This is a genomic window from Micromonospora sp. SCSIO 07396 (assembly GCF_053667945.1).
The window spans coordinates 4399039-4512652 of sequence record NZ_CM132210.1 but is presented as its reverse complement, the minus strand read 5'-3'; the positions used below and the strand labels follow the sequence as shown (position 1 = coordinate 4512652).

Genomic DNA, 113614 nt, shown 5'->3' with positions numbered 1-113614 from the left:
CGTCGACCGGGCGCTACCGGCCTGGCGCGACGACATCCGGGTCGGCCGGGACGACCGGCAGGCCACCGTGCTCGGCCTGGACACCGCCCAGGCCGCCGAGGTGGCGAAGCTCAGCGACCGGCTCGCCGACCGGCCCGCGCGGGAACTGTTCGCGCAGTTGACCGCCGCCCGGGGACCGGCCCTCGGGCTGCCGCTGCCGGCCGACGCCCGCAGCCTCACCGGCACCGTGAGCACCCCCGTCGACCAGGCCGTCGCCCCGCACCGGATCGCCGTGTCGGTGCTGCTCACCCGGGCCGACGGGCTGGCCTACCGGCTGCCCGTGGCGCGCACCGGCAGCGACGGGCGGGCCGTCGGGTTCCGGGTCGACCTGCCCGCCGTCGCGGGACTGCGACTCGCCGGGTTCGAGGCCGACGGCGGGGACGTCGCCGGCACCGCGTACGCGCTGAAGGTGCGGGACCTGCGCACCGTCGGCCCGGACGCCCGGTCCACCACGTTCACGCCCACCGGCCGGTGGCGGGTGGCCGCCGCCGAGTCCACCGGGAACAGCACCGCCACCGCCGACGGGGCCGGACTGACCGCCACCCACCCCGTCGGGTTCCTCGACGGCGGCCGGTACGCCTACCAGCCCGCGTCCCGCTTCGCGGTGGTGCCGGACGGCCCGGACACCGCCGTACCGGCCCTGATGACCCCGGCTGTGCGGGCCGCGCTCAACGTCCGGCCCGGGGAGACCGTGCAGCTGACCCTGTCCGGGGTTTCCCTGCCGGTGCGCCTGCTCGGGGAGGTGACCGCGCTGCCCGCCACCGCCGGCGACGGGGTGCTGCTCGACCTGCCCGCCGCCACCGACTGGCTGATCCGCAACTCGGGCACCGTCCGGCCGGTACCCGAGTGGTGGCTGCGGACCGACCCCGCCGCCCACGCCGAGGCGTCCCGGGCCGCCGCCGCACTGCCCGGCACGACCCTGCTGGACCGCCGGCAGGCCGCCGCCGTGGCCGCCGACGACCCGTACTGGCAGGGGGCCCGGACCGGGCTGCTGGCCGCCGCCCTCGGCTCGGTGCTGCTCGCCCTCGTCGGCCTGGTGGTCGACGTGTGGGCCACCGCCCGGCACCGGATCGGTGAGTTCTCGGTGCTGCACACCCTCGGCGCGTCCCCCCGGCTGCTGGCCCGCGCGCTGCTCGCCGAACAGACCTTCCTCGCCGGGATCGGTGTCGGCGTCGGCCTGCTGCTCGGCGCGGTGGTCGGAGCCACCATGGCACCCCTGGTGATCCTCACCCCGGCCGCCGGGCGACCCGTGCCCGCGCCGGCGTTCGCCCTGGCCTGGGCCCCGATCGGGTGGACCGTGGCGGGGCTGCTGCTGGCCGCGCTGGCCGGCAGCGCGGCGATGGCCACCGGGCTGCGGCAGCGGGTCGCCGCCGCCCGGCTGCGCACCGGAGGAGACCGGTGACGACCACGACGACCGGACCGCTGCACCACGGGGAGGACCAGCGATGAACATCGGCGTCGTGATCCGTCGGGTACGCGCCCACAGCGGGCAGTTCCTGCTGCTGGCCGCGCTGACCCTGGTGATCGCCCTGCTGGTCGCCGGGGTGCCGAGGGTGGCCAACCGGCTGGCCGACCAGGGGCTGCGGGAACACCTAGCCGCCGAACCCGGCGCCCGCCGCGACCTGACCTGGACCACCCGTCCCGTCGTCGATGCGCCACCGGCCAGCAGCCGGGCCGCCGACCTCGACACGTTCCAGCAGCGGATGCCCGCCGACGTGCGCGCCGCCGTGGCGCACCGCTGGTACGCCGCGCAGACCCCCGGTGACCTGGTCACCGGCCCCGACCTGGCCCGGGGCAACTACCTGGTGCAGTTGGGCCTACGCGCCACCCCCGGCATCGAGACGACCGGCACCCTGGTCGAGGGGCGCTGGCCGGCCGTCCCACCCGACGACGACGCCCCGGTGCAGGTCGCCCTCGCCGCCGACGTCGCCGGCCGGTTCGGGCTGCGCGTCGGCAGCCGGCTCCGGCTCGCCGCCCCCGACCCGCAGCACCCGTCCACCCCGCTGACCGTGGTCGGCCTGTTCCGTCCCGTCGACCCCGCCGACGGAAGCTGGGACGCCCTGCCGTCGGTGCTCCAGGTCGGCGAGCCGGAGGGCGACGGTCAACCCTTCATCCTGGTCGGGACGGTCGCCGTCGCCGCCCTGGACCGGCTGGCCGGGCAGGGGCGGCCGATCTCCTTCACCTGGCGCTACCGGCTCGGCGCGGACGGCATCGACGTGCGGCGCATCGACCAACTCGTCGACGGGGTGCAACGGCTGGTCCGCGCCAGCACCGCCACCGACACCGAGTTGACCCAGGGCGTCGACGTCCCGCTGCGCGAATTCAGCCGGGCGGTCACCTCGGCGCGTACCCTGCTCGCCGTCATCGCCGCCGGGGTGCTGGCGACACTCGCCGGGCTGGTCGTGCTGGCCGCCGCGCTGGCCGTACGCCGCCGCCGCGCCGAGTTCGTGCTGATCCGCGCCCGGGGCGGCGGGGCCACCACCGGACTGCGCCGCAGCCTCGCCGAGTCGCTGCTGGTCGTCCCGCCCGCCGCCGGGCTCGGCTGGCTGCTCGGTGGCCTGCTGCCCGGTGCGCCAGGTGGCACCGGGCCGCTCGCCGTGGGTGCGACAGTGCTGGTCACCCTGGCGCTGCCGGTGGCGACGCTGGCCGTACCGTCCGGGGTGGTCGGGCGGCGGGACCTGGGCCGGCTGCGGCCGTCCGCCCGGCGGGCCACCACCGAGGCCGCGCTGGTGCTGCTGGCCGGGCTGGCGGTGCTGCTGCTGCGGCGGCGCGGCCTCACCCCCGGCACGGTGGACCCGCTGCTGGTGTCGGTGCCGGCGCTGGTCGCGGTCGCCGCATCGGTGCTGGCGCTGCGGCTGTACCCGTGGCCGGTGCGGCTGGCCGGGCGGCTCGCCGCGCGTACCCGGGGAAGTGTCGCCTTCCTGGGCACGGCCCGCGCCGGCCGGGCGGCGGCGGCCACCCCGCTGGTCGTGGTGGTGCTCGCGGTCGCCACCGCCGCGTTCTGCGCGGTGGTCGCCACCGGCATCGAGGACACCCGCGACGACGTCGCCACCCGGGCGGTGCCGGCGGACGCGCTGATCCGGGGCGACCGGCTCGCCCCGGACACCGGGCCGGCACTGGAGCGGCTGCCCGGGGTGCGGGCCGCCACCGGACTGGTCGACGAGTCGGCGCAACGCCTGGCCACCGATGCCCTGGGCACCGACGCCCGGCTGCGCGACACCAGCGTGCTGCTGGTCGACGGCCCCGGCCTGGCCCGCACGGCACGGGCCGCCGGCCGGGACGTCCCGGTGCCCGGCCCGCTGCGCGACGCCCGGCCGGGCGACGGCCCGCTGCCGGCGGTGGTCTCCCCGGCGGTCGCCGCCGACCTCGCCGACGCTGGCCTGCGGTCCGCCTTCGTCACCGTGCAGGGCCAGCGGTACGAGTTCGTCCCCGCCGGCACCGTCGCCGACTTCCCGCTGGCCCGGCCCAACACCAGCCGGTACGTGGTGCTGCCGTGGCAGGCGCTGCCCCGGCGGGACAGTCCGCCGGTGCCCACCGGGTTCCTGGTGGCCGGCGACCGGCTCGACGCCGGGGCGCTGCGCCAGGCCGGGGACGAGGGTCAGCAGCGCTACCAGACCGGCGGCGCGGTCACCGGCCGGGAACGGCCCCGGGGCGTGGCGGTGCAGACCTGGGCGCAGACCCGGCTGCGGTTGGGTGGCGGCGGTGCCAACGGGCTGCTGGCGTTCGGGTTCACCACCGGTGCGGTGGCCGGTGCGGTGCTGGCGCTGCTCGCGGTCGCCTTCACCGTGCTGGCCGGGGCCCGCGCCCGGGGCGAGGTGCTGTCCCGGCTGCGCACCCTCGGGCTGTCCCGCCGGCAGTGGCGGGGGCTGCTGCTGGTGGAGCTGGCCCCGCTGGTCGGGGTGTCGGTGCTGACCGGCGCGCTGGTCGGGGTGCTGCTGCCGGTGCTGCTCACCCCGCTGCTCGGTCTCGCCGCGTTCACCAGCGGCACCCCGGTGCGGGTGGGCTTCGCCCCCGGCACGGTCGCCGCCACGGTCGGACTCGGCGCGGTCGCGCTGGGCTTCGCCCTGGCGGTGGAGGCCCTGAACAACCGTCGGATGCGCCTCGGCGAGGTGCTCCGGCTCGGAGAGGAGAGCTGAGATGACCACGACCGCCCCGAACCCCGTCGTCCCGGACCTGGCCGACCTGCAACGCCGGGCGGCGCAGCGGGCGGCCGAACGGGCCGGCGGGCAGGACCGGCTGCGCGGGCACATCGTCTGCGACGGGCTGGTCCGGATCTTCAAGACCGAAGGGGTCGAGGTGGTCGCCCTCCAGGGGCTCGACCTGGTGATCGACCGCGGTGAGCTGGTGGCGATCGTCGGGGCCTCCGGTTCGGGCAAGTCGACCCTGCTCAACATCCTCTCCGGGCTGGACACCCCGACCGCCGGCATCGCCCGGGTCGCCGAGTACGACCTGCTGTCGCTGTCGGCCCGCCGCCGGTTGGCCTACCGGCGACGCACCGTCGGGTTCGTCTGGCAGCAGACCGGCCGCAACCTGCTGCCGTACCTGACCGCGCGGGAGAACGTGGAACTGCCGATGCGGCTGGCCCGGCGCGGTGGGGGCGCACGGGCCCACCGGCAGCGCGCCGGGGAACTGCTGGACCTGGTCGGAGTGGGGTACTGCGCGGACCGGCGACCGGGTCAGCTCAGCGGCGGTGAACAGCAGCGCTGCGCGGTGGCGGTGGCGGTCGCCAACGACCCGGAGGTGCTCTTCGCCGACGAGCCGACCGGGGAACTGGACGAGGCGACCGGCGCGGAGGTCTTCGCGGCGCTGCGCACCATCAACGCCGAACTGGGGGTGACCGTGGTGGTGGTCACCCACGACCACGCCGTCGCCGACCAGGTCCGCCGCACCGTCGCGATCCGCGACGGCCGGACCGCCTCCGAGGTACGCCGCACCACGCGCATCGGCGTCGACGGCAGCACCGAACTGGTCAGCGAGGAGTACGCGGTGCTGGACCGGACCGGCCGGATGCAGCTACCGACGCCGTTCGTGGAGGCCCTGGCCCTGCGCGACCGGGTCCGCCTCGACCTCGCCCCGGACCACGTGCAGGTCCGCCCCGGCGACCGGACGCCACAGCAGAACGGGAGTGACGCATGAGCGAGCAGGTCCCCGCCGTCCGGTCCGCCGGGGCGGTCACCGACGAGGTGGTACGGGTCGAGCAGGTGAGCCGGACGTTCGGCCGGGGCCGGCACGCCGTGCACGCCGTCCGCGAGGTCTCCTTCACCGCCGCCCGGGGCGAACTGGTGGCGGTGCGGGGGCGTTCCGGCGCCGGCAAGACCACCCTGCTCAACCTGGTCGGCGGGCTGGACCGACCGGACGCCGGCCGGGTCCGGGTGGCCGGGCACGACGTCACCGACGCCGGTGAGGACGAGCTGTTGCGGCTGCGCCGGGGGACGGTGGGCTTCGTGTTCCAGACCTTCGGGCTGGTGCCGATCCTGTCGGCGGCGGAGAACGTCGGGGTGCCGCTGCGGCTGGCCCGGGTCCCGGCGGCGGAACGCGAGGAGCGGGTGGCGGTACTGCTGGAACTGGTGGGTCTGGGCGCCCACGCCCGACAGCGCCCGTATGAGCTGTCCGGCGGGCAGCAGCAGCGGGTCGCCGTGGCCCGCGCCCTGGCCAACGAACCCGACCTGCTGATCGCCGACGAGCCGACCGGCCAACTCGACTCCGAGACCGGCCGGGCGATCATGGATCTGCTCCGCGCGGTGGTGCACGCCCGGGGGATGACCGCCCTGGTCGCCACCCACGACCCGGCGCTGATCGAGGTGGCCGACCGGACGCTGACCCTGCGCGACGGCCGCCTGGCCGACGACTGACCCTGTCAGAGGGGGAGTTTCATGCCCTCGTGGCTGGCGACGAAGCCGAGGCGTCGGTAGAACCGGTGCGCGTCGGCGCGGGACTTGTCGGTGGTGAGCTGCACCAGCCCGCAGCCCCGCTCGCGGGCCCGGTCGATCGCCCAGCTCATCATCGCCTCACCCACCCCCTGCCCGCGCAGGTCGGCGCGGACCCGCACCGCCTCCACCAGCGCCCGTTCCGCACCGTGCCGGCCCAGCCCCGGGATGTAGGTGAGCTGGAAGCAGCCGACCACCTCCCCGTCGCGCTCGGCCACCAACTGCTGGTTGCGCGGGTCGGCGGTGATGGCGGCGAACGCCCGCTCGTAGGCCGCGTCCACGGTGTGGTGCTCGCGGGCCCGGCCGAGCACGTCGTCGGCGAGCAGGGCCAGGATGGCGGGCAGGTCGGCGCGGACCGCCTCGCGCAGGGTCACCTCGGTCACGCCGGGCAGCCTGCCACAGCGACCCTTGTCGATCGACGGGCGGAGGTGGCGGACGGGGTGCAGCATGATGCGACATGGAGCCGTTGCTGCTGCCGTTCCGGTGGATCTACCGGGGTCTGGTGTACTTCGCCAACTCGCCCCGGACGCTGATCGCGTCGTACCTGCTGATGATCGTGGTGGCCGGGGTGATCTACGGCCAGGTGGAGCACCGCAGCGCCGCCGACGCGGTCTGGTGGGCGGTGGTCACCGCCTCCACCGTCGGGTACGGCGACATCTCGCCCACCACCTGGCCGGGACGCGTCCTGGCCGCGCTGCTGATCTCCACCATGGTGCTGCTGGTCATCCCCCTGATCACCGCGCACTTCGCCAGCCGCCTCATCGTTGACGACGACGCGTTCGAGCACGTCGAGCAGGAGGAGCTGAAGAACGACGTGCGGCGGATGCGGGCCCTGCTGGAGGAGTTGGCCGCCCGGCAGGGCATCACGCTGCCGGAACTGCCGCCGCCACCGGCCCCACCGGACCACGCGACCCTGGTCCGGCAACGGCTACGCGGACGCCGCAACCGCCGCTGACCCGCCGCCCGCCTGGTCCGGCGTCGACCCGCCCAGGGGCCTGCCGTCGTCGGTCAGCGGGCGGGGCAGCGCAGCCCCTCCCGGGGCACGGTGAGCGAGATCAGGTAGGCATCCACCGCCTCGGTGATGCAGGCGGTCTGCGGATAGGCGGTGTGCCCCTCGCCCTCCCAGGTGAGCACCCGCCCGACCCCCAGCATGTCGGCCAGCCTGGCGGTCTGCTCGTACGGGGTGGCCGGGTCACCGGTGGTGCCCACCACCACGATCGGCGGAGCGCCGTCGGCCCGGCCGGTCGGGTACGGGTCCCGCCCGCCCGGCCACTCGACACACCCGAACATGCCCACCGCCAGGGCCGGCCCGAACAGCGGGTACTTCTGCCGCCACTCGGACTGCAACCGGCGGATCTGGTCGACGCTGGGCTTCTCGGTCTCGTCGGCGCAGTTCACCGCCAGATTGGCGTCGAAGAGGTTGGAGTAGTGCCCGTCCTCGCCCCGCCCGGCGTACGAGTCGGCGAGCCTGAACACGTCGGTCGGGTCACCCTCGTCGAGGCGGTCGATCGCGCGGGCCAGCTCCTCCCAACCCGACTCGGTGTAGAGCGAGGAGATCACCGCGTAGAAGACCCACCCGGAGGTGGCCTCCCGTCCGTCGGTGCCGCGTACCGGGGAGACCTTCGCCTTGTCGATCGCCGAGGTCACCGCGCCCCGGGCGTCCGGCGCGACCGGGCAGCGGCCGGCGTTCGTCGCGCACCACCTGTCGAAGTTGTCGAACGCCCGCTCGAAGCCCCGGGCCTGGCTCTCCGACCCGGCCACCAACTGCTGCCGGGGGTCCACCGCGCCGTCGAGCACCAGCGCCCGGACCCGCTGCGGATAGAGCTGCGCGTAGGTCGCGCCGAGCAGGGTGCCGTAGGAGTAGCCGAGGTAGGTGAGCTTGTCGTCGCCGACGGCGGCCCGGACCGCGTCCATGTCCCGGGCGGCCTGCTCGGTGCCGTACAGCGGGAGCTGGTCGCCGTAGCGGTCGCCGCAGCCCCGGCCGATCCGCCGGTTGAGCGCCTGGTAGCCGTCGAACGACTGCTGGCTGCGCGGATCGGGGTCGTAGCCGAAGCTGGCGTCCAGGTCGGCGTCGGAGATGCACTTGACCGGGCTGGACCGGGACACCCCGCGCGGGTCGAAGCCGACGATGTCGAACCGGTCGGTGACCGCCGTGGGCAGCCCTCCGAACGACGGCCCGAACGACAGGTAGACGGCGGTGTCCACGCCGGACCCGCCCGGCCCGCCCGGGTTGATGACCAGCGACCCGATCCGGTCCCGCTGCTTGGATGAGCGGACCCGCAACAGCGCGATCTCGAAGGTCTCGCCGCTGCCCGGCCCGGCGGTCGCCCCCGTGCCGGTGCCCCAGTTGCGCGGCACGGCGATCCGGGCGCACTCGTAACGCATGCCCGGGGCACCCCGGCCGACCAGATCCTGGGCGACCTCGGGACAGGGCCGCCAGGTCGGTGCGGTGCCGGCCTGCGCCGCCGCCGAGTCCTCGGTACGCGGGGCGAACGCCGGCAGGGTGCACCCGGTGACGAGCAGTGCGCCCGCGACGAACCCGGCCAGGGCGAGCCGGAACCGGCGGTTGCGGCGGGCGGTGCTGGTCACCGGCGAACCTCCATGATCGGGGTAGCAGTCAGGCTACGCCGGGGTGTCGCCGGCCGGCGGCACGGTCACCGCCGGATCACCCCGGAGCACCTGGTCGACGTCGAAGCGCACCGGACGGTCGAGCTGGTCGTAGCGGCAGGACCGGGGATCGCGGTCGGGCCGCCAGCGGACGAACCGGGCGGTGTGCCGGAACCGGTCGCCCTCCATCGCGTCGTAGCCGACCTCTACCACCAGCTCGGGCCGCAGCGGCACCCAGTCGAGGTTCTTGTCGCCCGTCCACCGGCTGACCCCGCCGGGGATGCGCTGGCCGCGCTCGTGGTCGCCGTGCGCCCACGGGTGCTCGCCCGTGCCCTCCCGGTAGGGGGCCAGCTCGTCGAGCAGCTCCTGCCGGCGGGCCATGGTGAACGAGGCGCTCACCCCGACGTGGTGCAGCACCCCGGCATCGTCGTAGAGGCCCAGCAGCAGCGAACCGACCACCGGCCCGGACTTGTGCCAGCGGAACCCGGCCACCACCACGTCGGCGGTCCGCGCGTGCTTGACCTTGGCCATCAGCCGCTTGCCCGGCTGGTAGGGCAGGTCGGCCGGCTTGACGATCAACCCGTCCAGGCCGGCGCCCTCGAACACCTCGAACCAGCGCCTGGCGGTCTCCGGGTCGGTGGTGACCTGGGTGACGTGCACCGGCGGCCGGACCCCGGACAGCGCCCGCACCAGGCGCTCCCGCCGGGCCGGGTAGGGCTGGTCGACCAGCAGCTCGTCGTCGAGGGCGAGCAGGTCGAAGGCGACGAAGTCGGCCGGGGTCGTCCCGGCGAGCAGGGCGACCCGGGAGGCGGCCGGATGGATCCGCTGGGCGAGCTGTTCGAAGTCGAGCCGGGGCTGCCCGCCCGGACCGTCACGCCGGATCACGATCAGCTCGCCGTCGACCGCGCACCGCTCGGGCAGCTGCGCCCGGACCTGCGCCACCACCTCGGGGAAGTAGCGGGTCATCGACTTGCCGCCCCGGCTGGCCAGCTCGACCTCGTCGCCGTCGCGGAACACGATGCAGCGGAAGCCGTCCCACTTGGGCTCGTAGGTCAGGCCGGGATCGGTGGGCAGGCGGGCCACGCTCTTGGCCAGCATCGGCTCGACCGGGGGATTGATCGGCAGGTCCACGGCGACAGTCAACCAGACACCACCGACAGTGGTGAGGCGGATCACCGTGGGTGCCCGGTCCGGCGTGTCCCCGCCTGTGCCGTCCGTCCCTGCGGATACGGATCGCGTCGGCCCGGCCCGGCGCTAGCCTCGCCGGATGGAGTGGCGGTGTGGTTGCTGTGGGCGCTGGCGGGTGACCGTCGAGCTGGTCCGCGGCCGGCACCGCTACCGGCTGGTGCACCGCTACCCGGACCGCTTCGGCGGCGGCAAGAACGTGCTCGGCGAGGTGGGCACCGTCGCCGAGCTGACCGACCTGCTCCGCCGGCACACCCCGCTCGACCTGGCCGACCTGCGCGAAGCCGGCTGACCCCGCCCCGGCACCGGCCGGGCCCGGTCGACCCCGCCCCCGACCCCGCCCCCGACCCCGCCCCCGCCCCCGACCCCGACCCCGCCCCCGCCCCCGACCCCGACCCCGCCCCCGGCCCCGACCCCGGCAGCGGCCGGGGCGGCGTCCCGGCGGGGGCACCGTCGGGAGGGCGACCGGAGAGTGGCCCGGTCACGATCGCTGCGGCACGCTCGGGGGAACCGGGCGGCACGTGGGTGCCGCCGGTGGAGCCACGGAGGCGGCATGCGGTTCGAGACGGCGACCGAGATCGACGCGGACATCGACACGGTCTGGGCGGTGCAGACCGACATCGAACGCTGGCCGGAGTGGACCCCGTCGGTCCGGACCGCCCGCCGGGGTGAGGCCGGGCCGCTGGCGCTCGGGTCCACCGCCCGGCTGGAGCAGCCCCGGCTGCGCCCGACGTCCTGGCGGGTCACCGAGATCGACCCACCCCGCGGCTTCGTCTGGGAGTCCGCCAGTCCCGGCGTCCGCAGCCGGGGCGAGCACCTGATCGTCGCGCTGCCCGACGGCCGGGTCCGGGTGGAGTTGGCCCTGGAACTCACCGGCCCGCTCGCCGGGCCGGTGGGCTGGTTCGGTGGCCGGCTGGTGCGCCGCTACCTGCGGTGGGAGGCCGACGGCCTGCGGCGGCGCTGCGAAGCCGGCTGAGTCCCAACCGGGTCCCGGCGGGGATGGCACCGTGCGACCCGTCGGCGTCCCTGCGCACCACCGCGCGGGACGGCACCGGCCGGTCGCCACCCGCCGCGCCCGCACCTGCGGTCGGGTCGCCGGTCGGCGGTGCCGGCCCTAGGCTGACAGCGACCCTGGGAGGCGCGGTGTCCGAGTTGACGTACCCCGAGGTGGGGGCGACCCGGGGCGGGTCGTTGCCGGCGGGCTACCACCACCTGCGGCACCGGTTCGCGCTGGCGGCCTGCAGCTTCCCGGTCGCCGCCGAGGCGGTGCTGAGCTGGCGGCTGCACCGGGCGGCCGGGGTGCGGATGCGCACCGACGCGGCGCGGGCCGCGCCCGGCGTCCGGGTCACCCCGGGACTCGGGGTGGGCCCGCTGCGGGTGGGGGGGGGGGCCGTGCGAGGTGGTCTGGGTGGTCGACGACGAGCGGGAAGCCGGCTTCGGCTACGGCACCCTGCCCGGCCATCCGGAACGCGGGGAGGAGGCGTTCCTGGTCCGCCGCGACGCCGACGACGCGGTCAGCTTCGAGGTCACCGCGTTCAGCCGGCCGGACCGCTGGTTCATGGCCGCCGCCGGGCCCGCCGGTCGCGCCGTCCAGCACGGGTACGCCCGCTGGCTCGCCCACACCCTGCGCCGACTCGTCCGCTGACCGGCCGCACCGGCCGCCGGACTCGGAACCAACGCGATGAGGCCGAAACAGCGGTGTCGGCCCGCTCCGATACCGCACGCCGGCCGGTCCTGCTACGACCAGGGTCGGTTGATCGAGGCGTGTGCTACCTCGGCGATCTGACGAACCGTGCCATCCGGCTGGTCAGAAGCGGGCGAAGGAGCGGACCGGCATCCGGGGGCCGTACCGGGGCGCCTGGATGCCGGCGGCGGCCAGCAGCAGGCAGACCCGCCCCCGGTGGCCCCGGAACGGGGCGAGCAGGTCGAGCATCCGGGCATCGTCACCACGCGCCTCACCGGCCAACGCCCAGGCCACCGTGTTCGGCACGTGGTAGTCGCCGACGCTCACCGCGTCCGGATCGCCGTAGGTGACCCGGACCACCTCGGCGGCGGTCCACGGGCCGATGCCGGGGATCGCGGTGAGCCGCCGGGTCGCCTCGGCGCTGTCGACGCAGCGGTCCAGCCGGTCGGCCAGGGCGGCGGCCCGGCGCAGCGTCTCGGCCCGGCGTTGCTCCACGCCGAACGGGTGGAACACCCAGTACGGGGCCGCCGCCACCCGCGCCGCGTCGGGCGGCAGCAGCAGCGGCTGGAAGGGTCCGGGCGCGGGCTCGGCGAAGTGCCGTACGGTCGCCGCGTACGCCCGGTACGCCTCCGTGCCGGTGACCTTCTGTTCGAAGACGGCGCGTAGTACCCGGGGGAAGACCTGGCCGGTGGCGGGCATCCGCAGCCCCCGGTGCCGGACGGCCAACTCGGCCACCAGCGGGTGGGCGGCGGCCAGGTCGGCGAACCCGGTCAGGTCGTCGCGTAGGCCGGCGACGGCGTCGGCCCGGTCGACCACCCAGTCGGCGCCCGGCCCGTGGCCCTCGGCCAGCAGGTCGCCCGCCTCGGGACGCAGGGTCAGGGTGGCCGGGCCGGCGGGGGTGCGGGTGGCCCACCAGAGGGTGCCGGCGACGATCCGCGCGCACGGGTCGTACGGGCTGAAGGTCAGGGCCCGGACCGACGCGGTGAGCCGGTAGTCGGCCGGCGGTCGCAGCACCCGGCGTGCCGCCGGCTCGTCCCAGGTCACCCCGCCACTGTGCCATGGTCCCGGGGGACGGACCGGCCGGCCCCGTACCGCCGGGGCGGGTGACCGGGGCGGAAACGGACGACACCGCCGACGCCCTGCGCGTCGGCGGTGTCTCCATCCCGGAGCGGACCGGCCGCCCGAGCGGCCGTGGGTGCGGGGTTGGGGGGACCTTTCGGTGGCGCGCGCCCGCTGGCGTGTGGCGCGTCCACCGCCCATGTCCGTTCCGGGGGCAGGTGGGGGAGGGTGGCGGTACCGCGACGCCGGCCCGACCAGGGGCCGGCGTCGCGGCCCGGACCGTGCGACGCTGCCGGTACGTCGACGGTCCTGATCCGCGACGGTGGCCGGTCGCGCCCTCCCCGGCTGCGACCGGCCACCGGGTTCCGGCTGGCGCAGGATCAGTAGGTGTAGTCCCCGCCGCTGCTGCTGGAGTCGCCCGAGTCGCTGGCCGCCGGCGGGGCGACCGCCTTCGGGGTGCCGGTCGGCAGGCAGGTCAGGTTCTTCTTGCCCTCCGGGTCGACCACGAACCAGGTGCCACCGACGCCCTGGCCCTTCCACTGGCCCGCCTTCTTGTCACCGATGTAGCGGTAGACCGGCCAGCCGCCGATGGTGATCTGCCGGGTGCCGTCCTGGCGGGTGACGGTGCCGACCTTGTCGTCGGAGACGCCCTGCAACTGCGGGTTGCCGTCGGTCAGCGCCGGCGGCCAGACCTGCGCGCACTTGTCGACGCAGTTCGACGACGGCGGGTCGTCGGAGTCCTTGTCGAAGCGGTAGAGGATGAAGCCCTCCTGGTCCACCACGACCCGGCCCATCCGGGCGATCTTCTTGCCGACAAGTTCGTCGGTCAGCTGGACGTTGGCCGGCGGCGGCGCCTGGTCGGCGGCGGGGGCGCCGGAGGCACCGGGAGAGGCCGAGGTGTCCGGCTCGACCGACGCGGTGGGTTCGGCCGCGGCGACGGCGACCGGCTCGGCGACGCTGGAGTTCGCCCCGTCGTAGCCTGCGGGCGCGCAGGCCGTAAGTGCGACCACCGCGCTCGCGACGATGACGGTCGTCCGCTTGATCTTTGCCACGTGCCCTCCTCATTCTTGGCGGTTCACCGAGTAGTACGGAGCGCCCACTGTCAAGGTTGAACGATCCACAGTGGGGCATTTCACATCGATGCCGTTGAACCGTTCCGGCCGGCCGTACGTGTGCGCGAGCAGTGGCACCCTGCGCCCGGAAAGCCGAAACGGCGTCGGCCCACAGCGGGCCGACGCCGTCTCCGACGGAGGGTCTCTCAGGGCACGACGGTGACCAGCGGGCTCGCCACGCCGTTGGCGTCCACCGACTGCACCTGCAACTTTGCGATCTCACCGCGCGGCGCCGAGGTGGACGCCTCCAACTGGAGAGCCTGCGGGTTGGCCGTGGTGCCGTAGCCCGTCCCCGGCACCGCCCAGGTGGAGATCACCTCGGTCGTGTCGTTCTTGCGGACCACCACCAGCCGGCAGGTGCGCGGGCCGGGCAACCGGGTCAGGTTGAACCCGATCCAGGTGCCGTACTCCTTGCTGTCCAGCCACATCGTGGTCTTCACCCCGGTGCTGCCGTCGGTGGCGTCGAACTGGTCACCCTCGATCTCGGTGCCACCCACCGCCGGCCCCGACCGGGTCGGCTGCGGGCTCACCGGACCGTCCACCGGCGCGGACCGGCTCGGCTCGGCGACCACCGCGTCGCCACCGCCGACCGTACCGCCGAAGGTGGCGACCCCGATGCCGCTGAGCGCACCGACCGCCACCACCGCGGCGGCCATCGACAGCACCTGCCGGAACCGCGCCTTGCGCCGGTGGGTACGGACCGCGACCAGGGTACGGTCCAGCAGCCGCGGATCCGTCGCGGTCTGCTCCATCGCCATCATCGTCTCGCCGTCGATGTCGGAGAGCAGCCCCACCACCGGGACCATCGTCTCCAACTCGGCGGCGCACGCCCAGCAGGTGGCGAGGTGTTCCTCGAACCGTTCGGTGTCCTGCACGTCCAGGACGCCGAGCGCGTACGCGGCGACGTCCATGTGGTCTGCCCGGCTCATTCCGTCACCCCCCTCTCCTGTAGGGCCGTGCGCAGCGCGCGCAGCGCGTAGTAGACCCGCGACTTGGCGGTGCCCAGCGGCAGACCCAACTCCTCGGCCGCCTCCGGCACCGTCCGCCCGCGGAAGTACGTCGCCACCAGGATCTCCCGGTGCGACTGACTGAGCGTACGCAGCGCGTCCGCCACCGTCATGGTGCGCAGCACCCGGTCGGTACTGTCCGCCTCGGCGAACGCCGTCAGATCCCGGTCGTACGTCTCCGGTGGGCGGGCCTGCTCGCTGCGGTGCTCGTCGATGGCGATCCGCCGGGCCACCGTGACCAGCCAGGGCCGCAGCGAACCCTGCCCCTGCACACCCAGCCGGTGCGCGTTGCGCCAGGCCCGCAGCAGCGTCTCCTGCACGATGTCCTCGGCGCGTTGCCGGTCACCACCGGTCAACCGCATCACGAACATCAGCAGCGGGCCGGCGTGCTCGGCGTAGAGCAACCGGACCAGCTGGTCGGAGTGGCTCGCCTCGGGCGTCGTCGCCGGGGCCTGGTGCCGCCCGGGCGTCGATCGCGGGGTCACCGGGCCATTCTGGCGATCGGTGGGACCGGCGTCGACCCCCCGGCTGGACCTCGACGCACGCGACTGCGGTTGGGCCCGGGCGAACATCCACCCTGGCCTGGCCAGTTCACCGTGCAAGCCGGCCGCGACCGCACTCATCCAGACCTCCTGCTGTCCACCGACATCAGCGGGCCCACGGGGAGGGCGCCGACCGTTGATACGGACCGCTCTTCCCAGCGGATCAACGGCGGACCGAAAAAATTCCGGGCGGCGGCGGCAACGAGTCGGTGGCGTCCGCGTCGGTGACCACCGCGGCACCGGCGACGAACCGGTCCAGCTCGACGCCGGCCAGCACCCGGCCCGGGAACCAGTCGCCGGCCGCGCGTCGGGTCAGCTCCGGCACCGGCGGCTCGACCCGCCCGGCCACCAGCACCAGGTTGCCGTGCCGCCGCCCGCGCAGCACCGCCGCGTCGCCGACCAGGGCGGCCCGGGGCAGCACCTGACGGACCGTGGCCACCTGGGCACGGGTGTGCCGCAGCGGCGGGCCGTCCGCCAGGTTGGCCAGGTACCAGCCGGTCGGCGCGAGCACCCGGGCCACCTGCGCGGCGTACTCGGCGCTGGTCAGGTGGGCCGGGGTCCGCGCACCGGCGAAGACGTCGGCGACCACCACGTCGTACGAGGCGTCACGGCTGGACTCCAGGGTGGCGCGGGCGTCGGCGACACGGACCTTCAGTCTCGGGTCGGCCGGCCAGGGCAGCTCCCGCCGGACCAGCTCCACCAGCGCGCCGTCCACCTCGGCCACCCGCTGCGTCGACCCGGGCCGGGTGGCCTGGACGTACCGGGGCAGGGTCAGCGCGCCACCGCCCAGGTGCAGCACCCGCAGCGGGGCACCCGGCGGGGCGATCAGGTCCAGCGCCGCGCCGAGCCGCCTGACGTACTCGAACTCCAGGTGGGTCGGGTCGGCCAGGTCCACGTGCGACTGCGGCGCGTCGTCGAGCAGCAGCGTCCACGAGCGCGGCCGGTCCTGGTCCGGCACCAGCTCCGCCCGGCCGGTGGCCACGTCCACCACGATCCGGTCGTCACCCCGACGGCGGCCCATCAGCGGGTCCCGCCGCTGCGGCTGGCCATGGTCAGTGCCCGGTGCAGCAGCCGCGCGTCGCCCAGCATCCCGCGCAGCCGCCGCTCCAATCCGGCGATCGGCACCAGGTTCTGCGGCGCGCGCGGGTCCTTGTACGGCGAGGACGCGAACCGGGGCAGGGTGACCAGCGACAGGTCGGCCAGCGTGATCGCGTCCTGCGGTTCGAGGTCCGGCGAGCACTCCAACCGGACGATCCCGGCCCAGGGCGCACCCACCGCCACCGGCAGCCGCAGGTACCACGACCAGCCGCCCCAGGCGGTGCCGAGCCGGAACACCGGGGACCGCTGGCCGGAGCCCAGCCCGGTGACCACGGTGGTGAGCCGGGCGTCGAGATACTGGCTGTGCTGCGTCTTGATGTAGCCCAGGGTGCGCGGCAACTGCCGGCGCGCCCGCAGCGGGCCGTCCACCACCAGCAGGTCCCCGTCGGTGCGGGCCGCATCGGACACGGCCACCTCCAGGGCGGTCAGCGGGGCCTGCACCGCCGCCGGCAGCTTGCTCAGCTCCCCGGTGCCGCCGACCCGGTGCACCGGGTAACGCACCTGTCCGCAGGTCACCTCCTGCGCCGACGGGCTGGCCGTGAACAGCCCCCGCCCCACCCGCGCCCCGGCCAGCTCCGCCGCGCCGCGCTCCAGGTCGCACCGGACCACCCCGGCCGCGTACGAGGCCGCGATCCCCGGGTACGACGCACCGTCCTCCTCGGCCGTCCACACGCTGGCGTCGATCCGGCGTACCCCGTCGACGAGCAGCACCACGTCCGGGGCGGTCACCCCGGGACGGGGGTCGATCGCCCGCCAGTCCACCGCCGGCAGTTCCACGTCGGTGTCGACCTGGGTGCTGCTCGGCGCGACCGGCCCACCCGGGGTCGCCTCGAACGACGCCCCGTAGGACGGGTCCCAGGCGTCCACGAACAGCTGCGGCCCGGTCACGTCGCGCTCACCGGTCGGACTCTTCGTTCGCGGCTGCGGGGCTCCGCTGCGCTGCACTCCTCGCGCTCACCGGCCGGTCCGTTCGACGTGGGCCGTGCGGGCGTCCTTGCGGACCTCGAAGCGCACCGGGATGCGCTCGGCCAGCGCCGGCACGTGGGTGACCACGCCGACCATCCGGTCGCCCCGGGCGGCCAGGCTCTCCAGGGTCGCGGCGACGATGTCCAGGGTGGCCGCGTCGAGGGTGCCGAACCCCTCGTCCAACACGATCGACTCCAGGCTGGCCGCCGTGGTGGACATTCCGGCGAGCTGCTCGGACAACGCCAGCGCCAGGGCCAGCGACGCCTGGAACGTCTCCCCGCCGGACAGTGTCCGCACCCCCCGGCGCAGCCCCGCGTCGTGGTGGTCGACCACGAAGAACTCGCCCTTGTCGTGGACCAGGTCGTACTGCCCCTGGGACAGCTCCCGCAGGATCCGGGAGGCCCCGTCGACCAGCAGGTCCAGTGCCTCGGCCAGCAGCCACCGTTCGAAGTTGTTGGCCCGCAGGTGACCGGCCAGCGCCCGCGCCGTGCGCGCCTGCCGTTCGTGCTCGGCGCGCTGTTCCCGCAGCTCGACGGCCTGCGCCCGGCGTTCGGTGATCCGCCGCAGGTCGGCCTCGGCCCGCTCGGTGGCCACCGCGACCGCCTGCGCGGGGTCGTCGGCGGGGGGCAGCCCGGCGGCGTCGAGGAGACCACCGAGGCGTTCCTCGACCTGCTCGGCGGCCGACTGCGCCCCGGTCGCCGCCTCGACCAGCCCGTCCCGGTCGGCCCGTCGCTGCCGGGCCTGTGCGCCGGCCCACTGGACCAGGGCCGTCCAGGCGGCGGCCACGTCGTCCCGGTCGGTGGCCGGCGGACCGAACCGGGCCAGCCCGTCGCGGGTGGTGTCGAAGTCCCGCCAGGCGGCCCGCAGCCGGTCCTCGGCCGTGTCGGCCGCGCCCCGGGCCCGGCGGGCGGCGTCCCGGCCGGCGCGTACCGCCACCGCCGCCTCGTCCAACGCCTGCCGCAGCCGGGCGTGCTCGGCCAGCTGGTCGCGCAGCGCCGCCGGGGTGGCCGCCCCGGCGAGCTGTCCGGCCAGCTCGGTCAGCCGGCCGCGCAACTGGTCGTGCTGGGCCCGCAGCCGCACCAGCGTCCGCTCCTGCTCCCGGGCCGCCGCGTCCCGCTCGTCGACCAGGGCCAGCGCGGCCTTGCTGGCCGCCCGCGCCGCCTTGCCGGCGGCGGTCGCCGCGGCCACCGCCGAACCGGCCGGTACCGCCGGCACCCGGGGCACCGGCTGCTCGCAGACCGGGCAGGGTGCGCCGTCGACCAGGTGTGCCCGCAACGCGACCGCCTGGTCGACGGTCTTGGCCTCCTCGTGGGCCTTGAACGCCGCCTCCAGTTCGGCCTCGGCCCGTGCCGCCGCCTCCCGGGCCGCGCCGAGCGCCGTCACCGCCGCGTCGTGCGTGGCCTGCGCCGCGTCGAGGGCCGCCCGGACCGTGTCCGCCTCGCCGGTCAGCCGTTCCGCGTCGACGTGTGCCCGCAGCAGCAGCCGCAGCGCGCTCTCGTCGCCCGCGCCGGCCAGCTCGCCGCGCAGCTTCTCCTCCCGCTCCTCGGCCAGCGCCACGGTGCGGGCCGTCGCGTCGACCGCCTCCCGCGCCGTGCTCACCGCGTGGGCCACCTCGGCCACCCCGGCCGGGGCCCGCACCCCGGCCAGCCCGGCCAGGTCGGCGTCGAGCGCGGCCAGCGCCGCCGTGGCCTCGCGCGCCGCCGACCGGGCCCGCTCCCGCTCCGGTACGGCCGCCGCGACCGCCGCCGCCAGCTCCCGCACCCGGTCGACCCGGTCGGCGGCGGCGGCCAACGTCTCGTCGTCGACGTCGGTCAACCCGGCGAGCATCCGGGCGACCGCCTCCAGCTTCGCCTCGGCCTGCCCGGCACGTTCGGTGGCCCGCTTCTGCACGTTCTCGTAGACGCCGAGGCCGAGCAGGTTGACCAGGATCTGCTGCCGGGTGGCCGGCTTGGCGTGCAGGAAGTCGGCGAACTGCCCCTGCGGCAGCACCACGCAGGAGGTGAACTGCTCGTACGGCAGCCCGACCGCGTCCAGCACCGCCTGTTCCATCTCGGCCGGGGTGCCGGCCAGCACCTCGCCCAGGTCCTCCGGGCTGAGCCCGGTGTCGAGCTTGGTCACGTCGAACCCGGGCGGCATCAGTTGCAGCCCGGCGTTGGCGGTCTTGACCGCGCCCCGGCCGTCCCGGCGCACCACCCGGGTCGCCACGTACCGGTCGCCGGCCGACTCGAAGACCAGCCGGACCCGGGCCTCCACCGCCGAGGGGGCGAGCGCGTTGGCCAGCCCCCGCGCACCGCCCCACCGGGGCACCGCGCCGTAGAGGACGAAGCAGATCGCGTCCAGCACCGTCGACTTGCCCGAGCCGGTCGGCCCGACCAGGGCGAAGAAGTCGGCGTCGGTGAAGTCGACGGTCGTCTCGTCGCGGAAGACGGTGAAGCCGGCCAGGTCCAGCCGCATCGGTCGCATCAGCGCTCCACCTCCTCCAGCAGCTCGTCGAAGAGGTCCCGGACCCCGTCGTCCTCGTGCCCCCGGCTGCCCAGGTAGTCGGCGAACAGTTCCCGGGGCGAGCGGCCGGCCCGCTGGGCGACCCGGGTGCCGCTGCCCGGCGTCGGCAGCAGCTCCGGGTCGATCCGGATCTCCAACGCGCGGGGGAACAGCTCCTGCACCTCCTCCCGCAGCCCGGCCCGGGGCTGTTCCCGGACGAACACCCGCAGCCAGCCCTCCGGCGGCTCCGCCGCGGCGAGTTGGGCCAGGGTGCCGCGGACCGTGCGCAGCGGCACCGCCGCCGACACCGGCACCTCCCGGATCCGGGCGGCCGAGGTCGCGCCGACCTCGACCAGCGTCACCGAGCAGATGTTCTCCTGCTCGCCGAAGTCGACGGCGATCGGGCTGCCGCTGTAGCGGATCGGGCACGGCCCGATCACCCGCTGCGAGCGGTGCAGGTGTCCCAGGGCCACGTAGTGCGCGGTGCCGGGGAAGACCGAGGCCGGCACCGCGTACCCGAGGACGGTGTGCGCGTCGCGCTCGCCGCCGCCGGTGCTCGCCCCGACCACGGTGAGGTGGGCGGTGACCAGGTGCACCCGGTCCGGCTCGGTGAACCCCTCGGTGAGTTTCGCCAGCACCCGGCCGAGGTGGTCGGCGTAGGTCTGGGTGGCCTCGGCGGCGGTCAACTCGTACATCTCCACCGCGCGGACGGCGTACCGCTGGGACAGGAAGGGCAGCGCGGCGAGCTGCCACCGCTCACCGTCGGCGGTGACGCCGTCGATGACGTGCTCGGCCGGATTCTCCCGGACCCCGCCGCGCAGGGTGATGCCGGCCGCCTCGGCCCAGGGGCGCAGCGCGTCGAGGGCGTTGCCGTTGTCGTGGTTGCCGCCGATCGCCACCACGTCGGCCCCGGTCCGCCGTAGCGCGGTCAACGCCCGGGTGACCAGCCGGGTCGCCTCCGGGCTGGGCGCGGCCGTGTCGTACAGGTCGCCGGCGACGATGACCAGGTCGGGGCGTTCGGCGTGGGCGATCTCGATCACCCCGGCGAGCACCTGCTTGTGCTCCTCGGCCCGGGACTGTCCCTTGAGCACCTTGCCGACGTGCCAGTCGGAGGTGTGCAGGATCTTCATGGCTGCCAGCTCCCTAGAACGGGATGTCGTCGTCGACGCCGCCCGAGCCGACCACGGCGAACGGGTCGACCGAGCCGGTGATCGAGCGCAGCGTCTCCGACGGGGCCCGGCCGGCCTCGGAGACCCGGGTGGCCCACGCCGGGAAGGGGAACTCCAGGCACAGCGGGACCGGGATGTCGGGCTGGTTGACGAACATGGTGCCCGGCTTGGCCAGCAGGGCGCGTTGCCGCTGGGCCGGCGGGAGGAAGCCGTACTCCGGGCGGGACGCCTCGGCCGGGTCGAGCCGGCCCACCACCCGGATCGCCGAGTTGGTGACGATCCGCCGTTCGACCTCGCTCGCCGTCTGCTGGGCGCCGACCAGGATCACTCCGAGCGAGCGGCCCCGCTCGGCGATGTCGAGCAGCACCTCCTTGATCGGGGAGGAGCCCTCGCGGGGGGCGTACTTGTTCAGCTCGTCGAGGACGACGAAGAGCAGCGGCTTGGCGGTGCCGGCCTTCTCCTTGCGTTCGAACTCGCCGCGTAGCGTCACGCCGACCACGAAGCGCTGCGCGCGGTCCGGCAGGTTGTGCAGGTCGACGACGGTGACCTGGGCGCTCTCGGCGGTGTTGATGGAGTGTGGGCGGCGGGTGGCCAGGTCGCCGCGGATCAGCCGGCCGAGGTCCTTCTTGCTGCCGATCAGCCGGCGGGCGAAGGCGTTGACCGTGCCCAGGCCGACCGCGCTGCCCGCCCAGTCGCCCCGGGTCTCGTCGTCGTTGAGCTGCTCGACGACGTGGTCGACCAGGTCGGCGTAGGAGCCGAGGCGCACCCCGTCGACGCTGACCCCACCGTCGGCGGGCTGGGCGTAGCGGGCCAGGTGGGCGGTGACCGAGTGGACCACCATCGTGTACTGCTGACGTTCGTCGTCGGCGTCGGCGAAGACGTACGGCAGGAGGCGGTCGGCGCAGAACTCGCTCAGCGTCCAGTAGAACGCGTCGACGCCGGTGAGCCGGCTGCTCACGTCGGGGGTGCCGGCGGCGTCGCCGACCCGGGGCGGGGCGTACACCCGCACGTCGGGGAAGGCGCCGGCGGCCAGCCCCAGCCTGGCGTACGCGGCCCGGGTGGTGTCGTCGAGCCGGGCGTTGGGGTGGTCGAGGAAGAGCAGGTCCTCGCCCTTGACGTTGAAGATCAGCGCCTTGGCGTTGACCGCGTCGCCGCCGAGCACCCCGGAGCGGAACACCGAGTAGAGCAGGAAGGTGGCGAAGCTGGTCTTGGTGGCCACCCCGGAGATGCCGGAGATCGACACGTGCGCGCCCCGGCTGCCGTCGAGGAAGTCGGCGTTGAGATAGACGGGGACGCCGTCGCGGCCCATCCCCATCGGGATGCGCCGTTCCATCCGGTCGAAGTGCAACGCGCGGGCGCGGGCGTCACCCTCGGCCCGGTGCACGGTGGCTCCGGGCGCGGGCGGCACGTACAGCTCGGGGTCGACCCGGGTGGTGGTGATCTCGGCGGCCTCCTGCACCTGGGCCGGGAGGGTGCCGTCGGCGATGGCGAAGACGTCCGACTCGAACTGGGCGCCCTCGTGCCGGGCGCGGACCTGGGTGACCACCCCGGCGATGGTGACCGGCTCCCGGTCGGGCAGCTCGCGCCGGGTGACCACGACGTCGTCGAGCTGGAGGTAGCTGCCGGGGGAGACGGCCGTCCAGAACTGCAACGGGGTGGCGTCGGCGGTGCCGAGCACCCGGCCGACGGGCTCGCCGGGGCTGTCGATCCGGCCGTCGGTCCGGTCGTCGGTCATCCGCGGGCTCCGGTCAGCTGGTCGTCTCGGTCAGGGCGCACGCCCTGCATCCTGCCCGAGGAGTGCGACAGGTTGCCACGCGACGCGGCGGACGCCACCGGCGGGCCGCCGTCGACGCCCGGCCGACCGCCGTCGCCGACGCCGGTTCGGTGACCGCAAGGGACGGCGCGCTCACCGTCGGTCGACTTTTTTCCGCGTGGCGGCGGTGTTTGCGCAGGTGGTGGGCCCGGCGGAAATCCGGGGAAAAAAAACCCTCACGAAGGGCGTGACAGAAACCGGCCGGTTGGGCTGAGAATAGCCACAGTCGACATCGAGGATCTTCTTCCTCAGGTGCCGGCCGTCACGTCCGTAACCTGCGGATACGTGACCGGCCCGCGGTCCACCACCGTCGGGTCATCGTCAGTCGGCACCCCCCCGACTGTCCCTGTGGAGGCAGAACCCCCATGCGCCGAACCCCTCTGCTGAGCGGCCTCGCCACGGCCGCTCTCCTGGCCACCGCCGTCACGGTGCCCACCGCGGCCACCGCCGCGCCCGCCGCCGACCCGTTCACCCGCGCGGTCGCCCAGCTCAAGGCCCACTCCGGTGCCGGCCTCGCCGCCGACGGCCAGACGTTCACCCCGCGCAACGTGGTGACCGACGCCGACGGCACCGAGCATGTCCGGCTCAACCGCTACTCCGACGGTCTGCCCGTCCTCGGCGGCGAGGTGGTCGTCCACCTCGGCAAGGGCGACTCCTGGCGCGGTGCCACCCACAGCCTGGCCAGCGCCCCGCAGCGTTCCCCGAAGGCCAAGGTCAGCGAGGCCGCCGCCGGCAAGATCGCCTTCGCCGCGTCCACCGCCACCGGCCGCTCGGTCGCTGGCGCGCAGCTGGTCTTCGACGCCGGTGCGACCGCGACCGCCCTCGCCTACGAGGTGGTGGTGGCCGGCACCCACGCCGACGGCACCCCGAGCGAGCTGCACGTGCTGGTGGACGCCACCACCGGCGCGGTCCGCGACTCGTGGGAGGGCGTGCAGCGGGAGGGCACCGGCAACACCTTCCACTCCGGCACGGTCTCGGTCGGCAGCACCCAGTCCGGCAGCACCTACCAGCTCGCCGACGCGGCCCGGGGCGACCACCGCACCTACGACCTCAACGGCCGGACCATCGGCAAGGGCACCCTGGTCGCCAGCACCAACAACGTGTTCGGCGACGGCACCCTGAACAACCGGCAGACCGCCGCCGCCGACGCCGCCTTCGGCGCGCAGAAGACCTGGGACTACTACAAGAGCGCGCACGGCCGCAACGGCATCCGCAACGACGGTGTCGGCGCGTACAGCCGGGTGCACTACAGCAGCAACTACGCCAACGCCTTCTGGCAGGACACCTGCTTCTGCATGACCTACGGCGACGGCGGCTCCGGCTGGTACCCGCTGACCTCGCTCGACGTGGCCGGGCACGAGATGACCCACGGCGTCACCAGCAACACCGCCGGGCTGCGCTACAGCGGTGAGTCGGGCGGCCTCAACGAGGCCACCAGCGACATCTTCGGCACCCTGGTCGAGTTCTACGCGGCCAGCGCCAAGGACCCGGGCGACTACCTGATCGGCGAGAAGCTGCGCAGCACCGGCACCCCGCTGCGCTACATGGACAAGCCCTCCAAGGACGGCAACTCGGCGGACTGCTGGAGCAGCTCGGTCGGCGGCCTGGACGTGCACTACTCCTCGGGCGTGGCGAACCACTTCTTCTACCTGCTCGCGGTGGGTAGCGGCACCTCGTCGTACGGCACCAGCACCACCTGCAACGGCACCACGGTCGCCGGCATCGGCAACACCAAGGCCGGGGCGATCTGGTACCGGGCGCTGACCCGCTACATGACCTCCACCACCAACTACAAGGGCGCCCGGACGGCGACCCTGTCGGCCGCGACCGACCTGTACGGCGCGACCAGCGCCGAGTACAAGGCGGTCGCCGCCGCCTGGTCGGGCGTGAGCGTCAGCTGATCCCCGGGGCCGGCGTCGACACGCCGACCCCGACGTCCTCGACACGGGGCGTGGGCACACCGACCGGGTGGCCCACGCCCCGTGCCGTGTCCGACGGGAGGGTGACGTCAGCCGGCGGGCGCGGCCCCGGCCGAGCCGACGCCCGGCGCGTCGCGGGCGTACCGCAGCAGGAGTACGCCGTCGGCGGCGGCCAGCGTGTGCCGCAGCGGCAACGACCGGGGCGGGCTGCCCGGGCCGGCCGTGATCCGCCCCGGGCCGGCCCCGGCCAGCAGCGGGGCGACGGTGACGCAGAGTTCGTCGACGAGGTCGGCGGCGGTGAGCGCGCCGAACAGGTGCGGGCCGCCCTCGCAGAGCAGCTGGCCGAGCCCCCGCTCGCGTAGCGCGGCCAGGCCGGCGGCGAGGTCGACGTCGTCGCGGCCGACCCGGACCAGGTCGACGGCGTCGGTGAGGCCCGGGGGCGCGACGGCCGTCGCGGTGGTCAGCACGACCGGGCGCACCGGCGCGTCGGCGAACGCGGCCTGGGTCGGGTCCAGCCGCAGCGACCGGGAGACGACGGTCAGGGTCGGGTACTCGGCCAGGCCGTGCGCGCGCCGCCAGGCCCGGCGTTCCGCGTTCAGCCGCACCGCCCGGTACCCCTCGTGCCGCATCGTGCCGGCGGCCACCAGCAGCCCGTCGCAGAGCATCCGGAGCAGGCCGAAGACCCGCTTGTCCGGCTCGCCGGAGAGGCCGGCGGAGTAGCCGTCCAGGGTGACCGCGCCGTCCGCGCTGGAGACGAAGTTGACCCGCAGCCGGGGGGTGTCGGCGCGGGCGTAGAGCGCGGTCAGCGCGGTGTCGTCCAGTGGGCCGTCGGCGGGCGTGGGCCAGATCCGCCAGATCGGGATTCCGACGCTCATTCGCCGGCCGGACCGGTGACCGGAGGGGTGGGTGCGGGGGTACGGTGCTGACAGTCGCACCACTTCCGGCCGGGGCAGTCGTCGTGCCGCCGCTGCCGGCACGCTCGGCAGATCATGTCGGCAGCCTATGCGGTGGGTGGAGGGGGCAACATGTCACGTCAGGTCTTCCAGCTGAAGGTGTCCCTCACCGGGGTCCGCCCGTCGGTCTGGCGACGGGTGCTGGTCCCCGGCGGTTACACCCTCGACCGGCTGCACCGGGTGGTGCAGCACGCGATGGGTTGGCGGGACTGCCACCTGCACGCGTTCGAGATCGACGGGGTGCAGTACGGCGAGCCGGACCCGGACGCGGAGCCGGCGGTGCGCGACGAGCTGGACGTCCGGCTGGACGCGGTGGTCGGCAAGGGCAGCCGGTTCGGCTACGTCTACGACTTCGGTGACTGGTGGGAGCACGAGCTGGTGGTGGAGGACGTCCTCGCGGCCGACCCGGACGAGCGTTACCCGAGCTGCCCGCAGGGGGCGCGGGCCTGCCCGCCGGAGGGGGTCGGCGGCCCGGCCGGGCAACTCCTGCTGCTGGCGGCGCTGGCCGATCCGCACCACCCGGAGCATGTCACGATGCGGGACTGGGTGGGCCCCGGGCACGACCCGGCGGCGTTCGACGCGGGGCGGGCGAGCACCCTGCTGCGCCGGTTCTGCTGATCCGCGGTCCCGCCGGGTCATCACGTCAAGCGGGATAAACGCGATACCTGGTAACGATCTGGGAACGCTCCCAACGGTCTATTGACACCCCCGACACCTCCCGGCAATCTCATGGGAGCGTTCCCAAGGGCGTGGCGCGGATCACCCGCGACCATCCCAGACCGACCGGCGATTACCGCCGGACCGGCCGGGACGTGCGACAGCACCCCCCACCACACCCACCCAGCCTCACCATCGAAAAGGGGTCAGGATGAGCGTCACCACGCGGCGTACCCGGTTCGCGGTCGCCGCCCTGGCCGCAGTAACCGCCATCGGCGGTCTCGCGGCCTGCGGCAAGGACGACGAGCCGAAGGAGGCCGGCGGCAAGCCCAGCAAGCTGGTCGTCGACACCTTCGGTGAATTCGGATACGACGAGATCGTCAAGCAGTACGAGAAGGACACCGGCATCAAGGTCGAGCTGCGCAAGACCGCGCAGCTCAACGAGTACCGGCCGAAGGTGGTCCGGGCCCTGGCCACCGGCAAGGGCGCCGCGGACGTCACCGCGCTCGAAGAGGGCATCCTCAACGAGTTCAAGACCAACCCGGCCAACTGGGCCGACCTGACGCCGCTGATCGCCGACCACAGCAAGGAATACCTGCCGTGGAAGTGGGAGCTGGGCAAGGCGGCGGACGGGCGGCTCATCGGCCTGCCCACCGACGTCGGCAGCCTCGGCGTCTGCTACCGCAAGGACCTGTTCGCCGCTGCCGGTCTGCCGACCGAGCGCGACCAGGTGGCGGCGCTCTGGCCGGACTGGAACGCCTTCATCGAGACCGGCAAGAAGTACCGCGCGGCCACCAACAAGGGCCTGATCGACTCGGCCACCACCGCCGCCAGCGCGGTCATGGTGCAGCAGGGCGGTGACCTGTTCTACGACAAGGAGGACAACGTCATCGCCGACAAGAGCGCCGCGGTGAAGACCGCGTGGGACACCGCCGTCGCGATGTCCGACGCGAAGATCTCCGCCAAGAGCGCCACCTGGTCGCCCGAGTGGTCGGCCGGCTTCAAGCAGGGCACCTTCGCGGCCACCTTCTGCCCGTCGTGGATGCTCGGTATCGTCGCCGACAACTCCGGCCCGGAGAACAAGGGCAAGTGGGACCTGGCGCCGGTTCCCGGCGGCGCGGGCAACTGGGGCGGCTCCTGGCTGGCCGTGCCCTCCCAGAGCAAGTACCCCAAGGAGGCGGCCAAGCTCGCCGAGTACCTGACCAACGCGAAGAGCCAGGTCGAGGCGTTCAAGCTCAAGGGCCCGCTGCCGACCAACCTCGAGGCGCTGAAGAACCCGGAGTTCACCAGCTTCACCAACGAGTACTTCAGCGGCGCGCCGACCGGCAAGATCTTCGGTGAGAGCGTCGAGAAGATCCAGCCGCTGCACCTCGGCCCGAAGCACCAGGCGATCAAGGAGAACGCGTTCGAGCCGGCCCTGCGCTCGTACGAGAACGGGCAGTCCCCCAAGGACAAGGCCTGGGAGCAGTTCCTCAAGGACGCCAAGACCCAGGGCGCCTTCTGATCACTGCACCACCACCGGCGGTGGCGTCCGGGCATGTCCCGGGCGCCACCAATGGCGTCCCCCCGTTCCACGTACCGCCCGCCTCACCGGCCCCGCCGGAGCCGGGAAAGGACCCCGCATGAGCCTCTCGGCCACGACGGCGCCGCCGTCGCCCAGCGCCCCACCCCCCACACCTCCCCGGCGGCGCAGCCGGGCGATCACCCTGAACCGCCTCGACCTGAAGCTCTCGCCCTACCTCTACATCGCGCCGTTCTTCGTGATCTTCGGCATCTTCGGGTTCTACCCGATGCTGCGTACCGCGTGGATGTCGCTGCACGACTGGGACCTCATCGGCGACCACAGCTTCATCGGGTTCGACAACTACACCCGGCTGTTCACCGACGAGTACTTCTGGAACGCCACGATCAACACGTTCGGCATCTTCATCCTGTCGACGATCCCCCAGTTGCTCCTGGCGCTGTTCCTGGCCACCATGCTCAACCGCACCTTCCTGCGGGCCCGGACGCTGTTCCGGATGGCCATCTTCATGCCCAACGTGGTCTCCGTCGCCGCGGTGGCGATCGTCTTCGGGATGCTCTTCCAGCGCGACTTCGGTCTGATCAACTGGGTGCTCAGCCTGGTCGGCGTTGACGCGGTCGACTGGGACGCCCAGAAGTGGAGCTCCTGGACGGCCATCGCCTCCATGGTCAACTGGCGGTGGACCGGCTACAACACGCTGATCCTGCTGGCCGGCATGCAGGCCATCCCGAAGGACCTCTACGAGGCCGCCGCGATCGACGGCGCGAACCAGTGGAAGCAGTTCTGGCGGATCACCCTGCCGATGCTGACCCCCACCTTCGTCTTCGTGGTCACCCTGTCCACCATCGGTGGGCTCCAGCTCTTCACCGAGCCGCTGGTCTTCGGCAACGGCAACATCATCGGTGGCGACCAGCGCGAGTTCCAGACCCTGGCGATGTACATGTACGAGCTCGGTATCGAGAACCTCAGCTCCGCCGGCTACGGCGCAGCGGTGGCCTGGGCCATGTTCGTCATGATCGCCCTGGTCTCGCTGGTGAACTTCCTGCTCGTCCGCCGTTCGGTGAAGTGAGGACCGCGCCGTGAACAAGGCATCCCAGCGCCTCTGGCGCACCAGTCCGCTGCTCTACATCGCGCTCGTCGTCGCGGTGCTCTTCTCGGTCTACCCGTTCTACTACATGGTGGTCATCGCCACCCGTAGCCTCGACCAGATCAACGACGTACCGCCGCCGTTCACCCCGGCCGGCGAGTTCGGCGCGAACTTCGGCCGGGTGCTCGACAACGACGCGGCGAACTTCCTGACCGGTCTGCTCAACTCGGTGATCGTCTCCGCGGTGGTGACCGTCTCGGTGGTGATCACCGGCTCGCTGGCCGGCTTCGCCTTCGCCAAGCTGCGGTTCCGGGGCCGCAACGCCCTGCTGCTGACGATCATCGTGACCATGATGATCCCGACCCAGCTCGGCCTGATCCCGCTCTGGGGCATGATCCAGGACCTCGGCTGGTACGACACCCTCTACGCGGTGACCGTGCCCTTCCTGGTCAGCGCGTTCGGCGTGTTCATGATGCGGCAGTACGCCATCCAGGCCATCTCCGACGAGCTGATCGAGGCGGGCCGGGTCGACGGCGCCAGCACCTTCCGGATCTTCTGGAACATCGTGCTGCCGGCGTTGCGCCCCGCCGCGGCCGTGCTCGGCCTGCTCACCTTCATGGAGACCTGGAACTCCTACCTCTGGCCGTACGCCGTGCTCACCCCCGAGAACCCGACCCTGCAGGTGTCGCTGGCGTTCCTGTCGTACGCCTACTACACCGACTACTCGCAGGTGTTCGCCGCGACCGCCATCGGCACCGTGCCGCTGGTGATCGTGTTCATCGTGTTCGGCCGCCAGATCATCGGCGGCATCATGGAAGGCGCCGTCAAGTCGTGAGCAACCCGACCCACCCGCCCGCTGTCGGCGTACTCGACCAGGGGCCGGAACTGACCTTCCCGCCCGGCTTCCTGTGGGGCGCGGCGACCGCCGCGTACCAGATCGAGGGGGCCGCCGCCGAGGGCGGCCGGACCCCGTCGATCTGGGACACGTTCAGTCACACCGAGGGGCGGGTGGTCTCCGGGCACACCGGGGACGTGGCCTGCGACCACTACCACCGGATGTCCGACGACGTCCGGTTGATGGCGGAGCTGGGCCTCAAGTCGTACCGGTTCTCGGTCTCCTGGCCGCGGGTGCAGCCCGGCGGCACCGGCGGTGCCAACCAGGAGGGCCTGGACTTCTACCGGCGGCTGGTCGACGAGCTGCTGGCCAACGGCATCGAGCCGTGGCTCACCCTCTACCACTGGGACCTGCCCCAGCCGCTGGAGGACGCGGGCGGCTGGCCGGTCCGGGACACCGCCGGTCGGTTCGCCGACTACGCGTCCCTGGTCGCGGACGCCGTCGGCGACCGGGTGAAGTACTGGACCACGCTCAACGAGCCGTGGTGCTCGGCGTTCCTCGGCTACGGCTCCGGGGCGCACGCCCCCGGGCGCTCCGACGGGGCGGACTCGGTCCGGGCCGGGCACCACCTCATGCTCGGTCACGGGCTCGCCGTGCAGGCCCTGCGGGCGAAGCTGCCGCAGGCCCAGCTCGGGGTCACGGTCAACCTCTACCCGGTGACCCCGGCCACCGACGCCCCGGACGACGTCGACGCCGCCCGCCGGATCGACGGGTTGGCCAACCGGTTCTTCCTCGACCCGCTGCTGCGCGGGTCGTACCCGGCGGACCTGACCGCCGACCTGGCCGAGGTGACCGATTTCGGACACGTCCGCGACGGCGATCTGGAGATCATCTCCACTCCGCTGGACCTGGTCGGGATCAACTACTACAGCCGGCACGTGGTGGCCGCGCCGGTCGCCGGCGAGGAGCCGGAGAAGTACTGGCGGGCGCCGTCCTGCTGGCCGGGCAGCGAGGACGTGCGGTTCGTCACCCGGGGCGTCCCGGTCACCGACATGGACTGGGAGATCGACGCCCCGGGCCTGGTGGAGACGCTGCGGCGGGTCCACGAGGAGTACACCGACCTGCCGCTCTACGTCACCGAGAACGGCTCGGCGTTCGTCGACACCGTCCAGGACGGTCGGGTCGACGACGTCGACCGGTTGGCCTACTTCGACGCCCACCTGCGGGCCTCACACGAGGCGATCGCGGCCGGGGTGCCCCTGCGGGGCTACTTCGCGTGGTCGCTGATGGATAATTTCGAGTGGGCCTGGGGTTACACCAAGCGCTTCGGGATGATCTGGATCGACTACGACACCCAGGCCCGTATCCCCAAGTCCAGCGCCAGGTGGTACGCCGAGGTGATCCGACGCAACGGTCTGGCCGCACAATAGGCAGAGGCCAGCCAGCATTCCGGACGGCCCCGCCGCGCCGCCCGCCCCCGGGGGCGGACGGCGGGGACCGTCCGACGTCGGAGGAGAGACGATGACAACGCAACGCACCCGGTCACTCGGGCGCCCGACCCTCGACGCGGTCGCCGCCCGCGCGGGTGTCGGGCGGGGCACGGTCTCCCGGGTGGTCAACGGCTCACCCCAGGTCAGCCCGGAGGCCCGGGCCGCCGTCCAACAGGCCATCGCCGAGCTGGGGTACGTCCCGAACCGGGCGGCACGGGCACTGGTCACCCAGCGGACCGACTCGGTGGCCCTGGTGGTCTCCGAGTCGGGGGAGCGGGTCTTCACCGAGCCGTTCTTCGCCGGCATCGTCCGGGGCGTGAGCTCCGGCCTGCTGGAGACGCCGCTGCAACTCTGGCTCGCCATGGTGCAGTCCCCGATCGAACGGGAACGGGTCGAGAACCACCTGACCAACCAGCACGTCGACGGGGTCCTGCTGCTGTCGCTGCACGACTCCGACCCGCTGCCCACCCTGCTGGAGGAGCGCGACCTGCCCACCGTGCTCGGCGGCCGGCCGGCCCGGATGCTGCGCCCCGGGGCACGGCCGTCCTGGTTCGTCGACGTCGACAACGTCGGTGGCGCCCGCAACGCGGTGCAGCACCTGGCCCGGCAGGGCCGCCGCCGGATCGCCACCATCGCCGGCCCGCAGGACATGGGCGCCGGCCTGGCCCGCCTGGTCGGCTACCGGGAGGCGGTGGAGTCGACGGTCGGGATGCTCGACCCCCGCATGATCGCCTACGGGGACTTCAGCGAGGGCAGCGGCGCGGCGTGCATGCGTCGGCTGCTGGACGCCTGCCCCGAACTGGACGCGGTCTTCGTCGCCTCCGACCTGATGGCGTTCGGCGCGCTGCGGACGCTGCGCGAGGCGGGCCGGCGGGTGCCCGAGGACGTGGCGATCATCGGGTTCGACGACTCACCCGTCGCCCAGCAGGCCGACCCGCCGTTGACCACGGTCTTCCAGCCGGTGGAGGAGATGGGCCGGCAGATGGCCCGGCTGCTGGTGGCCCGGATCCGGGGTGACGAGATCCCCACCCCGCACATCCTGCTGGACACCGAACTCATCCAGCGTGCCTCCACCTGAAACGCTTCGACAGCTCCGACCTCCACCTCCGGCCCGCCGCCGGGTGGCCTGACGCGCCGGTGGCCCCGGCTCAGGACCAACGGCCCAGGTTCAGGACCAGCGGCGCAGTTCCCGCCTGGCCAGCGACGCGCGGTGCACCTCGTCCGGGCCGTCGGCGAGCCGCAGGGTGCGGGCCTGGGCCCAGAGCCCGGCGAGCGGGGTGTCCTGACTGACCCCGGCGCCGCCGTACCCCTGGATCGCCTTGTCGATCACCCACTCGGCCATCGCCGGCGTGGCGATCTTGATGGCCTGGATCTCGGTGTGCGCGCCCCTGTTGCCGACGGTGTCCATCAGCCAGGCGGTCTTGAGCACCAGCAGCCGGGCCTGCTCGATCCGTACCCGGGATTCGGCGATCCACTCCCGGACCACGCCCTGCTCGGCGAGCGGCCGGCCGAACGCGATCCGCTGGTTGGCCCGGCGGCAGAGCAGCTCCAGGGCCCGCTCGGCCATCCCGACCAGGCGCATGCAGTGGTGGATGCGGCCGGGCCCGAGCCGGGCCTGGGCGATGGCGAACCCGGTCCCCTCCGCACCGACCAGGTTCTCCGCCGGCACCCGGACGTCGACGAAGTCGATCTCGGCGTGCCCGCCGTGCGGGGCGTCGGTGTAGCCGAAGACCGTCATGCCCCGGCGGACGTGCACCCCGGGGGTGTCCCGGGGCACCAGCACCATGCTCTGCTGGCGGTGCCGGTCGGCGTCCGGGTCGGTCTTGCCCATCACGATGAACAGCTCGCACCGGGGGTCCATCGCCCCGGACGACCACCACTTGCGCCCGTTGATCACGTAGTGGTCGCCGTCGCGGACGATCCGGGTGGCGATGTTGGTGGCGTCGGAGGAGGCCACCTCGGGCTCGGTCATGCAGAACGCCGAGCGGATCTCGCCGGCCAACAGCGGGGTGAGCCACCTGTCGCGTTGCGCCCCGGTGCCGAACTCGGCGAGCAGCTCCATGTTGCCGGTGTCCGGGGCGGCGCAGTTGACCGCCTCGGGGGCCAGGTGTGGGCTGCGCCCGGTCAGCTCGGCGAGCGGAGCGTACTGGAGGTTGGTCAGTCCGGCACCGTAGCGCGGATCGGGCAGGAAGAGGTTCCACAGGCCGCGCCGTCGCGCCTCGACCTTCAGCTCGTCGAGCACCGGGGACCGCGACCACGGGTCACCCGCCGCCGTGACCTGCGCCGCGTGCACCGCCTCGGCCGGCAGGACGCACTCGTCGAGGAACGCGCCGAGCCGCTCCCGCAGCTCGACGGTACGGGCGTCGTAGTCGAAGTCCATCAGTTCCCCCTGACCGCGCGCAGACCGTGCTCCACCAGCGGCGTCACCATGTCGCCGATCCGGTCGAACCCACCGCCGAGGGTCTGCCCCAGGGTGTGCCGGTAGTGGATGCCCTCGCAGATCACCGCGAGCTTGAAACAGCCGAGGGCCAGGTGCCAGTGCAGCGGCCCCACGTCGACGCCGCTGCGCTCGGCGTACCTGGCGATCAGCTCGCCGCCGGTGGGGAAGCCGGCGCGTGGGCCGAGCCCGTCGGCGACCGGGTTGCCCTCGGCGAGGTCGCTGTCGCCGAGCACGTCCCAATACGTCAGCAGCAGCCCGAGGTCGGCCAGCGGGTCACCGAGGGTGGCCATCTCCCAGTCCAGCACCGCCCGCACCGACACCGGGTCGACCGTGGTGAGCAGGTTGTCCAGCCGGTAGTCGCCGTGCACGATCCGGCCGGCGTTCACCCCCTCGGGCACCGAGGCGGCCAGCGCGTCGCGCAGCTCGTCCACCCCGGGCAGCTCCCGGCTGCGGGACCGGTCGAGCTGGCCGGCCCAGCGTCGTACCTGCCGGCCGAGGTAGCCCTGCGGTCGGCCGAAGTCGGCCAGCCCGACCGCGGCCGGGTCGACGGTGTGCAGCGCGGCGAGGGTGTCCATCATCGCCCAGGCCAGGTCACGGCGTTGCCCGTCGGTGAGCGGGTCGGTCTGGGCCCGGGTGCGCAGCACCTCGCCCGGCACCCGCTGCATCAGGTAGAAGGGGGCCCCGATCACCGCCGGGTCGGTGCAGAGCAGCACCACCCCGGGCACCGGCACGGCGGTCGGCGCGAGCGCGGCGATCACCTGGTGCTCGCGGGCCATGTCGTGCGCGGTGGCCAGCACGTGCCCCAGCGGTGGGCGGCGCAGCACCAGCTCGCGCCCGGCACCGTGCAGCAGGTAGGTCAGGTTGGACTTGCCGCCGGTGATCAGGCTGGCCCGCAGCGGCCCGCCGGCCAGCTCCGGGTGGTGCAGGGCCAGCCACCCGGCCAACCGGTCGAGATCCAGCCCGGGGGGCGGCCGGTCGCCGGGGGCTCCGCCGTCGTGGGACGCGTCGACGGCCGGCTCGGTCATCCGCATAGTTGATGGCAGGTCAGCCGGGTTGTCAAGGTCAGCGATTTTCCGCCCGGGACATGCCACGGCAACAGGGGCGAAATGGTCAACCGGCAGGCTGGGGACCAGCCTGCCGGCCGTGTGCGGTCGGCCCGCCGAGCGGAGGGACAGACATGTTGCTGAGAGTTCGGGTGACCCTGCCGGACCGACCCGGGACACTCGGCCAGGTGGCCCGCACGCTCGGCGTCTCCGGGGCGGACATCGTCCAGGTCGTGGTGCTGGAACGGCTCGGCGGCCGGGCGGTTGACGACTTCACCGTGGTCTGGCCCGGTGCCGCCCGGGTCGAGGGCCTACTCGCGGGCCTCGCCGCCATCCCGGGGGTACGCGTCGACGGGGTGTGGCGGGCGATCGGCGCGCCGACCACCACCGGTCAGGACGCCGAACTGCTCGCCCAGGTGGCGGCGAACCCCACCGACGGGGTGGCCACCCTGGTCGACGCGGTGCCCGGGCTGCTCGCGGCGGACTGGGCGGTGGCGGCCGTCGTGCCGGTGGACTGGGCCTCGCGGGCCGGTGCGGGGACGGCGACCGTCGGGCACGCCAGCTGGCGCGCGCCCGAGCCGCCCCGGCTGCCCGAGGTGACCCCGCTGCGGGCCCGCACCCTGACCATGGCCGACGGCACGCACTACGCGATCGCGCCGTTCGGCCGGGCCGGGCTGGTGCTGGTGGTCGCGCGGGACCACACCGAGCCGCTGACCGCCGCCGGGTTCCACGCCACCGAGGTGGACCGGCTCGCCCAGCTCGTCCGGGCCAGCGCGGTGATCCTCGGTGACCGGCTCGACCTGGTCGGCCCGAAGTCGGTGACCACCGTCACCTGACCTGGGCGGACGGTTGCCGGTGCGACACCACCGGGCAACGCCACGGCAACAGGCCGCGGGCAGGCTTCGTGGTGGGGAAAGGAGTGGACATGGCGCTGTGGCGGGTTCGCGCGACCGTGGACGACCGGCCGGGATACCTGTCGGTCCTCACCGCGAGTCTCGCGTTGCGGGGGGTCAACATCCTCACCGTGCAGGTGCACACCACCGAGGTCGGCGCGGTGGACGACTTCCTCGTCGACGCGCCGGACACCCTCGACGAGGCGGACCTGATCGCCGCCGTCGAACGCGGCCGGGGCCGGGACTGCTGGGTCGCCCGCAGCGAGGCGCGGGGCCTGGCCGACCAGCCGACCCGGGTGCTCGGGCTGGCCACCCGGCTGGTCGGTGACCCGGAACTGGCAGGCGAGGTGCTCCGGATCACGCTCGGCGCGGACGAGGTGACCTGGCGGCCGACGGCTGCCGCCGGGCACGACGCGGTGGGCACCACGACCATGCTGCTGACCGATCCGACCGGCGGCTCGTACGAACTGCGCCGGCAGGCGCCCAGCTTCACCCCGGCGGAGTACGCGCGGGCACAGGCGCTCGTCGAGTTGGCGGCGGCGGTGGCTCGGCGGGAGGCCGACCGGGTGGTCCTGGTGCTGCCCGACGGGGCGGAGCTGACCGTCCGGCCGGCGACCGCCGACGACCTGGCGGGCGTGGTCGACCTGCACGAGCGCTGTTCGGCGACCAGCCGGCAGCGGCGGTATCTCAGCGGGGCGGCGCTGCCCTCGCCGGCCCGGCTGCGCCGGTTGCTGGAACCGGCCCGGGGGCTGACCCTGGTGGCCACGACGACCGGCTCCGACGGGGCGGCGGAGTCGGTCGTCGCGCTGGCCAACCTGCTCGCCGAGGGCGACGAGGCGGAGGCGGCGCTGCTGGTGCGGGACGACTGGCAGCGGCGTGGGCTGGGCACCGCGCTGCTGCGCCGGTTGCTCGCGCACGCCGAGCGGGCCGGGTTCGCGGCGCTGGTCCTGCACACCCAGGCGGAGAACACGCCGATGGTGCGTACGGTCGCCCGGCTGGGCCGGTCCGCGCCGATCGAGCGGGACGGCAGCCTGCTCACCGTGACCGTCGCGTTGGCCGCCCCGGTGGGCGACGGCCCGGTCGCCGACGGGGCGGGTCGGCCCGGTGCTGCCGTGATCGGCCCCCGGCGGACGAGCGCGACCGGCGGGGTCTGCTGACGACCGATCACCGAGACGACCCGTGTGGCACCGGGCGGGGGCTTCCTTCCGGTGCGTGGCCGAACTCCGATGCGGAGGACGGTGTACAGGCAGGGCCCCCGGTGCGGGGGCCCTGCCCATGTCCGGGCCGGTTCCGGGCGGCGCGTCGAGGCAGGTCCCGGGCGGCAGGTCCGGGCCGGTCGTGGCCGGGTGGCCGGGCCGCCGCCGGCGGGCCGGCGGTGCGCGGCCGGTGGGTGCGTCGGCAGGGGCGGCGGTCAGCCGAAGAAGACGCCGGCCCGGCGGTGCCCGGAGACGCAGAACCGGTTGCCCTCGGTGTCGGCGAGGACGACGTACGGCAGTTGGCCGGGTTCGGGCTCGGTGGGGTAGTGCGGCCAGTCGACCCGTTCGGCACCCAGATCGCACAGCCGGTCGACCTCGTCGTCGAGGTCCCGGTCTCCCGCGTGCAGGTCGAGGTGGATGCGGGGATGGTCCGTCACCGGGCTGACGCTGATGTCCATCGCCAGGGCCACCCCGGTGCTGCCGGGCGGCGGTTCCAGCACGATCCAGCCGTCGCCGGGGTAACGGGGTGGCCGGCGGGCGTAGCCGAGGGCCCCGGCCCAGAACCGGCCGGCGCGCCGGTCGTCGGTCACGCCGAGTGACACCTGTTCGATCATCGACATCGATCAAGGCTAGTCCGGTCGGGCGGCGGTGTCCGGGGAGCTTCTTCCGGTGTCGTCGGGGTTGGCCCCTTCACAAACCGATGACCGAACGATTACATTGGCGCACATCCATGGGAGCGCTCCCGCGACTCCCCGGTCCACTCACCACCACCCGCCTCCGGCGACGCCCACCACCCGCGACGCCCCCGTCCCCGCGTCCGGTGGGCGTCGCCGGAAGGCACCATCGACAGGAGTTCCGCATGCAGCACCCGAACCGGCCCGGCCGGTCGGGCGCGGGCCGGCCCCGGCTCCGCCGCCTGCTCGCCGCCGGTGCCGCCCTGACCAGCGGGCTTGCCCTCGCCATCAGCGCCCTGCCGCTCACCGCCGGGGCCGCCCCCACCGTTGCCGGGCGCGCCGAGGCCGCCGAGGCCGCCGGCACCGGCATGTTCAACTACCCCGAGGCGTTGCAGAAGTCGCTGCTGTTCTACGAGGCGCAGCAGTCCGGCAAGAAGCCGTCCTGGAACCGGGTCTCCTGGCGGGGCGACTCCGCGCTCACCGACGGCGCGGACGTCGGCGTGGATCTCACCGGTGGCTGGTACGACGCCGGTGACCACGTGAAGTTCGGCTTCCCGATGGCGTTCAGCGCCACCATGCTCGCCTGGGGCGCGGTCGAGTACCGCGACGGGTACGTCGCCGCCGGGCAGCTCACCCCGCTGCTGAACAACCTGCGCTTCGTCAACGACTACTTCATCAAGGCGCACCCCTCGGCGAACGTGCTCTACGGGCAGGTCGGCAAGGGCGACGACGACCACAAGTGGTGGGGTCCGGCCGAGGTGCTGCCGATGGCGCGGCCCGCGTACAAGATCGATGCGAGCTGTGGCGGGGCGGACCTGGCGGGGGAGACGGCGGCGGCGATGGCCGCGTCGTCGATGGTCTTCCGGCCCACCGACGCCGCCTACGCCGACAAGCTGCTCACCCACGCCAAGCAGCTCTACACGTTCGCCGACACGGTGCGCAAGAGCTACCACGAGTGCATCACCGACGCGACCAGCTTCTACAAGTCGTGGAGCGGCTACCAGGACGAACTGGTCTGGGGCGCGATCTGGCTGCACCGGGCCACCGGTGACGCCGCCTACCTGGCCAAGGCCGAGAGCGAGTACGACAAGCTCGGCACCGAGCCGCAGTCCACCACCCGGTCCTACAAGTGGACGCTCGCCTGGGACAACAAGCAGTTCGGGGCGTACGTGCTGCTGGCCAACCTGACCGGTAAGCAGAAGTACGTCGACGACGCCAACCGGTGGCTCGACTACTGGACGGTCGGCGTCAACGGCCAGAAGGTGCCCTACTCGCCGGGTGGGATGGCCGTCCTCGACTCCTGGGGCGCGCTGCGGTACGCCGCGAACACCAGCTTCGCCGCGCTGGTCTACAGCGACAAGACCACCGACGCCACCCGCAAGGCCCGGTTCCACGACTTCGCGGTCCGGCAGGTCAACTACGCGCTCGGTGACAACCCGCGCAAGTCCAGCTACATGATCGGGTTCGGTGCCAACGCGCCGAAGAACCCGCACCACCGCACCGCGCACGGTTCCTGGTGGGACAGCCAGACGGTGCCGGTGGAGACCCGGCACGTGCTCTACGGTGCGCTGGTCGGCGGCCCGTCGGCGGCCAACGACGCCTACACCGACAGCCGGTCGGACTACGTGATGAACGAGGTCGCCACCGACTACAACGCCGGTTTCACCTCCGCCCTGGCCCGGCTCTCCCAGGAGTACGGCGGCACCCCGCTCGCCAACTTCCCGACCGCGGAGACCCCGGACATCGCCGAGCTGACCGTGGAGACCACGGTGATGCAGGCCGAGCCCCGGGCCACCGGGCTCAAGGCGGTCATCTACAACAAGTCGGCGTTCCCGGCGCGGGCGCTGACCAACGGGAAGTTCCGCTACTACTTCCGCCCCGAGGGCAGCACCGCCGTGCAGGTCACCCCCGGCTACACCCAGGGCTGCCCGTCGCCGTCGACCGCCAAGCAGCTCTCCGGCGACATCTGGTACGTCGAGGTGGACTGCACCGGCTCCACGATCGCCCCGGCCGGTCAGTCGCAGCACCGGATGGAGGTGCAGTTCAAGATCGGCGTACCGGAGGGCGGCACCTGGGATCCGACCAACGACCCGTCGTACCAGGCCACCGCCGGCCCGAACCCGAAGGTGCCGCTGTACGCCGGGACCACCCGGGTCTGGGGTGACGAGCCGACCTCGACGCCGACGGACACCACCCCGCCCACCGTCCCCGGCACCCCGGTCGCCTCGGCGGTCACCCCCACCGGCATGACGCTGACCTGGCCCGCCTCCACCGACACCGGTGGCAGCGGCCTGGCCGGCTACGACGTCGCCATGGAGCCGGTCGGCAGTGACGTGCGTTCCTCCTTCCGCACCACCACCAACAGCCTGACCCTGACCACGCTCTCGCCCGCCAGCAACTACCGGTTCTCGGTGCTGGCCCGCGACGGCGCCGGCAACAGCTCGTTGTGGTCGTCGCCGCTCGCGGTGGCCACCCCGGCCGGCACCGGTTCGGACACCAGCGGGCCGACCCCGCCCGGCACCCCGACCGCGTCGAACATCAGCGCGAACGGGGTGACCCTGAGCTGGACGCCGTCCACCGACAACGTCGGGGTCACCGGCTACCGGGTCTACAAGACCTCCTGGCCGGCCCACCTCGTCGTCGCCACGGGCTCCGGTACCACCCTCCAGGTCAACGGGCTGACCCCCGACACGTCGTACGGGTTCTACGTGGTGGCGGTGGACGCCGCCGGCAACCCGTCGACCCCGTCGAAGACCGTCACCGTGCAGACCCTGCCGGGGACCTCGACGCCGACCCCGACGCCGACCTCCACCCCGACCCCGACCCCGACCCTGCCCGCCTCGTCGTGCAAGGTCGGCTACACCACCAGCGACTGGACCAACGGCTTCACCGCGAGCATCAGCATCACCAACACCGGCACGACCGCGCTCACCGGCTGGAGTCTGGCCTTCACCTTCCCGAGCAGCGGGCAGAAGGTCGGCCAGGGCTGGTCGGCGACGTTCGCCCAGACCGGTACGGCGGTGACCGCGACCAGCATGAGCTACAACGGGGCGCTCGCCCCCGGTGCGTCCACCAGCATCGGGTTCAACGGCACCCACACCGGCAGCAACCCGAAGCCGACGAGCTTCACGCTCAACGGGGCGGCCTGCACGGTCTCCTGATCGTCGACGTGGCGTGGCCGGCACCGCACCTGCGGTGACCGGCCACGTCGCGTCGGGTGGGCCCCGGCAAAAAATGTTCCGAAACTTTTCCGAAACATCTTTGTTCTGACCGGTGCGTGATGGAAACATCGACGGCACTAGATTTAACAACCGCGACGCCCGGCCGTCCCGCCCCGACGGTCCGGGTGCGGGCCAGCAAGGAGGCCACGATGGCAATGAGCCCATCCGTTCATCACGGCGGGAGTCGGCGACGGCGACCACCAGCCGTCCGGGCGCTGCTCGCCGGCGCGGTCAGCGTCGTGACGGTGGCCGCCGTCGCGGTGATGATGCCGTCGGCGAATGCCGCCGCGACCACGTTGGGCGCGGCCGCCGCGCAGTCGGGCCGGTACTTCGGCACGGCGATCGCGGGGGGCCGGCTCGGCGACTCGAACTACACCACGATCGCCGGCCGCGAGTTCAACATGATCACGGCCGAGAACGAGATGAAGCCGGAGGCAACCCAGCCCCAGCGGGGCCAGTTCAACTTCACCTCCGGTGACCAGATCTACAACTGGGCGACCCAGCGCGGCCTGAAGGTCCGAGGGCACACCCTGGCCTGGCACGCGCAGCAGCCGCCGTGGATGCAGAGCCTGAGCGGCAGCAACCTGCGCCAGGCGATGATCGACCACATCAACGGCGTGATGGGCCACTACAAGGGCAAGCTCGCCGCCTGGGACGTGGTGAACGAGGCGTTCAACGAGGACGGCAGCCGCCGGTCGTCGAACCTCCAGGGCACCGGCAACGACTGGATCGAGGTGGCCTTCCGCACCGCGCGGGCCGCCGACCCGTCGGTGAAGCTCTGCTACAACGACTACAACATCGAGAACTGGTCGTACGGCAAGACGCAGGGCGTCTACCGCATGATCCAGGACTTCAAGTCCCGGGGCGTGCCGATCGACTGCGTCGGCCTGCAGACCCACTTCACCGGCGGCAGCTCCCTGCCGAGCAACTTCCAGACCACGCTGTCCAGCTTCGCCGCCCTCGGGGTGGACGTGGCGCTGACCGAGGTCGACGTCACGAACTCCTCCACCACCCAGTACGCCGGGCTCACCCAGGCCTGCCTGAACGTGCCGCGCTGCATCGGCATCACCGTGTGGGGCGTACGCGACAGCGACTCCTGGCGCTCCAACGAGAGCCCGCTGCTCTTCGACAGCGGCGGCAACAAGAAGGCCGCGTACAACTCGGTCCTCAACGCGCTCAACGCGGCCCCGCCGACCTCCGGGCCGACCACGGGCCCGCCCACCACGCCCCCGCCCACCACGACCCCGCCGCCGAGCGGCGGCGCCGGACGGATCGTCGGCGTGGCGTCGAACCGGTGCATCGACGTGCCGAACGCCACCCAGACCAACGGCACCCGGGTGCAGCTCTACGACTGCCACGGCCAGTCCAACCAGCAGTGGACGTACACCAGCGGCAAGCAGTTGCAGGTCTACGGCACCAAGTGCCTGGACGCCAACGGCGCGGGCACCGCCAACGGCACCGGGATCATCATCTGGGACTGCAACAGCGGGGCCAACCAGCAGTGGAACATCAACGCCAACGGCACCATCAGCGGCGTGCAGTCCGGGCGCTGCCTGGACGTCTGGGGCACCGGCAACGGCCAGCAGGTCCAGCTGTACGACTGCCACGGGCAGACCAACCAGCAGTGGCGCACCGATTTCGGGGGCAGCACCCCGCCGCCGACCACCCCGCCGGTGACCACGCCGCCGCCGACCACCACGCCCCCGCCGTCGGGCGGCTGCGCGCTCCCGTCGACCTACCGGTGGTCGTCGACCGGCGCGCTGACCAGCCCGAAGAACGGCTGGGTCTCGCTCAAGGACTTCACCAACGTCGTCTACAACGGCAAGCACCTGGTCTACGGCTCGTACGTCAACAGCAGCGGCCAGTACAGCTCGATGAACTTCGGCACGTTCACCAACTGGTCCGACATGGCCTCGGCCAGCCAGAACGGGATGAGCCAGGGCACCGTCGCGCCCACCCTGCTGTACTTCGCCCCGAAGAACATCTGGGTGCTGGCGTACCAGTGGGGGCCGACCTCGTTCAGCTACAAGACGTCGAGCGACCCGACCAACGCCAACGGCTGGTCCTCGGCGCAGACGCTGTCCACCGCCACCCTCCCGGACGCCCCCTACGGCGTGATCGACCAGACCCTGATCGGTGACGACCAGAACATGTACCTGTTCTTCGCCGGGGACAACGGCAAGATCTACCGGTCGAGCATGCCGCTGGGGAACTTCCCGGGCAGCTTCGGGTCGAGCTACACGACGATCATGACCGACTCGACGAACAACCTGTTCGAGGGCGTCGAGGTCTACAAGGTGCAGGGCCAGAACCAGTACCTGATGATCGTCGAGGCGATCGGCAGCCAGGGGCAGCGCTACTTCCGCTCCTTCACCTCCACCAGCCTGGGCGGCTCGTGGACGCCGCAGGCCACCAGCGAGAGCAACCCCTTCGCCGGCAAGGCCAACAGCGGCGCCACGTGGACCAACGACATCAGCCACGGTGACCTGGTCCGCACCAACCCCGACCAGACCAAGACCATCGACGCCTGCAACCTGCAACTGCTCTACCAGGGCAAGGACCCGAACGCGAACACCGACTACAACCTGCTGCCGTGGCGGCCGGGTGTCCTCACCCTCCAGCGCTAGGCGCACCTTCGCACGCGCAACGACCGGGGCGTGTCCGGCACCTGAGGGTGCCGGGCACGCCCCGCCCGGTTTCAGCCGGCCAGTTCCTCGGCGAGCAGGTCCATCAGCAGCGCGTCGTGCCAGCGTCCGTCCGCACCCCGCTCGTACCGCCGCATGACGCCCACCGGCCGGAACCCCACCTTCGCGTACGCCCGGATCGCCGCCGTGTTCGCCGCCGCCGGGTCGACGGTGAACCGGTGGTGGCCGTACTCGTCGACCAGGTGCCGGACCAGGGTGCGGACCGCGTGCCCGCCCAGCCCGTTGCCGCGTACCGCCGGGTCGAGGAAGACGTCCAGGCTGGCGTGGCGGTAGTCCGGGTCGGTCTCGGCGTACCACTGGATCGCCCCGACCAGCCGGCCCGCGTGCTCGACGACGTAGACCGTCACCGTGTCGTCGGCCAGGTCGGCCCGTACCGATGCGGCCAGGTCGTCGCCGCCGCGCCACCAGCGGCGCACCTCCGGGGTGGCCCGGATCGCGGCCAGGGCCGGCACGTCCGCCTCCGTCACCGGGCGCAGCGTGACCGTCCGACCGCGCAGCACCTGTCAGCCCCGCCGCTCGCCGTGCTCGACGCAGACCGCCGACCAGCCGACCGGCAGCACCTGCACCTTCATCCGCCGGCGGCAGTGCCCGCAGTAGCGGGGCGGCTCCAGCACCCGGGCCGCCGCGCAACCCGGGTGCGGGCCCGCCGTGGCGTCCGCACCACAGCGGTCGCACCAGGTCGCGGCCGACGTCAGCACGGCGGACTCCGCCGTACGGCCGCCGGCGGTCGGGTCACCCGCGTCGGTCATCATCACCTCACAGGGTGGCGGAGAGCGCCTTGACCGGCATCTTCAGCTCGTCGAGCAGCTTCAGGTCGTCGGTCGCCGGCCGTCCCAGCGTGGTCAGGTAGTTGCCGACGATCACCGCGTTGATCCCGCCCAGCAGGCCGTCCCGGGTGCCCAGGTCACCGAGGGTGATCTCCCGGCCGCCCGCGTACCGCAGGATGGTGCGCGGCATGGCCAGCCGGAACGCGGCGATGGCCCGCAGCGCGTCCTTACCCTCCACCACCGGCCGGTCGCCCAGCGGCGTGCCCGGACGCGGGTTGAGGAAGTTCAGCGGCACCTCGTGCGGGTCCAGCTCGGCGAGCTGCGCGGCGAACTCGGCGCGCTGCTCGACGGTCTCGCCGAGGCCGAGGATGCCCCCGCAGCAGACCTCCATGCCGGATTCGCGGACCATCCGCAGGGTCTCCCAACGCTCCTCCCACGAGTGCGTGGTGACCACGTTCGGGAAGTACGAGCGGCAGGTCTCCAGGTTGTGGTTGTAGCGGTGCACGCCCATCTCGACCAGGTCGTCGACCTGCTCCTGGCTGAGCATGCCCAGCGACGCGGCGACCTGGATGTCGACCGCCGCGCGGATCGCGGCGACCCCCTCGCGCATCTGCTTCATCAGCCGGTCGTCGGGGCCGCGCACGGCGGCCACGATGCAGAACTCGCTCGCCCCGGTCGCCGCCGTCTGCTTCGCCGCCTCGACCAGTGACGGGATGTCCAGCCAGACCGACCGGACCGGCGAGGTGAACAGGCCGGACTGCGAACAGAAGTGGCAGTCCTCCGGGCAGCCACCGGTCTTCAGCGAGACGATCCCCTCGACCTCGACCTCCGGGCCGCACCACCGCATCCGCACCTCGTGGGCGAGCTGGAGGGCGGCGGTGAGGTGCTCGTCGGGCAGGGTCAGCACCGCGAGGACACCGGCCTGGTCGAGGCCGACGCCGTCGCCCAGCACCTGGGTCCGGGCCTGGTCGAGGATCTCTGGCATGGCTCGTACCCTACAAGGCCGCAGCGGGCCGGGAAACGCCCGAGCCGACGGCCCCCGGCCATCCCGGCCGCCCCCTTCCGCGTGGCGGTACGGCGGGCCCGCCGCCACGCCGGTGCCGGCCCGGCGGATGGTAATTTCGCCCGACGGCGGCAACGCCGTCACCCACCGGCACGGGCCGGTCGTCGGGCACCCCGGCGACCGGGCGGCAGCGGTGTCAGGTCGGCAGGGTGCCAGGTCGGACGGCGGACGGAGGCGGTGACCGGTGGCGGACTGGCTGGCGGCCCTGGACCGGCGTGCCGCACTGCGGGCGAAGGCGGGGCTCACCCGTACCCTGCGCCCCCGCGCCGCCGGTGACCCGGACGTCGATCTGGCCGGCAACGACTACCTGGGCCTGGCCACCCACCCCGAGGTGGTGGCCGCCGCCGGCCGGGCCCTGTCCGGGTACGGGCTGGGCGCCACCGGTTCCCGGCTGGTCCGGGGCTCCACCGACGTCCACCACGCGCTTGAGGACGACCTGGCCGACTGGCTCGGCGTCGACCGGGCACTCGTCTTCTCCTCCGGCTACCTGGCCAACCTGGCCGCCGTCCGGGGCCTGGTCCAGCCGCGTACCCTGCTCGTCTCCGACGCGCACAACCACGCCTCGCTGATCGACGGCTGCCGGATCTCCGGCGCGGAGACGGTGGTCACCGCGCACGCCGACGTCGACGCGGTGGCCGCCGTGCTCGCCGCCGCGCCGGGCCGCCCGGCGGTGGTGGTCACCGAGTCGGTGTTCTCCGTCGACGGTGATCTCGCGCCGCTGGCCGCGCTGCACGCGGTGGCCCGGCGGCACGGCGCGCTGCTGCTGGTCGACGACGCGCACGGGCTCGGCGTCACCGGCCCGGCCGGTGCCGGCGCGGTGGCCGCCGCCGGGTTGGCCGGTGCGCCGGACGTGGTGGTCACCGCAACCCTGTCCAAGGCGCTCGGCGGCGCCGGCGGGGTGGTCGCCGGTCCGGCCGAGTTCGTCAGGCACCTGGTGGAGACCGGCCGGACCTTCATCTTCGACACCGCGCCGCCGCCGGCCGTCGCCGCCGGGGTACGCGCCGCCGTGGCGTTGGCCCGCGCCGCCGACGACCTGCGCGCCGAACTGGCCGACCGGGCCCGGTACGCGGTACGCCGCCTCGGCGCGGCCGGGTTGCCGGTGTCCACCCCCGACGCCGCTGTGGTGTCGGTGACCGCTCCCGGCCCGGAGGCCGCCACCGCCTGGGCTGCCGACTGCCGGTCCCGGGGTGTCGCGGTCGGCTGTTTCCGCCCGCCGTCCACCCCGGACCACCGCTCCCGCCTCCGGCTGACCCTCTCCACCGGGGTCACCCGGGCGGACTTCGAACACGCCCTGGAGGCCATCGTGGAGTGCGCCCCGCAGTCGCGAACCGAGGTGGTTCTGTGAGCGTGAGGAGTGAGCCGGGTTTGCGAGCCCCGCAGTCGCGAACCGAGGTGGTTCTGTGAGCGTGAGGAGTGAGCCGGGTTTGCGAGCCCCGCAGTCGCGAACCGGGGGGATCCTGCCGTGAGCGGGTGGAAGGGTGCGGTGCTGGTCACCGGGACCGACACCGAGGTCGGCAAGACGGTGGTGACGGCGGCGATCACGGCCGCCGCGCAGGCCGCCGGCCTGCGGGTCGCGGTGGTCAAGCCGGGCCAGACGGGCACGGCCACCGGCGAACCCGGCGACGTGGACTCGGTGACCCGGCTGGCCGCCCCGCTGACCGGTCGTACCCTGGCCAGTTACCCCGACCCGTTGGCTCCGCTGGCCGCCGCCCGGGTCGCCGAGCTGGAGCCGTTGGAGCTGTACACGGCCGTCGACGCGGTCCGCGCGGAGGTCGACAAGCACGACCTGGTGCTGGTCGAGGGGGCCGGTGGGCTGCTGGTGCCGATGGGACTGCGTCCGTCGGGTGAGGCGTGGACCGTCGCCGACCTGGCGGTGTCGCTGGGCGCTCCGGCGGTGGTGGTGGCCCGGGCCGGGTTGGGCACCCTCAACCACACCGCGCTGACCCTGGAGGCGTTGGAGCGTCGGGCCGTGCCCGCCGGGGTGGTGATCGGCGCGTGGCCGGCGGAGCCGCAGCTGGTGCACTGGGCGAACCTGACGGAGCTGGTGCCGAGCCTGCTCGGCGCGTTGCCGGCCGGGGCCGGGGCGATGGATCCGGGCGTGTTCCGCCGGTCCGCCCCGGGCTGGCTCACCCCCGACCTGTACGGGGTGCTCGACGACTGGCGTACCTGGGCCGAGGACGCCGGCTGACCGGTCCGCTCACTCGGTGGCGGGGACCGGCCGGGGCCGGTCGTCCTGCGCAGGTCGCGGGGCGACGACGTGGACCTGGCCGCCCGCGGTGCGGTTGTGCGCCTCGATCCAGGTGTCCAGCGCGGTGCCGCAGGCGTGGTCGAGGTGCCCCAGGCCGTGCAGGTCCAGCCGGACGATCCGGTCGGTGGGCAGCGCGTGCAGGGTGTTGAGGATGGTGGGTAGCCGCAGGAAAGTGGCGTTACCGACGATGGCGACGTCGATCGGGCCGGTGCCGGTGCCGGTGCCGTGGTCGTCGACGGTGACCCGGACGTGCGACGTCTCCCAGGCGACCTTGGCCACCGCCAGGCCGAGGCCGACCAGCACGCCGGTGAACATGTCGGTGGTGACGATGGCGACGGCGGTGACCGTCAGCACCACCGCCTCGCCCCGGTGTGTCCGCCAGAGCCCGGGCAGCGTCCGCAGCGGCAGCAGCTTGCACCCGGCGTGCACCAGCACGGCGGCGAGCGCGGGCAGCGGGATCAGCCCGACCAGGCCGGGCACGGCGGCGACGAAGAGCAGCAGCCACAACCCGTGCAGCACCCGGGACGCCTTGGTCCGCGCGCCGGCGTGCACGTTGGCGGAGCTGCGCACGATGACGGCGGTCATCGGCAGCGCGCCGAGCAGCCCGCAGACCGTGTTGCCGGTGCCCTGGGCGACCAACTCCCGGTCGAAGTCGGTCCGGGGCCCCTGGTGCATCCGGTCGACGGCCGCCGCGCTGAACAGGCTCTCCGCCGAGGCGACCAGGGTGAACGTGACGATGGTGGCGAGTACCCCGAGGTCGGCGAGTTGGCTGGGGTGGCCGAGCGACGGTTGGATCGCCGCGAGCAGCCCCGCCACCTCGATGGTGTCGACGGGTAGACCCAGCACGGCGCTCGCCGCGGACGCCGCGACGACGGCGACCAACGCCCCGGGCACGGTACGCAGTCTGCCGGGCAGCAGGTTCCAGAGCATCATCACCGCGATGGTGGCCGTACCCAGGGCGAGCGACAGCCTGGCTGGTTCGGAGCCGGTCAGCTCACCGACCAGTGCCGGCAGACCGGTGAACGCGGCGAGGCCGACAGGGGCGGTCCCGGCGCCGGCCAGGATGTGCAGTTGACCGGCGATGAGCAGCAGTCCGATGCCGGCGAGCATGCCGTGCACCACGGCCACCGAGATGGCCCGGAACCACCGGCCGAGCCGCAGCAGCCCCAACCCGATCTGAAGCAGGCCGGCGACCAGCACGATCGTGCCGAGGCCGGTCAGGCCGTACCGTTCCACGGCCTCGGCGACGAGCACGGTCAGCCCGGCGGCCGGTCCGCTCACCTGGAGGCTGCTGCCCGGCATCACCCCCACCACCAGCCCACCCACCACCCCGGTGACCATCCCGAGTTCGACGGGTACGCCGGAGGCGACCGCGATCCCGACGCACAGCGGCAACGCGACCAGGAACACCACGAGCGATGCCGGCACGTCACGCCGCCACTCTCCCCACCTCACCGCCCCCCACCACCCGACGCCACCCCACCCGTCCCCGCCACCCCGCCCGTCCCCGCCACCCTGCCGGCCCCCGCCCCCGCCACCCCGTCCCCGCCGCGCGCCACCCCGCCCGCCCCGGTGATCAAGAGGTTTGCGTCAGATCGAAGATCAACGTTGACGCAAACCTCTTGATCAACCCGGGAGGGCGGGGGGAGCGGCGGGAGTGGGGGGAGTGGGCGGGGTGGGGAGGGGGTGGGGTGCATGAGGACCTCCCGGGTTGGTGTGGCGCTTGGCGTCACACGGGGTTCAACCCTTGGCGGGGAGTGGGGGTTACGCCCGTTTCCGCAGGTGAACGGGGTTCAGGCGAGGCTGCGGCGGGGGGCTACGGCGTGGTGGCGCGGCGGACCACGAAGGCGTCGGGCATCCGGAAGGTGAGGTTGTCCGGGCACCACGGCGGACGTACCACCGTCACCGCGTCCAGCAGCGGTGCCGCCTCGGCGACCACCACCGCCGCCTCCAGCCGGGCCAGTTGCGCGCCGACGCACCGGTGCGCCCCCGCCCCGAAGGCCAGGTGCCGGCGGGACCCACGCTGCCCCGGGCGGAACCCGGCCGGGTCGGCCACCACCGCCGGGTCGCAGCCGGCCCGGGCCAGCCACAGCAGCATCGAGCTGCCCGCCGGCACCGGCGTACCGCCCAGGGTCGTGTCGACCGCCGCCACCCGCCGCCAGGTGACGATCGGCGGGTCCCGGCGTAGGCCCTCCTCGACCACGTCGGCGACGGCGACGGTGCCGGCCCGCAGCCCGGCACGCACCCCGGGTTCGCCGGTGAGCCGGTGCAACAGCAGGGTGAGGAACTGGCTGGTGGTCTCCTGGCCGGCTACCAGCAGGAAGAACAGCGCCCCGACCACCACGTCGAGGGAGTGCCCGGCGGCGCGCAGCCGACCGGCCAGGCCGCCCCCGGTGCCGGCGAACTCCCGCAGTACGGCATGGAACCGGCCCACCTCGGCGGCGAGGCTCTGCTGCCGCTCGGCGTCCAGCGGGGCCCAGAACAGCTCCAGTGCCGCCCGCGCGAAGTCCTTCACCGCGCCCACCGGGGCGTCCGGCAGCTCGACCAGCCGGGCCAGCGCCAGCAGCGGCAGATCGGCGGCGAGCCGGGCGTGCAGGTCGACCGGCCGGCCGGCGGCCAGTTCGGCGGCGATCCCGGCCACCCGGGCCCGCACCAGCGTGGTCAACCACGGCCGTTGGGCGGCCACCCGGTCCGGGTGCAGCGCCTCGGCGACGATCGCCCGGATCGCCGGGTGGCTGTCCCCGGCGTTGTTGGCCAGCGTCGGCGGCAGCCGGAACCGGTGCGCGGTGAGCACCCGCAGCGCGGCCACCGGGATCGGGGTCACCGCGTCCAGGGCGTTGTCGGGCCGCCAGGTCACCGGGTCGGCGAGCACCCGCCGGACCAGCGCATGCCGGGTCACCACCAGGTGTACGCCACCGACCCGGTCGACGACCCTGGCCACGTCCGGCCAGGGTTCGTCGACGGACGCCTCCCACCCCCGGAACAGCACCCGGTCACGCTAGCGGGCGGCCCCCGGCGGGGCGGGGTCCAGTTCCCACACCGTGGTGTGCTTCACCCGTACGCTCTCCAGCGCCTCCGGCACCGGCACGTCGTAGCCGGCCAGTTCGCGGAACCGTTCCCGGGGCAGGAACGCCCGGCCCGGGTCGCCGACCAGCACCCGGGCACCGGAGCGGGCGGCCCGCAGCAGGAAACGCAGCACCCGGCGGGCCATCGCCTCGCTGTAGAAGACGTCCCCGGCGAGCAGCACCTCGGCGTCCCCGGCGTCGCCGTCGAGGACGTCGGCCAGTTCGGCGTCGACGCGTACCCCGTTGGCGTGGGCGTTGAGGGCGACGGCGGCGACGGCCCGCTCGTCGATCTCCACCGCCCGTACGGCCGCCGCGCCGGCCCGTGCGGCGGCGATGGCGACCAGGCCGGAGCCGGAGGCGAGGTCGAGCACCCGGCGGCCGGCGACGGTCTCCGGGTGGTCGGTGACGTACCGGGCCAGGCCCTGCCCACCGGCCCAGGCGAAGGCCCAGAACGGCGGCGGCTGGGAGCTGCGGAACTCGCCCTCGGTCAGCTCCCACAGGCCGATCGGCTCGTCGGCCTGGTGCAACCGCACCTCGGGTACGAAGGCGACCGGGGCGAGCCGGGCGTGCAGCCGGACGAAGGCCGCGGAGAGATCGGACACCCGCCCAGGATGTCAGCCGCGCGAACCCCGGCGCGGTCGACCCTCACCGGCCCGACGAAGCGGCCAAGCCCACACCGTCACCCGGCGTGTCGGCGAAGGCGGGTGACCGGTTCACCACTGTCGGTGTTAACCGGCCCCGTACTTGCCGACCGGCGCGAACACGCCCGTCTACCGGCTTCCCCATCGTGCTCATAGCGTGGCGGGTGGACAAGACCGACGGGAGGAGCGAGGCGGTGGTGATGGTGTGGCGGAACGCGCTACGGGTCGGGGCGGTGCTGGCCTGCCTGTCGGGGACAGCGCTCGTCGGGCCGACACCGGCGTCGGCGGCGGACCGCTTCTCCACCGAGCTGAGTGGCCTGCCGGCCCAGTTCACCGCCGGGGACCAGGTGCGGACGGTCTCGGCGGTGGTGTCCAACAAGGGCGACGGCGGCTGCGTGAAGGTCCGCTGGTCGATGGTGCTCTCGGTGCAGGGGCTGCGACTGGACCAGGTCAAGATGGACCGGGTCGAGGAGACCGGCTCGTTCCCGCTGGACATCCGGGCGCAGGGGGACGTGGCCCGGTTGACCGACCGGCAGCTCGACCCGGGCACCCTCTGCCCGGACCGCACGGTCACCGCCACCTACCGGGTGGCCTTCGCCGAGGACGTCACCCGGGGTCGGATCACCATGGCCGCCGAGGCGTACGACCCGAACCTGCGGCTGCTCGCCCGACGTACCGCCACCCGGCAGGTCGTCGGCACGGCACCACCGCCCACCACGGCGGCACCCGAGCCGACCACCGCGTCGCCGGAGCCGACCGAGGAGGTGCTGGAGCCGACCGAGGAGGAGACCGAGCCGACCGAGGAGGCGCTGGCCGAGGTGCCGCCACCGGCCGCGGCGAACCGTTCGGCCAACGCCAGTGGGGGCTTCGGGGTGGTGCAGGCGGCGTTCCTGCTCGGCGGCCTGCTGCTCTTCCTCGGCGTCGGCCTGCTGATGCGGCTGCGGCAGCTCACCCGGACCGCGTCCGACGGGGTGGAGGGCGACGATGCGCGCCCGGTCCGTCGGCCCGTCCGCTGGACCACCGTCCGACGGTGATCGGGGGCCGCCGGGGCCGGGTGGCGCCACCACCCGGCCCCGGCGGGTTTCACTTCGCGAACACCTGGAACTCGGCGATCCGCACCTGGTCGCGCGCCGGGCTGGCGGTCGCGCAGTCGGTCCGGGTCGCCGGGTCGTCGTCCTGCTCACCGGCGTACGCCGGGCCGCCGGTGCACTGGCTGGCCAGCACCTCCAGCCGGACGTGGGTGGCGACGGTGGCCGGCACCCGGAACGATCTGGCGATCAGGTCCCGGCTGTAGGCCCGGTACCTCCCGCCGGGGAACGCGTCGTCGGCGCTGGTGTAGACCCGGGTCCAGCGGGCCGGGTCGGCGCAGTCGGTGGTGGTCGCGTCGCAGGTCGACACCGCGAACGACCGCAGCGCGCTCAGCGCGTTCTGCGCGCCGGGGTCGGCGTCGCCGGTGATCGCCGGGCGCAGCATCGCGCTGACGGTGACCCGTTGCACCGGCTGCGGGGTGCCGAAGGGCAACGTCACGGTGACCTGCCTGCCGGCCACCCCGGTCAACGACGCCCAGTTGGTGGCCTCGGTGTCGTCGGCGATCCGGTCCAGGTTCACCCCGTCCCCGGTGATCGTCGCCCCCGAGGTGGTGGATGCCAGGTTCTGGCTCAGCCGCAGGTCGACGTACCCCTGCTGGCCGGCCTTGGCGACCACCTCCAGGCGCTGGTGGCCGAAGCCGGGGGCGACCGCCAGCACCTGGTACGTCCCGGCGACGGCCTCGAAGGTGGCCGGTAGCGGGGTGGCCGGGTCGGTGTCGGCGACCGGGGTGGCCCGCGCCTCGTAGTCACCGACGTAGAGCCGGATCGGCGCGTTGACGCTGTCGCCCCGGGGACGCAGGGTCAGCGTGGCGTTGCCGCCGGTCGGGCTGGCGAAGCTCGGCGTGGGGTCGGTGTCGGCGGCGCCGACGGTGGCGGCGTCCCGGCCCATCCCGGAGCGGGCGAACTCGGCCCAGATCAGCTCCTGGTTGGCCCCGCCGAAGCGCAGCCGGTCGGCGGTGAGCAGGTTGTCCCGCATGTCGAGCATGCTGACCTGGCTGGCCGCCTGGAGCAGGAACGAGTCGAAGACCAGCTGCACCCAGCGCCGGTTGCCCGGGCAGTTCTCGGCGGCCACCCGGCCCTGCGCGCAGTCGAGCTGCCGCGCCGGGGTGCCCAGGCCGTACTTCTTGACCAGGGCGGCGCGGATGCGGAAGTTGGTCGCACCCCAGATCTCCCCGTCGGCGTGCACCGCCGGGCCGCCGGTGTTGTAGCCGACGTCGGAGTAGTTGAGCGGGCTGCGGCTCAGGTCGTAGTTGCGGATGCCGCTGACCAGGTTGCCGGTGACGTAGCCGCCGGTGACGAAGGGCGTCTCGCCGGGGGCACGCAGGCCGTGCTCGTAGAGGTACTCGGCGGCGAGCAGGTCGCTCCACGACTCGCCCATCGCCCCGCCCTGGTGGCCGCTGATCCCGCTGTCCGGGCCGGCGATCATCCGGTTGGTGATGGCGTGGGTGTACTCGTGGCCGATCACCGTCATGTCGTAGTCGCCGTCGACGCACGGCGGGTACGGCCCACCGGCCTGCGGCTGCCACAGGTACATGTTGGTGCTCGGCGGCAGGCCGTCACGCGGGGTGGACTGGTTGGCGTTGTTCCGGTTGCCGCTCAGCGCGCCCTGCTGGGCCCGCCCCTGCTCGGCGTCGCCGCCCAGCCCGGCACCGCTGACGTTGACCGCCTGCAGGTTCCAGCTGGCCTCGGTGAAGCCCAGGTGCCAGGCCCAGTCGTGCATCCGGTTGTGCATGGCGAACAGGTTGGCGGTGGCGGCGTCGGCGTCGTTGCGCTGGGCGGAGGTGAACACCGCCGGGTTGCAGCGGGCCTGGTGCCACTGGTCGGTGAACGGGTACTCGTAGCGCCGGTCCGGGCGGTCCGGGGCGTTGACCATGGGGCTGCCGGCGCCCCAGGAGACCACGGTGTTGGCGGAGTTGCCCCGGGTGGTGCCGGTGGGCGTGCCGGTGGCGAGGTCGACGTCCCAGGGTTGCCCGCCCGCCGGGTCGCGGAAGGCGGCGGCGCAGTCGGGTGCGGGGCTGGCGCACCAGCGGACCCGGGGGTCCTGCCCGGGGGCGAGGTCCTGCGGCGGGGTGGCCGGGTAGACCGCCCAGCTCGGGTTGTCGGAGTCGAAGTCGACGAGGTCCTCGCGGACCAGCACCTTCCCGGTGATCCCGTCGACGTAGGTGGTGAAGGCCGCCGGGTGGTCGCTGTCCTTACCGATCAGGGTCACCTCGTAGGCGGCCCGGTTGCCGTCGACCGGGGTGGGCACGGCGACCTGGCGCACCCGGTGGCTGGCCACCGCGTCGGTGGCCAGGCCGGCGTCGGCGAGCGCGTCGGCGTACGCCTGCTCGGCGGTGCGGGTGGCCGGGGCGGGGGCGGCGGCGTCCCGGGACAGCGAGGAGCTGACCGAGAGCACGGTGCCGTCGGCGACCGCCACGGTGACCAGCCCGTCGTGACCGGCGGGCAGGTCGCCGAAGCGCTGTCGCAGGGTGACCACCGCGCCGTCGCCGATCCGCCGGACCAGGATCCGATCCATGGTGGCGACCGCGTCGGCGTCGAGCCCGAACAGGTCCCGCTGGGTGGTGAGGTAACGCCGGGCGGCGGCCTCCGGGTCGGCGGGCAGGCCGGTGGCGAGCCGGCCCGGGCCGAGGGCGTGCGGGGTGCCGAGCCGGTTCCAGCGCACCGGGGCGCCGGTGGCCCGGGCCAGGCTGCGCTGGCGGGCCTCGGGTGCGGCGGTACCGGTGCGGTTGTCGACGTCGGCGGCCTGGTGGCGGTCGTCGGCGAACGAGCCGGAGCGGCCCGGGGCCGGGGCCGCGGTGTCGCCCGGCGCCGCTGTGGCGGTGCCCCCGCCGGGCAGCAGGGCGGCGACCACGGCGGCGGTCGCCAGTACGGGAACGAGCCGGCGTCGATGCCGGCTCGTTCGGGGTGTCCACTCCGGTCTGGGCACGGAACCTCCTCGTGGGAGCGGGGACCGGCGCGACGCCGGCCCGGCGCAGGCGGGGTAACGCATGCGCATACGTGGATACCAGGCGGATCGGACGGGGGCAATGGCCCGCGCTGCGCGGATCAGACGAGCTGGGCGGGGTCGAGCCCCAGTTCCCGGGCTGTGACCAGCCGGATCCACTCGCCGAACTGACGCCGGGAGATCACCCGCTCGTGCACGGCGAGCTGGACGGCGAGCCCGTCCATCACCGCGTTGATCCGCCAGGCGGCGCCGGCCGGGTCGGCACAGTCGAAGGTCCCGTCGGCCACCCCGGCCGAGATCACCGCCGCCAGGTCCTCCCGCCAGCGCAGGTCCAGCCGTCGGCAGACCTTCTCCAGTTCCGGGGTGCGCAGCGACTCCGCCCAGCCGTCGATCCACATCGCCCAGGGCCGGCCGGTGGGGGTGTAGAGACGCAGGATGCGCCGGAGCTTGGTCAGCGGCGGGGTGGCGGAGCGCAGCACCGCGTCCAGCCGGGACAGTTCCTGCTCGACGGCGTACGCGAACGCCTGGGCGAGCAGCCGCTCCTTGGTGGCGAAGTGGTAGAAGACCAGCGCCTGGCTGACTCCGGCGGCGGCGGCGACGTCGGCGGTGCGGGTGTTGGCGAGTCCACGCTCGACGATCACGTCACAGGCCGTGCGCAGCAGGGAATCCAGGCGGACATCGGCGGCGGCACGTCTCGTCACGCCGCTACGGTAACCTATCGAACCGAGCACAGGGAGTTACCGACCCGCCCGATCGGGCTGCCGGCAGTCGGAAGCCGGACAGCACCCCGCAGCGAGTGGGCTACCTTTCCGACCTGTTCACCAGGGGTGCCGGCGACGCACCCCACCCCGGCAGCCAACTCTCCTAGGAAGCTCTGGCGGTGGTGGGGTCGGTCACCGCCCGGTGGTCGAACGCGCCGTCAGCGGCCCCGATTTGGCATCGGTGGAACCGCTCGGCTAGAGTTTCCATCCGTCACCGGGTGTCGTCCCGGAGGCAAGCGGACGTAGCGCAGCTGGTAGCGCATCACCTTGCCAAGGTGAGGGTCGCGGGTTCGAATCCCGTCGTCCGCTCGGAGCTGCCGCCACGCATGACGGGGGCAACCTCGGTGGGGTGGCCGAGAGGCGAGGCAACGGCCTGCAAAGCCGTGTACGCGGGTTCAAATCCCGTCCCCACCTCGGTAACAGGCACGGGCGATTGGCGCAGTGGGAGCGCGCTTCCTTGACACGGAAGAGGTCACTGGTTCAAACCCAGTATCGCCCACACGGTCAGTAGAGCCACCTTCCGATTCCGGAAGGTGGCTCTACTGCTTATCTCTCCCGGCCCCGCCGTCGGCCGGGTCGGGAGTGCTCCCGCTGTCGCGGGGGAGCCGGAACCCGTCAGCCCGGCCGGACCCTCCCGACTCATGGGAGATGATCGCTCCGCGTCGATGTGATGTCTATCCTGGCTCCGACGCTGCCAGGGGACGTCGCTACGCCGGGTGGGTGTGGAGTGGGGGAGACCGGTCGGGAGGCGCTGCTCGCGTTCGCCGACGAGCTACGGCGGCTGCGGCAGCGCGCCGGCGGCCCGTCGCTGAACACGTTGGTCGCGGTCGCCGCCCGCCGGGGCAGGCCACTGGCCCGATCCACCCTCAGCGACAAGCTCAACGCCAAGTCGCTGCCGGACTGGGACTTCGTCGTCGACTACCTGGGGGCCTGCGTCGCGTACGCCGAACAGGCCGGCACCCGGTTGCCCGCCGAGCTGACCGACCCGGCCGGGTGGGAGACGGCGTACTGGCGGATGCTGGGGGCGGCGGACGCGGCGCGGGCCGACGAGCGGCTCGCTGCCGCCGCCCGCGCCGAACGAGGTCGACGGGCGCGTGTCGGCTCCCCGCCGGCGGCCCCGGCCGAGCAGACCCCGGCACCGCTCGTGCCCCGCCAGCTACCGGCGGCGGTACGGCACTTCGCGGGGCGGACCGCGCCGCTCGCCGCCCTGACCGCACTGCTCGCCGAGCCGCCCGGCCCGCCGGGCACGGTGCCCGTCTCGACCATCGGCGGTACGGCGGGAGTGGGCAAGACGGCCCTCGCCGTGCACTGGGCACACCGGGTCGCCGACCGGTTCCCGGACGGGCAGCTCTACGTCAACCTGCGCGGCTACGACCCCGAGTCGCCGGCGCTGAGCCCGGCCGAGGCGGTCGCCGGTTTCCTGGAGGCCCTCGCGGTACCCGCGGAACGCATCCCCGTCGGGTTGGCGGCGCAGGCGGCGCTGTACCGCAGCCTGCTCGCCGACCGGCGGATGCTGGTGCTGCTGGACAACGCCCGCGACGCCGACCAGGTGCGTCCGCTGCTGCCCAGCTCACCCGGCTGCCTGGTCCTGGTGACCAGCCGCAACCAGCTCCCGGGGCTGGTCACCGCCGAGGGTGCCCGCCCGCTCCCGTTGGACGTGCTGTCCCCGACGGAGGGGCGTGAGCTGCTGACCCGCCGGCTGGGCGCGGACCGGGTCGCGGCGGAGCCGGCCGCGGTGGACCGGATCGTCGCCGCGGCGGCGGGGTTGCCGTTGGCGCTGGCGATCGTGGCGGCGCGGGCCGCCACCTACCCGGATTTCCCGCTCGCCCGGCTCGCCGCCGAGCTGACCGCCACCCGGGGTGCCCTCGACGCGTTCAGCGGCGGGGAGGCCGGCACCGACGTGCGGGCGGTGCTGTCCTGGTCGTACCGGGGGCTGGACCCGGCGGCGGCCGACCTGTTCCGGGTGCTCGGGACGCATCCCGGCCCCGACGTGTCCGTCGCGGCAGCCGCCAGCCTCGCCGCCGTCGCGCCGGCCGAGGTACGCCGGCCGCTGGCGGTGCTGACCCGGGCGAACCTGCTCACCGAGCACACCCCCGGCCGGTACACCCTGCACGACCTGCTCCGCGCGTACGCCGTTGAACTGGCCGTGGCCACCGACTCCGCCGGGCTCCGGCAGGCCGCGCTGTGCCGGCTGCTCGACCACTACCTGCACACCGCGTACGCCGCTGCTCTGCTGCTGCACCGGCACCGCGACGACATCGACCTGCCGGCGGCGCAACCCGGGACGGCGGTGCTGGTGCCGGCCGACCGGGACGAGGCCTGGGCGTGGCTCGCCGCCGAACACCGGGCGCTGCTCGCCGCGATCGGCCTGGCCGCCGAGAACGGGTTGCCCACCCACGCCTGGCAGTTGGCGTGGAGTGTGAACACCTACCTCGACCGGGTGGGCGCCTGGCCGGACCAGTCCCGCGCCCAGGAGTGGGCGCTGCGGGCCGCCACCGCGGCGGGCGACCGGGACGGCCAGGCCCGCGCCCACCGCAACCGGGCCGTCGCCTGCCTGCGTCTCGGCGCGTACGACGAGGCCCGCGACCACCTGGAGCGATCCCGACACCTGTACGCCGAACTCGGCGACGGGGTCGGCGGCGGCCGTACCGAGCTGAACCTCGGTATCCTCGCGGAGCGCCAGGGCGACCACCGGCGGGCGCTCGACCACGCACAGCGGGCGCACCGCCTGTTCGAGGACGCCGGCCACGCGCAGGGGCAGGCCAACGCGCTCAACAACATCGGCTGGTACCACATCCAGCTCGGCGACCACCTCCGCGCGCTGGACTACTGCGGGCGGGCGCTGGTGCAGCAGCAGCAGACCGGGAACCGGTACTGGGAGGCACACGCCTGGGACAGCCTCGGCTTCGCGCACCACCAGCTCGGCCGGCACGGCGATGCCATCGACTGCTACACGCACGCGCTCGCGCTGTGGCGGGAGGCCGGCGAACGGTACTACGAATCCGTCACGCTGATGCATCTCGGTGACAGCCACCGGGCCACCGCCGCGCCCGACGCCGCCCGGGCCGCCTGGGCGCAGGCCCTCGACGTGCTCGACCGGCTCGGCCACCCGGACGCCGCCCTGGTGCGTGGCCGGCTCGACGGGACGCCACCCGCTCCGCGATAGTCTCCCGGGAATCCACTGTCCGGTGATTTCCCGGACGCTCCGGAAGGGCCGGAAACAATTGTCGCAGGTGGCGGGAATCAGGCCGTCGGCGGCGTCCGGGAAAATCCCGGAAATCGTGCGCGACTGCGGATGTCGTGCCAGCCCAGAGGGCCTGTAATGCATTTCTTGATGCTCCGGGTCAATGACGTTGACTTCAATTTACTGATGACTGTCAATTCCTCTGGGGTTGTTGTCTGATCTGCTGTCGGCGGGCGAGCCTGTTGTTCCGTGGTTCCCTGTCGACCGAAAGGACAACCGTGATCCCCCACAGAATTGGCCGCCTCCGCACGGCGGCGGCCGGAGTGGCGCTGGCGCTCGTCGCCACCGCCGCCGGTGTGCCACCCGCGCAGGCCGCGCCGCCCCCGTCGACCGCACGGGCGGCGGCGTCGCAGGTCGTCGGCTTCACCGTCGGCCAGGACGGCCGCCTCTACCTGACGTCATCCACCGGAGTCAGCCCGTTCGGCCCCACGGCGCTCGCCCCACCCGACGCCGACGTCAGCGCCGTCCGACAGTCCGACGGGAACACCGCCGTGTTCACCGTCGGCACCCAGGGTGGCCTGGTCGCCGCCGTGACCAGCTCGGCGACCTCCAACATCACCGTCTACCGCGACGGGGCGGCCAACCTCGCCCCGCCCGGGGGCCGGCTGACCGCGTTCACCGCCCCGGACGGCTACGTGTACGTCTTCTTCGTCGGCGTCGACGGCGCCGTCTACAGCACCTCGTACTCACGGGTGGTGCGCCCCGGTGCCGGTCCGCAGCGCGTCTCGGTGCCCGGCGTCGCCCCGCCGGGCGCGGTCGTCGCCGGGTCGTGGCAGTCCAGCGGGCCGGGCGCGTTCTTCGTCGGCGTCGACGGCGGGTTGCGTCACCTCGCCCGGACGGGCGGCACCTGGCAGACGTCATCCGTCGGCCCGTCCGGTGTCGCGGCGGCCGGCAGTGGGGTGGCCTCGTTGGCCGGCGGCGGTGTGCAGGCCTACTACGCCGGGTTGGACGGCCGGCTCTGGCAGGTCAGCCCGGCCGGCGGTGGCCTGCCCGACCCGTGGAGCCGGGTGGCCGTGTCCGACGTCGGCGTGGTGCCGGTGGGCGCGGCGCTGGCCGCGACCCGCCCCGTCGACGGCCCGACCGGGGTGTACTTCGCCGACGCCGCCGGCGCCGTGCGGATCGTGACCAACGTGGCCGGCGGGTGGCAGGCGTACGTCGTCACCGGTCCCGCGTTCGCCAAGCCGGGTGGGTCGATCTCGGTGCTCACCGTCGGGGACTACGTCTACGCGGGTTGGTGCGGCAACGACCTCTGGTGGTGGCTGTTCTGGTGGTGGCGGCGTCCGCCGCCGCCCCCGCCGCCGCCGTTGGGGGAGATCCTGCCGATACCGCTCGACTACCCGATCCAGTACGGCGCGAACGTCTCACTGACCCTGTACCGCTAGGCGGTCGGTGGCCGACCGGGGCAGGCGCGTCCTGCCCCGGGTGGGACGGCGAGGTGCTGTCGGCGTGCGGTACCCCGTCGATGAACAGGGCGATCGCTGCCCGGGGCGAAGCGGTGGGGTCGCCGGACGGGCGATCTTGCCATCGGGTAGAGTTCGGGGCGTCGCCGGGGAAACCGGGCGGCACGCGGACGTAGCGCAGCTGGTAGCGCATCACCTTGCCAAGGTGAGGGTCGCGGGTTCGAATCCCGTCGTCCGCTCTCGACCACGGGCGATTGGCGCAGTGGGAGCGCGCTTCCTTGACACGGAAGAGGTCACTGGTTCAAACCCAGTATCGCCCACCAGAGCATCACGAAGGCCCCGGCTCAACCGAGCCGGGGCCTTCGTGGTGTCGTGCGTGGCTCAGTTGTTCCAGTGCTGGGCGACGAGGTCGGCGGCCTGCTGTTCCCACTGGGCGTAGTGGTCGGGGTAGGCGGAGACCTGGACGGTCTGGGCGGCCTTGGTCAGGGGCATGTCCTGCCAGCCGTCGACCTGCTTGAGGCCCTTGAGGAACGCCAGGGTGGCGTACTCGGGATCGGTGATCTGCTCCACCGTGCCCCAACCACTCGACGGGCGCTGCTGGAACAGGCCCTGCGAGTCGTGGTCGTTGCGGTCGCCGAGGTGGCCGAGGTTCTCCAGCTTCGACTCCTGCAGGGCGGTCGCGATCGACACCACCGCGGCACGCTCGTCCATGCCGGCCTTCTTCGTCGCCGCGATGATCGCCTTGACGTTGCCGGTCTGCTCGTCGTTCAGATCGATGCGGGACTGCTCGCCCTGCACACCGTGCGGGACCAGCTTGCCCTTGTCCACCGCCGGCGTGTCGGCCTGGACGGCGGCGACGGGGCGGGTGTCGATGGTGGGGGTGTGGTGGTTGAGCGGGCCGGCGGCCAGGCCACCGGCGACGGCCAGACCGGCGATGCCGAGAACACTCTTACGCAGGATGGTGGTGTTCATGGGGGATGCTCCTTCGGGGGTCGACGCCCCTCCGGCCGGGGCCGGGATGCCCGTGTGGGGACGGGCGGGAATCGGGGCGTGGGCACCACGTCGGGCGCTCGTGCGGGGGGTGGGGTGCGGGGGTGCGGCGGGGCCTGCCCGCGGGGCGGCCTCTCGTGCCGAGTCAGGTGTAACGACCGGCGGCCCCGGGTCATTCCACCGAGGGCGGCGGGACCTGCCGGGAGGGGGTGGGACCTGCCGGGCGGGGTTCTGCTGCGGTCGTACAGAGGGTGTAACGACCGCGGGTGCCTGGTCATTCCGTCGGTGCTTGCCGGATCGAGCCTGGTAGCAGGCCCTGCCCGGGCCGTCGGTCGCGGGTGGTTCCGCCGGGGCCGGTGTGGTCTGCGGGGCCGGTGGGTCAGGTGGCCCGGAGAGCCTTATGCCTGGGTGTCATGAATATGCCTGAGCGGCATACCGGTGTCCGAGAAGTCAGCCGTCCTCCGGACCTTTCCCGGCGATCCGGTGGCCGGCGGAAGGCGGGTTCTGCCGATGGCAGATCCGCTACCGGTGAACAGAATGCCCCATCGGTGTGCCGGGCCGGCAGGGTGGGACGCATGAGACTGCTGATGCTGGGCGGCACCGGGTTCGTCGGCTCCGCCATCGTGGCCGAAGGGGTACGCCGGGGCTGGACGGTGACGATGTTCAACCGGGGCGTACACGGCGACCCCCCGCCGGGCGTACACCGGTTGCGGGGTGACCGGACCGCGCCGGACGGGCTGGCCGCGCTGGCCGGCGGCGACTGGGACCTGGTGGTCGACACCTGGGACGGCATGCCCCGCGCGGTACACGACGCCGCCCGGGCACTACGTGCCGCCGGGCACTACGCCTACGTCTCCAGCTGCTCCGTCTACGCCCCGCCGGTGCCGGCCGGGGCGGGGGAGGAGGCGACGGTGGTGGAAGCGGCGTCCGACGACCCCCGCGACGACGACTACGCCCGGTGCAAGGCGGGCGGTGAGCGGGCCGCGACGGAGGTGTTCGGGGAGCGTGCCCTGCTGCTGCGGGCCGGGTTGATCCTGGGGCCGGGTGAGGACGTCGGCCGGTTGCCCTGGTGGTTGCGGCGGGTGGCCCGGGGTGGCGACATCCTCGCCCCCGGCCCGGCCGACCTGCCCGTGCAGTACGTCGACGTCCGTGACCTGGCGGCCTTCGCCCTGGACCGGGCCGCCGAGGGCGTCGGCGGCGCGTTCAACGTGGTCAGCCGTCCGGGGCACAGCACCATGGGTGAGCTGTTGAGCGAGATGGTGGCGGCGACCGGATCCGACGCCCGGCTGCGCTGGACCGACCCGGAGCCGATCCTCGCCGCCGGGGTGGAACCCTGGAACGACCTGCCGGTCTGGATTCCCCCGGGCCACGAGTACCGGTGGTTGCAGGAGCTCGGCGTCGAGCGGGCGTACGCGGCGGGGCTGACCTGTCGCCCGGTGGCCGAAACGGTCGGCGACACCTGGCGCTGGCTGGACCGGGTGGGCGCGGTGCCACCGCGCGCGGGGCGGCCGGTGCGGGCGACGATCGGCCTGGACCCGGAACGCGAGACCGCCCTGCTGGCTGCCGCCGGTCCGATCTGATCCACCGCCCCACCGCCCCCCGGGATCCGTCGGGGTCACCGCCTCCACCGCCCCCGGATCCGTGGGCCCCCGCCGCCCGGGTGCCGGCGAGGGCACCCGTCGTCGGGCCGGCATGGTCAGCCGGGTGCCACCGCCACGTCCAGCACCTCGTCCACGGTCCGCCTCGGGGTGGCCATCCCCGGCTGGCCGTACCCGATCCGCATGACCATCTGCGGGGTGCCGAAACGCCCCAGCGACAGCCGCAGCGCCTCCCGCGCCCCCGACACCTCGATCGGCTGCGACAGCATCGACACCGCCAGTCCCGCGTCGGTCGCGGTCAGCAGCACCCGCTGCAACGCCTGCCCGGCGAGCACCTGGTCGACGACCGTGTTGCCGGCCGCGCCGAGCACCGCCACCAGCGGTTCCGGCTCGAAGTCGCGGCCGGGCGCGCGGTCGAGGCCGCCGAAGCCGCGCGACGGCAGCAGGTCCTGCGGCTCGGCCTGCGGGCCACCGGCGCGGGCCGGCACCCCGTCGGGGGCGGGTTCGGTACGCACCCAGTCGGCGCGTTCGGCCCGGTAGGCGGGGTCGCGTTCGAGCACCCGGTGGGCGCTGCGGGCGATCTCGGCGAAGGCGTTGACGGCGCTCACCCCGATCACCAGTTCCAGCCAGCACTGCTCGGCCCGGGCCGCCTCACCGAGCCGCCAGCGGGCGTCGGCGGGCACCGGGTCGGGCCAGAACGGCGCCCGGTTGCTGAACCGGCGGCCGATGGCCGCGTACAGGCTCTGCTCGGTCGGGGTGGGGCGGCGCGGCAGCTCCGGGACGAGCCGGGCCAGCACGTCCGGGTCGGCCGGGTACGGCCGCAGCCGTACGGTCGCCGGGGTGCCCGCCACGGCCAGGGACAACCGCAGGTTGAACAGGGCCGCCCCGCCGGCGATCCGGGTGCCCCAACCGCTCGGGTCGGTGGCGGGCAGCCGGCGGGCCGGGTCGACCGACACCTCGATGCCGCCGTCGCGCAGTCGGAACCGCCACGGCTGGGTGTTGTGCAGGGAGGGCGCGCGGACGGCGTCCGCGACAGCGGCCCGCAGTTGCGTCTCGGTGTACCCGGTGCCCATGGTCGTGCTCCTTCCGTGGCGTGGTTCCCCTCCACGGTCCGTCACCGGCAGGCCGGCCGGGCAGGGCCGGACGTCCCGACCCGTCGGGTCGCCCTCCCCGGGGTGACGCGCCAGGTTAGGGACCTTCGGCCCGTGCACGGGCCGGTCCGGGCGGGTAGAAACGAGGGATGATCCGGGTGTTCCTCCTCGACGACCACGAAGTCGTCCGCCGTGGCCTGGCCGACCTGTTGCAGAGCAGCGGCGACATCGAAGTGGTCGGCGAGTCCGGCTCCGCGCAGGAGGCGGCCCGGCGGATTCCCGCCCTCCGCCCCGACGTGGCGATCCTCGACGCCCGGCTGCCCGACGGCAACGGCATCGACGTGTGCCGGGACGTCCGGGCGGTCGACTCGTCGATCAAGGGGCTGATCCTCACCTCGTACGAGGACGACGAGGCGTTGTTCGCCGCGATCATGGCGGGTGCGGCGGGGTACGTGCTCAAGCAGATCCGGGGCACCGACCTGGTCGACGCGGTCCGTCGGGTCGCGGCCGGGCAGTCGCTGCTCGACCCGGCGATCACCACCCGGGTGCTGGAACGCATCCGCAGCGGCGTCGAGCAGCCCCGCGAGCTGAAGTCCCTCACCGAGCAGGAACGCCGCATCCTGGAGTACGTCGCCGAGGGGCTGACCAACCGGGAGATCGCCGGCAAGATGTTCCTGGCCGAAAAGACGGTGAAGAACTACGTCTCCAGCGTGCTGGCCAAGCTGGGCCTGGAACGGCGTACCCAGGCGGCCGTGCTCGCCACCCGCCTGCTCGGCCAACGCCACTGACCCACCGCGCCGCCGGCCGGTTCAGCGGGAACCGTCAGGCAGCGCCGGCCGGCTGAGCACGAACCGCCCGGCCGCCCGGATCAGTCGCGCAGCGGGACCGACCAGCAGAGTTCGGTGCCGTGCGGGTCGATCCGGCGTACCTCGAACTCGCCGCCGTGCCGCTCGGCGCGTTCGCGCAGGTTCACCAGGCCACCCCGGGCGGCGGCCGGGTCGCAGCCCACCCCGTCGTCGGTGACCGTCACGGTGACCCGGCCGGCGTCGACCCGGACGGCGACGGCGACCCGGCTGGCCTCGGCGTGGCGTACCGCGTTGGACAGCGCCTCGCGGAGGACGGCGGTGAGGTCGGGGCGGACCGGTTCCGGCACGGCGCTGTCGATCGGGCCGTCCAGCTCGACGGCGGGGCGGAAGCCGAGCGACCCGGCGGCCACGTCGACCGCCTCCCGGATCTCGGTGCGCAGCGCCGCGCTCATCGGGGTACGCAGCTCGAAGATGGTGCGGCGGATGTCCCGGATGGTGGCGTCGAGGTCGTCGACGGCCGCGTTGATCCGCTTGGCGACGTCGGGCCGGGCGTGCATCGCGCCGCTCTGCAGTTGCAGGCCGGTGGCGAACAGCCGTTGGATCACCACGTCGTGCAGGTCCCGGGCGATGCGTTCGCGGTCCTCCAGGACCACCAGCAGTTCCCGTTCCTCCTGGCCCCGGGCCCGTTCCATGGCCAGGGCCGCCTGACCGGCGAAGCTGGCCAGCAGGGTGACGTCGGCGTCGGCGGCCCGGCCGGCGTCGGGCCGGTGGGCGACCACCAGCACCCCGTGCAGGGTGTCGGCGGCGGCCAGCGGGGAGACCACTGCCGGGCCGGCGACCACCGGCACCGGCCACGGCGCCGCCTCGGCCAGGTTGTCGAGCAGCTCCCGGCGACGCTCGGTCACCGGGCCGGCGAAGCTGGTCTCGCTGGCCGGCAGTAGCGCGCCGACCAGTTCCGCCGCGTCACCGTCGGCGGAGTCGACCACCTCGACGGTGAACTGGCCGGCGTCCTCGTCGTAGAGCAGCACCAGCGCCAGCTCCGCCTCGGCGACCTCCCGGGCCCGGCGGGCCACCAGGGTCAACGCGTCGGTCCGGCGTACCTCGCCGAGCAGCACCGAGGTGATCTCGGCGGTGGCCGCGAGCCAGCGTTCCCGGCGATGGGCCAGCGCGTAGAGCCGGGCGTTCTCGATGGCCACCCCGGCAGCGGCGGCCAGCGCCACGACGATCTCCTCGTCGTCCTCGGTGAACTCCGGGGCGCCCTGCTTCTCGGCCAGGTAGAGGTTGCCGAAGACCTGGTCGCGGATGCGCACCGGCACGCCGAGGAAGCTGTGCATCGGCGGGTGGTGCGGCGGGAAGCCGTACGACTGGGGGTGCTGGGTGATGTCGGGCATGCGCACCGGGCGGGGCTCGTCGATCAGCAGCCCGAGCACGCCCCGCCCGTGCGGCAGGTCGCCGATCTTCGCGTGCAGCTCGGCGTCGATGCCGTGGGTGATGAAGTCGTGCAGCAGCCGGTCCGGCCCGATCACCCCCAGCGCGCCGTAACGGGCCCCGACCAGCTCGCAGGCGGCCTGCACGATCCGTTGCAGGGTGCTGCGCAGGTCGAGGTCGGTGCCGATGCCGACCACCGCGTCGAGCAGCGCCCGCAGCCGCTCCCGGCTGGTCACCACGTCGCCGACCCGGTCCAGCATCTCCTGGAGCAACTCGTCGAGCCGGACCCGGGACAACGGGCTCAGCCCCAGCGAGGGGACCTGGTGTTCGTTGCGGGAAGCAGGGGTGCTGGCGGCCACGCGGGCGATGTTACCGTCCGGTGACCGCCGGGCACGAGATCATCAGGGCCGCTGGTCGCGTACCGCGGAGGTGTCGACCACCTGCGCGGCCGGCAGCCGGGGGGTGTGCGGCGGGCCGGCGTGCGCCGGGTCCGCGATCCCGATCCGCAGCACCAGGTACGGGTAGCCGAGGCCGCTGAGCAGTTGCCGCAGCGTCTGCCGGGTGCCGTCGACCTCGACCACGCCGGACAGCGGCACCACCGACGCCCCGTGCCGGGTGGCGGCGAGCCACAGCGCGGAGAGCGCCTCACCGGCCCGCAGCCAGCTGTCCGGTTCGTCCTCGTCGCCGTAGAGCAGCCCGTACACGGCGGCCCGGTCGTGCCCCGGGCCGACCGGCAGGTCGCCGGGGCTGCCGAAGTCCCGGGCCGGGACGGTGGTCTGCGGCTGGTCCTGCGGCAGCACCTCCGGCGGCAGGCCGGTGCCGGTGCCGGCCCGGTGCGTCCAGTACTGCAACTCCTCGCGGGTCTGCGGGTCCTCCGCCTCGACGGTGCCGGCGTGCGAGGCGGTCGCGGCCAGCTCCATCACCTGGTCGGTGTCGAGGATCTGCAACCGGGAACCCTCGGCGTCGGCCGCGCCGACGATCTCGTCGAGCACCCCGACGGACACCGGCTCGTCGCTGACCGGGCGGCGGTCGGTGTGCCGCACCTGCATGCACTGCACCAGGCGCATCGCCTCCGGGTCGGCCCCGGAACGGGTCAGGCCGGTCAACCGGGCCAGCAGGTCCGGCTGCTGCGGATCGGGCAGTCGCTCCACCACCGCCGTCCAGCCCTCGGCGGCGAGCGCCACCCGGGCGTGGTGCAGGGCCGCGCCGCAGCTCACCGCGACCAGTCTGCCCTCCGGGTCGGTGGCGGTGAGCTGCCGTTCCCGGGCCACCCGCAGCTCCAGGGCGTCCGGCAGGACCCGCCAGCGCCACGGCTGCGTGTTGTGCACCGAGGGGGCGTGACCTGCCGTCGCCGCCGCCTCCGCGAGCGCGGTGGTCAGCGGGCGGTCCGTCGCGGGCGTCTGGTGGCTCATCGGCACGACCTTTCCGTCTCTTTCCCATCGTGCCCCACCCGGTCGGCCCCGGGGCGGGGATACCGTTCCATCCTGGCCTGCCGAACCGGCCCTGCACACGGTCCGCAGGTCCCCCCTCGGGGGCATTTCGGCCCGGTGGTTTCCCGGTTCCCGGTCCCCGCCGGCCACCTGCTGGGACGATCCGCAGGTGGACGCGGCACCGCAGGAGTGTGTTCCGCGGCGGCCGGTCGACAGGCGTCCGGTGCGCTGGCGTGAGTGGACGCCACTGGCCCTCCTCGGCGGGGCGTTGCTGGTCGGGGCGGTGCTGTGGCTGACCGGGCGGCGCGGCCCCGCCGACGGCGTGTGGGCGGCGGCGACCCTGGGGGCGCTGGTGCCGGCGGTCGGGGCGGTGCTGCGTCAGTGGTGGCGGCGTCGGTTCGGGGTGGACGTCATCGCCGTGCTGGCGTTGGCCGGTGCGCTGCTGGTCGGGGAGTACCTGGCCGGGGCGGTGATCGCGGTGATGGTGGCGACCGGCCGGGCACTGGAGGCGTACGCCCGGGGGCGGGCGACCCGCGACCTGCGGGCGCTGCTGGCGCGGGCGCCCCGGCAGGCGCGGCGGCGCACCCCGGACGGGGGGATCGAGGTGGTCCCGTTGGACCGGGTCGCGGTGGGGGACGACCTGCTGGTCGGGCCGGGCGACGTGGTGCCCGTCGACGGGGTGCTCGCGGCTGCGGCGACGCTCGACGAGTCGGTGGTCACCGGCGAGTCGCAGCTGGTGGGCCGGGCCGCCGGGGAGCAGGTGTCCAGCGGGGTGGTCAACGCGGGGGCGGCCGTGGGCCTGCGGGCCACCCGGGACGCGACGGGCAGCACCTACGCGCAGATCGTCCGGCTGGCGCGGGAGGCGACCGCCCACCGGGCACCGACGGTGCGGCTCGCCGACCGGTACGCGGCGGCGTTCGTCCCGTTCACCCTGCTGCTGGCCGCGGTGGCCGGGGTGTGGTCGGGGGAGTTCGTCCGGGCGGTCGCGGTGCTGGTGGTGGCGACGCCGTGTCCGCTGCTGCTGGCCACCCCGATCGCTATCGTCTCCGGGCTGTCCCGGGTGGCCCGGCGGGGCGTCCTGGTGCGCGACGGTGGTTCGCTGGAGCTGCTCGGCCGGGCCCGTACCCTGCTGGTCGACAAGACCGGCACGTTGACCGAGGGGCGGCCCCGGGCGGCGGAGACGGTGGTCGCTCCCGGTGGCGACGGGGACGAGGTGCTGCGGCTGGCCGCGTCGGTGGAGCAGCTCTCCCCGCACGTGCTGGCGGTGGCGCTGGTGCGGCAGGCCCGCGAGCGGCGGCTGCGGCTGACCACGCCGACGGAGGTGACCGAGGAGCCGGGGCGCGGGGTCAGCGGCCGGGTCGACGGCCGGCCGGTGCGGGTCGGGCAGTTCCCCGGCGGGCTGCCCGACTGGGCGGAGCAGGCCCGCCAGCGGGCCGAGCTGGCCGGCTGGTCGACGGTGTGGGTCAGCGACGACCACGGCCCGCTCGGCGCGGTCCTGCTGGAGGACCCGGTCCGCCCCGACGCCCGCCGGACGGTACGCCGGCTGCGGGAGGCCGGGTTCTCCCGGCTGCTGCTGCTCACCGGCGACCGGCCGCGTACCGCCGAGCAGGTGGCCCGGCTGGTGGGGGTGGACGAGGCGCTGGCCCGCTGCTCGCCGCAGGAGAAGGTGGACCGGGTCCGGCAGGAGTCGCGGCGGGGGGTCACCGTGATGGTCGGCGACGGGGTGAACGACGCGCCCGCGTTGGCGGCGGCGCACGTCGGGGTGGCGATGGGGGCGAGAGGGGCGACCGCCTCGGCGGACGTCGCCGACGCCGTGATCACCGTGGACCGGTTGGACCGGCTCGCCGACGCCGTCGAGATCGCCCGCTACGCCCGCCGGATCGCGGTGCAGAGCGCCGCCGTCGGGATGGGGCTGGCGGTGCTCGCGATGCTGGTCGCCGCCGTCGGCCGGCTGCCGCCGGTGGCGGGCGCGTTCCTCCAGGAGGGCATCGACGTGCTGGTGATCCTCAACGCGCTGCGGGCGCTGCGCGGCGGGCTGCGCCGCCGGGACGTCCCGCCGGCCACCCGCGCCCTGCTCGACCGGTACGCGGGCCAGCATCCCGGCGTACGGGCCGTGCTGGCCCGGGTACGCGACACCGCCGACCTGGTGGCGACCCGGCCGACCGCCGAGGGGTGCCTGCCGGCGGTGCGCGACACGCACCGCCGGCTCACCGACGAGGTGCTGCCGCACACCGACGTCGAGGAACGGCAGCTCTATCCAGCGTTGGCCGGCCCGCTGGGCGGCGACGAGGCGACGGCCACGATGAGCCGGGAACACGTGGAGATCCATCGGCTGGTGGACGCGATCGGCGGTCACCTGGCGCGGGCGGACGGGCGGTTGCGCCCCGACCAGGTGCCCGACCTGCTCGCCAGCCTGTACGGCCTGGAAGCGGTGCTGCGCCTGCACCTGGCCCGGGAGGAGGAGGACTACCTCGCCCTAGACCCCGACCCGCCGGCCCCGGGGCGTTGATCCACCCATCGGGACCGGCGGGTGGATCAACGCGGGACCCGGGGCCTGGCGGTCAGCGTTCCCGGATGACGGCGACCGGGCAGTGCGCGTGCTGGATGAGCTGCTGGCCGACCGAGCCGAGCAGCATCCCGCGCAGCCCGCCCCGACCCCGGCTGCCGACCACCACGAGCTGCGCCTCCCGGCTCGCCTCGACGAGCGCGGCGGCCGGTCGGGCCGGTGCGATCTCCACCGTCACCGGCACTTCGGGGAACGTCTCCCGCCACCCGGAGAGAGCCTGTTCGATCGTGGCCCGGTCCGCCGCGAGCCGGGCCTCGGCGTCCGGGTCGGAGGGCCGCCAGCGGTCGTCCGGCGGCTCGAATGCCTGCAGCACCAGCAGCGGGGCGTCACGCTGCGCGGCCCGCTCCACGGCGAACCCGAGCGCCGTGCCGGCCTGCTCGGAGCCGTCGAAGCCGACCACCACCGGGCCGGTGACCGTAGCCTGCGCCTCGCGCACCACCACGACCGGGCAGTGCGCGTGGGCGGCCACCGACACCGCCGTGGAGCCGGCGAGCAGGCCGGTGAACCCGCCGTGGCCCCGGCTGCCGAGCACCAGCAACCCGGCCTCGGCGGAACGTTCCTCCAGCACCAACGCGGGCGGGCCGTCGAAGACCTCACCGTGCACGGTGACGCCGGGCCAGGCGGCGGCGGCGTCCGAGGCGGCCTTGTGCACCAGCTCCTCGACCTGCCGCCGGGCGTCGTCATCCGGCCAGACCCCGGGGGCCACCCCCGGGCCGACCCAGCCGGCGACGGTCATCCACTCGAAGACGTACGCCAGCCGGACCGGGCGTCCGGTGCGCCGCGCCTCGGCCAGCGCCCAGTCCACGGCGACGCCCGCGTCGGCGGAGCCGTCGTAGCCGACCAGGATCTCGTCGGGCTTCATCGTCTCGTCCTTTCCTGGCTGGTGGCAGGGGGTGGGCCGGCCGGTGACCGGCCCACCTCGGGCCGCGGAGGTGTCACTGCCCGTCGAGCTGCTGCGGGTGGGTCTCGCGGAGCCAGCGCCACTCGGCGACACGGGGGTCGTCCTCGCCGTGGCGGCGGGTGTGGTCGCGGCACGCCTGCCGGGTGTCGACCATCTCCTGGCGCAGGTGGGCGGCGCGGGCGGCCAGGCCGGGCACCCGGTCGATGACGTCGATGACCAGGTGGAAGCGGTCCAGGTCGTTGAGCATCACCATGTCGAACGGGGTGGTGGTGGTGCCCTCCTCCTTGTAGCCGCGCACGTGCAGGTTGTCGTGGTTGGCCCGGCGGTAGGTGAGCCGGTGGATCAGCCACGGGTAGCCGTGGTAGGCGAAGATGATCGGCTTGTCCCGGGTGAAGATGGTGTCGAACTCGTTGTCCGGCAGGCCGTGTGGGTGCTCCGACGACGGCTGGAGCCGCATCAGGTCGACCACGTTGACGACCCGCACCTTCAGCTCGGGCAGGTGCTGGTGGAGCAGGTCGGCGGCGGCGAGGGTCTCCAGGGTGGGCACGTCACCGGCGCAGGCGAGCACCACGTCCGGCTCCTGGCCCTCGTCGGTGCTGGCCCAGTCCCAGATGCCCAGGCCGCGTCGGCAGTGCTGGACCGCCTCGTCCATGGTCAGCCAGTTCGGGGCGGGCTGCTTGCCGGCCACCACCACGTTGATGTAGTGCCGGCTGCGCAGGCAGTGGTCCATGGTGGAGAGCAGGGTGTTGCCGTCCGGCGGCAGGTAGACCCGGACCACCTCGGCCTTCTTGTTGACCACGTGGTCGATGAAGCCGGGGTCCTGGTGCGAGAAGCCGTTGTGGTCCTGCCGCCACACGTGGCTGGAGAGCAGGTAGTTCAGCGAGGCGATCGGCTCCCGCCAGGGGATGCCCCGGGTCACCTTCAGCCACTTGGCGTGCTGGTTGACCATCGAGTCGACGATGTGGATGAACGCCTCGTAGCTGGTGAAGATGCCGTGCCGGCCGGTCAGCAGGTAGCCCTCCAGCCAGCCCTCGCAGAGGTGTTCGGAGAGCACCTCCATCACCCGGCCGTCGGGGGAGAGGTGGTCGTCGGTGGCCTCGATCCGGCCGTCGAAGGACCGGTCGGTGACCTCGAACGCGGCACCGAGCCGGTTGGAGGCGACCTCGTCCGGGCCGAACAGCCGGAAGGTCTGCGGGTTGGCGGTGATCACGTCGCGGACCCAGGTGCCGAGCACCCCGGCCGCGCCGACCACCGGCTCACCCGGCCGCTTGACGTCGACGGCGTAGTCGCGGAAGTCCGGCAGGGTCAGGTCGCGCAGCACCCGACCGCCGTTGGTGACCGGGTTGGCGCTCATCCGGCGCTCGCCCTTCGGCGGCAGCGCGGTCAGTTCGGCGACCGGGGCGCCGGTGGCGTCGAAGAGTTCCTCCGGCCGGTAGCTGCGCAGCCAGCGCTCCAGCTCGGCCCGGTGCGCCGGGTTGTCGCGTACCTCGGCGATGGGCACCTGGTGGGCGCGGAAGGTCCCCTCGACCTGCTTGCCGTCGACCTGGGCCGGGCCGGTCCAGCCCTTCGGGGTCCGCAGGATGATCATCGGCCAGCGGGGGCGCTCGACGTGGCCGCCGGAGCGGGCCACCCGCTGGATCTCGGCGATCTCGTCGCAGGCCCGGTCCAGGGTGGCGGCGAGGAGCTGGTGCACCTGCTCGGGGTCGTCCCCGGCGACCAGGTACGGCTGGTAGCCGTGGCCGCGCATCTGGTCGAGCAGGTCCTCGGTGGGGATCCGGTCCATGACCGTCGGGTTGGCGATCTTGTAGCCGTTGAGGTGCAGGATCGGCAGCACCGCGCCGTCGCGGGCCGGGTTGAGGAAGACGCTGGACTGCCAGCTCCCCGCCAGCGGACCGGTCTCCGCCTCCCCGTCGCCGATGACGCAGGCCACCAGCAGGTCCGGGTTGTCGAAGGCGGCGCCGTAGGCGTGGCTCAGGGCGTACCCCAGCTCGCCGCCCTCGTGGATCGAACCCGGCACCTCCGGTGCCACGTGGCTCGGGATGCCGCCGGGGAAGGAGAACTGGCGGAACAACCGCTGCATGCCGGTCTCGTCGCGGCTGACCGAGTGGTACAGCTCGCTGTAGGTGCCCTCCAGCCAGGTGTTCGCCACCAGGGCCGGGCCGCCGTGGCCGGGGCCGGTGACGAAGATGGCCGACAGGTCCCGGTTGACGATGACCCGGTTGAGGTGGGCGTAGAGCAGGTTCAGGCCGGGGCTGGTGCCCCAGTGGCCGAGCAGCCGGGGCTTGACGTGCTCGGGGGCGAGCGGCTCGCGCAGCAGCGGGTTGTCGAGCAGGTAGATCTGCCCGACGGTGAGGTAGTTCGCCGCCCGCCAGTAGGCGTCCAGCCGGCGCAGCTCGTCGTCGGTCAGGGGGCTGTGCAGGTCGAGAGCGGTGTCCATGCTGCCAAAGCCTCTCGCGGGTCGGGGGGTTCTGCACCCGGAAGCGCCGATTCGCCCCGGGCAGACCCAGTCTTCGTGATCGCCCGGTCACCGGTCAGGGCCGTTGGTCCCGGCCGTTGGGGACGTCATGCCCCGCCCGCCCCGGCGGAAACCAGTCCACGGACGACGATGACCGGCGTGGGCGCGTGGTACAGCAGGGTCTGGCTCACCTCGCCCAGCATTCCCCGCCCCGGCTGGTCGCCCCGCGCGCCGACCAGTGCCACCTGCGCCGAGCGGGACTGCTCCACCAGGACGGTGCCGGGGTCGCCGCGTACGGTGTGGCACTCCGCCGGCACGTCCGGGTGGTGCCGGCGGGCCTGGCCGACCAGCGTGCGGAGCACGTCGTCGCCGTCGTCGGGTCGTTCCGGCTCGATCACCCGGACCGCGATGACCCGGGCCTGCCGGCGGGCGGCACACCCGAAGGCGAAGCCGAGCGCGACCCGGGAACTGGCCGAGCCGTCCACGCCGACCAGCACCGGGCCCGGGGGCGGTGGGTCGCGGCGGACGACCAGCACCGGGCAGCCGGCGCGGGCGGCGAGCTGCACGGCCGGGGCGTCGGCCGGTACGCAGCCGCCGCAGCCGGCCATCCCGCCGTCCCCGATGGCCACCAGGAACGCCGTCCCGGAGCGGCGGATCAGGGCCTCGACCGGCGCCCCCTCGACGATCTCCCCACTGACCGGCACCGCCGGTTCGACCTCGTTGGCGGCCGTGGCGGCGCGGGCGACCAGGTCCTCGGCGGCGTCCCGGCTGCCGGCCACCGACGGGGCGGCGAGGGCGGCCTCCCAGTTGAAGGCGTGCAGCAGGGCCAGGCCCCGGCCGTGCGCGGCGGCCTCCCGGGCGGCCAGCCGGACCACCGCGAGGTCGGCCGGTGCCGGCCCGACCCCGACCACCACCGGCCCGCCCGTGGACCCGGTCATCCGGTTCACCTCCCGGGAATCCGCACGGCGCGGGCACGCCGTCGGAACCGACGCTAGTCGCGGCGGGCGGGCGGTGGAGCCGGATCAGTCGGACGGGTGCCCGCCGGGTGGACGCGCAGCACGACGGCGGTGGCGTTGTCGCTGCCCCCCTCGGCCAGGCTGGCGGCGAGCAGGCCGCGTACCGCCCGGGTGGGGTCCGGCTCGGCGAGCAGGTCCCGCAGCCGGTGGTAGTCGAGCTGGTCGCTGACCCCGTCGGTGCACAGCAGCCAGGTGTCGCCGGGGCGCAGCGGCACCCCGAGCAGGTCCGGGTCCGGCCGGTCGGGGTGGCCGAGGTAGCGCAGCAGCTGGTAGCGGGCGCGGGCGGCCTCCCGGGAGTTCGCCGGCCACCAGCCGTGCAGCACCCCGAGCCAGGCCATCGTGTGGTCCACGGTCACCAGCTCCAGCAGCCCGTCGCGTAGCCGGTAGGCCCGCGAGTCGCCGAGCTGGACGATCCAGGCCAGCTCGCCGTCGGGCTGGGCGAGCATGGCGGTCAGGGTGCAGCCGGCCAGCTCGTCGATGGCGGCGCCGGCCCGGCGTACCCGGATCTGGGCCTCGGCGATCGCGGCGCGCAGCTCGCGCGGGCCGACGGCGGGCCAGCCGGCGCGGACCAGTTCGTGCAGGGTGTCGCGGGCGGTGTCGCCGGCGACGCGGCTGCCCTCGCCCTCGCCCATGCCGTCGACGACCACCGCGAACGGCAGGTCGGGGTCGACGTGCAGGGCGTCGAAGTTGGCGGAGTACCGGTGGCCGGCCACGGTGCCGCCGGCGATCTCCCACCCGACCCGGCCGACGGGCAGCCGGCGGGCCGCCTCGACGGGCTGGTCAGCGGTGCGGCGACGGAACACCAGCGGACCGTAGCACCGCCGCCGGCCGGATCGGGCCGTCCGGAGTCGTGTCGGGTACGCGACGCTGCTGTCAACTCGGGTTGACGCCTGAGGCGTGTCAACGTAAATTGACAGCATGAGTCAGGCGACGGAACTCGCGGCGGCCGCCGGCAGCACCGACCCCCGGGTCGGCCTGCGCGCCGTGCGCGCCCTGCGCCGGCTCCTCGAACGGCTGGAGGTGGTCCAGGTGGACAACGCCCGACGACAGGGCTGGTCCTGGCAGGAGATCGCCGACGCGCTCGAGGTCAGCCGGCAGGCGGTCCACAAGAAGCACGCCGGGCGACCGGCGGTCCACGGCACCGGGGAGGCATGATGTTCGAACGGTTCACCGACCGCGCCCGCGCGGTCGTCCAGCACGCGGTTGAGCAGGCCCGTGCCGACGGGGAACGACCCGTCGGCACCGAACACCTGCTGCTCGCCGTCCTGGCCGACGGCGACGGGCTCGCCTGCCGGGTGCTCACCGCCGCCGGCCTCGACGCCGACGACCTGCGCGCCCGGATCAGGCGGCAGACCGGCGACGGCGGCACGGGGCTCGGCGAGGCCGACGCCGCCGCGCTACGCGAGATCGGCATCGACCTCGCGGCCATCGTCGCCCGGATCGAGGACACCTTCGGCCCCGACGCCCTGCGCGAGGCGGCCCCCGCCCCCCGCCGCCGGTGGCGACTGCGCCGACCGCTCGGCGGGCCGCTCTCCCGGCGTTCCCGCACGGCACTGGAGATGGCGCTCCGCGAGGCCCTGCGGCTGCGCCACCGGCACATCGGCACCGAACACCTGCTGCTCGGCGTGCTCCGCGAGGGCGGCGGCCTGGGCGCGACGGTGCTCACCGAGGCCGGCGCGGACCTCGACGACCTGCGCCGCCGGATCGAGTCGGCGCTGCGTACGGCGGCCTGACCAGCCACCCCCCGGTCCGGCCCGGCTCAAACCTGTTTGCGGTCAACGCAACGTCGGTCGTCGCCGGGTCGCTGACCGGGCCGGGGTGCTGCACACTGACGCCGTGGACGGTGCAGAGCAGAAGCGTACGGTGACCGGCGGCGACCGCCCCCCGCGTTCGGCGGTGGTGGTCAACCCGACCAAGGTGACCGATCTCGACGGGTTCCGCGCGACCGTGGACGAGGCGCTCGCCGCCGCCGGCTGGCCCGCCCCCACCTGGTACGAGACCAGCGCCGAGGACCCGGGCCGGGGGCAGACCGAGCAGGCCGTCGCTGCCGGCGCCGAACTCGTGTTCGCCTGCGGCGGCGACGGCACGGTGATGGCCTGCGTCACCGCGCTGGCCGGCACCGACGTGGAACTCGCCGTGCTGCCCCAGGGCACCGGCAACCTGCTCGCCGCCAACCTGGGGCTCTCCAACGACCTCGCCGCCGGCCTGCAGGTGGCCGTCGAACGGGGCCGCCGCCGGCTCGACGTCGGCGTCGTCGACGACCAGTGCTTCGCGGTGATGGCCGGGATGGGCTTCGACGCGCAGATGCTGGCGGACACCTCCGAGACCACCAAGGCCCGCATCGGCTGGCCCGCGTACGTGGTGGGGGCCGCGAAGCACCTGCGGGACCGCCCGATGCGGCTCAGCATCCGCATCGACGACCGGCCGCCGATGCGTCGCCGCGCCCGCACCGTGCTCGTCGCCAACGTCGGGCGGCTCCAGGGCGGGGTGCGCCTGCTCACCGACGCCGAACCCGACGACGGCTGGCTGGACGTGGCCGTGCTCACCCCCAACCGGGTGCGGCACTGGCTCGCCATGGGCTGGGCGCTGGTCCGCCGCCGGGGCAGCGTCCCCCGGATGGAGGTGCACCGGGCCCGCAAGGTCGTCATCACCAGCAACCGGGCCCAGCCCCGGCAGCTCGACGGCGACCTGATCGCGCCGGGGCGCACCCTGACCGCCGAGATCAGACCCGAGTCGCTGTGGCTCTGCGTGCCACGCCCGGCCGGCGACCCCGACCTGGCCCACGACGCCGACGCGGCGGCCCGGCGCGGGGAGAAACTGGTCGGGGAAGCCCGCCGTGAGTAGCACCCGGCTCGTCCCGGAGACCCGGCTGATGGCGTCGGACGAACTCTCCGCCGACGACGCCTTTCGCACCCTGCGCCGTCACGGCGGCTGGCAGCTCATGCGGGACGCGTTCATCCGGTTCCGCTACGGCGACGGGTTCAGCCACTCCCGGGCCTTCGCCCTGCAACTCTGCCTCGCCGTGGTGCCGTTCCTGATCGCGCTCACCGGCCTGATCAGCGACCTCGGCGTCGAGGAGGGCGGCCGGGTGGTCGCCGACACCGTGCTGGCGCTGACCCCCGGGCAGAGCGAACAGGTGGTGCAGGAGCTGCTCGGCGAGGGCGACCGCACCGAGAGCACCGGCGAACTGGCGCTGACCCTCGGCCTGATCACCGGCCTGGCCGCGCTGACCACCACGATGGCCCAGATCGAGCGCGGCGCCAACCGGATCTACGGCGTGGAACGGGACCGCCCGGCGCTGTGGAAGTACCTGCGGGCGGCGGTGCTCGCCGTGGTCGCCGGCCTGCCCGCGCTGGCCGGCTTCCTGATCCTGGTCGGCGGCGGGGCGATGGGCGAGTCGGTGCAGCGCCACTACGAGTGGGGTGATCTCGCCGCCGGGGTGTGGGAGGTGGTGCGCTGGCCGCTGAGCCTCGTGCTGACCGTCGTCGCGGTGGCGGTGATCTTCCGGCACGCGCCCCGGCGTAAACAGCCAGGTCTGTCCTGGCTCTACTTCGGCGCCGGCATCGCCACCGCGCTGTGGTGGCTGGCCAGCCTGCTGCTCGCCGCGTACGTCAAGTTCGGCGGCGGCTTCGGCCAGACGTACGGGGCGTTGACCGGGATGATGGCGCTGCTGCTGTGGGCCAACCTCACCGGCATGGCGCTGTTCGGCGGGCTGTCCTTCGCCGCCCAGTTGGAGGCGATGCGGATCGGGGCCCCGGAGCCCGCCCAACCCGACCTGTGGGAGCCCGACGCCGAGCGCGGCGAACTGTTCGACACCGGTGACATGACCGCGCTCTGAGCCCGCCACACCGGACGGGCGTGTACGCGGTGGCGGAATCGGGTACAGCGCGCCTCGCCACGTCGACGCAAGGGAGGTGCGGGGTGACCGCGGTCAAGGAGTCAACGGCCCGACGGCCGCTCGGCCATTTCGCCGAACGGAGCGTCGTCGGCCTGCTGGCCGTGGCCGGCGCGGGGGTGGCCTTCGGGCTGCTGCTGATGCTCGTCCGGTTCAAGTGGAGCCCGATGTACCACGCCGACCACGAGGCGGCCGAGTGGTTCAACGGGCTCGTCGCCCCGCACCACGCGCTGGTCACCGTACTCCAGGCGGTCACCGACCTGGGCGGTCGGCCGGTGCTGATCTGGCTGGTCACCATCGCCGTGGTCACCCTGCTGATCCGTCGCCAGTCCCGGCTGGCGGTCTACCTGATCGTCACCGGGGTGGGTGGGCTGATCCTCGACCCGTCGCTCAAGGCCCTGGTCGGCCGGCTGCGCCCGGTGGTCGACGTGCCGGTCGCCAGCGCCCCCGGCAACAGCTTCCCCAGCGGGCACGCGCTTGGCTCGTTCGTCGCGTACGGGGCGCTGCTGCTGGTCTTCCTGCCGGCCATGTCGCCCCGCTGGCGCAAGCCGGCGATCGCCGTCGTCGCCGTGCTGGTGGCGTTGATCGGGCTGACCCGGATCGCGCTCGGCGTGCACTTCGTCTCGGACGTGATCGGTGGCTGGCTGCTCGGCGCGGCCTGGCTCGGCGTCACCGCGTACGCCTTCCGGCTGTGGCGGCGTGAGCGGGGCCGGCCGGTGCCGCCGCTGACCGAGGGGCTGGAACCGGAGGCCGGCGACAAGATCACCCCCGCCCCGGCCGAGGAGCACGTGCTGGAGCACCCCCGCTCGGCCGTCGCCGAACTGCTGGTCGGCTGGGTGATCGTCTTCGGTGCCCTGTACGGCTTCGGCACCTACGTCAGCTACCACGCCAAGGGCACCGTCTTCGAGACCCTGGACACCGACGTGCCGCGCTGGTTCGCCGACCGGCACACCGACTTCCTCACCGAGCTGAGCTGGTGGTGGAGCAAGTTCGGCGACACCCACGCGATCCTGATCGTCTCGCTGGTCTTCTGCCCGCTGGTGCTGGCCATCTGGAAGCGGTGGCGCCCGGTGCTCTTCGTGGTGCTGGCCCTCTTCGGCGAGCTGAGCCTGTTCCTCGCCTCGGCCCGGGTGGTGGACCGGCCCCGCCCGGCGGTGGAGAACCTCGACGGGCAGATGCCGACCTCGTCCTTCCCGTCCGGGCACATCGCCGCGACCACCTGCCTCTGGCTGGTCATCGCGATCATCGTGTTCGTCCGTACCGACCGTTGGTGGCGGTGGCTCTTCGTGGCGATGGCCGTGATCATGCCGGTCGGGGTGGCGACCTCCCGCATGTACCGGGGCATGCACCACCCGACCGACTTCATGGGCGCGCTGATCCTCAGCGGCCTGTGGATCGGTCTGCTCTACTGGGTGATCCGGCCCAACGCCGACGTCTACCAGGGCAACCGGCCCGAGATCGAGTCGGAGCAGGTCGACGAGCTGGACGACGAGCTGGCCAAGGCCGGCCAGCCCGGCTGAGTCGCCGACCGTGCTGCGGGTGATGACCTGGAACATCAGGACCGGCGGCCGGGACCGTACCGGCCCGGACCGGCGGGACCTGGTGTGCCGGGTCGTCACCGCGCAGGCCCCCGACGTGCTGGCCGTGCAGGAGCTGCGCGGCTTCGACCGGCCGGGGGTGCTGGCCGGGTTCGCCGACCGGCTGGGAATGCGCCCCCACCTGGCCCGCAGCTGTTTCGGTCAGCCGGTGGCGGTGCTGGTCCGCCCGCCGTGGCGGATCCGCTCCGCCGGGCCGGTACGTCGGCCGTTGCACCACGCGGCGCAGCGGGTCGAGCTGGCCACCAGCGCCGGGCCGCTCACCGTGCTCAGCGCCCACCTCGACCCGTACACCGGGCTGCGGCGGCGGATCGAGGCCGGCTGGCTCGCCGCAGCCGTGCGCCGCGCACCGGGGGAGCTGGCGCTGCTCGCCGGTGACCTGAACACCCTCGACCCGGGCACCGACCACACCGGGCGGGTGGCCCGGCTGCCGGCGGCGTACCGGCGGCGGCACCTGCGCCGCGACGGGCGGACGGTGGACACCCGGGCGGTGGCCCGGCTGCTCGCCGGCGGCCTGGTCGACCTCTGGACCCATGCCGCCGGACCGGCTGACCCGGCCGGGTCGGCCGAGACCGGACTGACCGCGCCGACCCGGCACGGCGGGGGCGTCGAGTTCTCCGGCATGCGGCTGGACTACCTGCTTGGCACCCCGGCGCTCGCCGCCCGGCTGCGCGACGTCCACGTGGTACGCGGCGGCGACACCGAGTACGCCTCCGACCACTACCCGGTCGTCGCCGAGCTGGACCTCGACCCGGCCTGACCGGCCCGCCCCGGGAACCCGTGCAACCCTTTGCGCCCCCACCGCCATCGCTACGGGTGACAGTGCCAGCGTCCGGGACGGGGAGTGGTCGATGCACGCGACGCAACGGCAGGAGTACGTCGACTTCGTGACGGCGGCGACACCGAAGCTGCGCCGGACCGCGTACCTGCTCACCGGGGGCGACGCCCACCGTGCCGACGACGTCGTACAGCAGACCCTGACCCGGTTGTACGTGCAGTGGGACCGGGCGCGGGCCGCCGACGACATCGGGGCGTACGTGCACCGGATGCTGGTCAACGCGTTCCGGCAGGAGCGTCGGTCCCGCTGGTTCGGGGTGCGCCTGTTCGACCGTCCGCCGGAGCCGGAGCCCAGGGGTGCCCCGCCGACCGACGCGGTGGTGGACACGGTCGCGGTGCGGGCCGCGTTGGCGGCGGTGCCACCCGGGCAGCGGGTGGTGCTGGTGTTGCGCTTCTACGCCGACCTGAGCGTGGAGCAGACCGCCGAGGTGCTGGGCTGCTCGGCCGGAAACGTCAAGAGCCAGACCGCGCGCGGGCTGGCCGCGCTGCGCCGGCAGTTGCCGCTGGCGGACCCGACGGAGGTGACCCGATGATCCACGACGACGAGACCCAGGTCCGGGAGATGCTGACCCGGGCCGCCGACGACCTGCCGACCGGAGGACCGGAAGCAGCGGCGTTGGTGACGGCGGGGAAGCGCACGGTACGGCGTCGCCGCCGGCTGGCCGTGGCGGCCACGGCGGTGGTCACCGCCGTGGCGCTGCTCGGCATCACCGCCCTGCTGGGGGTACGACAGTCGCCGACCCCGGCCGACCGGACCTGGCCGCCCACGGTCGCGCCGACCGCCTTCGATCCGGCCCGGCAGCTCTTCCGGTTGACCTGGCTACCGGCCGACCTGCCCGAACGGAGCCTCTCCACCGCTGCGGACCGGCAGACGATCGGGGCGGCCCGGCACACGCCGTTCGAGGGCACCCAGGCCCGCAGGTTGGTCGGCAGCGTCGCGGTGACCGTGGGCGCGCGGGGGGTGGACTTCTTCACCGACCAGTTGACCCGGGACAACAGGAACGCGGGGAAGCTACGCAGCGGCCCGACGCCGTGGCCCACCCCGCCGGGTTCACCTGTCGAGCCGGTGCAGGGGCATCCCGCCTTCCTGCACACCAGCCCCGACGGCAAGGAGACGGTGCTGTCCTGGCGGTACGCCCCGGACGCCTGGGTCACGATCACCGCTGTCACCGTCGACCGGCCTGCGGAGGTGCTACGGCGGGTGGCCGAGGGGATGGTGTGGGAGCGGCAACCGGTACGGGTGCCGTTCCAGCCGGTGGCGCTGCCGTCGGACGCCCGGCTCCACCAGACCCGGATGCGCTGGCGGGACGGCCGGTGGGACACGGTCACTCTCGACTACCGGCTCCCCGGTTCCTCCGCTGCCGGTGCGGACCTGACCGTCGGCCTGGAGCGCGGCGACCGGCCGGATGATCCGACGGGCGTCGTGCACGGCCGACCGGCGTGGACCTTCGTCCAGCATGACGGGCCCGGCACCTGGTCGGTCGGTGGCGTGCCCGGCTGCGCCGGCTGCCGGGCAATGGTGGGAACGGGGAGTCCGGCGGGCAGCGCCGCGCTCGGCGGCCAGGACGGGGCCCGGGACCTGGCCGCCGCTCTCCGGCCGGTCGCCGACCACGACGACGAATCGACCTGGCGTCCGCTGTGACGTCGACCGGCGGGGAGCGGACACGCCGCGCCCTCCGCCCTTGTCACAGGAGCAGGTCGACCACCGGTCCGGGACGGCCGTCGGGTGGGGTGCGGCCGGAGCCCGCCGCAACGCGTCGAGGCCGGTCGGGCCGGGTACGCGACCCGGCCCGACCCGCCACGGCGGTCACAGTTCGCGCAGTCGGGGCAGCAGCTGTTCCTGCGCCCAGTCCAGGAACATCGGCTGGCTGTCCCCGCCGACCTGGACGATCGCCACGTGCGTGAAGCCGGCGTCGACGAAGGCGCGGAACGCCTCGACGTGCCGGTCGACGTCGGGGCCGCAGGGGATGCCGTCGGCGACGTCCTCCTCCCGGACGAACTGGGTGGCGGCGGCGAACGCCTCCGGGTCGGGCAGGTCGGCGTTGACCTTCCAGCCGCTGCCGAACCAGCGGAACTGGTCGTGCACGATCTTGCGGCACTCGGCCTCGTCGGGGCCGTAGCAGATGGCCACCTGGCCGTAGCGGGGCTGCCCGGCACCGCCCGCGTCGTCGTAGAGCTGGATGATCCGGGAGTCGGGTTCGGTGGCGACGATGCCGTCGGCGTACTCGGCGGCGAGGGCGGCCGACGACGGCCCGGACGCGGCGACGGCCATCGGAACGGGACGTTCCGGCCGGTCCCAGACGTAGGCGTCGGGGACGTCGAAGTGGTTGCCGGAGAAGGTCAGCGTCTCGCCGTTGAGCAGCGGACGGATGATCTGGAGTGCCTCGGAGAACATCTCGTGCCGCTGCTGCACGTGCGGCCAGCCGCCGACCACGTGTTCGTTGAGGTTCTCCCCGGCGCCGAGGCCGAGGGTGAATCGCCCGTCGGAGAGCACCCCGATGGTGCTGGCCTTCTGCGCCACCACCGCCGGGTGGTAGCGGCGGATCGGGCAGGTCACGAAGGACATCAGCTCGGCCCGGCTGGTGGCGTGGGCGACCGCGCCGAGCACCGACCAGGCGTACGGGGAGTGGCCCTGCGCGTCGAGCCACGGATAGTAGTGGTCGGACATGACCAGCTGGTCGAAACCGGCCGCCTCCGCCCGCACCGCGTGGTCGACCAACTGCTTGGGGCCGGTCTGTTCGCACATCAGGGTGTAGCCGACGCGGACCATCCTGGTTTCTCCTTCCGGGCGACGATCGTCACCGGATACCCCTGGCCGGTGCCGGTCAACCTCGGATGTGTGGCCGGGTCCCTCTTGACGGTGACGGGAGGGCGGTCTAAGGTCCGGCTTAACCGGTTCAGGCTGGTGGTGTCACATCCTGTGGTGGGGATGACCGCCCCCTGTGGCGGCTCGCGGTCGGCGTGGGTCGCCACAGGGTCGGCGGGGACAGGCAGGCAACTTAACCGGTTGCCTTCCCGACCCGGTGGCCCTACGCTGGTCCGCACGCGGCCAGGGAGTTCCGGCGGCGGCTGTCGGGCTGCAGCCGAGCGCCACCGTCACCAGCATCGCCACCCCGCCAGGGCAACGGGGTCGACCCTTCCTGAGGAAAGCCATGAAGAAGCGACTTTCCGTCGCCGGCGTCGCCCTGCTCACCGTCCTCGCCGCCGTGTTCGCCTTCGGCCAGCCGGCCCAGGCCGCAGCCGGTTTCACGGTCTCCGGTGGCAAGCTCTACGACGCCAACGGCAACGAGTTCATCATGCGCGGTGTCAACCACGCCCACACCTGGTACCCGCAGCAGACCACCTCCTTCGCCAACATCAAGGCGCTCGGCGCGAACACCGTGCGGGTGGTGCTGGCCAGCGGTGACCGCTGGACCAAGAACACCGCCGCCGACGTCAGCAACGTCATCTCGCTCTGCAAGGCCAACAAGCTGATCTGTGTGCTGGAGGTGCACGACACCACCGGCTACGGCGAGCAGGCCGGGGCGATCACCCTGGACCGGGCGGTCGACTACTGGCTGAGCATCGCCAGTGCCCTGCAGGGCCAGGAGCGGTACGTCATCGTCAACATCGGCAACGAGCCGTACGGCAACCAGGGCTACGCCACCTGGGCCACCGACAACGCCAACGCGATCAAGCGGCTGCGGGCCGGCGGCATCAGCCACACGATCATGGTGGACGCCCCGAACTGGGGCCAGGACTGGTCGTTCACCATGCGCGACAACGCGGCCGGGGTGTTCGCCGCCGACCCGCAGAAGAACACCGTCTTCTCGATCCACATGTACGGCGTCTTCGACACCGCCGCCGAGATCAGTGACTACCTGGGCCGGTTCCGCACCGCCAAGCTGCCCATCGTGGTGGGTGAGTTCGGCTTCGACCACTCCGACGGCAACCCCGACGAGGACACCATCCTGTCGTACACCCAGGCCAACGGGATCGGCTACCTGGGCTGGTCGTGGAGCGGCAACGGCGGCGGCGTGGAGTACCTCGACATGACCACCAACTTCAACCCGGCCGCCCTGACCACCTGGGGCCAGCGGATCTTCAACGGCGTCAACGGCATCAAGTCGACCTCGAAGGAGGCGTCGGTCTACTCCGGCACCACCCCGACGACCCCGCCGACCACGCCCCCGACTACCCCGCCCACGACGCCGCCGACCACGCCACCCACCACCCCGCCGGTCACGACCCCGCCGGCGACCGGCGGTTGCACGGCGACGTACACGACCATCGGTTCGTGGCAGGGCGGGTTCCAGGGTGAGGTCAAGGTGACCGCCGGCAGCGCGGCCATCAACGGCTGGACGACGAAGTGGACCTTCGCCAACGGCCAGACCGTCAGCCAGGCCTGGAACGCGTCGCTGAGCAGCAGCGGCAGCACCGTGACCGCCCGCAACGTCGACTACAACGGTCGGCTCGGTGCCGGGGCCAGCACCGCCTTCGGCTTCATCGGCAGCGGCAGCAGCGTGAACCCGACGCCTACGGTGACCTGCACCGCGAACTGAGCACTCCGGGTGGCCGGGCCCTCCGAGGGCCCGGCCACCACCCGTCCCCGCCCGCGACGATCACGCGCCCGGACCCGGGCCGGTCAGTCGGTCGCGTCGACCTCCAGGAGGAGGGCCTGTTCCGGGTGCAGGGCCGGCAGGTGCAGGCCCACCGTGGCCAGCACCGAGCCGGGCAGCGTCACGGCGGGCAGCCAGCGAGGTCCGGTGATCTGCATCGCCGCCGGCTCCGGCACCCCCTCGGCCGGGCGGACGGCGTAGCGGCGGGCCGGGTCGAGACCGGGCAGGCGGACCGGGCCGGGGGTCTGCGTGGCGGAGGTGGCCAGCAGAGACACCGCGTACACGGCGCGGGACCGGTCGTGGGCGACGACGCCGTGTGCCTGGACGGCCGGGTCCGGGTGGTCGATCCGGACCACCCGGCCGGTGTGCAGCAGTGGTCGGAGCCGCTTGTGCAGGGCCACCCAGGCGGTCAACTCGGCCCGCTCCTCGGCGTCGATCGTGACGATGTCCCATTCGATGCCGTGGTGGCCGAAGAGCGCGGTGACCGCCCGGAAGCCCAGGGTGTGCACCCGGCCGGTGGTGTGCGAGCGCCCCGGGCCGATGTGCGTGCCGATCAGCTCCGGGGGCAGCAGCAGGCCGGTCCAGCGTTGGATGGACAGCCGTTCCAGGGCGTCGTTGGTGTCGCTGGCCCAGACCCGGTCGGTGCGTCGTAGGATCTCCAGGTCGACCCGGGCCCCGCCGGACGAGCAGCTTTCGATCTCCAGGTGCGGGTGCCCGGCGCGTAGCTCGTCGAGCAGCCGGTAGGCCGCCAGGGTCTGCCCGTGCACCCCGGGCCGGCCGGCGTGCCCGGCCTCGGTGAGGTCCCGGTTGTGGTCCCACTTGAGGTAGCTGATCCCGGGGTTCCCGGTCAGCAGCGCGTCGAGCCGGTCGAGCAGGTGGGCGTACGCCGCCGGGTTGGCCAGGTCCAGCACCTGCTGGTGCCGCCACGGCAGGGGCAGCCGGCCGGGCGCGGTGAGCACCCAGTCGGGGTGGGCGCGGAACAGGTCGGAGTCGGGGTTGACCATTTCCGGTTCGACCCAGAGCCCGAACTGCATCCCGTGCCCGCGTACGTGCTCGATGAGCGGTCCCAGGCCGGCCGGCCAGACGTCGGCGTCGACCTGCCAGTCACCCAGGCCGGCCCGGTCGTGCCGGCGGCCGGTGAACCAGCCGTCGTCGAGGACGAACCGTTCCACCCCCACCTCGGCGGCCCGGTCGGCGAGGGTGCGCAGCCGGTCCAGGTCGTGGTCGAAGTAGACGGCCTCCCACACGTTGAGGGTGACCGGGCGCGGCGTGCGGGGGTGTTCCGGCCGGGCCCGCAGGTGGGTGTGCAGCAGGTCGCTGAGCCCGTCCAGCCCGGCGGTGGAGTGCACCGCGTAGAGCAGCGGGGTGGCGTACTCCTCGCCAGGGCCGAGGACGATCTCGCCGGGGGCGAGCAGTTCCCCGCCGCCGAGGGTGGACTCCCCGGTCGGGCGGCGTTCGGCGACGGTCACGTGGTCGCCGCTCCACGCGGTGTGCACCGCCCACACCTCGCCGTGGCCGAAGCCGAACCCGGCGGTGCCGGCGACCAGCAGCAGGGTGGCGTCGTGCCCGGTGCGCCCGTGCCGACCCTCGCGCACCCACGCGCCGTGCGGCCACGGGTGCCGTTGCGGTGCGCGTTCGCGGCACCACCGCCCGGTCAGGTCGAGCAGTTCGGTGGCGACCGCCGGCACCGGCAGTGTCGGTGTCAGCTCACGTACCTCGTAGGGCTGGTCGGCGTCGTTGCGTAGCCGGTGCCGCACGGTCAGCACCCCGACCGGGTCGAGGGTGACCTCGATAGTCAGGGTCAACCCGACGCCCGGGTCCGTCGCCCGCACGGTCACCCGCGCCGCGCCGACTCCGCCCCGGTCATCCTCCTCACCGGGTACGCGCACCGCGTCCCCCACGTCGTCACGCGGATCATCGACGTCGATCGTGTCGAGGCGGAAGGCGGTCGACCAGTCCCGTCCGTGGCGGTGGCCGGCGAGGCCGGGCCGGCCACTCCAGCCGGCGCTCGCCTCGGGCAGCAGGGACAGCACGGTCGGCGCGTCGAAGCTGCTCGGCACCACCGGCGGCACGGTGGCGTCGACCAGGGCCGGCAGGTCGTCGGCGGGCACCGGGCCGAGGTCGGTGCCCCAGTGCACGACCCGGGGCAGCCCCGGGCCGCGTGCGTCGAGCACCAGGCTGGTGTGGCCCCGGCGCAGGTGGATCACGGTCGGATCGGTCATGGCGCTCATCTCCGGTGCGGGCGCGTCGGCGTCCGTCACGGTGGGTGAGGTCGCCGGGTGTCAGTACCGCGTGAGAGCGGTATGCCTGTGGGTCATATTCATGCCTGCCAGGAATACCGCTCTCGCGCGCATGGGTGGGTGGGTGCGGTGACTCAGCCTTTGGACGCGCCCAGGGTCAGGCCCTTGACGAACTGCTTCTGCAACAGGAAGAAGATCACCAGGGTGGGGATGGCGACCAGCACCGAGCCGGCCGACACCAGGTTGTTGTCGGTGAAGAACTCGCCGCGCAGGTTGTTCAGCGAGCTGGTGACCGGGAACTTGTCGCCGGTGCGCATCAGCACGGTGGCCCAGAAGAACTCGTTGTAGATCCAGGTCACCTCCAGGGTGGCCAGGGCCGCCAGCGCCGGGCGGCACAGCGGCATGGTCACCTGCCAGTACTGCCGCCAGATGCTCGCCCCGTCCACCATGGCCGCCTCGTACAGGTCGCGGGGCAGCGCCTTCATGTAGTTGCTGAGCACGAAGACGCAGAAGCCGCACTGGAAGGCGACGTTGACCAGGATCAGCCCCCAGTAGCTGTCGTAGAGCAACTCGGAGTCGCTCATGAACTCCGGCAGCGGCACCTCGGTGAAGATCCGGAACAGCGGGATCAGCAGCGCCTGCTGGGGCAGCAGGTTGGCGGCGGTGAACAGCCCGAGCAGGACGATGTTGAGTTTCCAGCTGAACCGGGCGATCACGAACGCCACGCACGAGGCGAGGAACAGGGTGAGCAGCACCGCCGGGACGGTGATGTAGACCGAGTTGAGGAAGTGCTTGCCGAACTCGGCGGTCTGCCAGGCGGTGACGTAGTTGTCGAACGTCCACCCGCCGAACGAGACGTACCCGTTGGCGGCGGTGTAGGCGTACGAGCGCAGCGAGGTCAGCACCGCCCAGAGGATCGGGAAGAGCCAACCGACGGCGACCGCGCCGAGGAACAGGTGCAGCACCACCCGGGCGGGGCGCAGCGGCCGGCGGCGCGGGGCCGGCTTCGCCGTCGGCGTCGACGCCGGTGGTCGGGTCACGGTCGACGCGCTCATCGCCGGTTCTCCCTCATGACGACGGCCAGGTAGATGGTGATGAAGACCAGCGAGACGGCCAGCATGATCGTCGCCAGGGCGGAGCCGAAGCCGATCCGGCTGGCCTCGCCGACGACGTTCTGGGTCACCAGGGCGGAGATCAGCTCCAACCCGTTGCGGCCCTTGTTGATCACCCAGACCAGGTCGAACGCGCGCAGCGACTCGATCACGGTCACCACCAGCACGATGATGTTGATGGGTCGCAGCACCGGGAAGATCACCCGGAAGAAGGTGCTGGTCTCCGACGCGCCGTCGACCGAGGCGGCCTCCCGCAGCGACGGGTCGACGCCCTTGAGCCCGGCCAGGTAGAGCAGCATGATGTAGCCGACGTGCCGCCACCCGGCCGCCACCAGCACCGCCCAGATGTTGACGTTCGGGTCGCCGTACCAGTCGGTCTGGCCGCCCAGGACGGCGTTGAGCAACCCCTGGTCGCGGGAGTAGATGAGCTGCCAGACGAAGCCGATCAGCGCCAGCGAGAGCACCACGGGCAGGTAGAGCGCGGTCTGGTAGAACCGGCTGCCCCGGATCTCCTTGTCGAGCAGCACGGCGAGGAACATCCCGAACGGGGTGGCCACCACGAACAGGGCGGCCAGCCAGAGCAGGTTGTTCTGCAGCGCCGGCACGAACGGCGGGTAGATGTTGACCACGTCGGAGTAGTTCCGGCCGCCGACCCAGTCGATTTCGCTGAGCGGCCCGATGCCGTCCCAGTCGGTGCCGGAGAGCGCCACGGTGGCCAGTGCGGGCAGCCAGACCAGCGCGACCACCAGCAGCAGCGGTACGAGCACCATCAGCGTGATCACCACGCGGTCGGTGCGGGACAGGAGCCGTAGCCGCCGGCCGCGACCACCCGGGGAGGGGGTGGTCGTGGCCGGCGACGACACGGCGTGATCCGCCTGGATCAGGGGCAGGTCGGACACGACGGTCCTCCCCCTCTCGCCGTCAGCTGGTGAAGATCGACTTCTTCTGGTTCTCGATGCTGTTGACCAGCCCGTCGATGTCCTTGGGGTTCTTGATGAACTGCTGGAGCGCCGGGATGATCACGGTGGAGGCGAAGTCCGGCCGGGTGTCCCGGTCGAGGAACTGGGCGATCTCGGTGGCCGAGCCGACCAGCTCGGCGGCCTTCTTCTGCAGGGCCGTGTACCCGCTGGTGTCCGCGCCGCTGTTGGCGACCAGCGTGGTCGGGTCGTTCTTCACCGTGATGTCGGCGGCCTCCTTGGAGCCGACGAACTCCAGCAGCTTCTTGGCGTTGGCCTCGGCCTTCGGCTTGCGGGCCAGCATGTAGCCGTCGATCGGCGCGTCCAGCGCCTTGGCCCCGATGGCCGGGTCGATCTCGGGAAAGGTGAAGAAGTCGATGTCGTCCTGCTCGTCGTTGCCGAACTGCTGGGCGACGAAGAGGCCGAGCAGGTACATGCCGCTCTTCTTCTGCTGCAACGACTGGGCGGCCTCCTGCCAGGTGCGGCCCAGGCTGTCCGGCTGGTGCAGCGGGAGCAGCCCGGCCCAGGTGTCGAAGACCTTCTTGACCTTGTCGGAGGTCCACGCCTCCTTGCCCGCCATCAGGTCGATGTGGAACTGGTAGCCGTTGATCCGCAGGTTGAGGATGTCGAACGTGCCCATCGCCGGCCAGCCGTCCTTGTCGGCGAAGGCGATCGGGGTGAGGCCGTCCCGCTTCATCTGGGCGCTGAGGGTGGTGAGCTGGTCGAGGGTGGTCGGCACCTGGTAGCCGTACTGCTTCCAGACCGACTTGCGGTAGAACACCGCCCACGGGTAGTACGACGAGGGTACGAAGTACTGCTTGCCGTCGTCCCCGGTGGACGCCTTCTTGAACGCGTCGGAGTAGCCGGAGAGCTTGCCCCACAGGTCGCTGATGTCGCCGGCCAGTCCCTTGGCGGCGAAGAAGCGCATCCGGTAGCCGGCGAACCACATGAACACGTCGTCCGGCTTGCCCTGGAGGTAGTTGTTGATGTTCTCCTGGTAGGTGTTGTGGTCCACCGTGTTGATCTTGGTGGTGATGCCGGACCAGGTGGTGAACCCGTCCATCACCTTGGCGATGACCCCCTTGGGCTGCGGGTCGGACTGGTTGGAGCCGACCGACACCTCCTTGCTGTCGCTGCCCGAGTCGGAGTCGGAGCCGCAGCCGGCGAGCAGCCCGGTGCCGATCAGCGCGCCCGCGCCGACTCCGGTGAGCAGGGAACGTCGTCCGATGCCGGCGACGGAGGACGGGACGAGCCGGGCGAGATACTCGGCTTCGGTGCGGGGACGGGACATGGTGCCTCCTGCGGAAGAAGAGGTGCGCTGCGCCCGAGGGCCGTCAGTGGTGGTGGGGGAGCGGCTGTTCGGGAATGCCAACATAGATCCACCGAGAACGAACATTGGCAAACACAAACTCCCGGTGGCGCTTGAAGCTACCCGTCCGTACGCGCCTGTCAAGAGGGCAGCTCCGGATCGGTATCGCCGAAGCCGTACGGGATCCTGGTGGTAAACGTTGGAAAGCGGGTCCGTGTTGGAAAGTGTTGACTTGATCGACCGCTAGGGGCACGCTCTGCTCTCATGCGGCAACACGGCACCTGGCAGGGCGACGGAATCTACTTCGGCGCCGACTACAACCCCGAGCAGTGGCCCGAGCAGGTCTGGGCCGACGACGTCGCGCTCATGCGCCGGGCCGGGGTCAACCTCGTCTCGGTCGGAATCTTCTCCTGGGCCCTGCTCGAACCCGCCCCCGGCCGGTACGAGTTCGACTGGCTCGACCGCGCCCTCGACTTCCTGCACGCCGGGCGAATCCAGGTCGACCTGGCCACCGCCACCGCCAGCCCGCCGCCGTGGCTGGCCCACCGGCACCCCGAGACGCTGCCCCGCGCCGTCGGCGGCGGCGTGCTGTGGCCCGGCGGACGGCAGGCGTACTGCCCCAGCTCGCCGATCTTCCGGGAGCGCTCGCTCGCCCTGGTCGACGCGGTCGCCGACCGGTACGCCGAGCACCCCGCCGTCGTCATGTGGCACGTCTCCAACGAGCTGGGGTGCCACAACGTGCACTGCTACTGCGACGTCAGCGCCGAGGCGTTCCGAGGCTGGCTGCGGGAGCGCTACGGCGACCTCGACCGGCTCAACGACGCCTGGGGCACCGCTTTCTGGAGCCAGCGCTACCACGACTGGGCCGAGATCAACCCGCCCCGGTCCACGCTGACCATCGCCAACCCCACCCAGCAGCTCGACTTCCTGCGCTTCTCCTCCGACGAGCAGCGCGCCCAGCTCCGCGCCGAGCGGGAGGTGCTCAAGCGGCGGGTCCGGCAGCCCGTCACCACCAACTTCATGATCGGCATGGCCAAGCACATGGACTACCACTCGTGGGCGTCCGACGTCGACCTGGTCGCCAACGACCACTACCTCATGGCCACCGACCCGAACGCCCACCTCGGCCTGTCGTTCGCCGCCGACCAGACCCGCAGCGTGGCCGGCGGCGACCCGTGGCTGCTGATGGAACACTCCACCAGCGCGGTCAACTGGCAGCCCCGCAACGTCGCCAAGACCCCCGGCCAACTCCGCCGCAACAGCCTCACCCACGTGGCGCGCGGTGCCGACGGGGTGCTGTTCTTCCAGTGGCGGGCCTCCCGGGCGGGCGCGGAGAAGTACCACTCCGCCCTGGTCCCGCACGCCGGCCCGGACACCAAGGTCTTCGACGAGGTCTGCCGGCTCGGTGCCGACCTCAAGGCCCTGGCCGAGGTACGCGGCAGCCGGGTCGAGGCCGAGGTGGCGATCCTGTTCGACTGGGAGGCTTGGTGGGGCGTCGAGCTGGACTCCCACCCCAGCGTCGACGTCACCTACCCCGACCGGATGCGGGCGCTCTACGACGCGCTGTGGCGGGCCGGGGTCACCGCCGACGTGGTGCACCCGTCGGCCGACCTGTCCGGCTACCGGCTGGTCCTCGTTCCCACCCTCTACCTGGTCCGCGACGTCGACGCCGAGGCGCTGCGCCGGTACGTGGCCGGGGGCGGGACGGCGCTGGTCACGTACTTCAGCGGGATCGTCGACGAGCACGACCACATCCGGCTCGGCGGCTACCCGGGGGCGTTCCGGGACCTGCTCGGGGTGCGTACCGAAGAGTTCTTCCCGCTGTTGGCCGGCGAGCGGGTGACCCTCGACGACGGGTCCACCGCCGACGTGTGGACCGAGTGGCTGCACCCGACCGGCGCGGACGTCGTCGCGTCGTACGAGGACGGTCCGCTGCCGGGCGTGCCCGCGCTGACCCGGCACCGGGTCGGTGACGGCACCGCCTGGTACCTGGCCACCCGGCTCGACGGGGCGGCCACCGACGCCCTGGTGGGCCGGCTGCTCACCGAGGCCGGGGTACGCCCGCCGGTAGCCGCACCGACCGGCGTCGAGGTGGTCCGCCGCCGGGCCGACGACCGGTCCTGGCTGTTCGTGGTCAACCACACCGACGCCGAGGCGACCCTCGACGTGACCGGCACCGACCTGCTCACCGGGCAACCCTGCGGCGGCACGCTGCGGGTGCCGGCCGGCGAGGTGGCCGTGGTCCGGGAGGAACCGGCGGTGGGCGGGGCGGTCCCAGCGGGTGAACCGTCCCCGGCCGCAGCGGCCTGACCTGCGTACCGTTCCCTCGTCCGCGCGGTTGGGAGGTTCGATGCTCGCTCAGCAACGGCAGAACGCCATCCTGGAGCTGATCCGGCAGCGCGGCGGGGTACGGGTCAGTCACCTGGTCAGCCGGTTCGGCGTCTCCGACATGACGATCCGCCGCGACCTGGAGGTGCTCGCCGAACGAGGGCTGGTCGACAAGGTGCACGGCGGGGCGACGCTGGCCGGCCCCGGGTCCGCCGAGGAACCCGGCTTCGCCGCGAAGTCGGTCCGCCAGCAGGACGAGAAGCGGGCCATCGCCGGCCGGGCCGCCCGGATGGTCGAGCCGGGGATGGCCGTCGCGTTGTCGGCCGGCACCACCACCGCCGCGCTGGCCACCCTGCTCGGCGACGTACCCGGGCTGACCGTGGTGACCAACTCGATCCCGGTCGCCGACGCGCTCTACCAGAACCCGCGCGTCGACCAGACTGTGGTGCTGACCGGCGGCATCCGTACCCCGTCCGACGCGCTGACCGGGCCGGTGGCCGAGGCGGCGATCCGTACCCTGAACGTGGATCTGCTCTTCCTCGGCGTGCACGGGATGAGCCCGCGCACCGGGTTCACCACCCCCAACCTGCTGGAGGCGGCGGTCAACAAACGGCTGATCGGGGCGGCCCGGCACCTGGTGGTGCTGGCCGACCACACCAAGTGGGAGACCATCGGCATCGCCACCATCGCCCCGCTGGCCGAGGCCGACCTGCTGATCACCGACGCCGGGCTGCCGGCGGACGGCCGCCGGCAGATCGGTGAACAGGTAGGTGAGCTGGTCGTCGTCGAGGTCGACTGACCCTGGCTCATCAAACGGGGTCGCACGGCCCGTCGTGGTCGGCCCGCGCCCGGCAGCGCCGCCGGTCCGGCAAGATCCGGTCACAGAACACCCACCGTCGTACGTGCTGGGCGTCCTCGGCGGACACGGTGGCCCCGGCGACCTCCACCCCCGGCACCAACGCCAACGACCGGGCCAACGCGTACGCGAACCGCAACGCCTGCTCCTCGGCCGTGACCGTGAGGGGCAGGTGCAGCACGTAGCGGGGACCGGTCGTCGGCCCGTGGCTCAGCACGGCGGACGGTTGGCCTGGGCGCTGCGGCGGTCCCGCAGCAGCCGCTTGAGCCTGGTGTTCTCCCCGGTCAGCCGGGTCACCTCCTGATGCAGGCTGGCCAACTCCAGGGCGAGCCGGATCAGGAACCGGCGCACCTCCCGGGGGTCGAGGCCCCGCCGTCCGAAGCCGGCGGTGGGGAACTGGTGGTCGCGGACCAGGACCGGATGCAGCCGGGCCGGCAGCGTGCCGTCGTCGCGGATCATTCGTCGCCTCCTGGTGGGTACGGGGTCGCGGGAACCTACGCCGCCGTGATAGGTATTCAGCAAGTCGGTCGGAGCCGGAAATTCGGCTTCATGTTGAGACCCGACGAGATCCGGTATGCGGCTGCCACCCGCGAGGCCGTCTCTCGTCACCTTCTCGGCTGTTGGCACAGCCGCGGTTACTGCGCTTGCACCGGGCGTCCCCGGGGGCCGGTGATCACCCTCACCCGAAGGCCACATTTCCAGTGGGTTGGAACTGGAGCAATGGTTCCTTCGCGGGCCTCGTCAACTTTTTCGAGAGGTGGATCATGCCGCACAAGCCGTTCATACGGACCCTGCGCGCGCAGTGGCTCGGCCAACAACTCCGCGCCCTCCGGGAGGAACGCGGGATGACCTTGAAATTGGTTTCCGAACACCTGCAACGTGACATGTCCGCACTCGGCCGCTACGAGCGGGCGGACTGGCCGATCCGCAAGGGCGACGTCGTCGCACTGCTCGACCTCTACGGCTTCCACCACGCCGCCGAGCGGGCCCGCCTGCTGGCGCTGGCCGAGGACGTGTGGCGCACCGACCGCTGGGACGAGGACTACGGCGACGTCGTCGACTCGTCCTTCATCGAGTACCCGTGGCTGGAGGGCCGCGCCGACAAGGTGTGTTGCTTCCACATGACCCTGGTGCCGGGGTTGCTCCAGACCAGGGCCTATGCCGAGGCGGTGATCCGGAACGCGGCGGAGCCGGAGGCGTCCGAGTCGATGATCGACCGCTGGGTCGAGCTACGGCTCTCGCGCCAGGAAGTTCTCTCCAAGGAGCGACCGCTCACGATCCATACCGTCATCGACGAATCCGTCGTGCGTCGCCGTGTCGGTGGTGCCCAGGTTCTTCGGGACCAACTCGCACACCTGGTGAAACTCCAGGCCCTACCGCAGGTTCGTATCCAGATCATGCCGTCCTCGGTCGCCCTCCACCAAGGACTCGACGGCACGTTCTGGATCTTTCACCTTCCCGAGCCGTACCCTGCGGTTGCTTACGTCGAATCCCTCGGCGGCCGGCTCTACATGGAGTCGCCCAAAGCCGAACGCTTTCTCCGTGCGTACGATCGATTGTCGAAGTCCGCACTCAGCAAGGACGAGTCGACCGCCCTGATGGGGGCCGTTGCAGAGGAGTTGGCATGAACGACGCTATGCCCGAGGTCGCCTGGCACATCAGCACCAAGAGTGACAGCAACGGCGGGAGTTGTGTGGAGGCGGGGCCGGTGCTCGACGGCTCCGGTCGGGTGGCTGTGCGGCACAGCAAGGCGCGGGACGCGGCGACGATCGTCTACACCGCCGACGAGTGGGCGGCCTTCGTCGGTGGCGTCAAGGACGGCGAGTTCGACTTCACCGAGGCTTCTCACTGACAGTCGGGCGGGACGAGGGGGCGGCGACCTGGTCGCCGCCCCCTCCCATCACCTCGGGTCGAGCTTCTGCAACTCGCGCCAGAGCTTGTTGATTGGCGGGAGTTGTCCGTGCAGCGAGCAGGTCGAAGGTCGCCACCAGCGGAGCCTGGCCGAACGTCGGCTGGTCCGGATGGGATGATCCGCCTTACGAGCAAACCCATGGCTTTGCGTCTAACGCCGATCTGATGGTCTAGACAGTTCGCTAACCGAGCGCCCTGTTCGTCGCGCGTGTGCTCGGCCGAAGCGCAGGTGCTTGATTGCACCTGACAATCAAGCACCTGCTCATATCAGTGACATGCACCGGGAATCATGCGGTCTAGATAGTGCACACAAGGCATTAATTCCCCTTTGTGTCTGCACTAGCGTCTTGCGGCTCGCAGCTCTTGCTGTATGCGCCTGGTCAATGCGAGCTTTGCTGTGTTTTCGGCCGGAACCAACTCCTCGTATAGTCGGCTCCATTCTTGTGAAGTTTGCTCCGCGTGTAGTCGCCTAGATATAGGATCCGCTTTGAGGTCGATCGTTATAAGATAAAATGACTTTGCAATATCCTGTATTCGTGTGCGCCAGGAATCGAATAGGTCGATTACCTCATCGGAACCATGCGTGCGTAGCAGTGCGTCGGCAGTCGAGTCAGTTACAAGATGAAGATGTATGGGTGCGTCGCTTTTATCTAGCGCCCCATTCGGGTGGCTTGCGTTTGCCCAAAAAGAAACCCGTTGAACCTCCTTTAAGGTTTCGGCATATGCGATCGCCTGCCGTTCTTGGCGCCGCTGCTCGCTCGCCAAGCGAAGATCGTGTTCGCTCTTCTGCTTGGCTAGCTCCAGCTCGTGTCGATGCCTCTCTTTGGCAAGGCTCTCGGCATGCTGACGACTCTTTTCGCTCGTCTTGAAGGAGGCAACGATGCCCGATATGCCAATAAGCGCACCGAAGCCGCTCGCCGTAACCGGCACTATCCACTCCCAGGCCATGCCTCATTCTTGCCATGGGGTGCAATGTTCGGAAGTGCCCCCACGGGGCGGCTGCGCCGCTGAACAGCACGAAAAACGCCGACTGTAGCACATGTGCTATGCTTGGCCCGTGCATGAGGTAGGGCTGCGAGAGATGCGGCAGAACGCCAGCGACCTGGTCCGTCGGGCACAGGCGGGTGAACGCTTGACGATCACCGTTGCCGGCCGCCCGGCAGCCGTGCTCGGTCCGGTCAGTCCCCGAACCTGGCGCGAGTGGGACGACCTTGCCGGTGTGTTCGACCAACCCACCGACGCGGCGTGGGCAGGTGACCGTGATCTCTTGGACGACACCGTCACCGATCCGTGGGCCGAGCGGTGAGCCGCGGCATCCTCGACACCAGTATCCTCATCGCCAACGACGTAACCCCGATTCCGGGTGAACTGGCCATCAGCGTTGCCAGCCTCGCCGAACTCCAGTTCGGTGTCCTGGTCGCAAAAACCGCCGAGGCGAGGGCGCTCCGGTTGGCGCGGCTGAGCACCATCCAGCGCCGATTCGATCCGCTGCCCATCGACGACGTGATCGCTGACAGCTACGCACAACTGGCCGCCCGCGTCGTCGAAACCGGCCGGCAGCCGCGAGCCAGAGTGATGGACCTCCTCATCGCCGCAACCGCCCATGCCCACGACGCTGCCGTCTACACCCGAAACGCCGACGACCTCGCAGGGCTCGAAGATCTCATCACAATTCGCACAATCTGACGTGACTCGCTCCTGGAACCCGAGGTCCTGGGGCGGCGATTTCCCGACGGCTGCCGACTGTGTCATTCGGGCTGGATCTCGTACAGCTCTGGGCTCGCTTCCATGTGGGACGTGGGGTTCAGGGGAGTCTGTCGGGTGGTGGTAACTGGCTCGATGCCGTAGCCGGCGAGCCAGGTGCCTCGCGCCTGAGCACCTGGGGCCGTGCCACACCGATAAGGAGTCCATCCACCAGTTCCTCCTGACATCGACCCGGCTCCGGGTACCCGTCAGACCGATGACAGTGCGCCCTCCGGAGTAGCCCCCATTGCCGGCGCGGCGTCGGGTATGCGACTGGCAAGAGCGCGTTCTGCCCGCGCCAGGTGTAATGAAGGCCCTCGCGCCCACTGACCGAGGAGGGCATGAATGTGGCAATGGTGGCGTGCGTTGAAACCCGCTGAGCAGGTGGCGGCGCTCAGCGTTCTGGTGACGCTGTTGGTGGGTGTCGTGGCGGCTGTGCCGGCGTACCGTTCAGCCGGCGAGAAGAACCAATCAGGTTCCGAGCAGCCGATCAGCCACCCGCCGACACCGACACCGACACTGTCTCCGCCGTGGACACCGTCTCCATCCGAAACACCGAGCAGTCCGCCTCCCACGCAGACCCCGGCGTCCACGACGACCCCGCCAGCGCCCCCGACACCGCCGGTGCGATTCACCATCAGAATGTCGAAACTGGTGCCGAACTGTTCGGACGTCTCCGGCACGGGAGATGAACCGGGTGGTGGGCGGATGGCCGTGCTCTTCGTCCGTCCGGCCGGCACACCGAACTACTTCTACGAGCAGCCGCTGCATTTCGACGCAGCCCCTCATACCTGGCGGGCGAACCGGGTCGTCGTCGGCGACTCGACATCGGTGGGAAAGAGCTTCGAGCTCCACGTGTACGTCGTCAGCGACGGATACGTGAGGGAACTCGCGAAGCACGACGGCGCGCCCTACTCGGTCCCCAGCGTGCCCGGCGAGCGACTGGCCTCGATCTCCGTGAAGCGGAGCGACGAACTCGGTAACTGCTGAGTCACCCCGGGTGGCTCCACCCGGGGCTCGATGCCGTAGTCGGCGAGCCAGGTGAGCAGGTCGTCGCGGTGGGCGTGGACGAGTGAGCCGCCTGTGAAACGGACGTCGTCGGTTACCTCGGCGACGACCTGCGGGGGTGGACGGAAGGAACGTGCCGCCTCGTCGGTGGTGAATTCGGCCTTAGCGAGGACCAGACCGTGCAGCGGTGGGTCGAAGACGTCGATGCCCAGCGGTGGGACGCTCAGGCGTGTCTTGGACAGGGTCGCGGCGGGCAGGCGGGCAAGGAGTTCGTATTCGGCAGGGGACAGGTAGATGTTCGTGATCAGTCCCTGGATGTGGCCCGGCCGCTCGGCGGGTACCTTCTGGGTCAGCTTGAACCCGCAGGCCCCGCCGGGAAGGGTCTCGTCCCGCCGTAGGCGTAGCCGGGTGCCGGGCAGGTACCGGTCGGTGATGCGCCGGCTGACGGTGACCGTGGCTGGCAGCGGCGGTCCGGCCAGCAGGAACCGTCTCTCCCGCTCGACCCGTGCGTACTTCCCGCCCCGGGTGGGCCTGTCGGGCATCGCGTCCTTCTGCGATGTCATGCCGCTGTCTCCCTGTCCTGCGGGCAGTGGCGCATCGTCACAGTGGCCACGGTCCTTCTGCCCCGGCTTCGGTCGTACCCGGGCCGGGGCCTGCCGATTGTGGTTCGAGGACGCGGAGGGCCGCATCCAGCCGGTTGTCGAGCGGTCCGCTCAACTCCAGGACAGGGGTGTCCTTCCAGGCGTCGAGCGGGTCGTCGTACACCAGTTCCAGGAGTGCGTCGTTCATTCGCGAGCGGAGGCCCGGCAACTCCGCGGTGGGCAGGATCCGCTCGCTCTCCGGCGTGATCACCGAGATGACCAGTAGATCGAGGGTGGCGAACGCGAGCCGCAACGTGGAGGCATCGGCCTGCTCCGACGGGTCCGCGCCGTTCGCGACCAGGTATGCGAGGTAGTCGAGCGGGGTGCGGTCGAAGACGGCCATGGGGGTCGACGGCGACCGCAGACACCGGACCGAACACGCCAACATCGCCCGGTAGTCCTCCGACGACGGCGGGAAGTCGAACTCGTACCCCTGTTCCTCCAGAAGGTGGTACGGCTCGTCGACCACGACGTATCCCGGCAGACGCGCACACAGCGCCTCGGCCAGCGTGGTCTTTCCGATCCCGTGCGTCCCGGAGATCGCGACCCTCATCCGCGCTCCCGCCCCTCGACCATTCCCGGCGATCATAGGTTCGGGCTCTGCGGCAGTTGCCAGGTGCCACCGCGGTCCTCCCTGGCGAGTCGTGCCACGAGATCGGGGATGTGTAGCGCGGTGGCCACCCCGGCGACGGCGAGGAAGGCGTCGATCGCGCGTTGCGTCATCGGCATGGCCAGGCTGAGGATCTTGGGGTTCACGCCGCCCTGGATCTCGTCGACGAACGGCCGTAACTCGGTTTCGTAGTTGGCCAGGGCGGTTGGCAGGTTGTCGGGGTGACGGTTGATCTGACCGGCCAGCACGTAGGCATCGACGAGTGCACCGGAGATGCCCATGCCGCTGTAGGGCGAGGCACAGTGGGCGGCATCGCCGGCGAGGACGACCCGGCCCTTGGCCCAGGTGCCGATGCGGACCTGGGTGACCTCCTGGGAGTAGAAGAAAGGGCTGGTCCGCATCCCGTCGATGAAGCGGCGGACCTGCCAGCCGGCGTCGGCGAAGCGGTCGGCCCAGAATGCCTGTTGCTCCTCGACCGGGCTGCGGTGGATGGCGGAGAGCTCGGCGGAACTCTCCCGCTTGACGAAGTACGCCTGGGTTTCCGTCGTGCTGTGGCTACGGCGCATGATCTGCCGGCCGCCGGGGGCGAGGTAGGTGTCCCGGATGCGACCGTCGGAGGCGATCCGGGGTACGAACCAGTACGCCATGTGGATCCCGGTGCGCCAGTACGGATCCTGACCTTCCGGGAGCAGGGCGCGGCGGATGCGGGAGCCCTGCCCGTCGGCGCCGACGAGCAGATCGAACTCCTGCGACGGGGCTTCGGAGAAGTGCGCCGTCACCGTGCGTTCGTCCTGGTCGAAGCCGTCGACGCGCACGCCGAAACGGAAGTCGACATCCCCGTCGTTCGCGTCGTGGAGGATCTGCACCAGGTCGCCCCGCATGATCTCGTACTCCGAGGTCAGCGTCTGCCGACCCCTGCCGGAGGTGTTCGCCATGATGGTGGCCCGCGGCCTGCCCTCGCGTCGACGAACGCCACGCCGGTCTCGTCGACGCGCCTGGCCCTGATTTCGTCCAGCAGCCCCATGGCCTTCGCGGCATCGATTCCCTGCCCCCTCAGGTCGACCTGTGCGCCGTAGGCGCGCAGTTCCGCGAAGCGCTCGGCGACGACGACCCGGTGCCCGCCCCGTGACAGCCAGAAGGCGAGCGCCTCGCCGGCCACTCCGGCCCCGGCGATGAGGATCCGTAGGGAACGACCTGGTGGTCTGGTGCCCATGACCCCGACCTCTCTATCGGTGATAGGTTGCCGGGAAGCATTACCTATCGGTGATAGGTTGCCAAGGTGGCGAAACTGGACCGCGCGACCGTCGTCGCCGAAGCGCTTGATCTGCTCGACGAGGTGGGGCTGGATGGGGTGAGCACCAGGCAGTTGGCCAAACGGCTCGGCGTTCAACAGCCGTCGCTGTTCTGGCACTTCCGCCGGAAAGAAGACCTTCTGGCGGCGATGGCCGAGGCGGCGATGGCACCGCACGCGAACGCTCCGCTGCCGCAACCCGCTGACGACTGGCGTGAGTGGTTCCTGGAGAACACGCGCAGTTTCCGGCGGACGCTGCTGATCCGCCGGGATGGCGCACGCCTGCACGCCGGCCTGCTGCCCGGCCCCGGCGACCTCGGCAGGCTTGCGCACAAGATGGCGTTCCTGACGGGCGCCGGAGTACGGGAGGCGGACGCCCGGATGGCGATGCTCGCCGCGAGTCGCTTCACGGTCGGCTGCGTCCTCGAAGAACAGGCCGACGACGGACGGCAGGACAGCGCGAACGTGCCGCCCATCGGTCACGAAGCCGCCTTCGAGGCAGGCCTGGCCCTCATCCTCGGTGGTCTCGTCGCCCGGGTGTCGACCGCAGGCCGCTGACGTCCCTCGATCACATCCCCGGCCGACGGCGGGTTCTCGTGCTCGCAGAGGGCCTTCACCCGCTGTGGAACGGCGGCGACGTCAGCGTGCCGTACCCTCTCGGCGGTGACCCAGTGGATCGCAAGGCCAAACGACGCAAGTAGACATGCCGCAGCCCCATTCCGGCGAAGAAACCTCCACCCCGGGTCGTGGATCACCAGGCTCCGGCCACGACGGCGCGCTCACGCGCGGGCCGTCAGCGTACTCTCGGTTGCGGTCCTCTCCCTGGCCACGGCGGCAGTGGCGGTCCCGGTCGGACCGGCGATGGCAAGCGACTGGGCGGGGGACATCACCAAGGCGTCACCGGCCAACCAGACGTGGATGAGCCGCCTGCCCAGTTCGACGAGCCTCGCCTGGATGTCGATCCCGGGGACCCACGACAGTCTCGCGATGTGCGGCTCGTCGTCCAGCTCGAACCCGCCGGCCCCGATCGACCCCAGTTGCGACCCGATCAGCACCGGGATCACCAAGACGCAGGAGTTCCACGGCTGGAGCGGGGAGACCCTGACGACCCAGTACAACGCCGGCATCCGGGCTATCGACATTCGGGTGCGCGTCGACAAGAGCGATGACGGAGGACTGCGGTTCACCGTCCACCACGGTCCCTACTACCAGTACGCGAACTTCGACGACGTACTCGGAAGGACCCGTGACTTCCTGGCGGCCAACCCGGGCGAGACGATCCTGCTGAACCTCAAGGCTGAGTGCCTCGGCGGGAGCACCTCGTGTTCCGACGCCAGCGGCTATCCCGGCGACACGTGGGCGACCAGGATCTTCCAGGGATATCTGGATGGGAAGACCTATACCGGTGTCGGGAACGACACCATCCCCGGCACGTCCTACCGGGACCTGTTCTACGACGAGTCGGTCGACGCCGACGGCCGGGCCGCCACCCCGACCCTGGGTGACGTGCGCGGCAAAGTCGTCCTCACCGGGTTCCGCAACAAGAACGGCGGCCTGTTCAGCGGGTACGGCTTGCAGGCCCTGTACCCCACCAACGACGGCGGCAACGAGTACATCCAGGACGACTGGGAAATCGACACGATGTTCGACATCGACGAGAAATGGGAGAAGGTACGCACACACCTGCGGAGGACCAATGGCGTCTGGGACCAGCAGCGACCCGGCGAGAAGGAGTACCCCTACCAGCCGGACGCGCTCTACCTGAACTACCTGAGCGCCAGCGGCAAGAGCGGTAGCGTCTGGCCGAGAACCGTCGCCGAGGGTGGCACTGTCACCGGGGTCAACGAGTTCCTCATCCAGTGCCTGCACGGGACCGACGGCCGGTGCCCGGAGTTCTATCCCGGCCGGCCCGGCAGCTTCGGCGGCCAGCCGGCACTCAAGCGCTTCGGCATTCTGATGATGGATTTTCCCGGCGGGAAGCTGCTGGACGAGATCCTCGCCTACAACCGGGACTGGCCCCCGGCCGGCGTCCAGTTCCCGCCGCTGCGGGTCATGCCGCTCGGTGATTCCATCACCTACGGCGAGCAGAGTACGGACGGCAACGGCTACCGCCGAAAGCTCTACGAGAAGCTGCACGTCAGAAGCAACGTGGTGGATTTCGTTGGCTCGGTGAAGACCGGCTCGATGGTCGAGAACGCCCACGAAGGTCACCGTGGCTGGCGTATCGATCAGATCGCGACGGCTGCCGTCTGCTGGGCGACCCAGTACCAGCCGAACGTGATCACGTTGCACGCCGGGACGAACGACATGAACCAGGACTTCAACCTGGCCCAGGCACCCCAGCGGCTGAAGAACCTGATCAGTCAGGCGTTGCAGGATTCGCCGAAGGCGGTGGTCGTGGTCGCGAAGCTGATCCCGACCGGTAAGGCCGGCCTGCAACCACGCATCGACGCCTTCAACGCCGAGTTGCCGCGCATCGTCGACGAGTTGCGTGCAGCCGGAAAGCGGGTGCTGCTCGTGGACACCGATGATCTGACGCTCACCGACGGTCTGGAGAACGACTCCCACCCTGACGACGAGGGTTACGACAAGCTCGGGCGGGACTTCTATGCCGGCATCGTGACGGCGAAGGATCTCGGCTGGATCCGCGACCTCGACCCCGAGAACCCCGATTCCACCTGTGACGACCCGAGCGACAGCGACCCCGATTCCGGGATCACCGCGCTCGGTGAGGGGTGGCGCAAGCTGGGTGTCATCGCCCCGGGCATGCAACGTCCCGGAAACTACGATCGGACCGAGATCGCCGACATGGACGGCGACAAGCGGGCCGACTACGTGCAGATCCGTAAGGACGGCACGGTCCGGATCGCGATCAACACCGAGGATCTGCCCGGACAACCCACCTGGCTCTACTGGGGCGGTGGGACGGGAATCTTCGCGCCGGCCGGTGTCCACGAGGTGCCGTCGGATCCGTCGGCCCCGCCCATCGCGGATCAGCTCCGGTTGGCCGACATGGACGGTGACGGCCGTGACGACGTGCTGGTGGTGTCCGAAGTCGGGGCGATGGAGGTCTATTACAACAATGGCCCGTCCGGGTTCGTGCGCAAGGCCGGTGACATTGCTCCGGTGAGCAACGTCAATCGTGACCACATCCGGTTCGCCGACGTCAACGGCGACGGCCGTGACGACTACCTGCGCTTGGGCGCCACCGGTGAGGTGCACGCCTACGTCAACTACCCGACGTCGCTGGACCCCGGTGCCACCCGGACCACCGCGTGGCAGGTCAGGCTGAGTTGGGCGCCCGGCGTGAACGGGGCCAGCCGGTTCAACCTGCGCTTCGCCGACGTCGACAACGACAAGCGGGCCGACTACATCATGGTCGGTGAGCAGGGCAACGTGCACGCCTTCCTCAACCGGGGCGGGAAGGACGCGGGCGGGTTCGAGCAGCATCTCAACTTCGCCTACGAGTCCGGCTATCCCGGTGGGTACGTCCAGTTCAAGGACATCAGCGGCGACGGAAAAGCCGACTACCTCGTCGTCTACCGCGAAGGTGCGGTCCGTGCCTGGCTCAACCGCGGCGGCAACCTCTGATCCACAGGTAGCGCGGGTGCCCACCGTCCCAACGGTGGGCACCCGCGCTGCTTCCATGGTCTGACGTCATACCGTCGTCCCGGTCTGGTGGAGCGCTCGGCTGGCCTCGATGTGGGGGACGTGTTCGATGGCCCAGCCGGCGAGGGCCAGCGCGGGCGGGATGAGGCTCTTGCCGGTCGGCGTCAGCGCGTACTCCACCCGGGGCGGGACCTCCGCGTACGCCGTCCGCGACACCAGGCCGTCGTGCTCCAGGTGGCGCAGGGTCAACGTCAACATGCGCTGGGAGATGCCGGGTATCTGCTGGTGCAGCTCGGTGAAGCGCAGTGCGCCCGCGTCGAGGGTCGCCACGATCAGCAGCGTCCATTTGTTGCAGATGCGGTCCAGGATCGCCCGGATCGTCCGGCCGCCGTCGCCCCGGATCATGCAGGTGTGTTCGTACTGCGACATGACCACCCCCTGTGCCTTACGCACACCCGTGTGCCTTTTGTAAGCCCCCCGATAGTGACACATGATGTGGCTAGTTCCTTCTCGTAACCATTGGGTTCAGAGCTGGAGGGCCCGTCATGACACTCGCCTACTGGATCGTCGCCGCCCTGCTGGCCGTCTTCTATCTCTACGCCGGGGGTAAGAAGGTCGCCCAGAGCCGGGAGCAGTTGCAACCGATGATGGGCTGGGTCGACCGCGTACCCATGCCGTTGGTCCGGACCATCGGGGTGCTGGAGGTGCTCGGCGCGGTCGGCCTGGTCCTGCCGCCGCTGACCGGGATCGCACCCTGGCTCGCGGTCGCGGCGGCAGTCGGGTTCGTCCTGATCCAGGTCGGCGGCATCGCGGTGCACCTGTCCCGGGGCGAGACCCGCCAGATCGGGCTCAACATCGTCCTGCTGGTGACCGCCGCCGTCGCGATCTGGCTGGCCACCGTCTGGGTCTGAGCCGCACGAGGTCGTCCGCTGGCCGACGCGCCGCCTGCACCAGGCAGAATGCCGGGATGGCAATCGACAGGTCCGGGAAGTTGTGGCGCGGGGAGAACGTCGACGACCTCGCCGACTACCTCCGCTACTTCGCGGCAGGCGGCTACCCGGTGGACACGGTGGTGGAGTCCCGGTGCGCGGGGTGCGCCGGCCGGGCCTTCCGCGTCGACATCGACGAGGAGGAGGCGACCCGGCGGACCTGCCTCGCCTGCGGCGCGGTCGCCTACATCGGCGACAGCGCCGACTACTGGGACGAGACGGGCTACGACTCCTGCTCCTGCCCCTGCGGGGGTGAGGAGTTCGCCGTCGCGGTCGGCTACGCGCTCGGTGCCGACGGCGAGGTGCGCTGGATCAGCGTCGGCCTGAGGTGCCTCGACGACGGCACGCTCGGCGTCTACGCCGACACGAAGATCGACTACCTTCCGTCACGCCACCTCCTCGACCAGGCGTGAGGCGGGCGGCCCGTCCAGGGCACGGAGCAGCGCCGGTAGGCCACCGTGCACGAGGGGAAGGCCGCCGAGCTCGCTGAGCCCGACCCAGGCGAGGTCGTCGTGCTCGTCGGGCGCACGGTTGGTGGGGGAGCCGAACCAGGCTCCGACGTGCCACACACCCACGTGTACGGCGTCCTCGCCGCTGCCGGACCGCAGGTCGCCCAGCCGGGAGCAGGACTCCGCGACGATTTCGACGCCGACCTCCTCGCGCAGCTCACGGGCGAGGGCCTGTCGATCGGACTCGCCCGCCTCGACGTGACCCCCAGGCAGATCCCACAGATCCGGGTACGCCAGGCGGGCCGGACTGCGGTGCACCAGCAGGACCGCGTCGTTCACCACGAGCGCCCCGCAGACGATGATGTGCATGCCGGAATTCGAACACAGGGGTGGGACAGTCGGGCCGGGGCCGAAATTCGATGTCGTCGGCGGCGTGACGCCCGGTATACCGGGCAGATGCGTGAAGAGGTGCTTCCCGGCGGCAACACCACGGGTGCCGTGTTGATCGACGGTGTCGTACACAAGCGGGCGTCGCGGTGGACGACCACCGTGCACGCGGTGCTGCGGCATCTGGAGGATGCCGGGTTCGACGCCGCTCCCCGCGCCCTCGGCTTCGACGACCAGGGCCGCGAGATGCTCAGCTATCTGCCGGGGGAGACGATCGGCGGCCGGGAGCCCTGGCCCGGATGGGCGACGAACGACGCGATGCTGGTCCAGGTCGGCCGGTGGCTGCGCCGGGTCCACGACCTGACCGCCGACTTCACGCCGCCGCCCGACGAGTGCTGGTTCGTCGGCCGCACGATGGGCCCCGGGCTGGTCGTCGGGCACCAGGACGCCTCCCCGTACAACGCGGTGGTGGACGGTGACCGGCTGGTCGGGTTCTGCGACTGGGACACCGCCGGCCCGTCGTCGCGGGACTGGGACCTGGCGTTCTCCGCGCTGACCTGGGTGCCGCTGGCGTCACCGCGCGACGGCAGCCCGTTGGGCGACGACGACCTACGCGAGCGGGCCCGCCGGCTGCGCCTGCTGCTCGACGCGTACGGCTATGAGGGTGACCGGGATGGGTTCGCCGCCGCCGTGCCGCAGCGGGCCCGGCGGCAGGCGGGCGTGATCCGTCACCTGGCCGACGCCGGGGATGCTGCGGCGACCGCGTTGCTGCCCGTCGCGGCCCTGCTGGAGCGGTCCGCGGCCGACGTCGAAGCCCTTCCGGCGACCTTCTGGACGCGGTGACCGCACTCGTGGGCGGAGACGCCACCACCAACCCGCTCTTGCCGAGGTGAGCGCGTCGGCAACAACACGGACGCCCACGGAAACGATGAGCCTGCTCGGCCTGCTCCGCGAATGCGTCGATGGACGTACGGGCCAGTAGTCACATGAGCAGGGGTGCGCAGCCCTGTGGATCGTCGCGGACGAGTTCTGGGCCGAGGTCGAAGGCGGAGGCGCGGCTACCGTGGTGAGGGGGCACTACGGGAGGAACGGGTTTGACCGAGGGTTGCACGGTGACGGTGTGCCGGGACTGTTGCTGCGGCAGCCGGACCAAGCATCCGACGGTCGATCACGAGGCGCAGCTCGACGGTCTGCGAGAGGCTCTGGAGCCGGATCATCGAGTGCGGACCAGTCTGTGCCTGGACGTGTGCGCGCAGTCCAACGTGATGGTGGTGCAGCCCAGTCCGGCCGCGCGACGCCACGGGGCGCGGCCGGTCTGGTTCGGGCTTGTCGCCGACGATGCCGTGGTGGCTGATCTGGTCGCCTGGGTTCGGGCCGGTGGTCCGGGTGTGGCGGTGTTGCCGGCAGTGCTGGAGTTGTCGGTGATCACGTCGCCGGTGCTCACCGGTCGGTGAAGGCGGGCGGGGTCGGCGTGACCGGCACAGCCGGTCCCCGGGGGCGGGCGGCGGCTGCGGCCACGGTGGCCAGCTCTTCGGCGGAGAAGCCGGCGCGGCTCAGCACCGCCAGGGACTTGTTCGTCGCCAGCGTGCACAACGCCCACTCGGCGGCCTCCCGTTCGCCCGCGCCCGCCGCCAGCAACGCCTGTTCCAGCATCGCCCGTAGGCCGTCGATCACGGCCCGGACCATCGCCCGGCCCTCCTCGTCGAGGGCCGGGAACTGGGTGGCCGACACCGTGACCAGGCAGCCGTCCGGCACCGTCGGGTCGGCGATGCGGTTCAGGGTGACCTGGAGGAAGGCGGCCACCACGGCGCCCGGGTCCGGGTGGGGGCCACGCAGTGCCTGGTCGTACGGCGGGTGGTAGGTCTGCGTGTAGAGCTGGAGGCTGCTGCGGAAGAGGGCGCTCTTGTCGCCGAAGGTGCCGTAGAGCGAGCTGCGGCCCAGGCCGGTGCCCTCGGTGAGGCGGTCGATGGAGGCCTCCGACCAGCCCCAGCGCCAGAAGACGTGCATCGCCCGTCGTAGCGCCTCGTCCACGTCGAACTGCTTGCGACCCGCCATGGTCGTCAGCATACCCATCTTGTATCGATCGTTCCAAGATGGGTATGGTCGCCGGCATGACAACGCTGAGTTCGCTGCGACTGCCCGACGGCTTCACCGACGTCTTCGCCAGCCGGCTCGTCGAGCTGGACGGGCTACGGCTGCACGCCGTCACCGGCGGGGATGGCCCGCCGCTGCTGCTGGTCGGCGGCTGGCCGCAGACCTGGTACGCCTGGCGGATGGTGATGCCCGCGCTCGCCCGTACGCACACCGTCGTCGCCGTCGACCAGCGCGGGACCGGCCTCTCCGACAAGCCCGACGACGGGTACGACGCCGGCACGCTTGCCGCCGACCTCGTCGCCCTGATGACCGCCCTCGGACACGACCGGTTCGACGTGGTCGGCCACGACATCGGCATGTGGACCGGGTACGCCCTCGCCGCCGACCACCCCGGGCGGGTGGGCCGGCTCACCGTCGTCGACGCGATCGTCCCCGGGCTCACGCCGACCCCGTCGTTCTTCAGCCCGGCCGTGGTCAGCCAACGGTTCTGGCACTTCGGCTTCAACCGGCTCGACGACCTCAGCGAGGCGCTGGTCCGGGGCCGGGAGCGGCTGTTCTTCGGCTACCAGTTCGCCACCAAGGCCGCCACCCCGACCAGCATCCCCGCGTACGCCGTCGACGTCTACGTCGACGCGATCGTCGCGGACCCGCGCGGGCTACGGGCCAGCTTCGGCTACTACCGGGCGCTGGACGCGACGATTGCGCAGAACGAACAGCGCGCGAAGACCCGGCTGACGCTGCCGGTGCTCGCCATCGGCGGCGCGCTCTACAGCGGCGCGTTGGTCGCCCGGACGATGCGCCTGGCCGCCGACGACGTCACCGAGGCGGTCATCGACGACTGCGGCCACTACGCCGCCGAGGAGCAACCGGCCCGGTTCACCGAGATCCTGACCGGCTTCCTCGGTGGCGGGCCGACGTCGGCCGTGTCACACGGCTGACGCCGGCCCGCCCCCCGTTCGCCTGCTCGTCAGGAGCGGGCCCGCTCCGAGGTGACCGGGGTGGTGAAGAACTCGGCCAGCGCGTCGACCAGGTGCTGCGGAGCCCGGTTGAGCGCGTCGTGACCGGCGCGCGGCACCACCAGCGTGCGGGCGTGCGGCAGTGCCCCGGCCAGCGCCTCGTTGATCGGCCGGTAGTAGGGCGGGCCACTGCCGCCGCAGGCCAACAGCACCTCGGCGGTGACGCCGGCCCACCGCTGCGGCGAACTGTCGTGGTGCTGGATCAGCGCGCTCTCGTCCAGGGTGGACGGCAGCAGCTCGCCCATGCCGCGCCCGATCGGCGTACGCAGGAACAGCCGGCAGATGGCCACCTGGACGGCCAGTGGCAGGCGCGACGTGGCCGACTGGGTGTTGAGGCCGGCCCCGGTGATCGCCATGGCGCGGGCGATGTCGCCCGCGTGTGCCGCCGCGCGGGCGGCGGGCACCCAGTCGAGCGGGAACAGGCCGTTGACCTGCACCGCCGGGTCGTAGAGGGCGAGCCGGTCGATCGGCAACCCCCGGGCGGCGGCGCGCAGGGCCACGAAGCCGCCGCCGCTGTGGCCGAGCACGTTGCCGACCCCGGTGGCGGCCAGCAGCGCGGCGAGGTCGTCGACGTCCTGCTCGCCGTCGTAGGGCTCGGCGCGGGCCGCCGCGTCGTCCCGCCCGCGGCGGTTGTAGAGGTGCACGGTGAACCGGTCGGCCAGCCGCAGGGCCAACCGGCGGTAGATGCCGATGGTGACGCCGCCGCCGTGCACCACGATGATGCCCGGCCCGCTGCCGGTGGAGTGGAGCACGATCTCGGCGTCGTCGGCCGCCGGTACCCGCTGCACGGTCCAGTGCTGTTCCATCTCGTCCTCCCCGACATCGAAACCGCGAACGGCGTTTGCAGTTTTAGAGTGTAGCGGTGACCTCACCCGACGAGCCAGCGCGTCCGCCGATCTGGTCCCGGCCGACCCGGGGGCAGCGCGGTCCCGCGCCTTCGCACTCCCGGGACGAGATCGTGGCCGCCGCGATCGCGGTGGCCGACGCCGACGGCATCGGCGCGGTCTCCATGCGGGCGGTCGCCGCCGCGCTGCACACCGGCGCCGGCTCGCTCTACCGCTACCTGTCCTCCCGCGACGACCTGCTCGACCTCATGGTCGACCGGGCCGCGGGTGAGCTGCGCCCCTACCCGGAGGCCGGCGACGACTGGCTCGACACCATGCTGCTTCTCGCCCGTCAACAGCTCGACCTCTACCGGCGGCACCCCTGGCTGGTGGCGGTCCTGCCCCGGCCGACCGCCCCCGGCCCGCAGAGCCTGGCCTGGTTCGACCACTGCCTGTCCGTCCTGCGGCCGGTGCCGGCGGCGACCACCACCAAGTTCGAGGCGATCGCCGTGATGACCGGGGTGACGTCGCTGTTCGCCCGGCAGGAGACCGCCGCGCCGCCGGTCGGCTTCACCGGCATCGACCTGTCGGCGTACCCGAACCTGGCCGCCGCCATCACCGACCCGTCACCGTCCGCGCCCCGCGACCTCTTCGCCACGACGGTGCGCAGCGTCCTGCGTGGACTGCTCGTCGACCACGCCAAGTGAGGTGGGCTGACGCCCGACGGTCAGCTCGTCTACGGTCCATGGGTGACACCTCCGCGGGTCAAGACGCCGTCCACGTCGTACCGACCCGGCCGGGCGGCGGGCAGGCCGTCCATGGTCGCGCTGGTGCTGCTGACCGGGGTGGGGCCGTTCGCCACCGACGCGTACATCGCCGCCCTGCCCGAACTGCGGCGCTCCCTGGACACCAGCGCCACCATGGCGCAGCTGACCCTGACCGCGTTCATCATCGGCGTGGCCGCAGGTCAGCTCCTGCTCGGCCCGGTCAGCGACATCCGGGGCCGGCGCGGCATCGTCCTGGTGAGCACCGTGAGTTTCGCGTTGCTGTCGCTGCTCTGCGCCGCCGCCCCGACCGCCGGGGTGCTGGTGCTCGCCCGGCTCGGGCAGGGGATCGCAGCCGGCACCGGGGTGGCGCTGGGCCGGGCGATGGTGACCGACGTGTGGCAGGGCGACCGGGCCGCCGCCCGGTTCGGCAGCATCGCCTCGGTGACCTTCCTCGGCCCGGTGCTGGCACCGGCGGTCGGCGGGGTGATCCTCGACCACGGCACCTGGCGTACCGTCTTCCTCGCTCTCACCGGGCTGGGGGCGGCGATGGCGGTGGCCGCGCTGGTCGGCCTGCCGGAGACGCTGCCCGCGCACCGCCGGCACGACGGTGGCCCGCGTGCGGCGCTGTCACGGATGGCGGGACTGCTGCGGGACCGGACGGTGCTCACCAACCTGATCGTGCTCTGCCTGGCCATCGCCGGCTTCTTCACCTACATCGGCGGCTCGGCGTTCGTCTTCCAGACCGCCTACCGGGTGGACGAGTCCCGCTACACCCTCATCTTCGCCACCAACGCCGCCGGCATGGCCGCCGCCGGGTTGCTGTTCCGGGTGCTGGTCAGGCGGCTCGGCGCCGGCCGGCTGCGGGCCGTCGGGCTCGCCGCGTCCACGGTGGCCACCCTCGTGCTGCTGGTCGTCGCCCTGGTCGACCGGCGGGCCGGGGGGCCGCTTGCCGTGCCGTGGACGCTGCTCGCCGTGGTGGTCGCCGGCATGGGCCTGACCCTGCCGGCCAGCACCGCGCTGACGCAGGAGGCCGGCCGGCGTTCCGCCGGCACCACCGCCGCGCTCCAGGGTGGTCTGGGTTTCCTTGCGGGCGCACTGGTCACGCCACTCACCGGTCTCCTCGGGTACGCCACCCTGCTGCCCATGGCCTCGGCCATGGCGGTCTTCTTCGTGGCGGCCTGCGCGACGCTGGTGCTGCTGGCCCGCCCCGGTGTGCCCTTTCAGCCACTTCACAGTCCTGGCGGTTAGGGTGCGCAGGGTAACCGTGCGTGCTCCACGGTGGAGTACGCCGACCGTGAAGCGGGAGTTCCGATGGTCTTCAAGAAGATGCTGAGCGCGTTCGGGGTCGGCGGGCCCAGCGTCGACACCGTCCTGGCCAACCCGAACACCCGGCCCGGCCTGACCCTCGACGGCAACGTGAACCTGATCGGCGGGGACGCCCCCGCCAACATCGAGCAGATCGGCATCGGCCTGGTCACCCGGGTCGAGATCGAGGGCGGCGACAGCGAGTACGCAGGCGTCATGGAGTTCCACCGGATGGTGGTCAGCGGCCCGCTCCAGCTCGCCCCCAAGCAGCAGCTCGCCATCCCGTTCCAGTTCCCGGTGCCGTGGGAGACCCCGATCACCGACGTCTACGGTCAGCGTCTGCACGGCATGACCATGGGTCTGCGGACCGAGCTGGCCATCGCCCGGGCGGTCGACAAGAGCGACCTCGACCAGGTCA

At 72.7% G+C, this 113614-nt stretch carries 101 protein-coding genes, 5 tRNA genes and 1 pseudogene (2 of these 107 running past the window's edge); 59 read left to right on the top strand and 48 right to left on the bottom strand.

What is annotated here, in order from left to right; all coding sequences use genetic code 11:
• The 4 genes in view from ACWCHM_RS19250 to ACWCHM_RS19235 are tightly spaced (at most 43 nt apart) and all read left to right on the top strand, a layout consistent with a single transcriptional unit that may run on beyond the window.
• Nucleotides 1–1441, top strand: partial view of an FtsX-like permease family protein gene (locus tag ACWCHM_RS19250; RefSeq protein WP_454219269.1) — the 3' portion only. 1745 nt of this gene lie to the left of the window's left edge; only the last 1441 of its 3186 coding nucleotides appear in the window; its start codon lies beyond the left edge, outside the window; the stop codon is at nt 1439–1441.
• Nucleotides 1442–1484: 43 nt separating this feature from the next.
• The gene (locus ACWCHM_RS19245; RefSeq protein ID WP_454219267.1) at nt 1485–4175 is read left to right on the top strand and encodes an FtsX-like permease family protein; all 2691 of its coding nucleotides are present in this window, start codon (nt 1485–1487) and stop codon (nt 4173–4175) included.
• 1 nt (nt 4176) lies between these two features.
• Entirely contained in the window at nt 4177–5175 is a 999-nt protein-coding gene (locus ACWCHM_RS19240; RefSeq protein WP_454219266.1) for an ABC transporter ATP-binding protein, read from the top strand.
• Nucleotides 5172–5891 carry an ABC transporter ATP-binding protein gene (locus ACWCHM_RS19235; protein WP_454219264.1) on the top strand — a complete coding sequence of 240 codons (720 nt, stop codon included), beginning with the start codon at nt 5172–5174 and terminating at the stop codon, nt 5889–5891. Before ACWCHM_RS19240 ends, ACWCHM_RS19235 begins: the two co-directional genes overlap by 4 nt.
• 5 nt (nt 5892–5896) lie before the next feature.
• On the opposite strand, the gene ACWCHM_RS19230 is transcribed toward ACWCHM_RS19235, so the two are convergent.
• Nucleotides 5897–6340, bottom strand: a complete 444-nt coding sequence (locus ACWCHM_RS19230; RefSeq protein WP_372445913.1) for a GNAT family N-acetyltransferase — start codon at nt 6338–6340, stop codon at nt 5897–5899.
• An 83-nt stretch (nt 6341–6423) separates the two neighbouring features.
• Between ACWCHM_RS19230 and ACWCHM_RS19225 the strand changes: the two genes are divergently transcribed.
• Complete coding sequence (locus tag ACWCHM_RS19225) at nt 6424–6921, top strand: potassium channel family protein (RefSeq protein ID WP_204957068.1); 498 nt, start codon at nt 6424–6426, stop codon at nt 6919–6921.
• Nucleotides 6922–6974: 53 nt separating this feature from the next.
• Here the strand turns inward: ACWCHM_RS19225 and ACWCHM_RS19220 are convergent, their stop codons facing one another.
• Both ACWCHM_RS19220 and ACWCHM_RS19215 read right to left on the bottom strand, forming a co-directional pair.
• Nucleotides 6975–8555, bottom strand: coding sequence for an alpha/beta hydrolase (locus ACWCHM_RS19220; RefSeq protein ID WP_454219263.1), 1581 nt, complete (start codon nt 8553–8555; stop codon nt 6975–6977).
• 33 nt (nt 8556–8588) lie between these two features.
• Nucleotides 8589–9704 (bottom strand): ATP-dependent DNA ligase, encoded by a 1116-nt coding sequence (locus ACWCHM_RS19215; RefSeq protein WP_204957336.1) that lies wholly within the window; start codon nt 9702–9704, stop codon nt 8589–8591.
• A 136-nt stretch (nt 9705–9840) separates the two neighbouring features.
• On the opposite strand from ACWCHM_RS19215, the gene ACWCHM_RS19210 reads away from it, so the two are divergent.
• From ACWCHM_RS19210 to ACWCHM_RS19195, 4 genes and pseudogenes are all read left to right on the top strand, one after another.
• On the top strand, nt 9841–10050 hold the full coding sequence (locus ACWCHM_RS19210) for a hypothetical protein (protein WP_204957070.1): 210 nt from the start codon (nt 9841–9843) through the stop codon (nt 10048–10050).
• A gap of 261 nt (nt 10051–10311) precedes the next feature.
• A complete protein-coding gene (locus tag ACWCHM_RS19205; protein ID WP_204957071.1) occupies nt 10312–10734 on the top strand; it encodes an SRPBCC family protein in 423 nt (140 codons plus the stop codon).
• Nucleotides 10735–10757: 23 nt separating this feature from the next.
• Nucleotides 10758–11075, top strand: a pseudogene (locus ACWCHM_RS19200) (DUF1990 family protein); the annotation flags it as partial.
• A gap of 91 nt (nt 11076–11166) precedes the next feature.
• Nucleotides 11167–11403, top strand: a complete 237-nt coding sequence (locus tag ACWCHM_RS19195) for a DUF1990 family protein (protein ID WP_454219262.1) — start codon at nt 11167–11169, stop codon at nt 11401–11403.
• Nucleotides 11404–11565: 162 nt separating this feature from the next.
• Here the strand turns inward: ACWCHM_RS19195 and ACWCHM_RS19190 are convergent, their stop codons facing one another.
• From ACWCHM_RS19190 to ACWCHM_RS19150, 9 genes are all read right to left on the bottom strand, one after another.
• A complete protein-coding gene (locus tag ACWCHM_RS19190; RefSeq protein WP_454219260.1) occupies nt 11566–12486 on the bottom strand; it encodes a DNA-3-methyladenine glycosylase family protein in 921 nt (306 codons plus the stop codon).
• Nucleotides 12487–12881: 395 nt separating this feature from the next.
• Complete coding sequence (locus tag ACWCHM_RS19185) at nt 12882–13553, bottom strand: COG4315 family predicted lipoprotein (RefSeq protein WP_204957074.1); 672 nt, start codon at nt 13551–13553, stop codon at nt 12882–12884.
• A 206-nt stretch (nt 13554–13759) separates the two neighbouring features.
• Complete coding sequence (locus ACWCHM_RS19180) at nt 13760–14542, bottom strand: anti-sigma factor family protein (protein WP_204957077.1); 783 nt, start codon at nt 14540–14542, stop codon at nt 13760–13762.
• A complete protein-coding gene (locus ACWCHM_RS19175; RefSeq protein ID WP_088645463.1) occupies nt 14539–15243 on the bottom strand; it encodes a sigma-70 family RNA polymerase sigma factor in 705 nt (234 codons plus the stop codon). Before ACWCHM_RS19175 ends, ACWCHM_RS19180 begins: the two co-directional genes overlap by 4 nt.
• Nucleotides 15244–15325: 82 nt before the next feature.
• Nucleotides 15326–16183, bottom strand: a complete 858-nt coding sequence (locus tag ACWCHM_RS19170; RefSeq protein WP_204957079.1) for a spermidine synthase — start codon at nt 16181–16183, stop codon at nt 15326–15328.
• Nucleotides 16183–17148, bottom strand: coding sequence for a hypothetical protein (locus tag ACWCHM_RS19165; RefSeq protein ID WP_204957082.1), 966 nt, complete (start codon nt 17146–17148; stop codon nt 16183–16185). Before ACWCHM_RS19165 ends, ACWCHM_RS19170 begins: the two co-directional genes overlap by 1 nt.
• 66 nt (nt 17149–17214) lie before the next feature.
• Nucleotides 17215–19689: an AAA family ATPase gene (locus tag ACWCHM_RS19160; protein ID WP_454219259.1), complete on the bottom strand. Its 2475-nt coding sequence runs from the start codon at nt 19687–19689 to the stop codon at nt 17215–17217.
• On the bottom strand, nt 19689–20837 hold the full coding sequence (locus ACWCHM_RS19155; RefSeq protein WP_281899489.1) for an exonuclease SbcCD subunit D: 1149 nt from the start codon (nt 20835–20837) through the stop codon (nt 19689–19691). Before ACWCHM_RS19155 ends, ACWCHM_RS19160 begins: the two co-directional genes overlap by 1 nt.
• Before the next feature lie 13 nt (nt 20838–20850).
• Nucleotides 20851–22611, bottom strand: coding sequence for an ATP-binding protein (locus ACWCHM_RS19150; protein ID WP_281899487.1), 1761 nt, complete (start codon nt 22609–22611; stop codon nt 20851–20853).
• A gap of 443 nt (nt 22612–23054) precedes the next feature.
• Here ACWCHM_RS19150 and ACWCHM_RS19145 point away from each other — a divergent pair, with 443 nt between their 5' ends.
• Nucleotides 23055–24590: a M4 family metallopeptidase gene (locus ACWCHM_RS19145; protein ID WP_204957088.1), complete on the top strand. Its 1536-nt coding sequence runs from the start codon at nt 23055–23057 to the stop codon at nt 24588–24590.
• Nucleotides 24591–24697: 107 nt separating this feature from the next.
• On the opposite strand, the gene ACWCHM_RS19140 is transcribed toward ACWCHM_RS19145, so the two are convergent.
• Nucleotides 24698–25483 (bottom strand): pyrimidine reductase family protein, encoded by a 786-nt coding sequence (locus ACWCHM_RS19140; protein ID WP_421489015.1) that lies wholly within the window; start codon nt 25481–25483, stop codon nt 24698–24700.
• 150 nt (nt 25484–25633) lie between these two features.
• Here ACWCHM_RS19140 and ACWCHM_RS19135 point away from each other — a divergent pair, with 150 nt between their 5' ends.
• The 6 genes from ACWCHM_RS19135 (at nt 25634) to ACWCHM_RS19110 (ending at nt 32230) form a co-directional block, all read left to right on the top strand.
• A complete protein-coding gene (locus ACWCHM_RS19135; RefSeq protein WP_281899483.1) occupies nt 25634–26179 on the top strand; it encodes a plasmid pRiA4b ORF-3 family protein in 546 nt (181 codons plus the stop codon).
• Between the two features lie 250 nt (nt 26180–26429).
• Entirely contained in the window at nt 26430–27722 is a 1293-nt protein-coding gene (locus ACWCHM_RS19130) for an ABC transporter substrate-binding protein (RefSeq protein ID WP_204957093.1), read from the top strand.
• Nucleotides 27723–27840: 118 nt separating this feature from the next.
• Nucleotides 27841–28809, top strand: a complete 969-nt coding sequence (locus ACWCHM_RS19125) for a carbohydrate ABC transporter permease (protein ID WP_204924032.1) — start codon at nt 27841–27843, stop codon at nt 28807–28809.
• Nucleotides 28810–28819: 10 nt separating this feature from the next.
• On the top strand, nt 28820–29662 hold the full coding sequence (locus ACWCHM_RS19120) for a carbohydrate ABC transporter permease (RefSeq protein WP_204924033.1): 843 nt from the start codon (nt 28820–28822) through the stop codon (nt 29660–29662).
• Nucleotides 29659–31092, top strand: coding sequence for a GH1 family beta-glucosidase (locus ACWCHM_RS19115; RefSeq protein WP_204957094.1), 1434 nt, complete (start codon nt 29659–29661; stop codon nt 31090–31092). The genes ACWCHM_RS19120 and ACWCHM_RS19115 overlap by 4 nt, the downstream gene beginning before the upstream one ends.
• A gap of 91 nt (nt 31093–31183) precedes the next feature.
• Complete coding sequence (locus tag ACWCHM_RS19110) at nt 31184–32230, top strand: LacI family DNA-binding transcriptional regulator (RefSeq protein ID WP_145918565.1); 1047 nt, start codon at nt 31184–31186, stop codon at nt 32228–32230.
• Nucleotides 32231–32320: 90 nt separating this feature from the next.
• Here ACWCHM_RS19110 and ACWCHM_RS19105 read toward each other — a convergent pair whose 3' ends face one another.
• Nucleotides 32321–33532 carry an acyl-CoA dehydrogenase family protein gene (locus tag ACWCHM_RS19105; protein ID WP_281899475.1) on the bottom strand — a complete coding sequence of 404 codons (1212 nt, stop codon included), beginning with the start codon at nt 33530–33532 and terminating at the stop codon, nt 32321–32323.
• Nucleotides 33532–34617: a phosphotransferase family protein gene (locus ACWCHM_RS19100; RefSeq protein WP_454219256.1), complete on the bottom strand. Its 1086-nt coding sequence runs from the start codon at nt 34615–34617 to the stop codon at nt 33532–33534. The genes ACWCHM_RS19105 and ACWCHM_RS19100 overlap by 1 nt, the downstream gene beginning before the upstream one ends.
• A 152-nt stretch (nt 34618–34769) precedes the next feature.
• Between ACWCHM_RS19100 and ACWCHM_RS19095 the strand changes: the two genes are divergently transcribed.
• Nucleotides 34770–35471, top strand: a complete 702-nt coding sequence (locus tag ACWCHM_RS19095) for an ACT domain-containing protein (RefSeq protein WP_204957099.1) — start codon at nt 34770–34772, stop codon at nt 35469–35471.
• A gap of 89 nt (nt 35472–35560) precedes the next feature.
• A complete protein-coding gene (locus ACWCHM_RS19090) occupies nt 35561–36685 on the top strand; it encodes a GNAT family N-acetyltransferase (protein ID WP_204957101.1) in 1125 nt (374 codons plus the stop codon).
• Between the two features lie 254 nt (nt 36686–36939).
• Here ACWCHM_RS19090 and ACWCHM_RS19085 read toward each other — a convergent pair whose 3' ends face one another.
• Nucleotides 36940–37344, bottom strand: coding sequence for a VOC family protein (locus tag ACWCHM_RS19085; protein ID WP_421489014.1), 405 nt, complete (start codon nt 37342–37344; stop codon nt 36940–36942).
• A gap of 239 nt (nt 37345–37583) precedes the next feature.
• On the opposite strand from ACWCHM_RS19085, the gene ACWCHM_RS19080 reads away from it, so the two are divergent.
• A complete protein-coding gene (locus tag ACWCHM_RS19080) occupies nt 37584–40559 on the top strand; it encodes a glycoside hydrolase family 9 protein (RefSeq protein WP_454219254.1) in 2976 nt (991 codons plus the stop codon).
• A 209-nt stretch (nt 40560–40768) separates the two neighbouring features.
• A complete protein-coding gene (locus ACWCHM_RS19075; RefSeq protein ID WP_204957104.1) occupies nt 40769–43246 on the top strand; it encodes a non-reducing end alpha-L-arabinofuranosidase family hydrolase in 2478 nt (825 codons plus the stop codon).
• Between the two features lie 71 nt (nt 43247–43317).
• Here ACWCHM_RS19075 and ACWCHM_RS19070 read toward each other — a convergent pair whose 3' ends face one another.
• From ACWCHM_RS19070 to bioB, 3 genes are read right to left on the bottom strand one after another with little or no spacing between them, the layout of a single operon-like run.
• Complete coding sequence (locus ACWCHM_RS19070) at nt 43318–43824, bottom strand: GNAT family N-acetyltransferase (RefSeq protein ID WP_454219253.1); 507 nt, start codon at nt 43822–43824, stop codon at nt 43318–43320.
• Nucleotides 43825–43827: 3 nt separating this feature from the next.
• Nucleotides 43828–44076, bottom strand: coding sequence for a biotin synthase auxiliary protein BsaP (gene bsaP, locus ACWCHM_RS19065; protein WP_454219252.1), 249 nt, complete (start codon nt 44074–44076; stop codon nt 43828–43830).
• A gap of 4 nt (nt 44077–44080) precedes the next feature.
• Entirely contained in the window at nt 44081–45076 is a 996-nt protein-coding gene (gene bioB / locus ACWCHM_RS19060) for a biotin synthase BioB (protein WP_204957106.1), read from the bottom strand.
• A gap of 262 nt (nt 45077–45338) precedes the next feature.
• Here bioB and ACWCHM_RS19055 point away from each other — a divergent pair, with 262 nt between their 5' ends.
• Nucleotides 45339–46499, top strand: a complete 1161-nt coding sequence (locus ACWCHM_RS19055; protein ID WP_454219250.1) for an 8-amino-7-oxononanoate synthase — start codon at nt 45339–45341, stop codon at nt 46497–46499.
• Between the two features lie 138 nt (nt 46500–46637).
• On the top strand, nt 46638–47342 hold the full coding sequence (gene bioD, locus ACWCHM_RS19050; protein WP_204957340.1) for a dethiobiotin synthase: 705 nt from the start codon (nt 46638–46640) through the stop codon (nt 47340–47342).
• Nucleotides 47343–47351: 9 nt separating this feature from the next.
• Here the strand turns inward: bioD and ACWCHM_RS19045 are convergent, their stop codons facing one another.
• The 3 genes from ACWCHM_RS19045 to ACWCHM_RS19035 form a co-directional block, all read right to left on the bottom strand.
• Nucleotides 47352–48857 carry a SulP family inorganic anion transporter gene (locus ACWCHM_RS19045; RefSeq protein ID WP_454219248.1) on the bottom strand — a complete coding sequence of 502 codons (1506 nt, stop codon included), beginning with the start codon at nt 48855–48857 and terminating at the stop codon, nt 47352–47354.
• Nucleotides 48858–49218: 361 nt separating this feature from the next.
• Nucleotides 49219–50391 (bottom strand): cytochrome P450, encoded by a 1173-nt coding sequence (locus ACWCHM_RS19040; protein WP_421489012.1) that lies wholly within the window; start codon nt 50389–50391, stop codon nt 49219–49221.
• Between the two features lie 9 nt (nt 50392–50400).
• On the bottom strand, nt 50401–51069 hold the full coding sequence (locus ACWCHM_RS19035; RefSeq protein ID WP_204924045.1) for a class I SAM-dependent methyltransferase: 669 nt from the start codon (nt 51067–51069) through the stop codon (nt 50401–50403).
• 203 nt (nt 51070–51272) lie between these two features.
• On the opposite strand from ACWCHM_RS19035, the gene ACWCHM_RS19030 reads away from it, so the two are divergent.
• The gene (locus ACWCHM_RS19030) at nt 51273–52142 is read left to right on the top strand and encodes a hypothetical protein (RefSeq protein WP_281899460.1); all 870 of its coding nucleotides are present in this window, start codon (nt 51273–51275) and stop codon (nt 52140–52142) included.
• A 49-nt stretch (nt 52143–52191) separates the two neighbouring features.
• Here ACWCHM_RS19030 and ACWCHM_RS19025 read toward each other — a convergent pair whose 3' ends face one another.
• Nucleotides 52192–55122, bottom strand: coding sequence for a M36 family metallopeptidase (locus ACWCHM_RS19025; RefSeq protein WP_421489011.1), 2931 nt, complete (start codon nt 55120–55122; stop codon nt 52192–52194).
• A gap of 119 nt (nt 55123–55241) precedes the next feature.
• Nucleotides 55242–55841 (bottom strand): TetR/AcrR family transcriptional regulator, encoded by a 600-nt coding sequence (locus ACWCHM_RS19020; RefSeq protein ID WP_204957114.1) that lies wholly within the window; start codon nt 55839–55841, stop codon nt 55242–55244.
• A 296-nt stretch (nt 55842–56137) separates the two neighbouring features.
• Here ACWCHM_RS19020 and ACWCHM_RS19015 point away from each other — a divergent pair.
• The 7 genes from ACWCHM_RS19015 to ACWCHM_RS18985 all read left to right on the top strand — a co-directional run bounded on the left by ACWCHM_RS19015 (nt 56138) and on the right by ACWCHM_RS18985 (nt 60868).
• A tRNA-Gly gene (locus ACWCHM_RS19015) sits at nt 56138–56210 on the top strand.
• 34 nt (nt 56211–56244) lie between these two features.
• A tRNA-Cys gene (locus tag ACWCHM_RS19010) sits at nt 56245–56315 on the top strand.
• Between the two features lie 13 nt (nt 56316–56328).
• Nucleotides 56329–56400, top strand: a tRNA-Val gene (locus ACWCHM_RS19005).
• A 228-nt stretch (nt 56401–56628) separates the two neighbouring features.
• Nucleotides 56629–59067: an ATP-binding protein gene (locus tag ACWCHM_RS19000; protein WP_454219245.1), complete on the top strand. Its 2439-nt coding sequence runs from the start codon at nt 56629–56631 to the stop codon at nt 59065–59067.
• A 296-nt stretch (nt 59068–59363) separates the two neighbouring features.
• Nucleotides 59364–60527 (top strand): hypothetical protein, encoded by a 1164-nt coding sequence (locus tag ACWCHM_RS18995; RefSeq protein WP_454219243.1) that lies wholly within the window; start codon nt 59364–59366, stop codon nt 60525–60527.
• A 184-nt stretch (nt 60528–60711) separates the two neighbouring features.
• Nucleotides 60712–60784 (top strand) — tRNA-Gly (locus tag ACWCHM_RS18990).
• 9 nt (nt 60785–60793) lie between these two features.
• Nucleotides 60794–60868, top strand: a tRNA-Val gene (locus ACWCHM_RS18985).
• Between the two features lie 58 nt (nt 60869–60926).
• Here the strand turns inward: ACWCHM_RS18985 and ACWCHM_RS18980 are convergent.
• The gene (locus ACWCHM_RS18980) at nt 60927–61517 is read right to left on the bottom strand and encodes a hypothetical protein (RefSeq protein WP_454219242.1); all 591 of its coding nucleotides are present in this window, start codon (nt 61515–61517) and stop codon (nt 60927–60929) included.
• A 593-nt stretch (nt 61518–62110) separates the two neighbouring features.
• Between ACWCHM_RS18980 and ACWCHM_RS18975 the strand changes: the two genes are divergently transcribed.
• Nucleotides 62111–63115 carry an NAD-dependent epimerase/dehydratase family protein gene (locus ACWCHM_RS18975; RefSeq protein WP_454219241.1) on the top strand — a complete coding sequence of 335 codons (1005 nt, stop codon included), beginning with the start codon at nt 62111–62113 and terminating at the stop codon, nt 63113–63115.
• Between the two features lie 116 nt (nt 63116–63231).
• Here the strand turns inward: ACWCHM_RS18975 and ACWCHM_RS18970 are convergent, their stop codons facing one another.
• Nucleotides 63232–64206 (bottom strand): Acg family FMN-binding oxidoreductase, encoded by a 975-nt coding sequence (locus ACWCHM_RS18970; protein WP_204957119.1) that lies wholly within the window; start codon nt 64204–64206, stop codon nt 63232–63234.
• A 167-nt stretch (nt 64207–64373) separates the two neighbouring features.
• Here ACWCHM_RS18970 and ACWCHM_RS18965 point away from each other — a divergent pair, with 167 nt between their 5' ends.
• Entirely contained in the window at nt 64374–65012 is a 639-nt protein-coding gene (locus tag ACWCHM_RS18965) for a response regulator (protein WP_091251953.1), read from the top strand.
• A gap of 80 nt (nt 65013–65092) precedes the next feature.
• Here ACWCHM_RS18965 and ACWCHM_RS18960 read toward each other — a convergent pair whose 3' ends face one another.
• Nucleotides 65093–66763, bottom strand: coding sequence for a GAF domain-containing protein (locus ACWCHM_RS18960; protein ID WP_454223112.1), 1671 nt, complete (start codon nt 66761–66763; stop codon nt 65093–65095).
• 96 nt (nt 66764–66859) lie between these two features.
• A complete protein-coding gene (locus ACWCHM_RS18955) occupies nt 66860–67870 on the bottom strand; it encodes an Acg family FMN-binding oxidoreductase (RefSeq protein WP_421489007.1) in 1011 nt (336 codons plus the stop codon).
• A gap of 187 nt (nt 67871–68057) precedes the next feature.
• Between ACWCHM_RS18955 and ACWCHM_RS18950 the strand changes: the two genes are divergently transcribed.
• Nucleotides 68058–70397: a heavy metal translocating P-type ATPase gene (locus ACWCHM_RS18950; RefSeq protein ID WP_454219239.1), complete on the top strand. Its 2340-nt coding sequence runs from the start codon at nt 68058–68060 to the stop codon at nt 70395–70397.
• A 52-nt stretch (nt 70398–70449) separates the two neighbouring features.
• Here ACWCHM_RS18950 and ACWCHM_RS18945 read toward each other — a convergent pair whose 3' ends face one another.
• The 4 genes from ACWCHM_RS18945 to ACWCHM_RS18930 all read right to left on the bottom strand — a co-directional run bounded on the left by ACWCHM_RS18945 (nt 70450) and on the right by ACWCHM_RS18930 (nt 75629).
• Entirely contained in the window at nt 70450–71316 is an 867-nt protein-coding gene (locus ACWCHM_RS18945) for a universal stress protein (protein WP_204957124.1), read from the bottom strand.
• A gap of 73 nt (nt 71317–71389) precedes the next feature.
• A complete protein-coding gene (locus tag ACWCHM_RS18940; protein ID WP_454219237.1) occupies nt 71390–73792 on the bottom strand; it encodes a phosphoketolase family protein in 2403 nt (800 codons plus the stop codon).
• A 125-nt stretch (nt 73793–73917) separates the two neighbouring features.
• Nucleotides 73918–74748 carry a universal stress protein gene (locus ACWCHM_RS18935; RefSeq protein ID WP_204957127.1) on the bottom strand — a complete coding sequence of 277 codons (831 nt, stop codon included), beginning with the start codon at nt 74746–74748 and terminating at the stop codon, nt 73918–73920.
• Between the two features lie 53 nt (nt 74749–74801).
• Entirely contained in the window at nt 74802–75629 is an 828-nt protein-coding gene (locus ACWCHM_RS18930) for a PP2C family protein-serine/threonine phosphatase (RefSeq protein WP_204957128.1), read from the bottom strand.
• A gap of 115 nt (nt 75630–75744) precedes the next feature.
• Between ACWCHM_RS18930 and ACWCHM_RS18925 the strand changes: the two genes are divergently transcribed.
• From ACWCHM_RS18925 to ACWCHM_RS18890, 8 genes are all read left to right on the top strand, one after another.
• Nucleotides 75745–75981: an HTH domain-containing protein gene (locus tag ACWCHM_RS18925; protein ID WP_088642213.1), complete on the top strand. Its 237-nt coding sequence runs from the start codon at nt 75745–75747 to the stop codon at nt 75979–75981.
• Nucleotides 75981–76559 (top strand): Clp protease N-terminal domain-containing protein, encoded by a 579-nt coding sequence (locus ACWCHM_RS18920; RefSeq protein ID WP_204957130.1) that lies wholly within the window; start codon nt 75981–75983, stop codon nt 76557–76559. The genes ACWCHM_RS18925 and ACWCHM_RS18920 overlap by 1 nt, the downstream gene beginning before the upstream one ends.
• A gap of 103 nt (nt 76560–76662) precedes the next feature.
• Nucleotides 76663–77670 (top strand): diacylglycerol/lipid kinase family protein, encoded by a 1008-nt coding sequence (locus tag ACWCHM_RS18915; protein WP_204957131.1) that lies wholly within the window; start codon nt 76663–76665, stop codon nt 77668–77670.
• Nucleotides 77663–78664 carry a YihY/virulence factor BrkB family protein gene (locus ACWCHM_RS18910; RefSeq protein WP_204957133.1) on the top strand — a complete coding sequence of 334 codons (1002 nt, stop codon included), beginning with the start codon at nt 77663–77665 and terminating at the stop codon, nt 78662–78664. Before ACWCHM_RS18915 ends, ACWCHM_RS18910 begins: the two co-directional genes overlap by 8 nt.
• Before the next feature lie 83 nt (nt 78665–78747).
• Nucleotides 78748–80241 (top strand): phosphatase PAP2 family protein, encoded by a 1494-nt coding sequence (locus ACWCHM_RS18905; RefSeq protein WP_281899428.1) that lies wholly within the window; start codon nt 78748–78750, stop codon nt 80239–80241.
• A gap of 10 nt (nt 80242–80251) precedes the next feature.
• Complete coding sequence (locus ACWCHM_RS18900; RefSeq protein WP_454219235.1) at nt 80252–81076, top strand: endonuclease/exonuclease/phosphatase family protein; 825 nt, start codon at nt 80252–80254, stop codon at nt 81074–81076.
• 91 nt (nt 81077–81167) lie between these two features.
• Nucleotides 81168–81686: a SigE family RNA polymerase sigma factor gene (locus ACWCHM_RS18895; protein ID WP_204957139.1), complete on the top strand. Its 519-nt coding sequence runs from the start codon at nt 81168–81170 to the stop codon at nt 81684–81686.
• On the top strand, nt 81683–82795 hold the full coding sequence (locus ACWCHM_RS18890) for a hypothetical protein (protein ID WP_454219234.1): 1113 nt from the start codon (nt 81683–81685) through the stop codon (nt 82793–82795). Before ACWCHM_RS18895 ends, ACWCHM_RS18890 begins: the two co-directional genes overlap by 4 nt.
• A gap of 165 nt (nt 82796–82960) precedes the next feature.
• Here the strand turns inward: ACWCHM_RS18890 and ACWCHM_RS18885 are convergent, their stop codons facing one another.
• Nucleotides 82961–83923: a TIGR03557 family F420-dependent LLM class oxidoreductase gene (locus ACWCHM_RS18885; protein ID WP_281899422.1), complete on the bottom strand. Its 963-nt coding sequence runs from the start codon at nt 83921–83923 to the stop codon at nt 82961–82963.
• A gap of 382 nt (nt 83924–84305) precedes the next feature.
• Between ACWCHM_RS18885 and ACWCHM_RS18880 the strand changes: the two genes are divergently transcribed.
• Nucleotides 84306–85694 carry a cellulase family glycosylhydrolase gene (locus ACWCHM_RS18880; RefSeq protein WP_454219233.1) on the top strand — a complete coding sequence of 463 codons (1389 nt, stop codon included), beginning with the start codon at nt 84306–84308 and terminating at the stop codon, nt 85692–85694.
• Between the two features lie 83 nt (nt 85695–85777).
• Here the strand turns inward: ACWCHM_RS18880 and ACWCHM_RS18875 are convergent, their stop codons facing one another.
• The 4 genes from ACWCHM_RS18875 to ACWCHM_RS18860 all read right to left on the bottom strand — a co-directional run bounded on the left by ACWCHM_RS18875 (nt 85778) and on the right by ACWCHM_RS18860 (nt 91350).
• The gene (locus tag ACWCHM_RS18875) at nt 85778–87973 is read right to left on the bottom strand and encodes an alpha-galactosidase (protein WP_454219231.1); all 2196 of its coding nucleotides are present in this window, start codon (nt 87971–87973) and stop codon (nt 85778–85780) included.
• Between the two features lie 152 nt (nt 87974–88125).
• Nucleotides 88126–89046, bottom strand: a complete 921-nt coding sequence (locus ACWCHM_RS18870; protein ID WP_204924071.1) for a carbohydrate ABC transporter permease — start codon at nt 89044–89046, stop codon at nt 88126–88128.
• Complete coding sequence (locus ACWCHM_RS18865; protein WP_454219229.1) at nt 89043–90002, bottom strand: carbohydrate ABC transporter permease; 960 nt, start codon at nt 90000–90002, stop codon at nt 89043–89045. The genes ACWCHM_RS18870 and ACWCHM_RS18865 overlap by 4 nt, the downstream gene beginning before the upstream one ends.
• Nucleotides 90003–90024: 22 nt before the next feature.
• Nucleotides 90025–91350: an ABC transporter substrate-binding protein gene (locus tag ACWCHM_RS18860; protein ID WP_454219228.1), complete on the bottom strand. Its 1326-nt coding sequence runs from the start codon at nt 91348–91350 to the stop codon at nt 90025–90027.
• Between the two features lie 282 nt (nt 91351–91632).
• Here ACWCHM_RS18860 and ACWCHM_RS18855 point away from each other — a divergent pair, with 282 nt between their 5' ends.
• Together ACWCHM_RS18855 and ACWCHM_RS18850 are read left to right on the top strand one after the other, a co-directional pair.
• Entirely contained in the window at nt 91633–93678 is a 2046-nt protein-coding gene (locus ACWCHM_RS18855; RefSeq protein ID WP_454219227.1) for a beta-galactosidase, read from the top strand.
• Between the two features lie 40 nt (nt 93679–93718).
• Nucleotides 93719–94495, top strand: a complete 777-nt coding sequence (locus ACWCHM_RS18850) for a DeoR/GlpR family DNA-binding transcription regulator (protein WP_088642199.1) — start codon at nt 93719–93721, stop codon at nt 94493–94495.
• Nucleotides 94496–94505: 10 nt separating this feature from the next.
• Here ACWCHM_RS18850 and ACWCHM_RS18845 read toward each other — a convergent pair whose 3' ends face one another.
• Together ACWCHM_RS18845 and ACWCHM_RS18840 are read right to left on the bottom strand one after the other, a co-directional pair.
• Entirely contained in the window at nt 94506–94769 is a 264-nt protein-coding gene (locus ACWCHM_RS18845; RefSeq protein WP_374760039.1) for a hypothetical protein, read from the bottom strand.
• Nucleotides 94763–95011, bottom strand: coding sequence for a DivIVA domain-containing protein (locus ACWCHM_RS18840; protein WP_204957155.1), 249 nt, complete (start codon nt 95009–95011; stop codon nt 94763–94765). Before ACWCHM_RS18840 ends, ACWCHM_RS18845 begins: the two co-directional genes overlap by 7 nt.
• Before the next feature lie 305 nt (nt 95012–95316).
• Here ACWCHM_RS18840 and ACWCHM_RS18835 point away from each other — a divergent pair, with 305 nt between their 5' ends.
• Together ACWCHM_RS18835 and ACWCHM_RS18830 are read left to right on the top strand one after the other, a co-directional pair.
• Nucleotides 95317–96180, top strand: coding sequence for a helix-turn-helix domain-containing protein (locus ACWCHM_RS18835; protein WP_454219226.1), 864 nt, complete (start codon nt 95317–95319; stop codon nt 96178–96180).
• Nucleotides 96177–96404, top strand: a complete 228-nt coding sequence (locus ACWCHM_RS18830) for a DUF397 domain-containing protein (RefSeq protein WP_454219224.1) — start codon at nt 96177–96179, stop codon at nt 96402–96404. The genes ACWCHM_RS18835 and ACWCHM_RS18830 overlap by 4 nt, the downstream gene beginning before the upstream one ends.
• 398 nt (nt 96405–96802) lie before the next feature.
• On the opposite strand, the gene ACWCHM_RS18825 is transcribed toward ACWCHM_RS18830, so the two are convergent.
• Complete coding sequence (locus tag ACWCHM_RS18825) at nt 96803–97411, bottom strand: hypothetical protein (RefSeq protein WP_454219223.1); 609 nt, start codon at nt 97409–97411, stop codon at nt 96803–96805.
• Nucleotides 97412–97502: 91 nt separating this feature from the next.
• Between ACWCHM_RS18825 and ACWCHM_RS18820 the strand changes: the two genes are divergently transcribed.
• From ACWCHM_RS18820 to ACWCHM_RS18810, 3 genes are all read left to right on the top strand, one after another.
• The gene (locus ACWCHM_RS18820) at nt 97503–97769 is read left to right on the top strand and encodes a type II toxin-antitoxin system Phd/YefM family antitoxin (RefSeq protein WP_454219221.1); all 267 of its coding nucleotides are present in this window, start codon (nt 97503–97505) and stop codon (nt 97767–97769) included.
• Entirely contained in the window at nt 97766–98149 is a 384-nt protein-coding gene (locus ACWCHM_RS18815; RefSeq protein WP_454219219.1) for a PIN domain-containing protein, read from the top strand. The genes ACWCHM_RS18820 and ACWCHM_RS18815 overlap by 4 nt, the downstream gene beginning before the upstream one ends.
• Nucleotides 98150–98572: 423 nt before the next feature.
• Entirely contained in the window at nt 98573–99196 is a 624-nt protein-coding gene (locus tag ACWCHM_RS18810; protein ID WP_454219218.1) for a hypothetical protein, read from the top strand.
• On the opposite strand, the gene ACWCHM_RS18805 is transcribed toward ACWCHM_RS18810, so the two are convergent.
• Genes ACWCHM_RS18805 through ACWCHM_RS18790 form a run of 4 tightly spaced genes read right to left on the bottom strand, consistent with a single transcriptional unit; the run spans nt 99118 to nt 101678 of the window.
• A complete protein-coding gene (locus tag ACWCHM_RS18805; protein WP_454219216.1) occupies nt 99118–99777 on the bottom strand; it encodes a hypothetical protein in 660 nt (219 codons plus the stop codon). The two genes, ACWCHM_RS18810 and ACWCHM_RS18805, sit on opposite strands and share 79 nt — an antisense overlap.
• A gap of 37 nt (nt 99778–99814) precedes the next feature.
• Nucleotides 99815–100408, bottom strand: a complete 594-nt coding sequence (locus ACWCHM_RS18800; protein WP_454219215.1) for an AAA family ATPase — start codon at nt 100406–100408, stop codon at nt 99815–99817.
• Between the two features lie 32 nt (nt 100409–100440).
• The gene (locus ACWCHM_RS18795; RefSeq protein WP_454219214.1) at nt 100441–101400 is read right to left on the bottom strand and encodes an FAD-dependent monooxygenase; all 960 of its coding nucleotides are present in this window, start codon (nt 101398–101400) and stop codon (nt 100441–100443) included.
• On the bottom strand, nt 101364–101678 hold the full coding sequence (locus ACWCHM_RS18790; RefSeq protein WP_454219212.1) for a hypothetical protein: 315 nt from the start codon (nt 101676–101678) through the stop codon (nt 101364–101366). Before ACWCHM_RS18790 ends, ACWCHM_RS18795 begins: the two co-directional genes overlap by 37 nt.
• Before the next feature lie 66 nt (nt 101679–101744).
• Here ACWCHM_RS18790 and ACWCHM_RS18785 point away from each other — a divergent pair, with 66 nt between their 5' ends.
• Both ACWCHM_RS18785 and ACWCHM_RS18780 read left to right on the top strand, forming a co-directional pair.
• Nucleotides 101745–102314 carry a TetR/AcrR family transcriptional regulator C-terminal domain-containing protein gene (locus ACWCHM_RS18785; RefSeq protein ID WP_454219211.1) on the top strand — a complete coding sequence of 190 codons (570 nt, stop codon included), beginning with the start codon at nt 101745–101747 and terminating at the stop codon, nt 102312–102314.
• Between the two features lie 105 nt (nt 102315–102419).
• A complete protein-coding gene (locus tag ACWCHM_RS18780; protein ID WP_454219210.1) occupies nt 102420–105347 on the top strand; it encodes a phosphatidylinositol-specific phospholipase C domain-containing protein in 2928 nt (975 codons plus the stop codon).
• A 66-nt stretch (nt 105348–105413) separates the two neighbouring features.
• Here ACWCHM_RS18780 and ACWCHM_RS18775 read toward each other — a convergent pair whose 3' ends face one another.
• Nucleotides 105414–105794 carry a winged helix-turn-helix transcriptional regulator gene (locus ACWCHM_RS18775; protein WP_454219209.1) on the bottom strand — a complete coding sequence of 127 codons (381 nt, stop codon included), beginning with the start codon at nt 105792–105794 and terminating at the stop codon, nt 105414–105416.
• 116 nt (nt 105795–105910) lie between these two features.
• Between ACWCHM_RS18775 and ACWCHM_RS18770 the strand changes: the two genes are divergently transcribed.
• Together ACWCHM_RS18770 and ACWCHM_RS18765 are read left to right on the top strand one after the other, a co-directional pair.
• Nucleotides 105911–106276: a DoxX family protein gene (locus ACWCHM_RS18770; protein WP_454219208.1), complete on the top strand. Its 366-nt coding sequence runs from the start codon at nt 105911–105913 to the stop codon at nt 106274–106276.
• Nucleotides 106277–106332: 56 nt separating this feature from the next.
• Nucleotides 106333–106767 carry a hypothetical protein gene (locus ACWCHM_RS18765; RefSeq protein ID WP_454219207.1) on the top strand — a complete coding sequence of 145 codons (435 nt, stop codon included), beginning with the start codon at nt 106333–106335 and terminating at the stop codon, nt 106765–106767.
• Here ACWCHM_RS18765 and ACWCHM_RS18760 read toward each other — a convergent pair.
• Nucleotides 106741–107172 (bottom strand): NUDIX domain-containing protein, encoded by a 432-nt coding sequence (locus ACWCHM_RS18760; protein ID WP_454219206.1) that lies wholly within the window; start codon nt 107170–107172, stop codon nt 106741–106743. The genes ACWCHM_RS18765 and ACWCHM_RS18760 overlap by 27 nt on opposite strands.
• Nucleotides 107173–107259: 87 nt before the next feature.
• Between ACWCHM_RS18760 and ACWCHM_RS18755 the strand changes: the two genes are divergently transcribed.
• Nucleotides 107260–108033 carry a phosphotransferase gene (locus tag ACWCHM_RS18755; protein ID WP_454219205.1) on the top strand — a complete coding sequence of 258 codons (774 nt, stop codon included), beginning with the start codon at nt 107260–107262 and terminating at the stop codon, nt 108031–108033.
• 269 nt (nt 108034–108302) lie between these two features.
• Nucleotides 108303–108644 (top strand): hypothetical protein, encoded by a 342-nt coding sequence (locus ACWCHM_RS18750; RefSeq protein ID WP_454219204.1) that lies wholly within the window; start codon nt 108303–108305, stop codon nt 108642–108644.
• On the opposite strand, the gene ACWCHM_RS18745 is transcribed toward ACWCHM_RS18750, so the two are convergent.
• Entirely contained in the window at nt 108631–109245 is a 615-nt protein-coding gene (locus ACWCHM_RS18745; RefSeq protein WP_454219202.1) for a TetR/AcrR family transcriptional regulator, read from the bottom strand. The two genes, ACWCHM_RS18750 and ACWCHM_RS18745, sit on opposite strands and share 14 nt — an antisense overlap.
• A 56-nt stretch (nt 109246–109301) precedes the next feature.
• On the opposite strand from ACWCHM_RS18745, the gene ACWCHM_RS18740 reads away from it, so the two are divergent.
• A complete protein-coding gene (locus ACWCHM_RS18740) occupies nt 109302–110222 on the top strand; it encodes an alpha/beta fold hydrolase (RefSeq protein ID WP_454219201.1) in 921 nt (306 codons plus the stop codon).
• Between the two features lie 29 nt (nt 110223–110251).
• On the opposite strand, the gene ACWCHM_RS18735 is transcribed toward ACWCHM_RS18740, so the two are convergent.
• Nucleotides 110252–111106 (bottom strand): alpha/beta fold hydrolase, encoded by an 855-nt coding sequence (locus ACWCHM_RS18735; protein WP_454219199.1) that lies wholly within the window; start codon nt 111104–111106, stop codon nt 110252–110254.
• A 56-nt stretch (nt 111107–111162) separates the two neighbouring features.
• On the opposite strand from ACWCHM_RS18735, the gene ACWCHM_RS18730 reads away from it, so the two are divergent.
• The 3 genes from ACWCHM_RS18730 to ACWCHM_RS18720 form a co-directional block, all read left to right on the top strand.
• Complete coding sequence (locus ACWCHM_RS18730; protein WP_454219198.1) at nt 111163–111831, top strand: TetR/AcrR family transcriptional regulator; 669 nt, start codon at nt 111163–111165, stop codon at nt 111829–111831.
• Between the two features lie 42 nt (nt 111832–111873).
• Entirely contained in the window at nt 111874–113139 is a 1266-nt protein-coding gene (locus tag ACWCHM_RS18725; protein WP_454219196.1) for a Bcr/CflA family efflux MFS transporter, read from the top strand.
• A gap of 63 nt (nt 113140–113202) precedes the next feature.
• Nucleotides 113203–113614, top strand: partial view of a sporulation protein gene (locus ACWCHM_RS18720; RefSeq protein WP_454219194.1) — the 5' portion only. It continues 569 nt past the right edge of the window; 412 of the gene's 981 nt are visible here — the first part of the coding sequence; the start codon lies at nt 113203–113205; its stop codon lies beyond the right edge, outside the window.

Bases quoted from the DNA above. Each gene is read 5' to 3' on its own strand.
- ACWCHM_RS19245 (WP_454219267.1), top strand. From the start codon at position 1,485: ATGAACATCGGCGTCGTGATCCGTCGGGTACGCGCCCACAGCGGGCAG.
- ACWCHM_RS19240 (WP_454219266.1), top strand. From the start codon at position 4,177: ATGACCACGACCGCCCCGAACCCCGTCGTCCCGGACCTGGCCGACCTG.
- ACWCHM_RS19235 (WP_454219264.1), top strand. From the start codon at position 5,172: ATGAGCGAGCAGGTCCCCGCCGTCCGGTCCGCCGGGGCGGTCACCGAC.
- ACWCHM_RS19225 (WP_204957068.1), top strand. From the start codon at position 6,424: ATGGAGCCGTTGCTGCTGCCGTTCCGGTGGATCTACCGGGGTCTGGTG.
- ACWCHM_RS19210 (WP_204957070.1), top strand. From the start codon at position 9,841: ATGGAGTGGCGGTGTGGTTGCTGTGGGCGCTGGCGGGTGACCGTCGAG.
- ACWCHM_RS19205 (WP_204957071.1), top strand. From the start codon at position 10,312: ATGCGGTTCGAGACGGCGACCGAGATCGACGCGGACATCGACACGGTC.
- ACWCHM_RS19180 (WP_204957077.1), bottom strand. From the start codon at position 14,542: ATGAGCCGGGCAGACCACATGGACGTCGCCGCGTACGCGCTCGGCGTC.
- ACWCHM_RS19175 (WP_088645463.1), bottom strand. From the start codon at position 15,243: ATGAGTGCGGTCGCGGCCGGCTTGCACGGTGAACTGGCCAGGCCAGGG.
- ACWCHM_RS19170 (WP_204957079.1), bottom strand. From the start codon at position 16,183: ATGGGCCGCCGTCGGGGTGACGACCGGATCGTGGTGGACGTGGCCACC.
- ACWCHM_RS19160 (WP_454219259.1), bottom strand. From the start codon at position 19,689: ATGCGACCGATGCGGCTGGACCTGGCCGGCTTCACCGTCTTCCGCGAC.
- ACWCHM_RS19155 (WP_281899489.1), bottom strand. From the start codon at position 20,837: ATGAAGATCCTGCACACCTCCGACTGGCACGTCGGCAAGGTGCTCAAG.
- ACWCHM_RS19150 (WP_281899487.1), bottom strand. From the start codon at position 22,611: ATGACCGACGACCGGACCGACGGCCGGATCGACAGCCCCGGCGAGCCC.
- ACWCHM_RS19145 (WP_204957088.1), top strand. From the start codon at position 23,055: ATGCGCCGAACCCCTCTGCTGAGCGGCCTCGCCACGGCCGCTCTCCTG.
- ACWCHM_RS19140 (WP_421489015.1), bottom strand. From the start codon at position 25,483: ATGAGCGTCGGAATCCCGATCTGGCGGATCTGGCCCACGCCCGCCGAC.
- ACWCHM_RS19135 (WP_281899483.1), top strand. From the start codon at position 25,634: ATGTCACGTCAGGTCTTCCAGCTGAAGGTGTCCCTCACCGGGGTCCGC.
- ACWCHM_RS19130 (WP_204957093.1), top strand. From the start codon at position 26,430: ATGAGCGTCACCACGCGGCGTACCCGGTTCGCGGTCGCCGCCCTGGCC.
- ACWCHM_RS19125 (WP_204924032.1), top strand. From the start codon at position 27,841: ATGAGCCTCTCGGCCACGACGGCGCCGCCGTCGCCCAGCGCCCCACCC.
- ACWCHM_RS19110 (WP_145918565.1), top strand. From the start codon at position 31,184: ATGACAACGCAACGCACCCGGTCACTCGGGCGCCCGACCCTCGACGCG.
- ACWCHM_RS19105 (WP_281899475.1), bottom strand. From the start codon at position 33,532: ATGGACTTCGACTACGACGCCCGTACCGTCGAGCTGCGGGAGCGGCTC.
- ACWCHM_RS19100 (WP_454219256.1), bottom strand. From the start codon at position 34,617: ATGACCGAGCCGGCCGTCGACGCGTCCCACGACGGCGGAGCCCCCGGC.
- ACWCHM_RS19095 (WP_204957099.1), top strand. From the start codon at position 34,770: ATGTTGCTGAGAGTTCGGGTGACCCTGCCGGACCGACCCGGGACACTC.
- ACWCHM_RS19090 (WP_204957101.1), top strand. From the start codon at position 35,561: ATGGCGCTGTGGCGGGTTCGCGCGACCGTGGACGACCGGCCGGGATAC.
- ACWCHM_RS19085 (WP_421489014.1), bottom strand. From the start codon at position 37,344: ATGTCGATGATCGAACAGGTGTCACTCGGCGTGACCGACGACCGGCGC.
- ACWCHM_RS19080 (WP_454219254.1), top strand. From the start codon at position 37,584: ATGCAGCACCCGAACCGGCCCGGCCGGTCGGGCGCGGGCCGGCCCCGG.
- ACWCHM_RS19075 (WP_204957104.1), top strand. From the start codon at position 40,769: ATGGCAATGAGCCCATCCGTTCATCACGGCGGGAGTCGGCGACGGCGA.
- bsaP (WP_454219252.1), bottom strand. From the start codon at position 44,076: ATGATGACCGACGCGGGTGACCCGACCGCCGGCGGCCGTACGGCGGAG.
- bioB (WP_204957106.1), bottom strand. From the start codon at position 45,076: ATGCCAGAGATCCTCGACCAGGCCCGGACCCAGGTGCTGGGCGACGGC.
- ACWCHM_RS18980 (WP_454219242.1), bottom strand. From the start codon at position 61,517: ATGAACACCACCATCCTGCGTAAGAGTGTTCTCGGCATCGCCGGTCTG.
- ACWCHM_RS18975 (WP_454219241.1), top strand. From the start codon at position 62,111: ATGAGACTGCTGATGCTGGGCGGCACCGGGTTCGTCGGCTCCGCCATC.
- ACWCHM_RS18970 (WP_204957119.1), bottom strand. From the start codon at position 64,206: ATGGGCACCGGGTACACCGAGACGCAACTGCGGGCCGCTGTCGCGGAC.
- ACWCHM_RS18965 (WP_091251953.1), top strand. From the start codon at position 64,374: ATGATCCGGGTGTTCCTCCTCGACGACCACGAAGTCGTCCGCCGTGGC.
- ACWCHM_RS18955 (WP_421489007.1), bottom strand. From the start codon at position 67,870: ATGAGCCACCAGACGCCCGCGACGGACCGCCCGCTGACCACCGCGCTC.
- ACWCHM_RS18945 (WP_204957124.1), bottom strand. From the start codon at position 71,316: ATGAAGCCCGACGAGATCCTGGTCGGCTACGACGGCTCCGCCGACGCG.
- ACWCHM_RS18940 (WP_454219237.1), bottom strand. From the start codon at position 73,792: ATGGACACCGCTCTCGACCTGCACAGCCCCCTGACCGACGACGAGCTG.
- ACWCHM_RS18935 (WP_204957127.1), bottom strand. From the start codon at position 74,748: ATGACCGGGTCCACGGGCGGGCCGGTGGTGGTCGGGGTCGGGCCGGCA.
- ACWCHM_RS18925 (WP_088642213.1), top strand. From the start codon at position 75,745: ATGAGTCAGGCGACGGAACTCGCGGCGGCCGCCGGCAGCACCGACCCC.
- ACWCHM_RS18920 (WP_204957130.1), top strand. From the start codon at position 75,981: ATGTTCGAACGGTTCACCGACCGCGCCCGCGCGGTCGTCCAGCACGCG.
- ACWCHM_RS18895 (WP_204957139.1), top strand. From the start codon at position 81,168: ATGCACGCGACGCAACGGCAGGAGTACGTCGACTTCGTGACGGCGGCG.
- ACWCHM_RS18890 (WP_454219234.1), top strand. From the start codon at position 81,683: ATGATCCACGACGACGAGACCCAGGTCCGGGAGATGCTGACCCGGGCC.
- ACWCHM_RS18885 (WP_281899422.1), bottom strand. From the start codon at position 83,923: ATGGTCCGCGTCGGCTACACCCTGATGTGCGAACAGACCGGCCCCAAG.
- ACWCHM_RS18880 (WP_454219233.1), top strand. From the start codon at position 84,306: ATGAAGAAGCGACTTTCCGTCGCCGGCGTCGCCCTGCTCACCGTCCTC.
- ACWCHM_RS18875 (WP_454219231.1), bottom strand. From the start codon at position 87,973: ATGACCGATCCGACCGTGATCCACCTGCGCCGGGGCCACACCAGCCTG.
- ACWCHM_RS18870 (WP_204924071.1), bottom strand. From the start codon at position 89,046: ATGAGCGCGTCGACCGTGACCCGACCACCGGCGTCGACGCCGACGGCG.
- ACWCHM_RS18860 (WP_454219228.1), bottom strand. From the start codon at position 91,350: ATGTCCCGTCCCCGCACCGAAGCCGAGTATCTCGCCCGGCTCGTCCCG.
- ACWCHM_RS18855 (WP_454219227.1), top strand. From the start codon at position 91,633: ATGCGGCAACACGGCACCTGGCAGGGCGACGGAATCTACTTCGGCGCC.
- ACWCHM_RS18850 (WP_088642199.1), top strand. From the start codon at position 93,719: ATGCTCGCTCAGCAACGGCAGAACGCCATCCTGGAGCTGATCCGGCAG.
- ACWCHM_RS18840 (WP_204957155.1), bottom strand. From the start codon at position 95,011: ATGATCCGCGACGACGGCACGCTGCCGGCCCGGCTGCATCCGGTCCTG.
- ACWCHM_RS18835 (WP_454219226.1), top strand. From the start codon at position 95,317: ATGCCGCACAAGCCGTTCATACGGACCCTGCGCGCGCAGTGGCTCGGC.
- ACWCHM_RS18830 (WP_454219224.1), top strand. From the start codon at position 96,177: ATGAACGACGCTATGCCCGAGGTCGCCTGGCACATCAGCACCAAGAGT.
- ACWCHM_RS18825 (WP_454219223.1), bottom strand. From the start codon at position 97,411: ATGGCCTGGGAGTGGATAGTGCCGGTTACGGCGAGCGGCTTCGGTGCG.
- ACWCHM_RS18820 (WP_454219221.1), top strand. From the start codon at position 97,503: ATGTGCTATGCTTGGCCCGTGCATGAGGTAGGGCTGCGAGAGATGCGG.
- ACWCHM_RS18805 (WP_454219216.1), bottom strand. From the start codon at position 99,777: ATGACATCGCAGAAGGACGCGATGCCCGACAGGCCCACCCGGGGCGGG.
- ACWCHM_RS18800 (WP_454219215.1), bottom strand. From the start codon at position 100,408: ATGAGGGTCGCGATCTCCGGGACGCACGGGATCGGAAAGACCACGCTG.
- ACWCHM_RS18795 (WP_454219214.1), bottom strand. From the start codon at position 101,400: ATGGCGAACACCTCCGGCAGGGGTCGGCAGACGCTGACCTCGGAGTAC.
- ACWCHM_RS18790 (WP_454219212.1), bottom strand. From the start codon at position 101,678: ATGGGCACCAGACCACCAGGTCGTTCCCTACGGATCCTCATCGCCGGG.
- ACWCHM_RS18775 (WP_454219209.1), bottom strand. From the start codon at position 105,794: ATGTCGCAGTACGAACACACCTGCATGATCCGGGGCGACGGCGGCCGG.
- ACWCHM_RS18770 (WP_454219208.1), top strand. From the start codon at position 105,911: ATGACACTCGCCTACTGGATCGTCGCCGCCCTGCTGGCCGTCTTCTAT.
- ACWCHM_RS18765 (WP_454219207.1), top strand. From the start codon at position 106,333: ATGGCAATCGACAGGTCCGGGAAGTTGTGGCGCGGGGAGAACGTCGAC.
- ACWCHM_RS18760 (WP_454219206.1), bottom strand. From the start codon at position 107,172: ATGCACATCATCGTCTGCGGGGCGCTCGTGGTGAACGACGCGGTCCTG.
- ACWCHM_RS18755 (WP_454219205.1), top strand. From the start codon at position 107,260: ATGCGTGAAGAGGTGCTTCCCGGCGGCAACACCACGGGTGCCGTGTTG.
- ACWCHM_RS18745 (WP_454219202.1), bottom strand. From the start codon at position 109,245: ATGGCGGGTCGCAAGCAGTTCGACGTGGACGAGGCGCTACGACGGGCG.
- ACWCHM_RS18740 (WP_454219201.1), top strand. From the start codon at position 109,302: ATGACAACGCTGAGTTCGCTGCGACTGCCCGACGGCTTCACCGACGTC.
- ACWCHM_RS18735 (WP_454219199.1), bottom strand. From the start codon at position 111,106: ATGGAACAGCACTGGACCGTGCAGCGGGTACCGGCGGCCGACGACGCC.